At 32.7% G+C, this 115,343-nt stretch carries 112 protein-coding genes, 1 tRNA gene and 2 pseudogenes (2 of these 115 running past the window's edge); 58 read left to right on the plus strand and 57 right to left on the minus strand.

Annotated features, from left to right (window positions below):
* Both ACIQ2L_RS02605 and ACIQ2L_RS02610 read right to left on the minus strand, forming a co-directional pair.
* Positions 1–826, minus strand: partial view of a DMT family transporter gene (locus ACIQ2L_RS02605; RefSeq protein ID WP_396156154.1) — the 5' portion only. The gene continues 62 nt to the left of window position 1, outside the view; the window shows 826 of its 888 coding nt (coding positions 1–826); it begins with the start codon at positions 824–826; its stop codon lies beyond the left edge, outside the window.
* Positions 826–1,179, minus strand: a complete 354-nt coding sequence (locus ACIQ2L_RS02610) for an arsenate reductase family protein (protein ID WP_396156156.1) — start codon at positions 1,177–1,179, stop codon at positions 826–828. The genes ACIQ2L_RS02605 and ACIQ2L_RS02610 overlap by 1 nt, the downstream gene beginning before the upstream one ends.
* 285 nt (positions 1,180–1,464) lie before the next feature.
* Between ACIQ2L_RS02610 and ACIQ2L_RS02615 the strand changes: the two genes are divergently transcribed.
* Positions 1,465–2,607: a cystathionine gamma-synthase gene (locus tag ACIQ2L_RS02615; protein ID WP_396156158.1), complete on the plus strand. Its 1,143-nt coding sequence runs from the start codon at positions 1,465–1,467 to the stop codon at positions 2,605–2,607.
* 192 nt (positions 2,608–2,799) lie between these two features.
* A complete protein-coding gene (locus tag ACIQ2L_RS02620; RefSeq protein ID WP_396156160.1) occupies positions 2,800–3,036 on the plus strand; it encodes a hypothetical protein in 237 nt (78 codons plus the stop codon).
* 87 nt (positions 3,037–3,123) lie between these two features.
* Here the strand turns inward: ACIQ2L_RS02620 and ACIQ2L_RS02625 are convergent, their stop codons facing one another.
* From ACIQ2L_RS02625 to ACIQ2L_RS02655, 7 genes are all read right to left on the minus strand, one after another.
* On the minus strand, positions 3,124–4,017 hold the full coding sequence (locus tag ACIQ2L_RS02625) for a DUF3078 domain-containing protein (RefSeq protein WP_396156162.1): 894 nt from the start codon (positions 4,015–4,017) through the stop codon (positions 3,124–3,126).
* Positions 4,018–4,110: 93 nt separating this feature from the next.
* Positions 4,111–4,617, minus strand: coding sequence for a DUF2480 family protein (locus tag ACIQ2L_RS02630; RefSeq protein ID WP_396156164.1), 507 nt, complete (start codon positions 4,615–4,617; stop codon positions 4,111–4,113).
* A 69-nt stretch (positions 4,618–4,686) separates the two neighbouring features.
* Positions 4,687–5,010, minus strand: coding sequence for an SUF system Fe-S cluster assembly protein (locus ACIQ2L_RS02635; RefSeq protein WP_121314956.1), 324 nt, complete (start codon positions 5,008–5,010; stop codon positions 4,687–4,689).
* A gap of 44 nt (positions 5,011–5,054) precedes the next feature.
* A complete protein-coding gene (locus ACIQ2L_RS02640) occupies positions 5,055–5,468 on the minus strand; it encodes a GxxExxY protein (protein WP_396156166.1) in 414 nt (137 codons plus the stop codon).
* A 40-nt stretch (positions 5,469–5,508) separates the two neighbouring features.
* Complete coding sequence (locus tag ACIQ2L_RS02645) at positions 5,509–5,928, minus strand: SufE family protein (RefSeq protein ID WP_396156168.1); 420 nt, start codon at positions 5,926–5,928, stop codon at positions 5,509–5,511.
* Between the two features lie 35 nt (positions 5,929–5,963).
* Positions 5,964–6,401, minus strand: coding sequence for a hypothetical protein (locus ACIQ2L_RS02650; protein WP_396156170.1), 438 nt, complete (start codon positions 6,399–6,401; stop codon positions 5,964–5,966).
* Positions 6,402–6,498: 97 nt separating this feature from the next.
* Positions 6,499–7,713, minus strand: coding sequence for an aminotransferase class V-fold PLP-dependent enzyme (locus ACIQ2L_RS02655; RefSeq protein ID WP_396156172.1), 1,215 nt, complete (start codon positions 7,711–7,713; stop codon positions 6,499–6,501).
* A 292-nt stretch (positions 7,714–8,005) separates the two neighbouring features.
* Here ACIQ2L_RS02655 and ACIQ2L_RS02660 point away from each other — a divergent pair, with 292 nt between their 5' ends.
* Positions 8,006–9,367 (plus strand): serine hydrolase domain-containing protein, encoded by a 1,362-nt coding sequence (locus tag ACIQ2L_RS02660; RefSeq protein ID WP_396156174.1) that lies wholly within the window; start codon positions 8,006–8,008, stop codon positions 9,365–9,367.
* Here the strand turns inward: ACIQ2L_RS02660 and ACIQ2L_RS02665 are convergent.
* Together ACIQ2L_RS02665 and ACIQ2L_RS02670 are read right to left on the minus strand one after the other, a co-directional pair.
* Positions 9,364–10,521, minus strand: coding sequence for a hypothetical protein (locus tag ACIQ2L_RS02665; RefSeq protein WP_396156176.1), 1,158 nt, complete (start codon positions 10,519–10,521; stop codon positions 9,364–9,366). The genes ACIQ2L_RS02660 and ACIQ2L_RS02665 overlap by 4 nt on opposite strands.
* Entirely contained in the window at positions 10,505–11,500 is a 996-nt protein-coding gene (locus ACIQ2L_RS02670; protein WP_396156178.1) for a DUF2157 domain-containing protein, read from the minus strand. The genes ACIQ2L_RS02665 and ACIQ2L_RS02670 overlap by 17 nt, the downstream gene beginning before the upstream one ends.
* A 113-nt stretch (positions 11,501–11,613) precedes the next feature.
* Here ACIQ2L_RS02670 and ACIQ2L_RS02675 point away from each other — a divergent pair, with 113 nt between their 5' ends.
* Positions 11,614–12,306, plus strand: a complete 693-nt coding sequence (locus ACIQ2L_RS02675) for a hypothetical protein (protein WP_396156180.1) — start codon at positions 11,614–11,616, stop codon at positions 12,304–12,306.
* Between the two features lie 58 nt (positions 12,307–12,364).
* Here ACIQ2L_RS02675 and sufD read toward each other — a convergent pair whose 3' ends face one another.
* From sufD to ACIQ2L_RS02745, 14 genes are all read right to left on the minus strand, one after another.
* A complete protein-coding gene (gene sufD, locus ACIQ2L_RS02680; RefSeq protein ID WP_396156182.1) occupies positions 12,365–13,681 on the minus strand; it encodes a Fe-S cluster assembly protein SufD in 1,317 nt (438 codons plus the stop codon).
* A gap of 68 nt (positions 13,682–13,749) precedes the next feature.
* Positions 13,750–14,499: a Fe-S cluster assembly ATPase SufC gene (gene sufC / locus ACIQ2L_RS02685; protein WP_396156184.1), complete on the minus strand. Its 750-nt coding sequence runs from the start codon at positions 14,497–14,499 to the stop codon at positions 13,750–13,752.
* A gap of 90 nt (positions 14,500–14,589) precedes the next feature.
* The gene (locus ACIQ2L_RS02690) at positions 14,590–14,982 is read right to left on the minus strand and encodes a four helix bundle protein (RefSeq protein WP_396156186.1); all 393 of its coding nucleotides are present in this window, start codon (positions 14,980–14,982) and stop codon (positions 14,590–14,592) included.
* 30 nt (positions 14,983–15,012) lie between these two features.
* Positions 15,013–16,461, minus strand: a complete 1,449-nt coding sequence (gene sufB / locus ACIQ2L_RS02695; RefSeq protein ID WP_396156188.1) for a Fe-S cluster assembly protein SufB — start codon at positions 16,459–16,461, stop codon at positions 15,013–15,015.
* Between the two features lie 171 nt (positions 16,462–16,632).
* Complete coding sequence (locus ACIQ2L_RS02700; RefSeq protein WP_396156190.1) at positions 16,633–16,899, minus strand: four helix bundle protein; 267 nt, start codon at positions 16,897–16,899, stop codon at positions 16,633–16,635.
* A 43-nt stretch (positions 16,900–16,942) separates the two neighbouring features.
* Positions 16,943–17,272: a HesB/IscA family protein gene (locus tag ACIQ2L_RS02705; protein ID WP_396156192.1), complete on the minus strand. Its 330-nt coding sequence runs from the start codon at positions 17,270–17,272 to the stop codon at positions 16,943–16,945.
* Positions 17,273–17,445: 173 nt separating this feature from the next.
* Positions 17,446–18,846 (minus strand): T9SS type A sorting domain-containing protein, encoded by a 1,401-nt coding sequence (locus ACIQ2L_RS02710; protein ID WP_396156194.1) that lies wholly within the window; start codon positions 18,844–18,846, stop codon positions 17,446–17,448.
* A 54-nt stretch (positions 18,847–18,900) separates the two neighbouring features.
* Positions 18,901–20,280, minus strand: coding sequence for a hypothetical protein (locus ACIQ2L_RS02715; protein WP_396156196.1), 1,380 nt, complete (start codon positions 20,278–20,280; stop codon positions 18,901–18,903).
* A 3-nt stretch (positions 20,281–20,283) separates the two neighbouring features.
* Entirely contained in the window at positions 20,284–20,772 is a 489-nt protein-coding gene (locus tag ACIQ2L_RS02720) for a hypothetical protein (RefSeq protein ID WP_396156198.1), read from the minus strand.
* Positions 20,773–20,785: 13 nt separating this feature from the next.
* Positions 20,786–21,175, minus strand: coding sequence for a hypothetical protein (locus ACIQ2L_RS02725; RefSeq protein ID WP_396156199.1), 390 nt, complete (start codon positions 21,173–21,175; stop codon positions 20,786–20,788).
* Between the two features lie 5 nt (positions 21,176–21,180).
* Positions 21,181–21,798, minus strand: a complete 618-nt coding sequence (locus ACIQ2L_RS02730; protein ID WP_396156201.1) for a hypothetical protein — start codon at positions 21,796–21,798, stop codon at positions 21,181–21,183.
* 11 nt (positions 21,799–21,809) lie between these two features.
* On the minus strand, positions 21,810–22,520 hold the full coding sequence (locus ACIQ2L_RS02735; RefSeq protein WP_396156203.1) for a hypothetical protein: 711 nt from the start codon (positions 22,518–22,520) through the stop codon (positions 21,810–21,812).
* Between the two features lie 2 nt (positions 22,521–22,522).
* Positions 22,523–23,716: a hypothetical protein gene (locus ACIQ2L_RS02740; RefSeq protein WP_396156205.1), complete on the minus strand. Its 1,194-nt coding sequence runs from the start codon at positions 23,714–23,716 to the stop codon at positions 22,523–22,525.
* A gap of 19 nt (positions 23,717–23,735) precedes the next feature.
* Complete coding sequence (locus ACIQ2L_RS02745) at positions 23,736–25,043, minus strand: OmpA family protein (RefSeq protein ID WP_396156207.1); 1,308 nt, start codon at positions 25,041–25,043, stop codon at positions 23,736–23,738.
* 134 nt (positions 25,044–25,177) lie between these two features.
* On the opposite strand from ACIQ2L_RS02745, the gene ACIQ2L_RS02750 reads away from it, so the two are divergent.
* Both ACIQ2L_RS02750 and ACIQ2L_RS02755 read left to right on the plus strand, forming a co-directional pair.
* A complete protein-coding gene (locus ACIQ2L_RS02750; protein ID WP_396156209.1) occupies positions 25,178–25,720 on the plus strand; it encodes a sigma-70 family RNA polymerase sigma factor in 543 nt (180 codons plus the stop codon).
* Positions 25,721–25,723: 3 nt separating this feature from the next.
* A complete protein-coding gene (locus ACIQ2L_RS02755) occupies positions 25,724–26,428 on the plus strand; it encodes a tol-pal system YbgF family protein (RefSeq protein WP_396156210.1) in 705 nt (234 codons plus the stop codon).
* Here ACIQ2L_RS02755 and ACIQ2L_RS02760 read toward each other — a convergent pair.
* On the minus strand, positions 26,408–29,461 hold the full coding sequence (locus ACIQ2L_RS02760) for a CHAT domain-containing protein (RefSeq protein ID WP_396156212.1): 3,054 nt from the start codon (positions 29,459–29,461) through the stop codon (positions 26,408–26,410). The genes ACIQ2L_RS02755 and ACIQ2L_RS02760 overlap by 21 nt on opposite strands.
* 120 nt (positions 29,462–29,581) lie before the next feature.
* Between ACIQ2L_RS02760 and ACIQ2L_RS02765 the strand changes: the two genes are divergently transcribed.
* From ACIQ2L_RS02765 to ACIQ2L_RS02805, 9 genes are all read left to right on the plus strand, one after another.
* A complete protein-coding gene (locus ACIQ2L_RS02765; RefSeq protein ID WP_396156214.1) occupies positions 29,582–30,445 on the plus strand; it encodes an MBL fold metallo-hydrolase in 864 nt (287 codons plus the stop codon).
* A gap of 59 nt (positions 30,446–30,504) precedes the next feature.
* Entirely contained in the window at positions 30,505–32,079 is a 1,575-nt protein-coding gene (locus ACIQ2L_RS02770) for a S8 family peptidase (protein WP_396156216.1), read from the plus strand.
* A gap of 44 nt (positions 32,080–32,123) precedes the next feature.
* Entirely contained in the window at positions 32,124–34,010 is a 1,887-nt protein-coding gene (locus ACIQ2L_RS02775; protein WP_396156218.1) for a M1 family metallopeptidase, read from the plus strand.
* Positions 34,011–34,084: 74 nt separating this feature from the next.
* A complete protein-coding gene (locus tag ACIQ2L_RS02780; protein ID WP_396156220.1) occupies positions 34,085–34,495 on the plus strand; it encodes a hypothetical protein in 411 nt (136 codons plus the stop codon).
* 2 nt (positions 34,496–34,497) lie between these two features.
* Positions 34,498–34,887 carry a ribonuclease P protein component gene (gene rnpA, locus ACIQ2L_RS02785; RefSeq protein WP_396156222.1) on the plus strand — a complete coding sequence of 130 codons (390 nt, stop codon included), beginning with the start codon at positions 34,498–34,500 and terminating at the stop codon, positions 34,885–34,887.
* A 60-nt stretch (positions 34,888–34,947) separates the two neighbouring features.
* On the plus strand, positions 34,948–35,835 hold the full coding sequence (locus ACIQ2L_RS02790) for a DUF4349 domain-containing protein (protein WP_396156224.1): 888 nt from the start codon (positions 34,948–34,950) through the stop codon (positions 35,833–35,835).
* The gene (locus tag ACIQ2L_RS02795; RefSeq protein WP_396156226.1) at positions 35,816–37,465 is read left to right on the plus strand and encodes a S41 family peptidase; all 1,650 of its coding nucleotides are present in this window, start codon (positions 35,816–35,818) and stop codon (positions 37,463–37,465) included. The genes ACIQ2L_RS02790 and ACIQ2L_RS02795 overlap by 20 nt, the downstream gene beginning before the upstream one ends.
* Position 37,466: 1 nt before the next feature.
* A complete protein-coding gene (locus tag ACIQ2L_RS02800; protein ID WP_396156228.1) occupies positions 37,467–38,279 on the plus strand; it encodes an OmpA family protein in 813 nt (270 codons plus the stop codon).
* A 61-nt stretch (positions 38,280–38,340) separates the two neighbouring features.
* Positions 38,341–38,868: a hypothetical protein gene (locus ACIQ2L_RS02805; protein ID WP_396156230.1), complete on the plus strand. Its 528-nt coding sequence runs from the start codon at positions 38,341–38,343 to the stop codon at positions 38,866–38,868.
* Positions 38,869–38,886: 18 nt separating this feature from the next.
* Here ACIQ2L_RS02805 and ACIQ2L_RS02810 read toward each other — a convergent pair whose 3' ends face one another.
* From ACIQ2L_RS02810 to ACIQ2L_RS02825, 4 genes are all read right to left on the minus strand, one after another.
* Positions 38,887–39,333: a GNAT family N-acetyltransferase gene (locus ACIQ2L_RS02810; RefSeq protein ID WP_396156232.1), complete on the minus strand. Its 447-nt coding sequence runs from the start codon at positions 39,331–39,333 to the stop codon at positions 38,887–38,889.
* Position 39,334: 1 nt separating this feature from the next.
* Positions 39,335–40,306 (minus strand): DUF4837 family protein, encoded by a 972-nt coding sequence (locus tag ACIQ2L_RS02815; RefSeq protein WP_396156234.1) that lies wholly within the window; start codon positions 40,304–40,306, stop codon positions 39,335–39,337.
* A gap of 38 nt (positions 40,307–40,344) precedes the next feature.
* Positions 40,345–42,585: a LysM peptidoglycan-binding domain-containing protein gene (locus ACIQ2L_RS02820; protein ID WP_396156236.1), complete on the minus strand. Its 2,241-nt coding sequence runs from the start codon at positions 42,583–42,585 to the stop codon at positions 40,345–40,347.
* A 101-nt stretch (positions 42,586–42,686) separates the two neighbouring features.
* Positions 42,687–43,874, minus strand: a complete 1,188-nt coding sequence (locus ACIQ2L_RS02825; protein WP_396156238.1) for a phosphoglycerate kinase — start codon at positions 43,872–43,874, stop codon at positions 42,687–42,689.
* A 220-nt stretch (positions 43,875–44,094) separates the two neighbouring features.
* Here ACIQ2L_RS02825 and ACIQ2L_RS02830 point away from each other — a divergent pair, with 220 nt between their 5' ends.
* Together ACIQ2L_RS02830 and ACIQ2L_RS02835 are read left to right on the plus strand one after the other, a co-directional pair.
* The gene (locus ACIQ2L_RS02830) at positions 44,095–45,243 is read left to right on the plus strand and encodes an ATP-binding protein (protein ID WP_396156240.1); all 1,149 of its coding nucleotides are present in this window, start codon (positions 44,095–44,097) and stop codon (positions 45,241–45,243) included.
* 5 nt (positions 45,244–45,248) lie between these two features.
* Positions 45,249–45,635, plus strand: a complete 387-nt coding sequence (locus ACIQ2L_RS02835) for a DoxX family protein (protein WP_396156242.1) — start codon at positions 45,249–45,251, stop codon at positions 45,633–45,635.
* Here the strand turns inward: ACIQ2L_RS02835 and ACIQ2L_RS02840 are convergent, their stop codons facing one another.
* From ACIQ2L_RS02840 to ACIQ2L_RS02865, 6 genes are all read right to left on the minus strand, one after another.
* Entirely contained in the window at positions 45,636–47,900 is a 2,265-nt protein-coding gene (locus tag ACIQ2L_RS02840; protein WP_396156244.1) for a helix-turn-helix domain-containing protein, read from the minus strand.
* Positions 47,901–48,003: 103 nt separating this feature from the next.
* Positions 48,004–48,567 (minus strand): OmpH family outer membrane protein, encoded by a 564-nt coding sequence (locus ACIQ2L_RS02845; protein WP_396156246.1) that lies wholly within the window; start codon positions 48,565–48,567, stop codon positions 48,004–48,006.
* 236 nt (positions 48,568–48,803) lie between these two features.
* A complete protein-coding gene (locus ACIQ2L_RS02850) occupies positions 48,804–49,649 on the minus strand; it encodes a class I SAM-dependent methyltransferase (protein ID WP_396156248.1) in 846 nt (281 codons plus the stop codon).
* Between the two features lie 54 nt (positions 49,650–49,703).
* Positions 49,704–51,575, minus strand: coding sequence for a tRNA uridine-5-carboxymethylaminomethyl(34) synthesis enzyme MnmG (gene mnmG / locus ACIQ2L_RS02855; protein WP_396156250.1), 1,872 nt, complete (start codon positions 51,573–51,575; stop codon positions 49,704–49,706).
* A gap of 1 nt (position 51,576) precedes the next feature.
* Positions 51,577–51,999 (minus strand): rRNA maturation RNase YbeY, encoded by a 423-nt coding sequence (ybeY, locus tag ACIQ2L_RS02860; RefSeq protein ID WP_396156252.1) that lies wholly within the window; start codon positions 51,997–51,999, stop codon positions 51,577–51,579.
* On the minus strand, positions 51,992–55,396 hold the full coding sequence (locus ACIQ2L_RS02865) for a hypothetical protein (protein ID WP_396156254.1): 3,405 nt from the start codon (positions 55,394–55,396) through the stop codon (positions 51,992–51,994). Before ACIQ2L_RS02865 ends, ybeY begins: the two co-directional genes overlap by 8 nt.
* Before the next feature lie 132 nt (positions 55,397–55,528).
* On the opposite strand from ACIQ2L_RS02865, the gene ACIQ2L_RS02870 reads away from it, so the two are divergent.
* Both ACIQ2L_RS02870 and gltX read left to right on the plus strand, forming a co-directional pair.
* Positions 55,529–56,560 carry an alkane 1-monooxygenase gene (locus ACIQ2L_RS02870; RefSeq protein WP_396156256.1) on the plus strand — a complete coding sequence of 344 codons (1,032 nt, stop codon included), beginning with the start codon at positions 55,529–55,531 and terminating at the stop codon, positions 56,558–56,560.
* Positions 56,561–56,617: 57 nt separating this feature from the next.
* Positions 56,618–58,129, plus strand: a complete 1,512-nt coding sequence (gltX, locus tag ACIQ2L_RS02875) for a glutamate--tRNA ligase (RefSeq protein ID WP_396156258.1) — start codon at positions 56,618–56,620, stop codon at positions 58,127–58,129.
* 84 nt (positions 58,130–58,213) lie between these two features.
* Here the strand turns inward: gltX and ACIQ2L_RS02880 are convergent, their stop codons facing one another.
* Positions 58,214–58,858 carry a PorT family protein gene (locus ACIQ2L_RS02880; protein WP_396156260.1) on the minus strand — a complete coding sequence of 215 codons (645 nt, stop codon included), beginning with the start codon at positions 58,856–58,858 and terminating at the stop codon, positions 58,214–58,216.
* 78 nt (positions 58,859–58,936) lie between these two features.
* Between ACIQ2L_RS02880 and ACIQ2L_RS02885 the strand changes: the two genes are divergently transcribed.
* Positions 58,937–59,923, plus strand: a complete 987-nt coding sequence (locus ACIQ2L_RS02885; RefSeq protein WP_396156262.1) for an SPFH domain-containing protein — start codon at positions 58,937–58,939, stop codon at positions 59,921–59,923.
* Between the two features lie 180 nt (positions 59,924–60,103).
* On the opposite strand, the gene ACIQ2L_RS02890 is transcribed toward ACIQ2L_RS02885, so the two are convergent.
* The 4 genes from ACIQ2L_RS02890 to ACIQ2L_RS02905 all read right to left on the minus strand — a co-directional run bounded on the left by ACIQ2L_RS02890 (position 60,104) and on the right by ACIQ2L_RS02905 (position 63,060).
* Positions 60,104–60,358 (minus strand): DUF6327 family protein, encoded by a 255-nt coding sequence (locus ACIQ2L_RS02890; RefSeq protein ID WP_396156264.1) that lies wholly within the window; start codon positions 60,356–60,358, stop codon positions 60,104–60,106.
* A gap of 2 nt (positions 60,359–60,360) precedes the next feature.
* A complete protein-coding gene (locus ACIQ2L_RS02895) occupies positions 60,361–60,711 on the minus strand; it encodes a competence protein (protein ID WP_396156265.1) in 351 nt (116 codons plus the stop codon).
* Complete coding sequence (locus ACIQ2L_RS02900; protein ID WP_396156267.1) at positions 60,711–61,040, minus strand: YtxH domain-containing protein; 330 nt, start codon at positions 61,038–61,040, stop codon at positions 60,711–60,713. The genes ACIQ2L_RS02895 and ACIQ2L_RS02900 overlap by 1 nt, the downstream gene beginning before the upstream one ends.
* Before the next feature lie 316 nt (positions 61,041–61,356).
* On the minus strand, positions 61,357–63,060 hold the full coding sequence (locus ACIQ2L_RS02905; RefSeq protein ID WP_396156269.1) for a glutamine--tRNA ligase/YqeY domain fusion protein: 1,704 nt from the start codon (positions 63,058–63,060) through the stop codon (positions 61,357–61,359).
* Positions 63,061–63,176: 116 nt separating this feature from the next.
* Here ACIQ2L_RS02905 and folB point away from each other — a divergent pair, with 116 nt between their 5' ends.
* Together folB and ACIQ2L_RS02915 are read left to right on the plus strand one after the other, a co-directional pair.
* Complete coding sequence (folB, locus tag ACIQ2L_RS02910; protein ID WP_396156271.1) at positions 63,177–63,536, plus strand: dihydroneopterin aldolase; 360 nt, start codon at positions 63,177–63,179, stop codon at positions 63,534–63,536.
* Between the two features lie 96 nt (positions 63,537–63,632).
* Positions 63,633–63,703 (plus strand) — tRNA-Cys (locus ACIQ2L_RS02915).
* A 333-nt stretch (positions 63,704–64,036) separates the two neighbouring features.
* Here ACIQ2L_RS02915 and ACIQ2L_RS02920 read toward each other — a convergent pair.
* The 4 genes from ACIQ2L_RS02920 to rnr all read right to left on the minus strand — a co-directional run bounded on the left by ACIQ2L_RS02920 (position 64,037) and on the right by rnr (position 68,087).
* Positions 64,037–64,417, minus strand: coding sequence for a GldM family protein (locus ACIQ2L_RS02920; protein ID WP_396156273.1), 381 nt, complete (start codon positions 64,415–64,417; stop codon positions 64,037–64,039).
* 9 nt (positions 64,418–64,426) lie between these two features.
* Positions 64,427–65,122, minus strand: coding sequence for a LysE family translocator (locus ACIQ2L_RS02925; RefSeq protein ID WP_396156275.1), 696 nt, complete (start codon positions 65,120–65,122; stop codon positions 64,427–64,429).
* Between the two features lie 56 nt (positions 65,123–65,178).
* Positions 65,179–65,844 (minus strand): head GIN domain-containing protein, encoded by a 666-nt coding sequence (locus ACIQ2L_RS02930; protein WP_396156277.1) that lies wholly within the window; start codon positions 65,842–65,844, stop codon positions 65,179–65,181.
* A 62-nt stretch (positions 65,845–65,906) separates the two neighbouring features.
* Positions 65,907–68,087, minus strand: a complete 2,181-nt coding sequence (gene rnr / locus ACIQ2L_RS02935; RefSeq protein WP_396156278.1) for a ribonuclease R — start codon at positions 68,085–68,087, stop codon at positions 65,907–65,909.
* A gap of 728 nt (positions 68,088–68,815) precedes the next feature.
* Between rnr and rpiB the strand changes: the two genes are divergently transcribed.
* The 8 genes and pseudogenes from rpiB (at position 68,816) to ACIQ2L_RS02975 (ending at position 75,483) form a co-directional block, all read left to right on the plus strand.
* Positions 68,816–69,247 (plus strand): ribose 5-phosphate isomerase B, encoded by a 432-nt coding sequence (gene rpiB / locus ACIQ2L_RS02940; RefSeq protein ID WP_396156280.1) that lies wholly within the window; start codon positions 68,816–68,818, stop codon positions 69,245–69,247.
* Positions 69,248–69,582: 335 nt separating this feature from the next.
* The gene (locus ACIQ2L_RS02945) at positions 69,583–70,485 is read left to right on the plus strand and encodes a cation diffusion facilitator family transporter (protein ID WP_396156282.1); all 903 of its coding nucleotides are present in this window, start codon (positions 69,583–69,585) and stop codon (positions 70,483–70,485) included.
* Between the two features lie 12 nt (positions 70,486–70,497).
* A complete protein-coding gene (locus tag ACIQ2L_RS02950; RefSeq protein ID WP_396156284.1) occupies positions 70,498–71,319 on the plus strand; it encodes an NAD(P)H-hydrate dehydratase in 822 nt (273 codons plus the stop codon).
* 9 nt (positions 71,320–71,328) lie between these two features.
* Positions 71,329–73,452 (plus strand): Tex family protein, encoded by a 2,124-nt coding sequence (locus ACIQ2L_RS02955; RefSeq protein WP_396156286.1) that lies wholly within the window; start codon positions 71,329–71,331, stop codon positions 73,450–73,452.
* 137 nt (positions 73,453–73,589) lie between these two features.
* Complete coding sequence (locus ACIQ2L_RS02960; RefSeq protein ID WP_396156287.1) at positions 73,590–74,720, plus strand: ATP-binding protein; 1,131 nt, start codon at positions 73,590–73,592, stop codon at positions 74,718–74,720.
* Positions 74,721–74,739: 19 nt separating this feature from the next.
* Positions 74,740–74,832 (plus strand): annotated as a pseudogene (locus tag ACIQ2L_RS02965) (S1 RNA-binding domain-containing protein); the annotation flags it as partial.
* A 20-nt stretch (positions 74,833–74,852) separates the two neighbouring features.
* Complete coding sequence (locus ACIQ2L_RS02970; RefSeq protein WP_396156289.1) at positions 74,853–75,158, plus strand: DUF6922 domain-containing protein; 306 nt, start codon at positions 74,853–74,855, stop codon at positions 75,156–75,158.
* Between the two features lie 7 nt (positions 75,159–75,165).
* On the plus strand, positions 75,166–75,483 hold the full coding sequence (locus ACIQ2L_RS02975) for a hypothetical protein (protein ID WP_396156291.1): 318 nt from the start codon (positions 75,166–75,168) through the stop codon (positions 75,481–75,483).
* Positions 75,484–75,499: 16 nt separating this feature from the next.
* On the opposite strand, the gene ACIQ2L_RS02980 is transcribed toward ACIQ2L_RS02975, so the two are convergent.
* A complete protein-coding gene (locus ACIQ2L_RS02980; RefSeq protein ID WP_396156292.1) occupies positions 75,500–76,879 on the minus strand; it encodes an alpha/beta hydrolase family protein in 1,380 nt (459 codons plus the stop codon).
* Between the two features lie 167 nt (positions 76,880–77,046).
* Positions 77,047–77,229 (minus strand): twin-arginine translocase TatA/TatE family subunit, encoded by a 183-nt coding sequence (locus ACIQ2L_RS02985; RefSeq protein WP_396156294.1) that lies wholly within the window; start codon positions 77,227–77,229, stop codon positions 77,047–77,049.
* A 169-nt stretch (positions 77,230–77,398) separates the two neighbouring features.
* On the opposite strand from ACIQ2L_RS02985, the gene ACIQ2L_RS02990 reads away from it, so the two are divergent.
* The 15 genes and pseudogenes from ACIQ2L_RS02990 to ACIQ2L_RS03060 all read left to right on the plus strand — a co-directional run bounded on the left by ACIQ2L_RS02990 (position 77,399) and on the right by ACIQ2L_RS03060 (position 91,546).
* Positions 77,399–78,268, plus strand: coding sequence for a M23 family metallopeptidase (locus ACIQ2L_RS02990; protein WP_396156296.1), 870 nt, complete (start codon positions 77,399–77,401; stop codon positions 78,266–78,268).
* A 2-nt stretch (positions 78,269–78,270) separates the two neighbouring features.
* Complete coding sequence (locus ACIQ2L_RS02995) at positions 78,271–79,758, plus strand: GH3 auxin-responsive promoter family protein (RefSeq protein ID WP_396156298.1); 1,488 nt, start codon at positions 78,271–78,273, stop codon at positions 79,756–79,758.
* Between the two features lie 7 nt (positions 79,759–79,765).
* Positions 79,766–80,641, plus strand: coding sequence for a carboxypeptidase-like regulatory domain-containing protein (locus ACIQ2L_RS03000; RefSeq protein WP_396156300.1), 876 nt, complete (start codon positions 79,766–79,768; stop codon positions 80,639–80,641).
* Positions 80,642–80,645: 4 nt separating this feature from the next.
* Entirely contained in the window at positions 80,646–81,515 is an 870-nt protein-coding gene (locus tag ACIQ2L_RS03005) for a carboxypeptidase-like regulatory domain-containing protein (protein ID WP_396156302.1), read from the plus strand.
* Between the two features lie 42 nt (positions 81,516–81,557).
* Complete coding sequence (locus tag ACIQ2L_RS03010) at positions 81,558–83,264, plus strand: DUF6909 family protein (RefSeq protein WP_396156304.1); 1,707 nt, start codon at positions 81,558–81,560, stop codon at positions 83,262–83,264.
* 8 nt (positions 83,265–83,272) lie between these two features.
* Positions 83,273–84,241 (plus strand): hypothetical protein, encoded by a 969-nt coding sequence (locus ACIQ2L_RS03015; RefSeq protein ID WP_396156305.1) that lies wholly within the window; start codon positions 83,273–83,275, stop codon positions 84,239–84,241.
* A gap of 3 nt (positions 84,242–84,244) precedes the next feature.
* On the plus strand, positions 84,245–85,108 hold the full coding sequence (rfbA, locus tag ACIQ2L_RS03020; protein ID WP_396156307.1) for a glucose-1-phosphate thymidylyltransferase RfbA: 864 nt from the start codon (positions 84,245–84,247) through the stop codon (positions 85,106–85,108).
* Between the two features lie 62 nt (positions 85,109–85,170).
* Positions 85,171–85,722, plus strand: coding sequence for a dTDP-4-dehydrorhamnose 3,5-epimerase (gene rfbC / locus ACIQ2L_RS03025; protein WP_396156309.1), 552 nt, complete (start codon positions 85,171–85,173; stop codon positions 85,720–85,722).
* Positions 85,716–86,627: a dTDP-4-dehydrorhamnose reductase gene (gene rfbD, locus ACIQ2L_RS03030; RefSeq protein WP_396156311.1), complete on the plus strand. Its 912-nt coding sequence runs from the start codon at positions 85,716–85,718 to the stop codon at positions 86,625–86,627. Before rfbC ends, rfbD begins: the two co-directional genes overlap by 7 nt.
* A gap of 47 nt (positions 86,628–86,674) precedes the next feature.
* The gene (locus ACIQ2L_RS03035) at positions 86,675–87,796 is read left to right on the plus strand and encodes an ATP-binding protein (RefSeq protein WP_396156313.1); all 1,122 of its coding nucleotides are present in this window, start codon (positions 86,675–86,677) and stop codon (positions 87,794–87,796) included.
* 38 nt (positions 87,797–87,834) lie between these two features.
* Positions 87,835–87,954, plus strand: a pseudogene (locus tag ACIQ2L_RS03040) (sugar nucleotide-binding protein); the annotation flags it as partial.
* Between the two features lie 56 nt (positions 87,955–88,010).
* On the plus strand, positions 88,011–88,937 hold the full coding sequence (locus tag ACIQ2L_RS03045) for a glycosyltransferase family 2 protein (RefSeq protein WP_396156315.1): 927 nt from the start codon (positions 88,011–88,013) through the stop codon (positions 88,935–88,937).
* Positions 88,934–89,623: a GNAT family N-acetyltransferase gene (locus ACIQ2L_RS03050; protein ID WP_396156317.1), complete on the plus strand. Its 690-nt coding sequence runs from the start codon at positions 88,934–88,936 to the stop codon at positions 89,621–89,623. Before ACIQ2L_RS03045 ends, ACIQ2L_RS03050 begins: the two co-directional genes overlap by 4 nt.
* The gene (rffA, locus tag ACIQ2L_RS03055) at positions 89,610–90,743 is read left to right on the plus strand and encodes a dTDP-4-amino-4,6-dideoxygalactose transaminase (protein WP_396156319.1); all 1,134 of its coding nucleotides are present in this window, start codon (positions 89,610–89,612) and stop codon (positions 90,741–90,743) included. Before ACIQ2L_RS03050 ends, rffA begins: the two co-directional genes overlap by 14 nt.
* An 8-nt stretch (positions 90,744–90,751) precedes the next feature.
* Positions 90,752–91,546, plus strand: coding sequence for a class I SAM-dependent methyltransferase (locus ACIQ2L_RS03060; protein ID WP_396156321.1), 795 nt, complete (start codon positions 90,752–90,754; stop codon positions 91,544–91,546).
* A gap of 55 nt (positions 91,547–91,601) precedes the next feature.
* Here ACIQ2L_RS03060 and ACIQ2L_RS03065 read toward each other — a convergent pair whose 3' ends face one another.
* Positions 91,602–93,095 carry a glucosyltransferase domain-containing protein gene (locus ACIQ2L_RS03065; protein WP_396156323.1) on the minus strand — a complete coding sequence of 498 codons (1,494 nt, stop codon included), beginning with the start codon at positions 93,093–93,095 and terminating at the stop codon, positions 91,602–91,604.
* 112 nt (positions 93,096–93,207) lie between these two features.
* Here ACIQ2L_RS03065 and ACIQ2L_RS03070 point away from each other — a divergent pair, with 112 nt between their 5' ends.
* The 9 genes from ACIQ2L_RS03070 (at position 93,208) to ACIQ2L_RS03110 (ending at position 103,281) form a co-directional block, all read left to right on the plus strand.
* Entirely contained in the window at positions 93,208–93,750 is a 543-nt protein-coding gene (locus ACIQ2L_RS03070) for a hypothetical protein (protein ID WP_396156325.1), read from the plus strand.
* A 102-nt stretch (positions 93,751–93,852) separates the two neighbouring features.
* Positions 93,853–95,130: an oligosaccharide flippase family protein gene (locus ACIQ2L_RS03075; protein ID WP_396156327.1), complete on the plus strand. Its 1,278-nt coding sequence runs from the start codon at positions 93,853–93,855 to the stop codon at positions 95,128–95,130.
* Complete coding sequence (locus tag ACIQ2L_RS03080; RefSeq protein ID WP_396156328.1) at positions 95,127–96,038, plus strand: hypothetical protein; 912 nt, start codon at positions 95,127–95,129, stop codon at positions 96,036–96,038. Before ACIQ2L_RS03075 ends, ACIQ2L_RS03080 begins: the two co-directional genes overlap by 4 nt.
* Before the next feature lie 41 nt (positions 96,039–96,079).
* On the plus strand, positions 96,080–97,345 hold the full coding sequence (locus ACIQ2L_RS03085; RefSeq protein WP_396156330.1) for a hypothetical protein: 1,266 nt from the start codon (positions 96,080–96,082) through the stop codon (positions 97,343–97,345).
* Entirely contained in the window at positions 97,342–98,430 is a 1,089-nt protein-coding gene (locus tag ACIQ2L_RS03090; protein ID WP_396156332.1) for a glycosyltransferase family 4 protein, read from the plus strand. The genes ACIQ2L_RS03085 and ACIQ2L_RS03090 overlap by 4 nt, the downstream gene beginning before the upstream one ends.
* Positions 98,431–98,498: 68 nt before the next feature.
* Positions 98,499–99,611 (plus strand): DUF1972 domain-containing protein, encoded by a 1,113-nt coding sequence (locus ACIQ2L_RS03095; protein WP_396156334.1) that lies wholly within the window; start codon positions 98,499–98,501, stop codon positions 99,609–99,611.
* Positions 99,547–100,917: an O-antigen ligase family protein gene (locus tag ACIQ2L_RS03100; RefSeq protein WP_396156336.1), complete on the plus strand. Its 1,371-nt coding sequence runs from the start codon at positions 99,547–99,549 to the stop codon at positions 100,915–100,917. Before ACIQ2L_RS03095 ends, ACIQ2L_RS03100 begins: the two co-directional genes overlap by 65 nt.
* A gap of 6 nt (positions 100,918–100,923) precedes the next feature.
* Complete coding sequence (locus tag ACIQ2L_RS03105) at positions 100,924–101,907, plus strand: UDP-glucuronic acid decarboxylase family protein (RefSeq protein ID WP_396156338.1); 984 nt, start codon at positions 100,924–100,926, stop codon at positions 101,905–101,907.
* A gap of 6 nt (positions 101,908–101,913) precedes the next feature.
* Positions 101,914–103,281, plus strand: coding sequence for an undecaprenyl-phosphate glucose phosphotransferase (locus ACIQ2L_RS03110; RefSeq protein WP_396156340.1), 1,368 nt, complete (start codon positions 101,914–101,916; stop codon positions 103,279–103,281).
* Here the strand turns inward: ACIQ2L_RS03110 and ACIQ2L_RS03115 are convergent.
* The 5 genes from ACIQ2L_RS03115 to ACIQ2L_RS03135 are packed head-to-tail and all read right to left on the minus strand — an operon-like array spanning position 103,278 to position 108,820.
* On the minus strand, positions 103,278–104,462 hold the full coding sequence (locus ACIQ2L_RS03115; RefSeq protein WP_396156341.1) for a glycosyltransferase family 4 protein: 1,185 nt from the start codon (positions 104,460–104,462) through the stop codon (positions 103,278–103,280). The genes ACIQ2L_RS03110 and ACIQ2L_RS03115 overlap by 4 nt on opposite strands.
* A 2-nt stretch (positions 104,463–104,464) precedes the next feature.
* Entirely contained in the window at positions 104,465–105,550 is a 1,086-nt protein-coding gene (gene wecB / locus ACIQ2L_RS03120; protein WP_396156343.1) for a non-hydrolyzing UDP-N-acetylglucosamine 2-epimerase, read from the minus strand.
* Positions 105,547–106,083, minus strand: a complete 537-nt coding sequence (locus ACIQ2L_RS03125) for an ORF6N domain-containing protein (RefSeq protein WP_396156345.1) — start codon at positions 106,081–106,083, stop codon at positions 105,547–105,549. Before ACIQ2L_RS03125 ends, wecB begins: the two co-directional genes overlap by 4 nt.
* A 45-nt stretch (positions 106,084–106,128) precedes the next feature.
* Entirely contained in the window at positions 106,129–107,442 is a 1,314-nt protein-coding gene (locus ACIQ2L_RS03130; RefSeq protein ID WP_396156347.1) for a phenylacetate--CoA ligase family protein, read from the minus strand.
* 58 nt (positions 107,443–107,500) lie between these two features.
* On the minus strand, positions 107,501–108,820 hold the full coding sequence (locus ACIQ2L_RS03135; protein WP_396156349.1) for a T9SS type A sorting domain-containing protein: 1,320 nt from the start codon (positions 108,818–108,820) through the stop codon (positions 107,501–107,503).
* A gap of 100 nt (positions 108,821–108,920) precedes the next feature.
* On the opposite strand from ACIQ2L_RS03135, the gene purD reads away from it, so the two are divergent.
* Complete coding sequence (gene purD / locus ACIQ2L_RS03140) at positions 108,921–110,201, plus strand: phosphoribosylamine--glycine ligase (RefSeq protein WP_396156351.1); 1,281 nt, start codon at positions 108,921–108,923, stop codon at positions 110,199–110,201.
* A gap of 27 nt (positions 110,202–110,228) precedes the next feature.
* On the opposite strand, the gene ACIQ2L_RS03145 is transcribed toward purD, so the two are convergent.
* The gene (locus ACIQ2L_RS03145; RefSeq protein WP_396156353.1) at positions 110,229–110,459 is read right to left on the minus strand and encodes a uracil phosphoribosyltransferase; all 231 of its coding nucleotides are present in this window, start codon (positions 110,457–110,459) and stop codon (positions 110,229–110,231) included.
* A 46-nt stretch (positions 110,460–110,505) separates the two neighbouring features.
* On the opposite strand from ACIQ2L_RS03145, the gene ACIQ2L_RS03150 reads away from it, so the two are divergent.
* On the plus strand, positions 110,506–111,435 hold the full coding sequence (locus ACIQ2L_RS03150; protein WP_396156355.1) for a DUF6427 family protein: 930 nt from the start codon (positions 110,506–110,508) through the stop codon (positions 111,433–111,435).
* Here the strand turns inward: ACIQ2L_RS03150 and upp are convergent.
* A complete protein-coding gene (gene upp, locus ACIQ2L_RS03155) occupies positions 111,430–112,083 on the minus strand; it encodes a uracil phosphoribosyltransferase (RefSeq protein ID WP_396156356.1) in 654 nt (217 codons plus the stop codon). The genes ACIQ2L_RS03150 and upp overlap by 6 nt on opposite strands.
* A gap of 79 nt (positions 112,084–112,162) precedes the next feature.
* Here upp and ACIQ2L_RS03160 point away from each other — a divergent pair, with 79 nt between their 5' ends.
* Both ACIQ2L_RS03160 and ACIQ2L_RS03165 read left to right on the plus strand, forming a co-directional pair.
* Positions 112,163–112,768: a DUF4254 domain-containing protein gene (locus ACIQ2L_RS03160; protein ID WP_396156357.1), complete on the plus strand. Its 606-nt coding sequence runs from the start codon at positions 112,163–112,165 to the stop codon at positions 112,766–112,768.
* Between the two features lie 119 nt (positions 112,769–112,887).
* Positions 112,888–113,889, plus strand: coding sequence for a glycosyltransferase family 9 protein (locus tag ACIQ2L_RS03165; protein WP_396156613.1), 1,002 nt, complete (start codon positions 112,888–112,890; stop codon positions 113,887–113,889).
* Positions 113,890–113,966: 77 nt separating this feature from the next.
* On the opposite strand, the gene ACIQ2L_RS03170 is transcribed toward ACIQ2L_RS03165, so the two are convergent.
* Complete coding sequence (locus ACIQ2L_RS03170; RefSeq protein ID WP_396156359.1) at positions 113,967–114,275, minus strand: hypothetical protein; 309 nt, start codon at positions 114,273–114,275, stop codon at positions 113,967–113,969.
* A 74-nt stretch (positions 114,276–114,349) separates the two neighbouring features.
* Positions 114,350–115,343 carry the 3' portion of a 2Fe-2S iron-sulfur cluster-binding protein gene (locus ACIQ2L_RS03175; RefSeq protein ID WP_396156361.1) on the minus strand. The gene runs 62 nt beyond the window's last position, so 994 of the gene's 1,056 nt are visible here — the last part of the coding sequence; its start codon lies beyond the right edge, outside the window — the gene reads right to left on this strand; its stop codon occupies positions 114,350–114,352.

The raw sequence follows: 115,343 nt of genomic DNA on the forward strand, positions 1-115,343 counted from the left end.
CAATTTTAACCCATGTCAATTCATCTTTGCCTAAACTCATGGCAAAAACAGTAGCAAAAAGTGGTTGCAAATAAATAAAAACAGCGACCGTTGTTGGCTTTAATTCGCGCATCGAAATTAAATTAAATAAATAGGTGAAAAATGTTGTAAAAAGCACCACAAAACCTATTTCCCAGAGAATATATGTTGGAATTACTGTCCACTGAATTTGTTGGTATTCATTCCATCCAAAGGGTAAAACCATTAGTAGGCCAAACGAATATATCCATTTCACAAAGGTGAATGCGTTGTATTTATCCATCAGTTTTTTTACAACTATCAAATAAATCGCATACGAGACCGCATTAATAAAAACTAAAAAGTTTCCTAACGAAGCATTTGTTGCGTTACCAATTGATTTACCATATAAAATTAGAAAACCTGTTCCCAAAAGTCCCAACAAAATTCCAAAAATCTTTCTTGATTTTATCTTCTCTTTCATAATAATAGCTGACAAAATCAATACAATAATTGGTGTTGTTACCATAATTACTGCTGCCGAAATAGGCGAAGTAAAACTCAATCCTTTAAAAAAAGTAAGCATATTGAGTGCCACACCAAAAAAAGCTGCCGCTATAATTCGAGGAAAGTCATTTAATTGAATTTTCTCTTTTGGTCCAAAAAATGAAACCAACCAAAACAAAATCGTTGCACCAAAAACGCGAAGCAAAATAAACCCAAACGGTTTTACATACGTTGGCATGACATCTTTAGCAATCGTAAACGAAAGGCCATAAATGATAGAAACCATGGTTGCGGCTAGTAATGCCCATGTTCTTTTAGACATTATGACAATGCTTTGATAACGTTAATGATACTTTTTGGGCTGTTGCCAATGTAAATTTGGTTGTCAATAATAAAAACAGGACGGCTTAAAAAAGTATAATGTTCTAACAAATATTTTTTAAAATCTGCTTCTGTCAAAGCTTTATTTTTCAAATCCATCGACTTATAAAGTTGTGCTTTTTTGCTAAAAAGCGCTTCATAACTCCCCGAAAGTCGATACATTTCATCTAATTCTTGATCAGTTATTGGATTTTGACGAATGTCGTGAAAGTTTAATCTATCAGCGTTTGGAAGTGATTTTATAATTTTTCTACAGGTGTCACACGATGATAAATAGTAGATTTTATTTTCCATTTTTTTTATTTTCCCAAAAATACGCAATTTCTGTCATCCTGAGCGTCTACCTGTCGGCAGACGGGCAGTCGAAGGAAGAAACGAGACTTTCGGGCTTATTTGCTAACCTTTTTCCCGCTTTCCACTCTATCTTTTTTGTCTCGTTAAAAAAAACGAGACAAAAAAGGATGCCGTTACAATCGGGGTTAGAAGAAAAACTATTGGAACTTTTGTTTACTTTTGTGAAAAATAAAATCAATGAGACGGCTTGGCGTTCCATCCTCATTTAAAAAATAATTAATCTAGATGAAATTCAATACCAAAGTCATACATGGCAATCAACACCATGAAGCAGTAACAGGAGCAGTAATGCCTCCCGTATTTTTAACCTCAACCTATGCTCAAGTTTCACCAGGAACGCCTGTGGGTGATTATGAATATTCGCGAGCTGCCAACCCAACGCGTCAAGCGTTAGAAGATGCTTTGGCAAGTATAGAAAACGGGGCTCGAGGTTTGGCTTTTGCCTCAGGATTAGCCGCAACCGATTGTTTGTTACGTTCCTTTAAAGCAGGAGATGAAATCATAGCTATGGATGATTTATACGGTGGAACGTATCGTTTATTTACCAGAATTTATAAAGATAGTGGCGTTAAGTTTCATTTTGTGGATATGACTGATATGGAAAAATTCCATTCATTAATTAACGAAAACACCAAATTGGTTTGGGCAGAAACACCAACCAATCCATTGATGAAATTAGCAGATATTGCTGAAATTGCCAAAATAACAAAAAAACATAACATACTTTTTGCTGTAGACAATACGTTTGCTACACCCTATTTGCAAAAACCACTAGATTTGGGTGCAGATATCGTAATGCATTCGGCTACCAAATATCTTGGCGGACACAGTGATGTCATTGCTGGAGCATTAGTTATTAAAGACGCCGCCCTTGGTGAGCAATTGCATTTTCAAATGTTTGCTACTGGCGGTACATTGGGACCAATGGACAGTTTTTTAGTTTTACGCGGTATTAAAACCCTTCACTTACGGGTACAAAGACATTGCGAAAACGGCGAAAAAGTGGCTGCTTTTTTAAGCAATCATCCCGAAGTAGAAAAAGTATATTACCCTGGATTACCTGATCATCCGTTTCATGAAATTGCCAAAAAACAAATGAGTGGTTTTGGCGGTATGGTTTCTTTTACCTTCAAATCTGGTAAAAAAGCTGATGCTATTTCTTTTTTAGAAAAACTAAAAGTTTTCACTTTGGCGGAATCTCTTGGTGGTGTTGAAAGTTTAGCGAATCATCCTGCACTGATGACACACGCTTCTATTCCTGAAGAGAAGCGTAAGGAAATTGGCATCACAGATGATTTAGTGCGATTGAGCACAGGCGTTGAAGATATCGACGATTTATTAGCCGATTTAGAACAAGCGTTTAGATAATTCGCTCCTTTTACAATTTAAGGCAGAGTAACTTATTTTCCTTTGGTTTCTTGATAATTATTTAAATTTTTTATAAGAATAATAACACTAAAAATGATTATTTGTGTATTTTATCGATTTTTTAAGTTGTTTTAGCGGTTATTTTGTTTTGTTTATATAAGTTTATCTTGTATAATTTAAAAATATGACCCCATGAAAACAATGACCCCAAAAAATGCTGTCAAGCTGCTTCTTTTTTTGCTCATCCTATTTAGTGCAAAAGCCTTCTCGTTTACAAAACTACCAACCGAATTAAGTTCTAGTGGTTCTGGATCAAAATTTGGTTCCTCAGGCAAAGTATCAACGGCTCCAAGAGCAACTTCTAACAGTAATGCCATTGCATATAAAGGCAATGCATTACAGTCCAAGAATAAACGTTTTAAAAAATAATGTAACGGTTAAACAAATTTAAAATTAGTAAAAATAAAAAGAGCCGATTCAACTTAATGAATCGGCACTTTTTTTTAACGATTAGTATTAGAATCCAAAATTAACCCCTAAACCAATAACTTCACGAATTTGAAATCCTCTAAAAGCATTGTCGTCATATATTGTTTGGAAAGCGATATTTGTTGATAATGTTTTGTTGATTTTCATCACAATGTTTAAAGTGTAGTCAAGATCTACATTTTGAGGATCTTCTAAATAGTTTGTATATAAACTAAGTATGTTTTCTGCGGTTATATTTTCCATTAGTTTGAATTTATAATAGCCAATAAAAGAGGCTCCAAATTCAAAACGTGATGAGTCGCCTCGTTCAACACCGAATGAAGAACCAAATTCAGTAAAATGTGGATGTACGACTATTAATCTTGATGTTAATGGAGCTATATTGAACTTGAAATCATCACTTTTTTTCCATAACATACCGGGACCAATTTGAAAATAGGCAGGAGAAAAGAAATGAGAAATTTTTACATTCAAATTTTTGGGATCAAAACCCGAATCAAATTGTGTTCTAAAATTAAAAAATGCAGAATAATACCAATATCCTTTGGCTTTTTTCCCTAATATAGAATTAAATTCAATTCTGTCGTCAGTTTTAACTAGTTCCTGACCGCTATTTTTTGACAATCCATAATTGGAAATTAGCTTGTTATCCCAAGTCCAATTATCACTTTTATAATTTATGTCATAATTTAACCCAATGTTTCCGGAGATATTACTTTGCCCTCCAGCTTGCCAATTGGTAAATGATGCTTGATTGGCTAGTAAGGTAAATGTCCCTTTCTTTGACCAACCATTTGGTTTTTCTTCTTTAAGTTTGTCGACGGCTTCTTCTGTCCTCTTCAATCTATCTTTATCGGTCTCTTGAGAAAAAATAGTGTTAGCTGAAATCAATAATGTAATTGTTAATAAAATTCTTTTCATCTTTTTAATTTTTTAAAATTTTGGACACAAAGATAAAAATTGAATTCACTTTTACAAATTAAATAAAATGCTAAATAACTGAATTTGTAGAAACTACTTTCCTTTTTTGTATAACGGAACCGCAGAACAGGCTTCGCCATACATCACACTTTTGGCTACTTTTTGAAGTTCTTGAATAGCTAAAATATAAGCATTATCGGGAACGGATTTTTTTGAACAACCTTTTAAGATAACTGGTTTGTCTTGGTATTTTGTGTAATCAATTTTAGATAAAATTTCTTGATAAAGAGATGTTTCTAAATCATTTAAACTTCCTAAAACAACTTTTTTTACAAAAGGTGAAAGATAGGTTGTGACTAAAATAGTTGCCCAAGCTGGAATAATAGCTTCGGTGGAACAATGAATCGCCACAAAATGATTTTCATATTGTTGCCAATCATAGTTTTTTAATGCTTCGCGAAAATCCTTTTCTTTAAGCAGAAGACCTTCGAGCAGCCACTGTGAAATATCAATCTGAGTTCGAATTCCACTTGGATAATAATCTTCCAAATCGAATACTTCGAGTGCAGAATTGGCAACTTTATTTATGATTTCGTCCATTTTTTTAGTTTTCAGTCGCAGTTTCCAGTCGCAGTTATCTGAATACTGTGACTGGAAACTGAATACTAATTAAAGCATTCCCAATTCTAACTTAGCTTCTTCACTCATTAAATCTTTACTCCATGGCGGATCAAAAGTAATCTCTACTTCACACGATTTAACGGTATCTATTTTTTTAATTTTTTCTTCTACTTCGCGAGGCAAGGTCTCTGCCACAGGACAATTTGGCGAAGTTAAGGTCATCAACACTTTTACTTCGTTGTCTTCGTTAATCATCACATCGTAGATTAACCCTAATTCGTAAATATCTACAGGAATTTCTGGGTCATAAATCCCTTTTAAGGTTTTTACCACATTCTCACCTAAATTGATATCGTCTTTAAATTCTTCCATATTATTATTTTTTTACCATACAAGGCATGTAAGTACATTTAAGATTATTCTTCCAATATTCTGTATATCTCGTTAATGTAGGTTTTTTGTCCTTCTTTATAAATATTTGTCACATTAAAATTAATCATTAAACCCATAGGAATTTTTAAAAGTTTCATATACGTTACTAGTTGAGCTTCATGGATTGGTAAAATTTTTTCAACTGATTTTAATTCTACGAGCAGACAATTTTCAACAAACAAATCACATCTCAAATTAGCGTCTATTTCAAGTCCTTTATAGTTTATTGGAATTATTAGTTCTGTTTTAAAATTAAAATCTTGGATTGACAATTCCTTTTCCAAACATTTGTGATAAATACTTTCTAATAAACCAGGGCCAAGATTTTTATGAACTTCAATTGCTGCGCCATTAACATGATAAACTAAATCTTTTAAATATGTCTTTGTCAATACCATCTGAATTCTTAAATGATCTTAAATAACTTATATGGGTAAATTAATTATTCGAATTAAATGCCAAAGCGTACATTTTTATTTGTTTTATCATTGATACTAAACCATTAGCCCGTGTGGGTGACAAATGCTCTTTCAACCCAATTTCATCTATAAAATCGGTATTTGCATCAAGAATATCGGCTGCTTTTTGATAGGAAAAAGAACGAATTAAAATTGCTATTATTCCTTTGGTCAAAATGGCATCACTATCGGCAGTAAAAACTATTTTATCGTCTTTTTTTTCGCCATGAACCCACACTTTTGACTGGCACCCTTTGATGATGTTGTCTTCGGTTTTGAATTGTTCCTCTATTAAAGGTAATCCTTTTCCGAGTTCGATAATGTATTCGTAGCGTTCCATCCAATCGTCAAACATCGAAAACTCTTCTACAATTTCATCCTGTATATCTTTTATTGTCATTCTTTATGCTGAACTTGTTTCAGTATCTTTTATTACTACTCTTCTGTTTTAGCAAGTGATACTATTTTATTTACCAATTTTTCTATTGCTGCTGGAGGATATCCATGATCAAAATCTGTTGTTTCATAGTTTTTATCTTGGTACCGTATTTTTAAATTGGCAATGGCGGCACCGTCGTAAAATCTTTTCTGAGTTGGGTCTTTTAAACTAGGTATTTTTTCTAAATCAATCTTTTCAAAATAACTCATAATTTCTTTCCAATCTTTATCTGTGATGGCGATTTCTTCGGGAAATTTTTCGCTGTTTCTATCTCTAAAAACGGTCGCTTTTTGATTGATAATAATAATTTTTTGAAAAAATCCACGAGTATTTGCTGTATACTGTAATGTAGTGTTGGCAATATCATTTTGTGCTTCGTTGGTACAACTTTTTCCTAAAAAAAAGCTTAGTATAATCAAACTTACTGTTTTCATATTTATTTTTATTAGCCCGGATGGTAACGGCATCCTTTTGTCTCGTTTTGAGAACGAGACGAAAGATACAGTGAACAGCCGGATTAGCTCCTAATTATTAACGTAACATCATTTGCGCTTTTTGTAAAGCTTCAATCATCAAATCTATTTCTTCTTTGGTGTTATAAAACGCAAAACTAGCTCTTATCGTACCCGGAATTTTATAAAAATCCATTATCGGTTGCGCGCAATGATGCCCTGTTCGCACTGCGATTCCAAGTTTGTCAATAATGGTGCCAACGTCATACGGATGAATCTCATTAATGTTAAACGAAATTACGGAAGTTTTTGCTTCTGCGGTTCCGAAAATTTTTAATCCTTCTATTTGCAACAATTTTTCAGTAGCGTATTCTAATAATTCATGTTCGTACTCCGCAATGTTGTCAAAACCTATTTCATTTAAATAATCTATTGCGGTTCCCAGTACAATTCCGGCTTCGATATTTGGTGTACCGGCTTCAAATTTATGAGGCAAATCGGCATACGTAGTTTTCTCAAAAGAAACCGTTGCTATCATTTCGCCTCCGCCTTGATAGGGTGGAAGTTTATGTAACCACGCCTCTTTACCGTAAAGAATTCCAATGCCTGTTGGCCCACATATTTTATGTCCAGAAAACACATAAAAATCACAATCCAATGCTTGAACATCAGGTTTTAAATGCGGTACCGCTTGTGCGCCATCAATTAATATTGCAGCTCCAACTTCGTGGGCTTTGTCAATCATATATTTGATTGGATTGATGGTTCCCAAAGCGTTGGATATATGATTTACGGTTACAATTTTGGTTTTTCCCGAAAGCATTTTATCGTATTCAGATAGTATCAATTCTCCCGTGTCATTCATTGGAATAACGCGTAACGTTGCTCCCGTTCTTTCGCAAAGCATTTGCCAAGGTACAATATTACTGTGATGTTCTAAAGCAGAAACTAAAACCTCATCGCCTGCTTTTAAAAACGAAGCAAAACCATTAGCCACAGCATTAATTGCATGTGTCGTTCCTGAAGTAAAAATTACTTCACACGCCAATTTCGCATTAATATGACTTTGGATTTTACCACGAGAAACTTCGTAGGCATCAGTTGCCAGTTGGCTTAATGTATGCACTCCGCGATGAATATTAGCATTGATTTCTTTGTAATATTTTGAGATCGCTTCAATCACCACTTGTGGTTTTTGCGAAGTGGCACCATTATCAAAATAAACGAGCGGTTTGCCATTAACTTTTTGAGAAAGTATTGGGAAATCGGCTCTTATTTTTTGTATGTCTAACATTTTATTATTTAGAAAAATTCTAAATACAAAAGTAGCTAAAATGAAATTGTTAAATGCTAAACAAATATTAATATTTTGAGTTTATTAAACCATATAAGGCATGTAAGAACATGTAAGAAAGATACTAACTTAAATGACCTTATATGACTTATATGGTTCAAAATAATCCTTTCCTTTTTGTTGTTTAAACCATATAAGGCATGTATGAACATATATGAAAGTTACCTAACTTAAATGACCTTATATGACTTATATGGTTCAAAATTTATAAATTGCTTGAAAATTAATTTCCATGAAAAAAATCCTCAAAATCTTTGCTGTTTTATTGCTAATTGCTTTGATTTACTTGCGTATTGAAATCTATCCGCAACTCGATTTAATTTCAGGCTTTTCGGCCAAGAGCGTGGCTTCCGGACATTTTATTGATGGTAGAAGTTTGGAAACCATTCAGCAAGGCGACAATGATATTGATAAAATAGATTGGGCAACAAATAAAATAGATGAAAAGCAACGATTTGTAACGTCAAGTGTTTATGGGTTAAAAACTCGAAAAGCCACTTACCGAGAAGGATTGGGTGCGACTTTAATCAATGATGATTATGATGTTTCAAAACCGTATAACGTTCCGAAAAGGAATTTTATTAAAAACGATTTGCCGTTTCCTTATGGAGAAAAAGAACAAAAAGCCAGTCTGCCGAATGGTTTGGATACAGTGTTTGCGAACATTGATTATGCTAAATTAAATGCTGCTGTTGAAAATGCTTTTGATAAAAAAGGCGAAAAAAATAAACGCACCCGTTCTATAATCGTAATTTATAAAGACAAAATCATCGCCGAAAAATATGCTGATGGATTTAACAAAAACTCTAAAATTTTGGGCTGGTCGATGACCAAAAGTTTGACGGCAACGTATTTCGGAATTCTGCAAAAACAAGGCAAACTCGACATTATGAAACCGGCGCCAATTGGGGAATGGCAAAACGATGAGCGCAAAAAAATTACGATTAACGATTTGTTGCACATGAATTCAGGTTTGGAATGGGAAGAAGATTATGGAAAAATTTCGGATGTAACCAAGATGCTTTTTATTGCGGAAGACATGACGCAATCGCAAATTGACAAACCTCTAGTTGGTAAACCGAACAATTCATGGAACTACTCATCCGGAACCACTAATTTATTGAGTGGAATATTGAGAAAACAATTCAAAACACACCAAGACTATTTAGATTTTTGGTATTCGACTTTGATTGATAAAATTGGGATGCATTCGGCTTTAACAGAAGTTGATATGAAAGGAAATTTTGTGGGTTCATCTTATGGTTGGGCAACGACAAGAGATTGGGCAAAATTTGGCTTATTGTATTTACACAAAGGCAATTGGAATGGCGAACAACTTTTTGACGAAAGTTGGGCAAAATATGTTGCAACGCCCACCAATGGTTCCAACGGAAAATATGGTGCACACTTTTGGTTAAACGCTGGAGGTAGATTTCCAAATGCTCCAAAAGATATGTTTTACGCAAGTGGCTATCAAGGACAAATGGTAGCGATTTTCCCAAGCCACGATTTAGTAATAGTTAGAATGGGATTGAGCGAGGAATTTGATTTTAATGGGTTTTTGGGTGGAGTTGTTGGGAGTATTAAGAACTAACTAAAACTTTCTCCAGCACCGCCGCCACTATAACCGCCTCCGCCAAAAGGCATTTTGCTTTCATCCATAACAGGTTGTGTGCTGAGTTGCGAATTGATAATTAGTGCTTGAGCATTCATAATTAAATTGTGATTGGCATCTCTATCAGGTTGAAAGGTAATTCCACTGGTTTTGTATTGGAGCTTTTTTATGGAGAAAAAAGATATCGCAAACAACAAAACACCAGCCAATAGTAATGCGATTTCTAGAGGCATCAAACTATAATAAAATCGAATGGTGAAGAAGGAATAACCCAGTGCTAAAAGTCCAACTATTAAAATCGTTCTATCCTTTTTTTGTAAAGCATAATACATATACGCTAACGGAATACCAAACGTTAATCCATAAAACAAAAATGCTAATGGAATGTCGTTTCCTTTTGTAACCACAATTCCCATTAGACTTTCCGAAAGTTCGCGAACCACCATATAATTTACTGCAGCATACCCTAACATTAAACTGAAAATTTTAGTGAGTTGTAATGCATTTCTATAGATGAAATAGCTGGAATTCGAATTCAATTTATGGTAAACAGCATAGATACTGATCGCTAATAGTAGTCCAATAAATGGAAGATACATAGTGCTAATGACTTTTAGATTGGTTATCAGTGTAAAGAAAAAACCAACCAATCCAATACCACTTAGCAAAGCTGAAATAGTATTCACATAACGGATACAGCTAAAAAGAGCAATGACAAACAAAACCGCAAAAACAAGTGTTGTTGATTCAAATGAAACGCCAATAGCAGCGCAAAATGTGCCTTGCCACGACAATACAAAAGCATCGTCTAAACCGTGACCAAAAAATGATTTTCTTGCAAAAACTTCGCTTCCAACAAGCCCAATTATAGCATATAAATAAATTAGCACTTCATAATTTGAACTAATAAGGTTTGCAATAAACAACGCTAAAAAACCAGCTATTGATGAAAACAAAAAAAGGCCCAGTAAGAAAAAACCAAATCGGATAAAAATGGTATTTGACTGCAATTGTGGTAATTGTTGAACTATAGCATTCAACTGCTCTTTTGAAATGAATTTCATATGAAACAATCGCGTGGCTTCTGTAACCAGAAGGCCATTTTCTAGTAGTTCTTTATTGTATGCCAGCATGTTTTTCTTTATTAAATTTTTGAATCAATTTTATAAATAAGAAAATGGAACCAATAACATAAAATGGTAAAAGATAAATTATCAATTCAATAATACTTGACGTTTCCATAAACACAATAAGTCTTCCTAAATAAATGTTTATTCCGACATATCCATAAAATAGTGTAAAAACAAAAAGAAAGGTAGAAGCGATTTGATGACTCACTTTATAAAAATAATAAATTGCTAGTGCCATCAAAAAGATAAACACGTACCAATAGTCTGCTAAAAGCCCTGCAACAGAACAAATTCCAATAAGATTTAAAGCAAAAGTAGCGTAGACAATGTGAAAATGTTCTTTGGCTTTTTCCCGTATTGTATATTCCATTATTAGAATTAAAAGTGCGCCCAAAGCCAATCCGTAATAACTCAATTGAGGATTTGAATAGACTTCGTTTGCCAATACCGTTTTTGGTGTTATGGTTATTCCGATAAAAGTAGCCAATGCCGTAATAGCGATAGAAAGAACGCTTTTATTGTCAAAATAATACGCAATCACAAAACAAAAAGCGGCTGAAAATAAGGAAACCAATCCAAAGTCTTTTCCAAAAATGGTGTATTGGTATTGCAGATAACCAATAAAAATACAACCCAAAATACTTCCTGCTAATACTAAATAATCATACACCGGATTCTCAAATGCAACTTCTTCTTTAGAAAATCCTTTTGCTTTTTTAAAACTAAAGAAGAAACATCCTAGCATTAGTATGAAATTGACAACTAAGATGGCAATATGACCGATGCTGTCTATGTTTTTATATATAAGGATTCCAACACCCGAAGTAAAAAGAAGCACCGATATGTAAAGAAAGAACAGCAATTCGCTATTAAGAGAGAAAAAACCAAGTTGCCCGTATTTTTTAATTTCGTTATGTTGTTCTGGGGTGACAAATCCTTTTGAAACCAGTTGCTCGGTTAGTATTTCGCTTTGTTTTTCCAATGGTTTTCCTTTTTGATACTTATCAAATATAGAAATATAAAAATCAAAAAGCTATTAAATTAAATTCCTTGATTCATAAACAAAAATCTTTACTTTTACAAAAAATTCTAAAAATGAAAAAGATAAGTATAATCAAAGCTGCAATATTCTTTGTATTAATAGTAGCCATTTCTTCTTGCAGCAGTGATGATTCGAGTGATTCAAACGGAACAACGACAGGTAATTATTTACCTTTAGCAACTAACAATAGTTGGAAATACTTTAATCAAAATCAAAGTTTAATAAATGAAGTTAAAATTATTGGAACTGATCAATTTCAAGGTACAACTTATTATGAATTTAATGATGATTCTCAAGCTGATTTTAATGCAAGACAATGGTTTGGTAAAAAAGGCGCTACCTATTTCTTGAAAACAGGAGACACATCAATAAATGAAAGCGGCATTACTGTGATTATTAAAAGCTACGAGTTGCCTATTTTAAAAGATGATTACGATGTAAATGTTTTTTGGACAGGAAGAGTTTCGCCAAAAGTAACTTACTCAGGAAGTGGTCAATCTGGAACATTACCCTTTAAAATTGATTACTCTGGAGTTAATTATTTTAAAGGTGAATTAACTTTAAATGGAACTACATATCCGAACGTAATAAAAACAAGATTAAGTATTACTATTAATGCTAATGATCAAATAACTAATGCTTCTGAGGAATATTGGTATGCAGAAAATATTGGAGTGATAAAGATTATTACTAATTCTAACAACACCATTGAAGAAAAAGACATTGATAGTTATATTCTTAATTAAGAGCAATTACATTTAAATAGAAAAGGGAAGTTAATAATTAACTTCCCTTTTCTATTTATTACAAATCAAATCCCAAATTAACACCCAATTTAGTAGCGATGATTTTGGTTATTCGTTTTTTGAGTTCTGGAATTTTAATGCTTTCAATTACCTCGTTGGTAAAGGCGTACATCAATAATGCTTTGGCTTCTTTTTTTGGAATGCCTCGTTGCTGCATATAAAACATAGCGCTTTCGTCTAATTGACCAATGGTGCAACCGTGGGAACATTTGACATCGTCAGCAAAGATTTCCAATTGCGGTTTGGCATTTATTGTGGCTTTATCGCCAAGTAAGATGTTATTATTTTGTTGAAAAGCATCGGTTTTTTGAGCTTCTTTTTCAACATAAATTTTTCCATTGAAAACTCCAGTTGAACTTCCGGCCAAAATGGTTTTATAATTTTGATGACTTTCGCAATTGGGTGTCGCATGATTGACCAACGTAAAATGATCCACATGTTGCTTATCGCCAATAATTGTAATTCCTTTTAACGTGCTATCAATTCTTTCGCCAAAATGATAGAAATTCAAATTGTTTCGAGTGATGTTACCGCCAAAAGAAAACGTATGCACCGAAACTCTACTTTCTTGTTTTTGGGAAATGTAAGTATTGTCAATCAGGTTGGCCGATTGCAAATCGTTTTGAACTTTATAATAATCAACAATAGCGCGTTTTTGCGCGAAAATCTCGGTAACTGAATTGGTCAGCACAGGGTTTTCGTTTAACGATTGATGTCTTTCGATAATTTGAACGTGTGCATTTTCACCAACAATCACCAAATTTCGGGGTTGAAGCATCAATGCACTTTCAACTCCAGTCGAGAAATAAATGATTTCGATTGGTTTTTCTACAACCTTGCTTTTCGGAATGTTGATATAGGCACCTTCATTGGCGAAAGCGGTATTTAATGTTGTTAAACTCTCGTCTATACTTGCAATTTTGTTGAAATATTCATCAATCGCTATTTTGTATTTTGGTTTGTTCAATGCCGAAGACATCAAACAAACATCTAATCCTTCGTGAGTTGTTGCTGATAAAAAGGAAGAGAATTTTCCATCTACAAAAATGACTTTATGTGTGTCAATTTCGTGTAGAAAAAACTTCTTTACAGCTGCAAACTCTATGGCATTTTCATGCTTAGGAAACACCGAATAATCATTTTTTAGAATGGCATTCAGAGAAGTATATTTCCATGCTTCTTCTTTCTTGGTTGGAAAACCTTTGTTTTCAAAGTTTTTAATAGCTGAAGTACGTAAGTCGTGAAGTTCAGAATGAACATCGATTTGCTCTTCAAAAGCCATGAAAGACGATACTAGTTTTTCTTTTAAATCCATACAATAATTTGAGATTTGAGATTTGAGATTTGAAGTTATAATAATATCAAATTTCGAACTTCAAATTTTTAATTTAATTCACTTTTTATCCAATCGTATCCTTTTTCTTCTAACTCGTAAGCCAATTCTTTTCCACCTGATTTTACAATTTTTCCATCCATCAAAACATGTACAAAATCGGGAACAATATAATCTAACAAACGTTGGTAATGCGTTATTACAACAACAGCATTGTTTTCGCTTTTTAGCTTATTTACACCATTAGCAACAATTCTCAAAGCGTCAATGTCCAAACCAGAATCGGTTTCGTCAAGGATGGCTAATTTTGGTTCCAACATTGCCATTTGGAAAATTTCATTACGTTTCTTTTCACCACCCGAAAAACCTTCGTTTAACGAACGTGATAAAAATTTACGATCTATTTCTAATAATTCTGATTTCTCACGAATTAATTTTAGCATTTCATTCGCTGGCATTTCTTCTTTGCCATTGGCTTTTCGGCTTTCGTTGATGGCCGTTTTCATAAAGTTGGTCACCGAAACCCCCGGAATTTCTACAGGATATTGAAATGAAAGAAAAACACCTTTGTGCGCTCTTTCCTCTGGAGCTAATTCTGAAATGTCTTCGCCTTCTAAAAGAATTTCACCCTCTGAAACTTCGTACTTTTCATTTCCTGCAATTATGGAAGCAAGCGTACTTTTTCCGGCACCATTTGGTCCCATAATGGCGTGAACTTCTCCGGCTTTAACTTCAAGATTGATACCTTTTAAAATTTCTTTGTCTTCAACAGAAGCGTGTAAATTGCTAATTTTTAACATTATAATTTGAGATTTGAGATTTGAGATTTGAGACTCTCATCACTCTTGTTAATATTATTTATTTAAATTTTCAATATTAATATCGACTTTTTATTTATTAAATTTATTTCCTTTATATTCTGATTTTTTTAAGTAATTCATAAATCCTGATATTGATTTACTTAAATTTATACTGATTTCTTTAAGATCGTTTAATTCAACTTCTGAAATATATTTTCTGTCAAAAGCTCTATACAATTGTGAACGTGACTCTCCACAAGAACCTTTCGAAATAGTCAAAAAATGAACAAACTCTTTATTCCCTTCTCTTTCAAAACCTTCTGCTATATTATCCATTACAGAACCTGAAGAATCGTGAATTTGATTGATAAGTTTGAAATCATTTTTAAATTTCTCATTTGAAGCAAGATTAAAGATTTTATCAGCATAAACTCTTGATTGCTGCCAAATCTCTAAATCTTCAAATTTTGTAATTGTAGCCATAATTCCAAATGTCAAATTTCGAATATCAAATTATCCTACTGAACCCTCCAACGAAATCTCCAATAACTTCTGAGCTTCCACTGCAAATTCCATTGGCAACTTGTTCAAAACTTCTTTACTAAAACCGTTTACAATTAACGCAATGGCTTTTTCGGTTGGAATACCACGTTGGTTGCAATAGAATACTTGGTCTTCACCAATTTTGGATGTTGTGGCTTCGTGTTCAATTATAGCTGATGAATTTTTACTTTCGATATAAGGAAATGTGTGTGCGCCACAGTTATTGCCCATCAACAACGAATCACATTGCGAGAAATTACGAGCATTATCGGCATTGGCACTTATTCGAACCAAACCACGGTAACTATTTTGTGATTTTCCAGCCGAAATTCCTTTGGAAATGATGGTTGATTTGGTGTTTTTTCCCAAATGTGTCATCTTCGTTCCCGTATCGGCTTGTTGATGATTATTAGTTACAGCAATTGAGTAAAACTCTCCAATTGAATTATCTCCTTTTAAAACTACAGATGGATATTTCCATGTAATTGCCGAACCAGTTTCTACTTGTGTCCATGAGATTTTTGCGTTTTTTTCGCAAATTCCTCTTTTCGTCACGAAATTGAAAACACCGCCTTTACCCTCTTTGTTCCCAGGATACCAGTTTTGAACCGTTGAATATTTAATTTCAGCATTATCCAAAGCTATTAATTCAACTACTGCGGCATGCAATTGATTTTCGTCGCGACTTGGTGCGGTACAGCCTTCAAGATATGACACATAACTACCTTCGTCAGCAATCAGAAGTGTTCTTTCAAATTGTCCTGTTCCAGCTTGATTTATTCTAAAATAAGTTGATAATTCCATCGGACAACGTACGCCTTTTGGAATGTAACAAAAACTTCCATCTGAAAAAACAGCTGAATTTAAAGCCGCGTAAAAATTATCTCTTTGCGGTACAACTGTTCCTAAATATTTCTGCACCAAGTCAGGATATTCTCGAATCGCTTCGGAAATACTCATAAAAATGATGCCTTTTTCTGCTAATGTTTTCTTGAAAGTCGTTGCCACCGAAACCGAATCAACTACAATATCCATAGCGACGTTGTTCATCATTTTCTGCTCATCAACAGAGATGCCTAACTTTTTGTACATGGCTAAAAGCTCAGGATCAACATCGTCTAATGTTTTATTCGGATCTGCTTTTTTTGGTGCTGAATAATACGAAATAGCTTGAAAATCGGGTTTGTCATAATGAACGTTTGCCCATTCTGGTTCAATCATTTCTAGCCATGCCCGAAACGATTCAATACGCCAATCCGTCATCCATTGTGGTTCTTCTTTCTTTTTGGAAATCGCACGAACAATGTCTTCGTTTAATCCAATAGGAAAGGTTTCCGACTCTAAATCGGTATAGAAGCCGTATTCGTATTCTTTATTTTCTAATTCGATTTTTAAATCTTCCTCTGTATACTTACTCATATTTTTATCTAAAAAATCTAAAAAATCTAAAAAATAAAAAGAAAGTGTTTATGCCTTCTTGTTTTGCTTTTCTAAGTTTTTCAAATATTTAATATAACTACCTAATTGTTTTGAAATTTCTGTAACATCATTTCTATGATTGTAGAAATTTTCATGATTAATATATTCGAGCTATTGTAAAAAATTAAACATATTACTACATTCACCGGCAGAACCTTTAGAAATGTATAAAAACCTAATTAATTCTTTTTTTGTCTCTCTTTCAAACCCTTCGGCAATATTATTCGAAATTGATAATGCCGCTCTTTGTAATTGATCTTTTAAACCATAATCTTTAGCAATTTTCTCATTCGTTAATGTTAGTTTGTATACTTTAACTCCAAACTGCAAAGCTTTTTGATAAACTTCCATTTCCTCAAACGAACTGTATTTTGCCATTTTTGCTTATTTAGATTATTTCAAATTTTTTGCTTTTTTAGATTTATAAAGAAAACGATTCCCCACACCCGCACGTTCTACTCGCATTTGGATTATTAAATACAAATCCTTTTCCGTTTAATCCGCCCGAAAATTCTAAAATGGTTCCTGCTAAATATAAAAACGACTTTTTCTCAACGGCTATTTTTACATGATTATCTTCAAAAACTTTATCGTTGTCTCCTAGTTCTTTGTCGAATTTTAATTCATACGATAAACCAGAGCAACCACCGCTTTTTACACCCACACGAACGTAATCTTTGGTTGCATCAAAACCGTCTTCTTGCATCATCGAAACGATTTTTTTACTTGCGTCATCAGATACTTTAATCATAGCTTATTTTAATTTTGTCTAAATAATGCGCAAAGTTACTACATAAATCGTTTTTTTCAATGGATACTAACATTTTTATAACTTATGAATTGATAGTAATTGACTATAAACAAAAGAAAAATCCTCAATCAAATGAATGACAGAGGATTTTAAATTTTGAGAAAACGACTATTTTATTGTTTTACTATTTTTTTTGTCGCTACTAACTTTGTGTTTTTATCTATTATTTTTAATAAATAAACACCTGAATTGAGATTTGAAATGTCTATGCTGGTTTGGTTATCAAATTGTGCTACTTTTTTCCCTATCATATCAAAAACTTCTGAGAATAAATTGGAATTTATTTCGGATTGAATATTAAAAATTCCTGATGATGGGTTTGGATAAACAGTAATTTTGCTGTCAACTATAAATTCATCAGAACTTAAAGTAATCGGACAACTTATGTTTTGAGGAATTTGATAATTATTGCTTTGAAACCCTGTTCCAAGTTGTCCTCTATTATTACTTCCGCAAACTTGTAAGTTACCGTCTGTTTTTATTACCATCGAAAAACCCGCAAGCCCATTAGTGTCATTATTATTATCAGAAAAGATGTTGGTGTAAAATGTACCCACATTAATTTGAGTAGGAACATTTGCAATTGTTAAGGAATTATTGCCTAATTGCCCTCGATGATTTCGCCCCATTGCCCATAGTGTATTATCATTTTTTAAAGCTAGGGTATGATAATCTCCAGTTACCACTTTTATCCAATTGGTTTCAGAACCCACTTGTAAAGGCAATTGTTGGCTGCCTGGGACATTACCAATTCCTAAATTTCTATAAGTATTACTACCCCAACCCCATAAAGTTCCATCTATTTTTATAGCCATTGAATAATCTGCTCCACAAGCAATCGTAATGTAATTTGTGCCTGTTGCTTGTACTGGAAAAGAAGAAGAGTTATTACCAGTTCCAACACCCAATTGTCCTGAATTATCTAAACCCCAAGCCCACAAATTCCCATTAGTTTTCAAAGCAATGGTGTGTAGTGCCCCTGATTTTACTTGTGCCCAATCGGTAGCCGAACCAACTTGTGTAGGAATGTTTTTATTAACAAAAGTACCATCACCAAGTTGCCCATTTTCATTAAAACCCCATGCCCACAGTGTTCCATCAGATTTTATGGCAAACGAGGAACTTTCGCCAGCTTCAACTTGTACCCAATTGTTGTCTGTACCAATTTGTGTGGGTGATATTACCACGCCTGATAGATCTCCTAAACCAAGTCGTCCAAAACTAGAATTTCCCCAAGCCCACAAGGTTCCATCATTTTTTATGGCTAAACTATGTATTGCACCAGTAGCAATTTTTGACCAAACAGGTTGATTACTAACCTGAGTAAAAACGAATAATTGTGTTGTTGTCCCATTTCCAAGTTGCCCCGAACTATTTAAACCTGTTCCCCATAATGTATTATTACTAGCAATTCCTATGGTAAAGTCGCCTCCACCACTAAGTTGTTTCCAACAGGTTTGAGCATTTAGAATTCCCATTATAAAAAAAGAAAGTAATAGTAATTTATTTTTCATCGTATTTAAGTTTAATTTTTTAGTGTTCATTTGTTTAAAAAGTAAACATCAATTTTATTCACACTCACAGGCCATGGGCATTCCTTGAGTTTCCATCAATTGATTGATTTTTTCGTCGCGTTTTTCTCCATCATTTTTGTACTGACTTAAAATTTTGATATGTTGCGCTTTTACTTTTTCGAGCCTATTTTTTTCGTTTGATGTGCAATTGATCAAGCAAGTATATCTATTGGTGCTTTTTGCGTCATTGTTTTCTTGCGCTTCTTTCAAACCCAGTTGGTGTTCCCGAATCGATTGATCTAAACTAGTTAACATCATATTGTAATAATTAACCATAGCGTCTTCACTGTTAGCATCTTTTACAAATGGTGCGTCTTGTAAGTCGCTGGTTTGTGAAAAGTTAGTTGCGTTGGAATTAGCATTTTTCAATAATTTCTCTGTTTGCTCAATTTGCTGTAGTTTCAATTGTTTCAGTTTTGGATCTTCTTCGGCATTGGCTTCGGCATACATTTGTTGCATCGCAGCATTCATTTCGACGCTATTTTGCGCCATCGCTTGACCCATCATTTCGCCCATTGGTTTGTATCCTTTTCCTGAAAAATTGGCGCTTGTGTTTTCGATATAATTCATAAAAATAGAAACGCCTTCCCCTTCAATTCCAGTAATCATATAGGTTTTTCCTGTTGGACTCGCGATAAATCCTAATCCCCAATAACCAGAAATGCTGTACGTAAATTTAGTATCAATTAAAATTTCTTGCGGATGAGACAGCCAAATAGACATTTTTTTACCTTCGGAAATTCCAGAATATTCTACTCTTGGATATTTATTACCGCCCACTTTACCAACTTTATTACCGGTTTTTTTAAAAGTTTTGAAAAATTGCTTGCTCAACATTCCAGTTTGAAGGTCATGCACAACCATCGATTGGCCACTTCCCATTTTCATGGCAAAATTTCCTTCCGAACTTTTGGTATATTGATAAAAATCGTTGTTGGAATTTTTAATCTGTGTCATTTCGCCTTCAACGGTTTCAGTTAGCATTTCTTTGAGGCCTTTCCAATCCATCATTGAATTGCCATTTTTGGTGTTCAGATAGAAATAGGAAACTAAATCACCTTCGGGCGCATTTACTGAAAAGCCAATTTTTTTATTGAAAGTAAACTCGCCATTCAAACCAATTTCATTATAAACCGATTGACCAGCATTTGGTGTTTTGGGCTTCGGAATTGAAACCGTAATGTCCAACAAATCATTTGGATTGGGTTCATTGCTTTTTATCTCCAATAATTCATCTGCATCCGTTAATATTGGAACAGCAGGCTTTGGTTCGTCTTTAATCAACGGAATGTTGGTCTTTGGCTTTGCTTTGGATTTTTGTTGGGCAAAACCCGAAATACTCAAACATAAAATCAATACTACTATTTTTTTCATGATTTAGTTAACTTTTAAAAATAAAATTGTCGAAGTGATTTGTCCTTTTACACCAATTGGTTTTGCTTCTAAAATGATTTCATAATTACCTTTTGGGATTTCGGAAACTGTTTCAGGCGTATTGGTTTGTAAATTAGAAAGCATCGAGATAACATCAAAAGTTTCAATTGGCATAAACATATCGCCTGGAAAAAATGGAATTGGAGCTCTTTTCATGCTTCCTAAAACTTTTCCATCTTTTTTAATTGTTGTCGTAAACACAAACTTCACCACTTGCTTTTTATCTGAATTTAAAGGAACATCTGATGTGGTGAAAACAAAGTTGATTTTGTGTTTGTTTTCTCTAAAATCGGCATACAGGTTTACTGCTTTATTGCCTTTTAAAGCAATTTCTGCTTTTGAGGTTTCATTAATTTTTAATTCTCCTTGCACCAATTGTGCGTTTGCTTGTATGCCAATAATTAGGCATAATGTTGCGATAATTTTTTTCATTTTTTTTAAATTTTTACGGATTAACTACAGTTTCAAAATTTTCTTCAAACACCTTCGTTGGTCGTTTATCGTGATAGACATACGTTGATTTGATGTAACCTAAGTAGGAATTAGTTTGTCTGTAATGAGTATAACTGATTTGAAAAGTGCGTTTAGCGACATTATCTGTGCTTTCTACCGTCATTTGGTATTTGGTTCGGGCATCGCCATTAAAGGTTTGAACGGCTGTTTTGTTGAAGATATACATGGGTTTGGTTTCTTTTCCAACTTTAGTATGTATAGTTGTTTTTTTACCCCATTCTACTTCAAAAAGTGGCATGTTGGACGTTGGATTGGTATTCCAAAACTTTATTTGAGCTTGCGATTGAAAGCAAATAAGCAGTAGTAGAATTATTTTTTTCATAGTTTTTAATTTACAGGAATGATACTGTACACAATTCCCAAATTATATTTTGCTTTATTGAAGCGCATGTATCCTGGTCGTGTTGGGATATTGGCTGTGTTTTTGGCTTGATTTAACGTAACTGCTGGTACATTGGCATCTTTCAAAAAGACAATAGCTTCTTGTTTTCCAACGATTTCGTCATTTACTGGTTTGTAAACTTTGATTTCATAAACTATTTTGAAATAAGCATTGTCTTCAAGTTCTTTCATGGTTTTGTAGCCATATTTTGCTGGTTCAAACTGAAAGCGAACTTTAGTATTCATTAAGGATTTGATGTTTCCGTTGCTTACTTTCATTCCGGCATTTCTTGGCACTTCAAATACGCGACCATAATTGCCGATGTATTTAAAACCAGTTGGTTGAATTTGATCTTCATTGCCCGTAGTTTTATTTTTTACAAACAAACGACAATAGCCAATCCCGTGAACACTTTCGGTGCCGATATCTATATTTTGATTGATGGTATGTGCTGCTAACCAATCGAATTTGAAATCGTATTTTACGGTTTGTGGCAATGCTTGTGCAAAAGAGTTTGCGATTGCGAATACTAGAATAAGTACTGATAATTGAATTGTTTTCATTTTTTTAAAATTTAAAGTTTGTTAATTATTAATTGTGCAGTTTCAATGCTTTTTTGTTTGTTTATCTTTTCTTCATCTGACATTTCGGTTGTGATTTGAAATTCTAAACCTTTATAGAATACTTTTAGTTCTTTATATTTATTGTTCCAAACAGCGTACTCGCCAACACCTTTAATTTCATCAAACGAAAGTCCTTTTGCCATTTCGCTTGCCATTCCTTTCGCCATATTGGCTTGCGAAGCATCGACTTTTCCTTGTTGTTGCATTTCGTTTGCTTTTTCACTCTTCGCTTTATTGGCATTGGCAAGTTCTTCGGCAGTTGGTGTATGATAATTGAATTTGAATTCTTTCAAAGTGGTGTTTTTTACCCAAGAAAGTTGAATGAAATCATCTGTTGGAATATCCATCATTTCCCCGTTCATTGGATTTTTGATTTGCTTGTTTCTTCCTTTTTTCCATCGATAGGAAACCGAATGTGTAGCAGGACTTTTTAATACTTGATTATATTCTTTTTCGGCCTCTGTTGAGGTATAACCCGAAACTTCGGAAGCCATTTCTAAGGTTAACAATTGATCTAATTTTCCATTAAATTCATCGGCAGATTTGCCAACAACTTCATCAATAGCCTCATTGGCTTGACTTTCGAGATTTTCTTTTTTATCACCAGAACACGTAAAGGCAAAAAGGAAAATGCTTAGTAAGGATAGGAGTGCTGTTTTCATACTTATGATTTTGTAATTTTAAAAGTATATGAACCTATGCCAGATGAAAAAACTGTTGTGCCATCTGCTGAAAATGGAATTTTTATGTTTTTATTGAATTCGATGGTATCTAACCTGTAAATTTCTTTTTTCATTCCATAATCTATATTCGTTCCAACTCGTTTGTTTTTGGCGTGAACATAAACTTCCAATTCATACTTTATAGATGAATTATTTAAATCGGAATTTGGAATAATAAATTCTCTAAAAAACTCAGGACTATTGGGAAAGTTGTAGTTTTTTGAAGTTATAATTTTTGAACCATTTTCGGTTTGATTGTAAACATCAGAAGGTTTGTTGCCAAAATTTTGTACTTGTTGTCTTCCCGAAGCTGTAACTTTAAATAATTTAAAACCCCAAAAACCATAGATATTATCGTTAGAAGTTTCAATATTTACAGACGATACGGTAAACTTAGTTGTTCCACCGTTATTCGTTGCACTTGTACTCGTAGTCACCACAACCTTATTATTCTTAACGTTTTTTGTCCCGTTCCAATTTCCATCAGTCATTGCATCTGTCCAACCCCATTTTCCTTTGAACGTGTTTCCTTCAAAATCAAATTCAAAATGACCTGTTTTTTTGGTGGTATTGTTGTAGAAAGTTCCTTTTAATTTTTTAGTTTGTGGATTATAAATTCCATCAATCGTTCCAATATTTTTATAGGTTCCGGTAACTTTATTTCCTACTTGTTGTAGTATTAAATTGCCATCGGTAGTATTCCATAATCCATTAAAAATGGCGATTTTAGTATCTGTTGGCGAAGTATTATTCGCTTTTGTTCCATCCCAAAGCCATTTTGCATCAAAATCAAACTTCATTTGAAAAATAGCATCATTAGTAATGTCATTTAAAGTGATGTTGTTATCGTAATTAAAATGACCTCTTATGTCTTTGCTACTAGTTGTCTTTTCAAAATAAAACTTACCTCTATCAGCTCCGTTATGAAACAATCCACAAAGTCGTGAACCACCATTGAATTTTTTTTCGACAGCTAGGATTGTGCCACCATTAGCATAATCACCATAAATAAATCCATTTTCGGTAACTAGTTTTAAATCACCATATTTTGTGCTAAATGTTCCTGTCCATTCTTGTGCAAAAACGCACAGTTGTGTTAAAAAAATAAGGACGAATGTGCTATACAATTTTTTCATTTTTTAATGATTTTTAGTTTTATAATTTTATAAATTCTACTCTTCTGTTTTCTGCCTTTTCTGATGCAGTAGCGTTTTTGTTGAGTGGTTGGCTTTCGCCTTTTCCGTCCGTTTCTATTCTTGAACCATCAATACCATAGAAGCTCGACAACGCTGTTTTTACTGCTGCAGCTCTTTTTTGAGATAAAGCTAAATTGGCAGTATCAGCACCATCACTATCAGTATGACCAATTATTTTTACTCTAACTGTTGGGTTTTCTTGTAATGTAGTTGCCATTTCTTTTAGCACGGTTCCGCTTTCGGGCTTGATATTATCACTGTTCACGTCAAATAAAATTCCGTTGGTTACAAATCTTCCTTCGGTAATAAGTTTATTTCGATTATCAGCACCAGCAACTGCGAAACGAATGTTAGTTAAGTAAACTTCACATTCTTCAAAAAAACTTCTAAAAAAGGCAAAATCATAGGTGTTTTTATCTGCAAAAAATCTGGGAACGTCAAACAACTTGTCTTCATTTACATAAACCCGAAGGCGTCCCTCTTGCCTCCAAACAGATACTTTTGCAAAATTTTGGTCATTTCTGGTGTCCCATTGCGGCATTTTTACACTATTACTGATTTCAGTTCCAGATATTGGATTTACATAAATTGAAGCTTCACCAGCGCCAGGATGCAAATAGACAACAGAGTTGCCTTTACTGAAAAACATATCTAGCATCAAATTATCGGGAACGGTACTAAAATTGAGCCCAAAACCCGAATAATTATTTGTTGGATCTTTATCTATACCTATTTCAAATTCTAACGTGAAGTTATCTGGAAGCTTTTTAATGTTATCCGGAACAAAAGCACCGTTTTTGGTCATATTGAGCCATTTTTCGTTTTTCTCATCAACATTTACTATTTCTCCGCTAGCATTGGTGTTGAATTCCTTTGGAAAATCGCCAACGGCTAGTCGTTCAAAATTGTCGAAATACAATTGTTTTTCACCTGCAACGAAATCAAATTTCGAGTTGGATTTAACTGATTTTGAAGCTTTAGTTGGATTATTTTCCTGACTTTGTTGTTGATTTTGTTCTTGGTTTTCCGATTGGTTTTCTTTTTGCGGTTCGTCGGTTTTCTTTTTCTTATCTTTTTTCTTGAAGATATTATTAATTTTATCCTCAACCTTATTTAGAGCACCATCTACTGTTTGGTCACCTTTTTGCTCGCCTCGTTGGTAGGTTTTGTCTTTGGCATTTTTAAGAACTTTTCCGCCCACTGTTTCTTGTGAATAACTGGTTACTATCGTAAAAATTAGCAACATCATGGTAATGAGTGTTTTCATAATGGTATTGTTTTTTAGTTGTTAATTACAATTCGTTTTTAGTTTAGTGCTAAGAAGAAAAAAAAGTAAACATCGATTTAAAAAAATTATTTTTACATTGATAAATGTTTACTTTTGATTAAATACTTGCACTAATGGGTAAACCAAATCATCTGTTGATTATTGAAAAGCTTAAAAAAGGCGATGAAAAAACCATTCATTCTATTTATGTAGAAAATAAAAATGGATTTTCTCTTTTTGCAGCACGATACAATTTACCGGCTGATGATTTGCTTGATATATACCAGGACAGTATTATTGCCTTGTGTGAAAACGCTAAAAAAGGAACGATTGATACTTTAGAAAGCACTATATCAACTTATCTTTTTTCGATTGGCAAATACATGATTTACAAAAAATTAAAATCGAAAAATAAAGCGGTTTCTATAGATTATGATGTACAGTTGCCCCAAGTAATTGAAGATAATGAGGAAGACGAAAACGATAATGAAATGATACTTTTACAAAATAATTTTAAAAAATTAGGAGAGCAATGTCAAAAAGTTTTACGCCTATTTTATTATGAAGAAAAAAAACTAGATGCCATTCAAATCGAATTAAATTATACCAATAAAGACGTTTTAAAAAGTCAAAAATCACGTTGCTTGAAGCAATTGAAAGATTTGATAAAGAAATAAAAAATGGATAAAGAAACACTTATAAGCAACTATTTTGAAAAAACACTTTCCACAGAAGAGCAAAAACAATTTGATTTTTTGATGGAAACCGATGCTGATTTCGCTAAAGAAATTGCCTTTCAAAAAAAGGTGAAAAGAGCAATTACCTCAGTTGAAAGAACAGTATTAAAGAAAAAACTACAAGCATTTGAAGAAACAAAACCCAAAGTAAAATCGTTCAAAGTTTGGTATGCAGCTGCATCCATTGTTTTAATTTGTGGCTTAGGATTTTATTTTACACAAACTTCAACAACAACTATTTATAAAGATTATTATCAATCGTATCCAAATGTTGTGGCACCAGCGGTTCGTGGAGAAAATAGCAATGACATCAAATCAGAAGCTTTTTTTGAATATGATAACGGAAATTATGCCAAAGCACTCGAATTATTTTCTAAAATTTATGATGTAGAACAAGATGATTACGCCTTGTTTTACAAAGGATTATCTTTGATGGAGCTACAGAAAACTAAAGACGCGATTGCAACTTTTAATCAATTTGACGTAAAGAAAAACAACAGTTTTACGCCTTTTGTAAAATGGTATTTGGCGCTATCATACATAAAAGAAAATCAGCTAGAAAATGCCATACCGTTATTGAAATCACTTTCTGAAACGGAAAACCAGCAACAAGAAATGGCGAAAAAATTATTGTCTGAATTGGAGTAATTTTTTTCTGAAAAGGAAAATTAGCAACGAAATCACTAAAACAATTCCGAGACATACTACCCAATTTATATTAGAAACGACAGGAGAAACATCACCATTAACTACAAATCCTGCCCAATAAAACGGATGTTGCTTCATAGGATTGTTTGCCAAAAATTGTTTTTTAGCGTTTGCTAAGGCTTTGTCTTTTGGTTGCCCTTCTTTTAAATTTTTATAAAAAGAAACAATAATCTCCGAAGTTTCTTTGTCTGGAACTTGCCATAGACTATATACCGATGATTGTACCCCAGCATAAGTCAATGCCCGAGACAAACTCATTATGCCTTCACCACTTTCATGTGCACCGACACCAGTGTTACATGCGCTCAATACAACCATTTTTGACGGAAAATTAAGTTGGTACAATTCGTTGAAAAACACTTTTTGATTGTTTGTAAAAACCAAAGACGATTGATTGTAATCATTTTCCATAAGGGAATGCATGGCCAAATGATGAAAATTGTATAAGGTAGTCGATTGCAAAAAATTGGCACGTGTCGCTTTTTCGTTCAAAAATAATTCTCCTTCAAATAATTCACTCACGGCTTTGGCTTCATTTTTGGCTTCAATCAAATCAAACAAATTGCCCCTTCGTAGACCTCTACTTTGATTAGCCGTTGGAATTTTTGAATAATTGGGTGCAAAAGATACAAATCGGTTCGAGTCGACTCCGTTCATTTTTTTTTGCAAAACATTCCATAATTTTATGGAATAGGCATAACTAACTAAATGATATTCTGCCACCCATTTGCGGTTTCTGTCTTGTAAACTTTCGAAGGAAATTCTGTTTAAAAAATCTTCCGGAATGATAATAAGCGAAGCGTCCAATCGATTTTTTAAAATGGGTTGAAGTAGCTTTTCATGTAAATTTCCAGCACTTTCTGCGTAATCATTCGTAATCAAACGAATGCTTTTGAGATTTTGTTCGACCAATAATTTTAAAGATTGAGTTGTCGATAAATAGGTTAATCCGACAGCGTTTTTATCTATTATAAAAGCAAACGTTTTGGCATCCGTAACTACGTATTTAATCATCAATTGATTGCTTTTCAACTGATTTTGAGTTTCATTCACATCAAAATTATTCGATTTAAATTGCTGATACGACGGGTCGAATTTATTTATTACATTACGTTTTTGCTCAATTTCCCTATCGATAGCTAATAAGCTTTTGTCCAAGTCTCCTTTTTGAACTTTCGATTCTTTGGTTTCTAACAAGCTGTTTTTTTCAAATACCAATTGGTTGTATTCCTCAATTAAAACTGGCGGAACTTTTAGATTTTGACTGTTTTTGGATTCGAAAATATTCCATAAATGCTGCGATGAATTATTTTCAATTCGATTTAAAATAGCTTTAATTTTCTTGATGTCGTTCGGATTGATTAGCAATTGCGTTTGCAAAAGTCCTGAAGCAATTTCTTTATTAAATTCGTTCAATCGATAGTTGTATTTTCCTTTTTGATAAAATTCGCTGAACATGTCTGAAACAATAAAATACAGATTATTTGAAGTAATTAAATCGTCTGTACTTTTGTTCTTTTCATAGCTTTTATAGTAGATGTTTGCTGTATTTAAAACATTTCTAATAAAAACGTCACTGTTGAACTTTTTGAAATCAGCGTATTTTAAACTTTTTAAATTCTTGAGTGTTTTTTGTTTCGCTAATAACTTTTGATACGACTTTAAAAAGATAGTCTTCGACTCATTGTCTTGATTTAAATTATGATGCAACGTGGCTTCCAACACTTCAATCGTAAAACGTGAAGCATTGAAAAAAGGCTCTTTTATTTTTTTGGATTCCTCAATGATGGCGAATGCTTCTTTATATTTTTTATATCGCGCATAAGAATTGGCTAGTTTTAAACAGGCAACCAATTCATCGTGTTTGGATTCACTTTTGCGCGCTATTTGAAGTGTTTTTAGGTTGAATTCGATGTGATTTTTGCTGTTCACAGCATCGTCGACTGCTTTGGACAAATACACCTCTTCATATGCATACCGACTGAGCAACAAAGTATTATCCTTCTTTTTTCTGTCATCTGGATAATTAAGAAACACCAAATCTATCGAATCAAGGTATTTTTTAGCTACGGTTTCTTTTTGGTCTAAAAGATTCATTCTAAGATTGGATAAATAAAGCAGCGATCTAAAATGCAAATTCCAATTTTGCAGCGTTCCGACATCGGTTGTTGCAAATTCTTTGCGTTTGAACCACTTGTAAAAATTTTGATTTAGATAGGTTAAAATTTCCCTTGCTTTGGTTTCATCTCCATACTTCAAACTTTCCCAAATAGTGTTATTAGCCGAATTAACTACGTAAGCCTTATCTGCTCTATCCGATTTAATGTGAAGCGCTAAGCTTTTGGAATAGTGATGTAACGATTGGTTGTAAAAGTGCAAATTAGAATACGATACTGCCAAAAGATTGTGAACATATCCCAATTCTTCATACTCTCTAGGTGCCAATTTATAAATGGATTTTAGTGCTTTTTCTAAGGAAACAATCGATTGCTCGTAGTTTCTCATGCGCCTTTGAACATCGCCAATGTCAATCAGAGAAAGGTATAAATTGGCATCTACTGGAAGGTTTTTTAAAGTATAATCATAACATAGTTTTAAGTATTTGAGTGCTTCGTCCCAATCATCTAAACAATATGACAATTCTAAATAAGTGTTACTGATTAATTTTTTGTTTTGAGGAGTTGGTTTTAATTTTGAATGAAATGGAATGACTTGCTTAAAATAAAGTGCCGCTTGTTCATCATTTCCTTTATTTACCTCATTTAACGCTTTACAGTAAAAATAATTTGCCGAATAAAGAGCTGAATTCTTGTCGTTTTGGTTGTTCAACAATTGTTCCCAAATACGAATTGATTCGTCGAATTTTTGAATATTGGTCAGTGAATCTGCTTTTTTTTGCAACAACTGATTTACAATATTTTGACCGTAAAAAACAACGGGTACGACTAAAAATAGAATACAAAGTTTTTTCATTTTTAGCTATGATTTAACTTATTGGTGTTCGTTTCACTAAAAAGTAAACATTTATGCTATAAAAGTAAACATTGTTTTCGGATTCTTAAAACAGCAATAATTATCTTTGTAAAAAAAACAATGAAAATCTACCCTATAGAAGCAGGCAATTTTAAACTCGATGGTGGCGCTATGTTTGGCGTGGTACCCAAAACCATTTGGAACCGAACCAATCCGGCTGATGAAAACAACCTCATCGACATTGCTGCCCGCTGTTTATTAATTGAAGAAGGAAAGCGATTGATTTTGATCGATACTGGAATGGGAAGTAAACAATCGGAGAAGTTTTTTGGATATTATTCACTTTGGGGAAGTTATTCATTGGATAAATCATTGGCCAAGCATGGTTTTCATCGGGATGATGTGACGGATGTTTTTTTGACGCATTTGCATTTTGATCATTGTGGGGGCAGTGTGAATTGGAATAAAAACAAAACGGGTTACGAAGTTGCTTTTAAAAACGCCCATTATTGGACAAACGAAAATCATTGGGAATGGGCAACAAAACCAAATGCCCGTGAAAAAGCATCTTTTCTTTCAGAAAATATTTTGCCAATGCAAGAAAGCGGACAATTAAATTTTATTAAAAGACCAGATTCTGATTTTGGAATTTGTGATTTGGGATTTGATATTTTTTATGTTGATGGTCATACCGAAAAAATGATGATTCCGCATATCAAATACCAAGATAAAACCATCGTTTTTTGTGCCGATTTGATTCCAACTGCTGGACATTTACCTTTGCCTTATGTTATGGGCTATGACACAAGACCACTTTTGACCTTGCCTGAAAAATCAAAATTTCTTCATGCTGCGGCAGAAAACAACTATTACCTGTGGTTAGAACATGATGCTCATAACCAAATTATCACAGTTGAAAATACGGAAAAAGGCATCCGATTAAAAGACGTTCTTAATTGTAACGATATCTTAACAGAGTGTTAATCCTTTAATTCAATGTGATAAAAGATTCTATTTTTACACGAATTCAATAAACCTGAAAAATGAAATTTATAAAAATCTTTTTGTTTTCATTGTTTTCATTAACAATGTTTGCCCAAACTACAGATAAGTCATTTGCAAAAAAATCACCTCTAACAGACGCCGAACTTAAGCGTTGGAGCCACCTTGATTTAGAAAAAGACTCTATTCCGGGCATGAGTATTGACAAAGCTTACGCTGAATTATTGAAAAATAAAAAAAGTACAAAAGTAATTGTGGGCGTAATCGATACTGGAGTTGATATTAATCATGAAGACTTAAAATCGGTTATTTGGACCAATAAAAAAGAAATCCCAAATAATGGAAAAGATGATGACAAAAACGGTTTCATTGATGATGTGCATGGTTGGAATTTTTTAGGAGCATCAAATAATGAAAATCTTGAAATGACACGCCTTTTGAAAAAAGGAGATGATGGCTCAGAAAAATATAAAAAAGCTTTAGCCGATTATAGTGTAAAGTTTGAAGAAGCTTCAGAAGCCAAAGAAAATGTAGATGTTTTGCTTAAGGCTGATAAAATGGTTCGTGAATTTCTGAAAAAAGATACTTATTCTTTAGGGGAATTAAAAGATATGCCATCGGTTAAATTTGAATTGTATGATGCTAAACGAATCATGTTATCTTATGCCAATCAAAAAGGAGATTCATTTCATGAAGATTTAAAATCTTATCAAGATTATGTTTACGATCAATTGGATTATAATCTAAATAAAGATTTTAATGCTAGAAAAGTAGTTGGTGATAATCCAGATGATATTAATGACAAAAAATATGGTAACAATGTCGTGTATTCTAAAGACAGAAAGGATTCTCTTCACGGTACTCATGTTGCGGGTATAATTGCTCAAGGAAGAAATAACGCCCTTGGCGGTGATGGTGTGGCTGAAAATATTGAAATTATGGCCATTAGAGCGATACCAAATGGGGACGAATATGACAAAGATGTTGCTTTAGCCATTCGTTATGCTGTAGATAATGGTGCAAAAGTCATCAATGGAAGTTTTGGAAAAGACTTTTCTCCACATGCCGAATGGGTTTATGAAGCAATAAAATATGCTGCCAGTAAAGATGTGCTAATTGTTCACGCTGCGGGTAATGATTCTAAAGATATTGATACAGAACCAAATTTTCCGACAGATGAGGTAAATGGCTCTGAAATTGCCGATAATGTATTGACTGTTGGTGCCTTAAATTATACATACGGGGAAAAAGTTGTCGCTAGATTTTCAAACTATGGTAAAAAGAATGTTGATGTATTTGCGCCAGGTGTTAAAATTTATGCCACTGTACCAGGTAATAAATACAAATACCTTCAAGGAACTTCAATGGCTGCGCCAAATGCTGCTGGGGTTGCAACTTTAATTCGGGAATATTATCCAAACCTGAAAGCATCACAAGTAAAACAAATTTTAATGCAATCGGGAACGCCTTTGAATCTTGAAGTTACTGTAGATGAAAAACAAATTAAGATTCCGTTTTCTGAAGCAAGTGTTTCTGGAAAAATCGTCAATGCCTACAGTGCTCTGAAAATGGCAGACGAAATGTCAAACGCTATAAAAAATAATCCAAAACTTTAACACAGAAAAGAAGCGTAAAACCCTCCTTTTTATTTTATCGCTACATGAAGAACACCTTTTTAATTGGAATAATTTTATTTGGAATAACAACTAGTTTTGCTCAGTCAAAAAATTATTGGCAACAAAAAGTTGACTACAAAATTGAAGTTTCTATGGATGTAGAAACCTATCAATACAAAGGCAAACAAAAACTAGTTTACACCAATAATTCTTCCGATACCCTTCGTCGTGTTTATTATCATTTATACAATAATGCCTTTCAACCAGGAAGCGAAATGGACGCACGTCTTCAGGCTGTTATAGATCCCGATGCAAGAATGTCTACTAAAGTAAAAACTGCAGATGGAAAAGAAATCCGAGAAAGTAGAATCGCTAAACTTCAACCCAATGAAATAGGGTACTTAAGAATTTCCAACTTCAAGCAAGATGGTGTTTCTGCCAATATAAAAGAAGTTAGTACTATTCTCGAAGTGACCTTAGCAAAACCGATTCTGCCGGGAAAAAAGACCACGCTTACTTTAGATTTTGATGGACAAGTTCCGATTCAAATTCGCCGATCAGGAAGAAATAATTCAGAAGGCGTAGAACTTTCGATGGCGCAATGGTATCCCAAAATAGCTGAATTTGATTTTGAAGGTTGGCATGCTGACCCTTATATTGGCAGAGAATTTCATGGGGTTTGGGGCGATTTTGATGTCAAAATAACTATTGATAAAAATTATATTCTTGGCGGAAGCGGTTATTTGAAAAACAACAATGAAATTGGTTTTGGATACGAAGATAAAGACAAAGAAATCAAAAAAGATTCAAATGCAAAAAACTTGACCTGGCATTTTGTAGCACCAAATGTGCATGATTTTACTTGGGCTGCAGATAAAAATTACCTTCACGATGTCGTGAAAGGACCAAATAATGTTGACCTACATTTTCTATACAAAAACAATCCAAAAATCATTGACAACTGGAAAAAGCTGCAACCAATGATGGTTCGGGTCATAGATTTTTTCAATAAAACCGTTGGTAATTATCCGTATAAGCAGTATTCATTTATCCAAGGTGGCGATGGCGGAATGGAATATGCGATGTGTACACTGATACTAGGAGAAGGCTCAATGGAAGGACTTTTGGGTGTTGCCACTCACGAGTTGGGACATTCTTGGTTTCAGCATATTTTGGCTTCTAATGAAAGTAAACATTCCTGGATGGATGAAGGATTTACGTCATACATTGAAGATTTAGCCATGAACGAAATGGCGGTAAAAAAACTGGATAACCCTTTTGAAGGTTCATACAAAACGTACACAAAGCTAGTTGAATCAGGGAAAGAACAACCCTTGTCAACGCATGGTGACCGATATGATGAAAACAGAAGTTATAGCATTGCTTCTTATGTAAAAGGAGAACTTTTCCTTTCACAGTTAGAATACCTCATTGGGAGAGAAAATACGCTAAAGACTTTGAAGCGATTTTACAACGATTTCAAGTTTAAACATCCAACACCAAACGATATCAAACGAACTGCAGAGCGTGTTTCGGGAGCCAATTTAGATTGGTACTTAACTGATTGGACCCAAACTTTAAATACTATCGATTACGGAATTAAAAATGTAGTAGGATCTACAGATAGTGTTCAAAAAACGGGACTTACTTTAGAGAGAATTGGCAGAACGCCAATGCCAATAGATATTTTGGTCGAATATAGCGATGGCACAAAGGAAACTTTTTACATCCCATTGCGAATGATGAGTTTTGAAAAAGAAAACCCAACTCCTGATATAAAAAGAACTGTTTTGCCCGATTGGACTTGGGCACAACCAACTTATTTTTTTGAAATTGCTAAATCAAAAACAGCTATCAAAAAAATAACTCTTAACCCAAGTGGCTTGATGGCTGATGTAAAGAAAGACAATAATGTTTTTGAAATGAAATAAATAAAAAGCGAACCTATTGAGTTCGCTTTTTTAAAATAGAATTCATAGATTTACCAACGATAAAAATATTCAAAATGAAACCTTTTCAACTTCTTATTGTTTGCTTTTTTTTGATTTATGGGAGTATTGCCTCGGCACAACCTATTCGTTTTAAAACCAGTAGTGTAAGCTTTACCGATAAAAAGGACAACGGTGATTGGAATGATTGGTCTGAATTTGTAGAAGCCAATGTCCTAATTAGTATGGATCCTAAGAAAGATTTGATCACTGTAAATTCTAACGAAGTACAATCTTTTAAGATTAAAGCTTATGGTGAAATTCAAGATACTGATGAGGCAAATATTGTTCCTTTTGATTGCTTGGACAATAAGTTTTCGAAATGTACAATTATTATAATAACTAAAAAGAAAGAGAACAACCGTATGCAGTTTTACATTAACTATAACGAAGTGAAATTTGTTTACAATATCTACAATGTCAATTAAAAATGGATTTTTCCTATCCTGCAGCCGAAAAACTTAAAAGTAAAAAAATAATTGATTTATTATTTACAGAAGGAAAATCCGTAAGTAAATATCCTTTACGATTAGTTTATGTAGCCCATGATTTTGGAGAAGATGTTCCTGTAAAAATGGGCGTATCGGTATCTAAAAAATATTTTAAAAAGGCGGTTGACCGTAATTATTACAAACGTGTTTTACGCGAATGTTATCGCCTTAATAAACATTTATTGATTGCTAATATTGATGTTAAATATTGCTGCATGTTCTTTTATCAAACCAATGAAAAACTTAATTACACAGAGATAAACGAAAAAACCATTCAGCTTTTTGAAAAGTTTGTTAAAACCACTCAAGAAAAAAAAGACTCAAAATAAAAACCTCATAAATAATAAATTAGTCAATTTTTGCGTTTTAATAGTTAAACACTTTTTATTATGAAAACTACTCTTCTAATTTCTACTATCATTATTTCTTTATTTATTTCATGTACTGAAAAATCGAATGAAGCAGTTGCTGAAATGCAAATGAGTAAAGTTGCCCATAGTTCTAGCTACAATGACTCTTACACAGAAGCTGTTGACACCGCGGTAGCCGCTGCAGACATGTCGGTGTCAATGCCAAATAAACTTGCTGGCGATGCTGAAGAAATTGAAACCAAAATCATTAAGTCTGGAAATTTACGATTTCAATCAGATGATTTGGAGCAAACATATAGTCAGATTCAAGGTGCTGTAAAAAAGTATAATGCTTTGATAAAAAATGATTCGCAATCAAATAACGATTATCAGTTTTCGAGAACTATCAATATCCGAATACCCAATCAATATTTTGATGCTTTTATCGCTGATATCTCAAAAGGGGTAAAATATTTTGATGTCAAAGAAATCTCCTCACAAGATGTTACTGAAGAGTATATTGATGTGGCTTCTAGAATTAAAACAAAAAAAGTACTTGAACAACGCTATTTAGAATTGTTGAAAAAAGCCAATAAGGTGTCGGAAATGCTAGAAATTGAAGGGCAACTATCTGAAATTAGAGAAGAGATAGAGTCTAAAGAAGGACGTTTAAAATACCTTCAAAATAAAGTTTCTTTGAGCACAATTGACCTAACTTTTTACAAACCTTTAGCTCAAGGTCGTAAAGCAACTGTTTCTTATGGAGGAAGAATTGGCAATGCTATTGTTTCTGGATTTAACTCTATTTCAAATTTCTTTATTTCATTGTTAGGAATTTGGCCAGTAATTGTTACTTTAGTTGTCTTGTTTGTACTAATCCGAAAACGATTCAAAAGAAAAAATAAAAATGATGTTGTCGAAAAATAAAAACATTAAAAAAAGATATATTATTCCGGCGCTGTTGAGCGTTTTTCTCTTTATAGGCGTAGGTTTTAAAGACGATTATTTCGAGATTTCTAAACAAATAGAAATTTTCACTACGCTTTTTAAAACAATTAATCAGAACTATGTAGATGAAACCAATCCGGCAGAATTAATGGACAAAGCCATTAAAAGCATGTTGGCCGATTTGGATCCGTATACCAATTATTTTAACGAACAAGATGTAATCAAATTCAAAATAAATAATACTGGTGAATATACCGGAATTGGCGCTATGATTACGCGAAAAGAAGACAAACTCATCATCAAAGAACCTTATAAAGGATTTCCGGCTGACAAGGCTGGGCTTAAAGCAGGAGATGAAATCATACAAATTGGCGATGTACTATTGGCTGATTTTAAAGATGATGCTTCACAGCTAACCAAAGGTGCTAAAGGCACTAAAATAGACATCAAATATTTACGCCAAGGAAAGCCCATGAGTACGCAGTTAGTTCTTGAAGAAGTTGGAATAAAAGCAGTTCCTTTTTACGGAATGGCTGATGATAAAACGGGGTATATTGTTTTGTCACAATTCAATGCCAAAGCTTCGTCGGAAACTAAAGAAGCTTTAGAAAAATTAAAAGAGGATGGTGCCAAACAAATCATCTTAGATTTACGAGGAAATCCGGGTGGATTGTTGCATGAAGCAGTAAATATCTGTAATCTTTTTGTGCCAAAAGATGAGCTTATTGTAACCACAAAATCGAAAAACTCAAAATACAATAACACCAATAAGACAACTCGTGATCCTGTTGATACCGAAATTCCATTAGTGGTTATTGTAGATGGAAAAAGTGCATCAGCCTCAGAAATTGTTTCGGGCGCTTTGCAAGATTTAGACCGTGCGGTAATTATTGGAAGTAGAAGTTTTGGAAAAGGATTGGTTCAAAGACCCATTGATATGACTTATGGAACTCAAGTAAAAGTGACTATTTCTAAATATTACACGCCATCGGGAAGATGTATTCAGGCATTGGATTATGCACGAAAAGACAAAAGTGGAAAAGCCGTTAGAACCGAAGAAAAAAATTATAATGCTTTTAAAACTCAAAAAGGAAGAACGGTTTATGATGGCGGAGGAATTTTGCCAGATGTCGTTTTAGAAAACACCAAAACCAGTGCTATTGCAGAAGCATTACAAAAAAATGACGCTATTTTTTATTATGCTACCAACTACTATTATAAAAACCCAAATCTTGGCAATAAAATTCCAACAATTACTGATGCTGACTTAACTGATTTTAAAGTTTTCATAAAAAAAGAAAAAATAACTTTAGATACAGAAACTGAAATAGCATTAAAGAACACTCTAGAAAAGGCGAAGAAAGAAAACATAGAGGAAGCCATTGCAAAAGAATACCAACAATTATTAAGTGCTTTACATAAAAGTGAAGAAAATTTGATAGACAAAAATCAAATGGAAATCAAGAATTTGCTTTTGGACGAAATCATCAAAAGATACCAGTATAAAGAAGGATTATATCAGTACTATTTAAAAAGCAACTTCGAAATCAAAAAATCAATAGAAGTGCTAAACGACAAAGCTCAGTATAATACCATTTTGAAAATTTAATATGAAGTTCTTAAAATATTTGCCCCTTTTGTTTTTTGGATTTATTCAAGCACAGGAAGAAATTGTTCATTCTATTTATTTTGAATTTGACAAATTTGCATTGAATGAAAAAGAGGTTAATGAAGCTATTAATTTTATTAAAAAAACCGACTCAACTCGAATTGAATCTATTCAGATTTTTGGCTATACCGATGATGTTGGGAAAGATGCTTATAACTTTAAACTTTCTACAAAACGAGCCAATGCCATTCAAGATAAGTTTATTGAAAGCGGAATAAGAAGTAAAATTATTGTGACTATTGAAGGCAAAGGAAGAATCCTAATAGATGATGATATTGTAGAAAATCTTCCCGAAAAACGTTCTAAAAATCGTCGAGTAGATGTAGTAGTCAATTTAAAGCCTTTACCCAAAATTGAAATTCCGGGTTTTTACACTACCATTCAAAAAAACCATATCGTTGGCGATCATATTTATCTTGAAAATGTTTTATTTCAAAGAGGAAGTAGCAAATTAGAGTTTAAATCAAAAACCGATTTGGATAAAATTGCCCGTTTACTTCAGAAGTATAAGAATCTACAGTTTGAAATTCAAGGACACGTTTGTTGTACACCACCCTATCAAAAAGAAGCGATTGACATGGATACTAAAAAGCGGCAGTTGTCAATAAATCGCGCGCAATCTGTATATAAATATTTGATTTTTAAGAAAATATCCAAAGACCGAATGACTTTCAAGGGTTACGGAAATACGGTTCCGCTTGGCAAAGGAACACAATATGATAGAAGAGTTGAATTGGTGATTACAAAAATATAATTTTATAGTTTTTAATTTTAACCTTAGATCTTTAATATTCGTAAATTCAATTAGTACTCAAATGAAAAAAATGCTTTTTTTTATATTTACTGCAACGTTGTTTATTAATTCAGGATGTAATAACGACACTGACGAAAATATAATCGAACTAGGTTATATAAAAATTAATGGCGTAAAAAAGTGGATTTATGACCCCGAATTATCAATTTCTATTAATGGTGGTAATTTCACCTATGATCAGCAAACGGGTGAAATTTTGACTGAATTTGTTCAACTAAATATTACTGATCCGAATCAAGTATTACTAAATAATTTTAATAGTAATCCAACTGGGAACTCAATTAATTTAAGATTTGTGATAAACAAATCTGCTTCTGGAAATTTTACTACAGCAATCAATTTATTCCCGCTAGAAGAAAAAAATGTAATAGCAAATTATTCTTTTGACAATGAACCATCAACATCTGTTTATGCTCTGCCAAATCATAAAATCTTTCTGAAAATTACAAATGATATAATACTTATTAAGTTTACTGATGTACAATATGGCACTGAGTTAATTAGTGGCAACTTTAACTTTAACTATTAATTTAATCCCGCTTTGAAATTATTCTTTTTTCATTTCAATATGCGGAATATCATCCTCTAAGTACGTTTCGCTAGTTTGCATAAAGCCATGACTTTCATAGAAATGCTTTAAATACAATTGGGCCGAAATTGTTATTTTGGCTTCATTAAAATGGATTTTAATGGCCTGAATGGCTTCGCGCATTAGTATATGCCCTAACTTTTTTTCTCGATAACTTTGTTTTACAACAACCCTTCCTATGGAAGCTTCATTGAAATAATCTTTGGGCTTAAATAAACGAGCATATGCCACCGTTTGACCATTATCTTCGCCTAAAAGATGTAATGCTTTTTGATCTTTACCATCAATATCCTGATAAACGCAATTTTGCTCTACTAAAAAGACTTCACTACGCAATTGTAGCACATTATAGAGTTCGCTCGTAGAAAGTGCTTCAAATCGCTTTATTTTCCAGTGTAAGTCCATGTTATCTTTTTATTTGAATGGATTTAATAATTGACTCTAATTCGAACATCAAGTCGCGTTTTTCTTTCGAGGGTACGTAGCAAAACCCTTCTAGAACTAAAAGTCTTTTGTTGGCTTTGTCAAATATGACATAATTGATAAATGGTCCTGACATAAAATCATTTTTCATCTGCCATGTCCCTTTTGTTTCATAACATTTATTTCCTGCTAAGATTGTTTTCGAAAAATAGGGTGAATAGGCTGCCTCTGTTACCATTTTAGTGCCATAATCAGAGCCGTGTATATACGCTTTGCCTATAGAATCTCTAATTTTTACAATATCGCTTACAGCATAATTTGGCCGGATGCTTTTCCATTGAACTTGGTAAATTATTAAACTGGTATTTCCGCTAATAATTTCTCTTTTTAGCCAGATGAAGTTTTTCCTTCGCATAACATACTCATACTTTGAAGGAATAAGTAAATCGATGTTGAATTTTTTTTGAATCTTTTTAGTTTCGAGTAATGAATCTTTGAACATTCTCTGATAGTGAGCGATTTCTATCGCTCTCATTTTTTGGATTATCTGTGGTGCATTTTTCTCCAGTAGTTCGATTATTTCAAACGAGGTTTTCCCCGAAATATGAAAGGCATTTTGTGGATTAGCAAATTCGTTTTTTTTAAATTCAAATTTATTTTCATTGGCTTTTTTTACAATAATGATGTTTCTGCTATCGGTTGAAAATCCTTCAAAAAGTTTAACTGGATATTGATTGATAGAAAATAAGGGTTCTTCTTGGGGTAATCCCAATACTGGAGATGCAAATTTATTTCTGATACTATCTCCAACTTCACCATTCCAAAGCTGATCGTCAATAATTACAGAAATGGTATTTATGGCGGCAGAAGATTCTTGGTGAATCTTCTCCTCTTTAAAAGTGCAAGAGCTTAAAATAACCGAGACTAAAAGCCATAAAAAAAGGGTTTTATTCATAAGATAAATAAAACCCAAATTTATAGAAGATTTTCGGATTATCCGTTAATTTTTAATTTCATACCTGGTTTCAAGCTTTCATTTTTTATTCCGTTCCATTTTTTAATATCAGAAGCAGTTACATTATATTTTTTTGCAATGCTGAATAACGAATCGCCTTTCTTAACGTAGTATAATTTTACTTCATTTCTATCATTCACTACAATAGTTTCTCTCTTTGTTGGATTATTTTTGTTATCAGAAGAAATCATGTATTTTTTACCAACAATTAATTTAGTCCCAAATTGAATAGTATTGCTATCCAAATTGTTCCAATCCCTAATGTCTGAAACAGACACATCATATTTTCTGGCAATTATTCCTATACTTTCTCCTTTATCAACTACATGCTCTATGATTTTAACTTCAGCCTTATTTGCTATTTCTGCTTCTGTTTTATCATTTTCGGCCAAAGTTAATTTAGAACCTTGCTCAACATTTAAATCGTCTAAATTATTCCATTTCTTCAAGTCTTCTAAACTAACATTGAATTTTTTTGAAATGCTGAATAAATTATCTCCTTTTTCTACAACATAAAAATCAGTTGCCTTTTCATTGTCATTAGAAGCAATAGAAGTTTCAATTGCATTTTTATCCGCTTTAACTTCTTTTTTAACTGTTGTTACTACTCTTTCATTTTTAATGATTTTCAAACTTTTACCAAGAGCAATATTGCTTCCTTTGATGTGGTTCCATTTTTTTATCGCTGCAACTGAAACACCGTATTTATCTGAGATTTCACCCAGATTATCACCTTTTTTAACTTTGTGGTATTTTACAACATCTTTATAAGAAACAACTTTTTCTTCTTTGAATGTTTTTGATGTGTTAGATGCAATTGCTGTTGACTCTTTTACAGAAACAGTATCTTGTTTTGAAGTTTTGTTGTTGGAAGCAACTGAATCAAAAGTGTAAATTTTTAATTTTCTACCCATGGGCGCTTTGTTGTTTCGCAAATGATTCCATTTCTTAAGCGCTGTCATGGTAACACCATAGCGATCTGAAATCTCGCTTAAACTATCTCCTCTTCTAACTTTGTGGTATTTAACTCTTAAAATCGTTGTGTCGCTATCTGTATCATTTGAATCTCCGGATGCCAATATACTTTCGTAAGGTCTTTCTCTTATGCTTGATTCATAATTTATGAAAGCATAAATTTTATCTTCGTTTGAGGTAAACACGGCTACTTTATTCACAGGCAATCTCAAATAGTGGTTTTCTCCCGTAATGTATGGAACAACTTCTCTTTTATACGATGGATTTAAAAACTGTAATTCGGCAATAGGAACGTCTAATAAATCAGAAATTTGCTTAAAGGTTATTGCATTTTTTACCATAACCGTATCGGTCGCAAAATGATTGGCAATAGCTCTATCCGGTTTAATACCATGTTCTTTATGGTATTCGAAAATATACATCGTAGCCAAAAATGCTGGTAAATATCCTTGCGTTTCTTTTGGTAGGTATTTTCTAATATTCCAGTAGTTTTGTTTTCCGCCAGAACGTCTGATTGCTTTTGCCACATTTCCTGGTCCAGAATTATAAGAAGCCAACACCAAATCCCAATCTCCAAAAATTTTGTACATATTGGTCATGTACTGTGTTGCGGCTTGACTAGATTTTAATGGATCGTTTCGGTCATCAACATAGGAATTGATTTTCAAATCATATTGTTTTCCTGTTTGGTACATAAACTGCCATAAACCAGTTGCGCCAACTCTAGAAACCGCTCGCGGATTTAATGCCGATTCGACAACCGCTAAATATTTTATTTCTAAAGGAATATTTTGAGTCGCTAAAGATTCTTCAAACATTGGAAAATAAAATTGAGAAACTCCCATCAGTCTTTCGAATGCTCTTTTTCTGTTCTTTAAAAAGGATTTGATTACGTTTTCTAAACCAACATTATATTCAATATTAAATGGTGATTTCTCATCCATTTTTTTTAGCCTCTCTTTTAAAAGTTCTGTCGGCAATTCGTAGTCTACCTTTTCATCAACATTGATATTTTTAATATCTGTTGTTAAATCATTGTATAAATCTAAACTGACCATTTCTTTCATCCATAAACTATCAATACATGAAGCAATATTATCATGAACAAAAGTTGCTTTTATAGAATCCAAAACTTCTCTCTTAGTTTGAGGCTTTTTAAATGGCGCAATGTTTAAATCATCCTGAGCAAAAATTACTGAGGAAGTCAAGATTAATACATACGTTACTATTTTTTTTATCATCATAACTTTATTATTATAAAGTGTTATATTATTAAATATAAATTGTTATTAATTCCTAGTAATTTATAACGTAATTTATTGTTATATATTGTGTTGCTGGAGAATTAATCTAAAATAGCTGCTATTCCGGGTAAAACTCTTCCTTCTAACATTTCTAACATAGCTCCGCCGCCAGTTGAAACATAACTCATTTTATCTTCTAAACCAAATTGTTTAACCGCTGCTACCGAATCTCCTCCTCCTACGAGTGAAAAAGCTCCATTTGCAGTTGATTCTGCAATGCAATTTCCAAGCTCAATCGTCCCTTTAGCAAAATTTTCCATTTCAAAAACACCTAAAGGGCCATTCCAAAGTATCGTTTTTGAATTCATAATCACCTCTCTAAAATTAGCTAATGATTTTGGACCAGCATCTAATCCTTGCCATCCATCAGGAATTTCTCTAACATCTACCACTTGAGTATGGGCATCATTTGAAAAAGCATCAGCGGCAACTACATCAATAGGAATATGAATATGAACGTTTTTTTCTTTGGCCAAGTGTAAAATCTCTAAAGCCAATTCTTGTTTATCATCTTCGCAAATAGAATCTCCTATTTTACCTCCTAAAGCTTTTACAAAAGTGAATGTCATTCCACCGCCAATAATCATATGATCCACTTTTTCTAAAATATTCTCAATGACTGTTATTTTAGAAGAAACTTTTGAACCTCCTAATACAGCCGTTACTGGTTTTACTGAGTTATTCAATACTCTATTTAAACTTTCGATTTCTTTAGCCATTAGCAATCCAAAACATTTGTGATTTGGAAAAAATTTAGCAATTATTGTTGTTGAAGCGTGCGCTCTGTGTGCTGTTCCAAAGGCATCATTCACATATATATCGCCAAGAGAAGCCAATTCTTTTGCAAAATTTTCATCACCAGCTTCTTCTTCTGCATAAAAGCGAAGATTTTCTAGCAATAATACTTGGCCTTGTTTTAAGTTATGTGCAGCAGTAGTAGCTAATTCACCTTTGCAATCTGAAGCAAATTGAACGCTAGTTCCTAAAACTTCGGACGCTTTTGCAACAATATGTCGTAATGAATATTGGGCTTCTTTTCCTTTTGGTCTCCCTAAATGAGACATCAAAATTACACTTCCGCCATCCGCTAAAACAGCATCTATAGTTGGTTTTGCGGCTTCAATTCTATTTGCATCTGTGACGTTAAAATTCTCGTCTAATGGCACGTTAAAATCAACTCTAATAATAGCTTTTTTGGCGTTGAAATCGAAATCTTGTAGCGTTTTCATTAAGTAATTTAAAAGGGTTGAATGCTTGCAAATATAATAAAATTTAATTTCATCGGTACTTTTTGTGCTTTTATCGATGTTTTTTAAGAAAATTTTAAGTCATAAAAAGTTAATTTTTAAATAAATCTCTTTTGGATATCTTAACTTCCGTTTCTAAATTAGTAACGAATAACCCATTGCCGATTTACCAATAGCAAAATATTTCTTCTATATTTGCTACATGCAGTTTTCAGATATTCTTGGACAGGATTTTATAAAAAATCATCTCATTAAAAGCGCATTGTCGGGAAGGATTCCACATGCTCAATTATTTATTGGCCCAGAAGGATCAGGAACTTTGGCTGTTGCAATAGCGTATGCACAATTTATTTTATGTTCTAATTCTGGTATTGAAAATAGTGGCGGAAACGAAAGTTGCAATCTAAAATTTAATTCATTTTCTCATCCCGATTTACATTTTGTATATCCCAATGTTACCAATGATGATGTAAAAACCAAACCAAAAAGCGCCGATTTTATTACTGATTGGAGAGAATTTATATCGGCAAACCCTTACGGAAGCTTGTTTGATTGGCACAAACATCTAGGCGTTCAAAACAAACAAGGAGAAATTCGTGTAGAAGATGCTCAAGAAATTTTAAAATCTCTGGCACTTAAATCATATGAAGGTGGTTATAAAATCATGATTGTTTGGATGGCGGACAAAATGAATATAACCGCATCTAATAAATTACTAAAACTATTAGAAGAACCTCCTGAAAAAACTCTTTTTCTCTTAATTTCTGAAAATGAAGAAGATATTATTCAAACGATTCGTTCACGTTGCCAAGTTATTCATTTCGGTGCATTACCCGAAGTTATGATTGCGAATGCCTTAAAAGAAAAATACTTTTTAGATGATGCGTCATCTAGTAAAGTAGCTCATTTAGCTCAAGGAAATTACAATAAAGCCCTTCATATTATAAAAAACGATACGGAAGACATGCCTTTTGAAAAATGGTTTGTTGAATGGGTTCGCGCTGCTTTTAGGGCAAAAGGAAATGCTTCTGCTATTCAAGATTTGATTTTATGGAGTGAAGAAATTGCAAGTTTAGGTCGAGAAGGGCAAAAACAATTTTTGAATTATTGTATTGTGATGTTCCGACAGGCCTTGTTGCATAATTACGAGACAAAAAAATTAGTCTATTTAGAATCAAATATTGAAAAATTTAGTATTGAAAAATTTGCTCCTTTTGTAAATGGAAACAATATAAATAGTATTTTTAAAGAACTTTCTGATGCCATTTATCACATTGAGCGCAATGGAAATGCGAAAATTATACTAACTGATTTATCCATAAAACTGACTCGATTAATACATAAAAATTAAACATTATGAATAACACGGCTTCTATACTCGTTTTGATTTTTTTAGCTGTTACTTTTATTCAATCAGCCTATGACAAAGTGTTTGCCTGGCAAGGAAATATTGATTGGTTGAAAGGGCATTTTGCCAATACTTCTTTACTAAAAAATAATGTTCCGATTGCTTTGGGAATTATATTATTTCTTGAGCTTATTACGGGTGTTTTAACTTTAGTTGGTTGTGTAGAGTTAATGGTCAATGGCGGAAGAGTTTTTGGTTATTATGGCGCTGTTTGTTCATGTATTACATTGATATTTTTACTGTTAGGGCAACGATTAGCAAAAGATTATGATGGCGCAAGAACCATTGCAATTTATTTTGTTCCAGCTGTTTTAGCTGTATTTTGGTTGAACTAATTACAAACTTGCTTTAAAGATTTTCAATTCGTCCCAGGTAAATTTATTTCCTACTTGCTCTTTTAGTATGTTGAGTGTTTCTTCTCTATACCCTTTAAAAACTTTGGTCAATTCTTGTATCTTTTCGTCGGGCAAAACATCTGATATCAAAATGGTTTCTGTTTCTATTAATTTAGCCAAATGACTGTAAATCGTTTGTACGGTAAGCTTACGAATTAATGCAATTTCTTTGATAGTGTTTTTTTCTAACCACAATTCATAAGTTTCCTGTACGGTTGATTTTTTTGGAACCTTGTCCATTTTTTTCTTTTTGGTATAGCGTTCTAAATCAACTTCATCATCAATTAAAGTGATGTTTGCATTTTTAAATTCCTCACGAACTTTTTCTAGTCTTCTAATTTTATAATATTTAATCTCCTCTGAAGTTAATTTTTCTTTAGAAATAGTTTCGCCTTTGACTACGATTTCTATTAATAATTTGGCTTTCATTAATTGTAAAACTGCTTTGATTTGCAAGCCCTCCAAAAACAATAATTCATCATAAAACACTTTGCCTTTTTTAATTCGGATGACTTCTTCCAGTTTCCGTAAGATTTCATAAAACAAAGCATCTAAAGGAACCAAAAAATAAGAATAAGCTGCTTGTATTCTGTCTAAAATGAATTTATAATCAACAGTATCTTCATTGAAAAGTGTATTCAATTGCGAGATGAATTTTTTAGCTGGAACTAAAAGATTTTCAATAGTCTCCGTTTGTTTTTTTGCCCAATCAGCATGTTTTGACTTGGATGATAGTTCTGAATTTTCATTATAACTAAACTGGTGATTTCGCCATTCCTGAGCCAAATCTGTCCAATCAAAACTCGATTTCAAATAGCTCTGTATAAAACTTTTCGTTTCCTGTTTCAAGGTGATTTCTAAAAGTGCTTCGCTTGCTCTGCTTTCGGCATATTCAATTACATCTTGGTCGCTCGAAATACCGTTCATTTGTAGCGCAGAAAGCAAGATCAAGCCATTTAAAGAACGTAATCTAGAAAGCGCCACATAGGCTTGTCCAGGAAGAAACACCTGAGAAACATCTAATGCGGCTTTGTCGAAGGTTAATCCTTGGCTTTTATGAACCGTAATTGCCCAAGCCAATTTAATTGGATAATGGGTAAAAGTTCCTAGTACTTCTTCTTTAATTTCTTTTGTGTTTTCATCAACATAGTAACGAATGTTTTGCCATTCATATCGTTCGACTTCTATGGTTTTATTTTCGTCTAGAAAGTGCACTATAATTTCTCCGTCTGAAAGTGATTTGACTACCCCCATTTTTCCGTTGAAATAATTTTTTTCAAATGACAAATCATTTTTAACAAACATTACTTGAGCTCCAATCTTTAATTCTAAATTTTCTTCCAAAGGATAAATTTTATCTGGAAAATCATCTACAATTAACGCTTTATATACTTTGGTTTTACCTTCTAAATCTGACAATGATTGCGAATTTATGGTGTCCGCTTTTGCGTTGTGGGTTGTAAGAGTAATATAACCTTTATTCGCTTTTAAATCAAAATCAGGTTGAACAAATTGATTGAGAATTTGAAGGTCGTTTTTAGAAATTTGATTGTTACGTAAGTTGTTTAAAACCGTGATAAACTGTTTGTCTGTTTGACGGAAAATTTTAGACAATTCGATATACAACGGAGGGTTTTGTTGAATTACATGCGAATGAAAAAAAAATTTTCCCTTATAATAAGAACGTAAAGTTCGCCATTCTTCTTCTTTAATGATAGGTGGTAATTGTAATAAATCGCCAATAAAAAGTACTTGAACACCACCAAAAGGCTGGTTTTTCTTCCTAACAGATTGTAACATAAAATCTATTGCATCCATCAAATCGGAACGCAACATACTGACTTCATCAATAATAAGCAAGTCCATGTTTTGAATTACCGTCTTTTTTAAAGCGCTCATTCTAAAATGCCTCCGTAACGTTGCTTTGGTTTCAAACTTTGAATATTCTGAAAAGTACGGAGAGGAATTGTCGGGAATAAATCCACCAAAAGGCAATTGAAACAACGAATGAATAGTGACTCCACCGGCGTTTAATGCTGCAATTCCTGTTGGTGCAACAACAACGCAATTTTTATGGGTTGAATGAATTATCTCTTTAAGGAGTGTTGTCTTTCCTGTACCCGCTTTTCCTGTAAGAAAAATAGAGCGGTTGGTTTGATTGATAAATTGCAACACATAGTTTGCTTCGGCTGATAATGATTCCATGGCTTATAATTTAGAAAAACAAATATAAAACATTGTTTATCAACACACAATAAAAAAACGCCTTCAAAAGAGGCGTTTTATGTGATTAGAAGAATACTAATGATTACTTTCCTTCCTTAGAAGTTGCATCTTTTTTATTGGCTGATGTATATTTATCATTAATCATCTTGATAATTTCTTTAGAAATATCATAACTATCTTTTGCGTACAAAACTGATGCTACATCCCCTGTGCCATAAATGTAATCATACCCTTTTTCTTTGCCGTAGTCTTTAATTACTTTTCTGTAACTTTTTACTAAAGAATCAATTTCAACACCGCTTTCTTGTTGCAATTGCTGTAACATTGCTTGTTGTGCATAATTTAATCTTTCTTCTCTTTGTTGTAATTCAGAACCTTTTTGTTGTGCCCAAGCTTGACCATTTTTCATTGCGTTTTCTTTAAAGCTTGCTGCTTCCGATTTGAAACGAGCAACTTCTGCTTCCAATTGATTGCCCATTACTTTGGCCTTCTCTTTGTATTTTGCTTCGATATCTTTTGATTCTTCAGATTCTTCCATCAATTTTGTTGTGTTAATGTAAGCTGTTTTAAATTCTTTAATTTCCGTTGTTTTATTACATGAAATTAGTACAATTGAAAATGCAAATAGGATAAGTGTTTTTTTCATTATGATTTGATATATTTATTTTTCGGATTCAAAAGTATAAAAATAAAATTCAATAACTTTAAAATTACTTTCGTGACTTTTTGTGTTATAGCTTTAAACTATCGTAAAAACAATTTCAATACCTTTTAATTATTATTTTTAGCTTTAAATTAAGCGTTTTAAGAGTCTTTTATATATTTTACAGGGTAATTTCTGTCTGTGGTATTTTTATAAAACCTTGCTTTTTATAGTAGTTTTTATTGGTTTTTTATAACATAAATATGTGACGAATACTCTTTAGTTTGTTTTCCATTACTATTTGATTTCAACCCGACAAAAAAAGCTTTAATGAAATTCATTTTTCCTGTTTTATATTTTTCAGATAATAAGCTCACGTAAAAACTATCAAACTTCATGGGAAGTACTTCAACTAATCTCAACTCTTTTTCGGAAAATAACTTTTCTATGCCTGTTTTTGAAAAATGCCAAATGTGTCTTGGCACATCGTATGCTGCCCAAAATTTTCCGTAATATTGAGCGTCAAAAGATTTAAAATTGGGCACTGCAATTACAATTGTTCCTGTTGGTTTTAGTAGCCTTTTCAGTTCGATAATGTATTCCTCAAGGTTTGGAACGTGTTCTAAAACATGCCACATTGTAATTATATCAAACGAATTATTTTCTAATGAGGATAAACTTTCGGCAAATTTCACTCCTTTGTTAACTGCGATTCCTTTTGCTTTTTCACTTGGTTCGATTCCGGTTGTTTGCCAACCCTCTTTTTTAGCTACAACCAAAAAATCTCCAGTTCCTGCACCAATGTCTAAAAGGGTGCCCTTTTTAGATTGAGCATTGATTAATTTAACTTTATTCTTTAACGCTATGTTTTTTATCAAATGGTACATTCTTTCAAATAAAGTACGCTTCCCGTCGGTATGTGAAATATAATCTTCGCTTTCGTAATAGCTCGGTAATTTTTCTATACTCGGTTTAGGAAAAGTGATTAACAAATCATACTCTGGATTATGATGCAATTCGAAAATTTCTTTTGAAACCGAATAATCTCTAACTTTTTGAAAAAAAATATTGTTTTGAAAACTCATATAAACATTGTATTGATAGGACTTCCCGAAATTCGTTTCACGTGGAACGTATAATTATCTTCCCATGTAAATTAATAAAACCGAAATATCAGATGGTGAAACGCCACTAATTCTCGAAGCTTGTGAAATAGTAACTGGACGTATTGTACTAAGTTTCTGTTTGGCTTCAATTGACATGGATTTAATTTTATGATAATCGAAGTTTTCTGGGATTTTTATGTCTTCTAATCGAATTAATTTTTCAGCATTATTCCTTTCTTTTTCGATATATCCTGAATATTTTACTTGTATCTCGGCTTGCTCAATTATTTCTTTGTCCAAATCGTTTTCTTGAATATAGTGTTGCACTTTTTCAAATTTCAATATATCACCTAATTCCATTTGAGGGCGAGAAAAAACTTTAAACATTTTATCCGATTGAACCATTGGCGCACTTTCCTTTTCAACTAATATTGGATTGGCTTCTTCCTGAGTAACGCTAGTTTCTTTGAAAAAATTGACCATTTTTTCACTTTGATTAAGCTTATGTTCCATTCTTCTCAATCTTTTTTCTGACGCTAAACCTATTTCAAATGATTTTGGCGTTAATCTAAAATCAGCATTGTCTTGACGCAATAACGTTCTGTACTCGGCTCTAGAAGTAAACATTCGGTAGGGTTCTTCAGTTCCTTTGGTAATTAAATCGTCAATCAAAACACCAATGTAAGCTTCGTCCCGACGCAAAATCATTGGCGCTTGCTCTTTTACTTTAAGGGCTGCATTGATACCTGCCATCATTCCTTGTGACGCGGCTTCTTCATAACCTGTTGTTCCGTTAATTTGTCCAGCAAAGTACAATCCTTCAACCAGCTTGGTTTCTAGAGTATGCTTTAATTGTGTTGGCGGGAAATAATCATATTCGATAGCATAACCAGGGCGAAAAAATTTAACTTTTTCAAATCCTGCTACCGACCGTAATGCTTTAAACTGTATGTCTTCGGGCAACGAAGTAGAAAAACCATTTACATAAACTTCTACGGTATTCCATCCTTCGGGTTCAATAAACAATTGATGTCTTTCTTTATCGGCAAAACGGTTTATCTTATCCTCTATTGATGGGCAATAACGTGGTCCAATACTTTTTATTCTTCCGTTAAACATAGGAGAACGATCAAAACCTTCACGCAAAATATCGTGAACTTCGTTTGACGTATACGTCATATGACACAATTTTTGATGAGTCAATGGTTTAGTTTCATCGGAATATGAAAATTTATCAGGGATTAAATCGCCTGGCTCTTCTCTCATTTTAGAATAATCTAATGAGCGACCATCAACTCTGGGTGGCGTTCCTGTTTTCATTCTGCCTGCTTCGAAACCAACTTTTACTAAATCATCTGTTATTCCATAGACGGCACTTTCGCCTGCTCTTCCTCCGCCAAACTGTTTATCACCTATATGAATTAATCCATTAAGAAAAGTTCCATTAGTAAGCACAACCGTTTTCGCTTTAATTTCTATTCCAAGTGATGTTGTAATTCCTTCAATTTTATTGTTTTTAATCAAAAGCCCTTTGACCATTTCTTGGTAAAAATCTAAATTAGGTGTTCTTTCTAACATCAATCGCCATTCTTCAGAGAAACGCATTCGGTCCGACTGTACTCTAGGCGACCACATGGCGGGCCCTTTTGATTTATTCAACATTTTAAACTGAACAGCTGTTTTATCAGAAACAATTCCAGAGTATCCTCCTAGCGCATCAATTTCACGAACAATTTGCCCTTTTGCAATTCCTCCCATTGCGGGATTGCATGACATTTGAGCAATGTTTTGTAAACTCATGGTTACGAGTAACGTTGAGCAACCTAAGTTTGCCGATGCCGCCGCCGCCTCACAACCTGCGTGACCTGCGCCAACCACAATAACATCATACTTTTCTAAAAACATATTAATTGTGTTTCACGTGGAACATCATCATTTTTTCTTCTTCTTTTTGACGCATAAGTAATTCGTCTAACTCGTTTTTGTCTTTGTAACCACAATAGTGTAGGACGCCGTGAGCCATAACTCTTTTTAATTCATTTTCAAATGATACATTGAAATCTTCTGCATTATCACGCACTCTTTCAATAGAAATAAAAATATCCCCATGTAGTTCGTTTCCTATAGAATAATCAAAGCTAATAATGTCTGTAAGTGTGTCGTGATTCAAATACTGTACGTTCATTTCAACTAAAAAAGCATCATCACAAAAGATGTAATTAATCTCCCCTTCGTTCTTGCTTTCAGAAATAATTACTTCTGAAATCCAACTTGAATATTCGATTTCATTCTCTAAATTAAAATCTATCTCGTAATTAAAACTAATCATTGGTCTTAAAATATTCTTGAACCTTTTGGTTGAAATTGGAGCGCAAAGGTAAGCTTTGTCTATTTAAAATTTCAATACTATTCAAATAATCTTGAAGACGAATTGGTAAAGCATTAGCTTGATTGCTATACTCTTTTTTATTGGTTTCAGACTGTCTCTTCTTATCTTCACCTTGCTGTTGAAGCGCTTTATCTAACTTTAATAACTCGTACTTTACATTCAAAATCTTTTGAAGCGTTTCATTATTAAATCCTTTGTTTAATAGCTGCTTTTCTATTTGCTTCATTTGATCAAGAGCGTTTTGACCATTCCCTCCAACGCCTTGTTTTTTAAGTTCTTTTTCTAAGGCTTCTCGCAATTGTTGTTGTTCTTTATAAATCTCCATTATGGCTTTAGCGTCGCCTTCACCGTCTTGTCCGTTTTCTCGTCCTTTTTCGTTTCCTTGTCCTTTTCCGTTTTCACCCTTTCCTTCACTGCCTTTTCCGCTTCCTCCTTTTCCGCCTTGCTGACCTTCACCCGGTTTTTTTCCTTCTTTTCCTTGACCTTCTTTTTCTCCTTGATTTCCTTCTTGTCCTTCTCCAGGTTTGTCACCTTTTTTCATCCCCTTTTTCATTTTCTCTCCTAAACCTTCCTGCTTTTTTATGATATCCGGCAACTGCATTCCTTGTCCCTGGCCTTGACCAGGTTTTGGTTTACCTGCGCCGGCACCTGACATTTGCATTTGCATACCGTTCAAAATATCACTTAACATATCTGCCAATTTATTAGAAGAGGATACCGCATATTGTTGGTGCGAATTCCCTTTTGGCACGTCAGCTTCAGCCAAAGTTTCTATTGCTTTATCAACGTTGTATTGCACGTTTCCAATTTCCTTAGTAACCTCTTCTGCAATTTTAGGATTACGTAATGACATCGCGAACAAACTATCGTCAACGTGTTTGAATTGCTGTTTTAAATCTTGCTGAATTTTTAGATTTTTGTTAAAGGACGGCGCACCACGTTTAAGATTCCTAAACTGTTTCATTACATCCTCTTGTGAAAATGAATAGGCTAAAAGGTTGTCTAATATTTGACGCAACATAGCAACATCTTCCTCCATTTGTTCCGCTTCACTAGATGCCATTTGCTCTTGCATCTGTTGGCTCATTTGTTTCATTTTTTTCGAAGCGCTTTTTTGTTTTGACTTAGCTTTCTCTTTTTGTTGCTTCTGTAATTGATCTTTCGCATCTTTCAAATCCTCATCAATGCTTTTTTCTTTCTCTTCGGTTTTAGGAATATCCATTGGAGCTTTTAACTCCTTATTGTCTTTTTGTAGCTCTTTCAACTCTTCTTGAAGCTTGTCAAAAGCTGTGTTAATTTCCTCCTGTTTCTCTACATTATTTTCTTCTTGTTTCTCTGCTAATTTATCCTGTTTCTCTGCAAGCTTGTTCATTTTCTCTGCAATTTGTTGCGCTTTTTTCTCTACGTAATACCGTTTTGTAAGCTCAACTAATTGCTCCAAACTTTTTGTTTGATTCTTGCTAGCTTGCTGGAATTTCTCCATCTTTTCAAACAACTCTTCTTTACTAATTTTGTCATTCAGTCTCTGAAGTTCATCTAAAAGTTTCTTGTTCTTATCAAGTTCTTCTTTGGTTTTTTCTAATCTATCTTGAAGCAATTCTTTTTTCCCGTCTTTCTTTTCCGATTTAAACTGCTCTAAATTATCTTTCAACTTTTCTGAAAACTCTTTCATCATTTCGTCTTGTTGCTTTTGACGTTGAATGAAATCATTCACTTTTTGCTGTTCTTTATATTCAAGATTATCTTTCTCTTTGCCCATTTTTTTAAGTTTATCCATTTCAGATAACTGCTTGTCTTGCGCTTTTAATGATTTAGCTAATGAGCTTATATTCTCATTTTGTTGGTTCATCATTTCATCCTGCTTTTCCTCTTCTGTGGCAATTCTGCTACTAAACACAGAAGATTTGGTGCTTTTGAGGTTGTGAAGTGCATCGTTGTCGAAAATTTCAAAATAATACTCATAGGAAACACCTTCTTCTACAGGAAGATTGCTTGGGAATGAAAATACAAACTGGTCGTAAATGTCTTTTTTAACATTAATCAAAGCTCGTTTAGCTAGGTTTGGTTTGTCTTTTGGATAATAGATTATTTGCAATTTTGATAGGCCATAATCGTCGGAAACTTGTCCTAAAACAAAGTTTTTATTTACCTTCAAACTATCCGGAGCATTATTTACATTAATAGTAGGAAACTGATCTTTAATTATGGATATCTGATAATTTAACTTTTCGTAATTCTGAACTTTATTATTTGAGGTAAGAATTTGATAATCTATATTTTGAAGTATACTTTTTGACAAAGTGAAAATATTCTCTTGTTTTACAAAAGTATAACGTGCTTTGTCGCTTACCCAATCTACTTTTTGAGTAGCTAAGGTATTCATGCGCCATGTTACTCTTGCTCCTTCGGGAATAATAGCATTTCCCGTTCCTTTGATTAATTCCGGTTTTTTATTCAAATAACTAGGAAAGTTCAAAACCATTTCAAAATTGGCTATTGAAGGAACAACAATAACTTTCAACTCATAATCGCGAGAAGAAACGTCATTGCTTTCGATATGAAATTCTAGGTCTTCAGAAGGTTTTGGAATGACAAACTCAAATTCACCACTTTTATTACTTTCCATAAAATAGCTTTCTTCTCCAATGAAAATCATTGCATTTTCGGGAACTACATTGCCTATCGTTTTTACCTTTAGTAAAAAATCTTTGTTTTGTTCGGTTTTTAAATTTTCATTAACAACCACAAATTCAAATGGTGCTGGAGGTAAAAATTGTTGCTTGAAATGCACCACACGATTTAAACTTTGCGATAATATTTCTCCTTTGCCGGAAATCAAGAAAAACAAAAAGAACAAAATAGGAATGATGGCAAGCGGTAAATATTTCTTGTTCTTCCCTAAATTGATTGCCTTTCCAAAAGGAATGGGTTGCAAGGTGTTTGCCTTTTGATCAATTGAAGCTACTAATAATTCAGACTTGTTTTGGTCTTGTGATAATTGCAGAAAGTTGGTAAGCTTATCGCCTACTTCATTAAAATGATTTCCTATAATATTTGACGCTTCATTATAATCAATGCCTTTTTGAATTTTAAACAATTTAAAAATGGGAAACAAAATAAAACGCAGTAATAGAAATATTTCTACAACGACAAACGCAACAAATAAAACAGTTCTTGAAAAAGGTTTTAACCAAAGAAAATACTCAACAAAGAGCGTGAAAATAAAATACAACAAACCTATACCAACAAAAAAAATGGTGCCACGCAGCAATTCGTTGGTATAATACTTTTTTATAAATGCTTCTAGCTTTTGATAAATAATAGTTGAATTTGCCAATTTTTTACTTCTTTTTTATAACCGATAAATGTACAATTTAAATTAAATAAGAAAGCGTTAAAAAAAAGTCAAAGAAAAAAACTTGCGAATTATTAAATTCTTGACTATTTTTAAAGTCAAATAAAACTAAAGATGAAATATTTATTGTCATTTATCATTCCTATTGTCGGCGTTTTAGGTATTTATTATGGCGGAATTTTCTCCTATGCTGCTTTGCTTTTTGCCTTTGTTTTATTTCCTATTTTAGAATTGCTTTTACCCATAGATAAGGAAAATTATACAGAATCAGAGGTTAAAAATAGACTTAAAAACAAATTATTTGATGTTTTATTGTATTTAAACGTTCCTATTGTTTATGGTTCATTAGTTTTCACATTGTATAAAATCTCTCATGTAAATTTAACTTTGTTTGAAATCATTGGAATGACTATTAGTTTGGGAATTATTCTTGGTTCAAACGGAATCAATGTAGCACATGAACTAGGTCACAGAGAAAAACTATTCGAGAGAATTCTTGGGAAAATCCTTTTAATTCCATCTCATTATACACATTTTTTTATAGAACACAATCACGGACATCATTTAGATGTTTCCACTCCCAAAGATCCATCGACTGCAAAATACAATCAGAATTTATATGCATTTTGGTTTCAAACAGTATTTGGTACTTATATCAAAGCGTGGCAAATTCAAAAGAAACTGAATCAATCAGAAAATCGATCTTTCTTTTCTTTAAAAAACGACATGTTTTGGTTTACACTTATTCAAATAAGCTATCTTATTATACTATTTTATTTCTTCGGAAGCGTTGGTTTAATTGTTGCTTTATTGGCTGGTATTGTTGGTTTTTTGTTGTTGGAAAGCATCAATTACATAGAACATTATGGTTTGAAAAGAAACCTTTTGCCTTCTGGTAGATATGAGCGCGTTTCCGAAAAACATTCTTGGAATTCCAATCATGTATTAGGTAGAATTGTGCTTTATGAACTAACACGACACAGCGATCATCATTTCAAATCACAAAAGAAATACCAAATTTTGGAATACCACGATGTTTCTCCTCAAATGCCATTTGGATATCCCACTTCGATCGTTATATCCTTCTTTCCACCACTTTGGTTCGCAATAATGAATAAAAGAATTCCTTTGGAAATGAAAAGCTAAAATCTTCCAGCTTCTAGCTTCCAACTTCTGTTTATCTTTACGCAAAATTTTACAATAATGTCTAAACAAGTTCGTGTGCGTTTTGCACCAAGTCCGACTGGACCATTACACATTGGCGGTGTAAGAACAGCGCTTTTCAATTATCTTTTTGCAAAAAAACATAAGGGCGTTTTCTATCTTCGAATTGAAGACACTGACCAAAATCGTTTTGTTCCTGGAGCTGAAGAATATATTTTTGAAGCTCTCGAATGGCTTGGAATTGCACCAAGTGAAACTATTGGGAAGAATGAAAAATTTGGTCCTTACCGCCAATCCGAAAGAAAAGAATTATACAAACAATATGCTGACCAATTAATCAATTCAGGCTGGGCGTATTACGCTTTTGATACGGCTGAAGCTTTGGATGAGCATAGAAAACAACACGAAGAACAAGGAAAAACATTTATTTACAACTGGCACAATCGTGAAAAGTTGGATACTTCTTTAGTCATTTCTAAGGAAGAAACAGAGAAAAGAATTGCGTCTGGCGAAGCGTATGTGATTCGTTTTAAAACTCCGGTGAATGAAACCTTGCAGTTGCATGACCTCATTCGAGGTGAGATACATTTTGAAACCAATTTGTTAGACGATAAAGTTTTGTTTAAATCGGATGGTATGCCAACCTATCATTTGGCAAATATTGTGGATGATCATTTAATGGAAACGTCGCATGTTATTCGTGGTGAAGAATGGTTGCCATCGATGCCGTTGCATAGTTTATTATACAAAGCATTTGGTTGGGAAGCGCCCCAATTTGCTCATTTACCCTTGATTTTAAAACCTGTTGGCAATGGAAAACTATCCAAACGCGACGGCGATAAATTAGGGTTTCCGGTGTTTCCATTAGAATGGAAAAGTGAAGAAGGGGTTTCATCAGGTTATAGAGAAAATGGCTTTTTCCCAGAAGCGGTGATTAACTTCTTGGCTTTATTGGGGTGGAATGATGGAACGGATCAGGAATTATTTTCGTTAGATGAATTGGTTGAAAAATTTGATTTGAATAGAGTTCATAAAGCAGGCGCTAAATTTGATCCTGAAAAAAACAAATGGTTCAATCATCAGTATTTGCAAAAACAAAGCGATGAAAGTTTGGCGGAAAGCTTTGCTAGAGATTCTTCCTTCGTCAGAATGACAAAAAAACCCGAAATGACAAAACTGGTGAAAATTGTTTCACTAATAAAAGAACGCGCCAACTTCGTCTCAGAATTCTGGGAATTAAGTAATTTCTTTTTTGAAGCACCCACTTCTTATGATGAAAAAGCCGCTAAAAACTGGAATTCAGCTACGCCAGAATTAATGAAACAATTGATTTCCGTTTTAGCGTCTATTGAAGATTTTACATCCGTAAACATTGAAACTATTGTCAAAGATTGGATGACGGCAACCGAAATTGGAATGGGAAAAGTAATGCAGCCGTTCCGTTTGAGTTTGGTGGGTGCACTAAAAGGACCACATCTTTTTGATATAGTGGAATTGATTGGAAAAGAAGAAACTATCAGGCGATTACAAACTGCCATCAGCAGTTTATAACCCTAACTTCATTTTGCTTACTAGTTATTTAGTTTGGTTTAAACATTACCAATAAACAAAAAATCCAGATAAACTCGGGATTTTTTATAAATTAAATATAACCTGAGCGTTTATTACTCCCAAGTTTCCTCTGAAGCTATCCCCATTATTCAATGCCTGTAAAGTATCATCTTTATTGAGTTTGTTTAATATATTAATAAAACCATATTCATAAAAAATAACGGCACGAACGGTTTTACTTCCTGCGGAACATCCTAGATAAAAGTTGCCACTTATCGGAGAAATATCTACTATCTGATTTGCCTTTAACATAGTTCCTTTTAAAACTTTGTCTTCATCTGAAGAGGCGACACCTAGCTTTCCATTGATTTGAAGTACCGGTCCAAAATCTAAAGAAACATGGTCTTCAACTACATTATAACTTAATAATAATCGAACTTTTACCCCTTGAATGCTGTACTTTATTTTTTGATCAAAGTTAGATTCTAATGAAAAGTTGTTTGCAAAAAATTGCATCCCGTAAATCATACTCCAGTCGTTGTAATAATTTCCTCTTACCGAAAGTCCACCTGCAAAACCTAATTCGGGCTTGGCATTAAAATTACTCGTAAATAATGTGGTTTGTGAAACGCCTCCCGAAATTCCAATTCTATTTCCGTCTCTATAGCCATATTGTGCAAATCCAAAAGTTGAAGTAAACAACAAAAGAAATAAGAATTTTTTAATCATAATCTGTAGCTTTTAATTTGTAACAAACATACATATATTTCGTATAAAGACTATACTAACAATTTTAAATTTATAAAAATGCACATTATTATTTACGTGTTTTTAGTTTTCGGACTATTAATATTATTTTCTTCCTTTTTTACGGTAAAGCAGCAAACCGCTGTAATTATTGAGCGTTTCGGAAAGTTTTTAAGCATTCGACAATCTGGACTTCAATTGAAAATTCCTTTGATTGATAGAATAGCGGGTCGAGTAAATCTTAAAATTCAACAACTAGACGTCATTATTGAGACCAAAACCAAGGACAACGTATTTGTAAAACTAAAAGTTTCTGTACAATTTATGGTGGTGAAAGACACGGTTTATGATGCTTTTTACAAATTAGAATATCCTCATGATCAAATTACTTCCTATGTTTTTGATGTGGTCAGAGCCGAAGTTCCAAAGTTAATTCTTGATGATGTATTCGAAAGAAAAGACGACATCGCTATTGCTGTAAAAAGAGAATTGAACGAAGCCATGACTACTTATGGTTACACGATTATCAATACTTTGGTTACCGATATTGATCCTGATATTCAAGTGAAAAATGCGATGAACAGAATTAACGCTGCCGATAGAGAAAAAACGGTAGCCGAGTTTGAAGCCGAAGCATCAAGAATTAGAATTGTTGCCAAAGCCAAAGCAGAAGCAGAAAGCAAACGTTTACAAGGGCAAGGTATTGCGGACCAAAGAAGAGAAATTGCAAAAGGATTGGTAGAAAGTGTGGATGTGTTGAATAAAGTTGGGATTAACTCTCAGGAAGCATCGGCGTTGATTGTTGTTACGCAACATTATGATACGCTACAAGCAATAGGTGCTGACACCAATTCCAATTTGATTTTGTTGCCCAATTCTCCTCAAGCCGGAAGCGACATGTTAAACAATATGGTGGCTAGTTTTACAGCTAGTAATCTAGTTGGAGAGTCTATGAAAACCGGAATGAGAAAGGTTGAGCCAAACAAGAAAAAAGGTACTAACCATAAAATTAATGACGAGGAAGAACCAACCGAGACTGATGTGTAATATTGATTCCATCAGAATTTGAGTGGGTATTACCAAAATATGCATTATTTTGAAATATAAAGCCCATAAATTAAACCATTAAGAAATTAAGTAAATTAAGGCTTAATGTTTCTTAATTTCTTAATGGTTTATCTTATAACTAAAACCCACAAATTCTTGGTAAAACAATAAAAAAGAGGCCTAATCGCCTCTTTTTCTGTTTACATACCAATTGATTGCTATTGGAATTAGTGTTTTCAAAATCGTACCATACGTTCCTGATGAGAAATTTGAAACGCTTTCCAAAATCTTGTTAACTTTCCTAAACGGAAGAATGCTTTCTTTGGTTTTATCAATACTTAATACAATCTTTTGATATTGTATTTCCCTTTCTATTTTTAGGATTTGTAACTCTTGTTCGATTTCAGCGTAGGAAGAATATTTTTTGGTTTCCATAATTAATCATTAAAAAATATTTCTGAGAATTTCTCTAAAATGGGTCCTTCAACAATTCTATCTTTTACGAAGAATAGAAGTAATGCTAAAACTAAATAAATTCCCGCTACACACAAAAACCCTAAAGGGTAACTGTTCAACATCTCGCCAAAAACAAACGCTCCTGAAATTGATATAAACAGTAAAACAATCATCAAACAAAAAGCGATTAAGAAAAACTTAACCATCAATGTGGTTGACTTCATGGCAACCTTAAAACCCCAAAGTTTATAGTAAGCCAAACTGGTTTCTATGTATGCTTTGGTATTTTCCTGAATGCCTTCTGCATTTTGTTTTAATTCTTCAAAAGCCATTATTTGTGAAGTTTTGCGTTTTGTTTTTTAAGCTCTGCTAATTTCTCTTCCAAAAAAGTAATTGTTTCTTCCGCTTTGTAACTTGAGTCCGAAAGCAAATCATTAACCGTGTCTTTCAAATCGTCTTTTGTTTTTGAGAACTTTTCTTTGGTTTCTGTTTCAAGGAAGTCCCATTTTGATTTGGCGCTGTCCTTCAAATCATCTAAACCATCCTTGATTTTTTCTCGCGTTTTTGTCCCTTTATCGGGAGCAAATAAAATTCCTAATCCCAATCCGACTGCTGCTCCAGCAAGAAGGGCTAAAATGCTATTATTGTTTGAACTTGACATGATTTCTAAAATTTAATCAGTTAAAGGTATGAAAAAAATGTTTACTTTTTACGGTTTACAGTAAACAGTAAATAGTAAACAAAATTCTAAAAAAAGCGTTATTTTTAATCAAAAAACGAAATAAGAAGTTTAAATCGACGTTTAAAAACAAACCAACAGGAAACAAGAAAAATATTTTAAAGCGTCTTAAAACAAAAATATGAAAGTCTTTTTTAATAGTAAAACAAAATAGCTTTCTTAATAATAATAGTATTTTCTAATAATAGAAAAAGTCAACATTTCTGCTGACTTGTTATTTATAAAATTTATTCTAACTTTATTCTTTACTTTCCACTTTTGCCCAAGTATCTCTCAGGCCAACGGTTTTGTTAAAAACTAATTTCTGTGCAGAAGAATCTCGGTCAACACAAAAATATCCCAAACGTTGAAATTGGAAACGTTCTCCGTTTTTGGCTGCTGCTAAACTAGGTTCCAAATATCCCGTAATCACTTCCAATGAATTTGCATTGATGTATTCCTTGAAATCAACTTCCTTATCGCCATCCGGATTTTCATGAGTAAACAAACGGTCATAAATACGAATTTCAGCTTCAATCGCATGATTGATAGAAACCCAATGAATGGTTCCCTTCACTTTTCTTTGACTAGCTTCTGTTCCGCTTCCGCTGCGGGAATCTTCATCGTAAGTGCAATGAATTTCGGTGATATTTCCATCAGTATCTTTGATAACACTTTCTCCTTTAATAATATACCCATTTTTCAAACGCACTTCTGTTCCTAAGGTTAATCGGAAAAATTTCTTATTGGCTTCTTCCTGAAAATCTTCTCTTTCAATATACAATTCTTTTGAAAAAGGCACTTTTCTAAATCCTAAGCTTTCGTCTTCCGGACTGTTTTCAGCATCTAAACTTTCTTGTTTTCCTTCTGGATAATTAGTAATAACGAGCTTTACTGGATTCAAAACTGCCATCACACGGGGCGTTGTTTTGTTTAGTTCTTCGCGAACGCAAAACTCTAAAAGCGAAACGTCAATAAGATTTGTTCTTTTTGCAATTCCGATAGTAGTAGCAAAATTCCGGATTGCCATCGGCGGATAACCACGTCTTCGCATTCCCGAAATGGTACTCATTCTTGGATCGTCCCAACCTGTAACGTGTTTTTCTTCAACTAATTGCAGTAATTTTCTTTTAGAAACAACGGTATGCGAAAGATTTCTACGCGCAAACTCTCTTTGCTTTGGACGAACAGGAAGTTGAGAATCTGAAACAAGTTCAGATTGAATCTGGTCTAAAAACCAATCGTATAATTCTCGGTGAGGCAAAAACTCGAGCGTACAAAACGAGTGTGAAATTTGTTCCAAATAATCGCTTTCGCCATGCGCCCAATCATACATTGGATAAATACACCAATCATTTGCTGTTCTGTGATGATGCGCATGCAGAATTCGGTACATAATTGGATCACGCATCAACATATTGTTGGCGCCCATGCTTATTTTGGCACGAAGAATATGGGTTCCGTTTGGAAACTCTCCATTTTTCATTCTTGCAAATAAATCTAAATTTTCTTCAACTGAACGGTTTCTGAAAGGTGAATCTGTTCCAGGTGTTGTTGGCGTTCCTTTTTGAATTGCCATGTCTTCCGAAGATTGACTGTCAACATAAGCTTTTCCTGCTTTAATGAATTCAACAGCCCAATCGTATAATTGCTGGAAATAATCCGAAGCATAACATTCATTACTCCATTGAAAGCCAAGCCATTCGATGTCTCTTTTGATAGCGTCAACATATTCTTGTTCTTCTTTTGCAGGATTCGTGTCATCAAAACGCAAATTTACTGGCGCTTGATAATCAATACCTAATCCAAAGTTTAAACAAATAGCACTAGCATGACCCACATGCAAATAACCGTTAGGTTCTGGCGGAAAACGAAAACGAAGTTTATCTTTCGACAAACCGTTTTTTAAATCTTCTTCTATAATTTGTTCAATGAAATTAAGTGACTTCTCTTCGGTAGACATGGTAATTTTCTATCTTTTGACAAAGATAGAAAATGTTTAAAGTTTAAAGTTTAAAGTTGTTTAAAAAAGATAGAAAACATAGTAACTTTGAACTTTAAACCTGAAACATAAAATATATGGGAACCATAAAACTTCAAAACATCAGAACTTTTTCTTTTCATGGATGCTTAAAAGAAGAGGCATTAATTGGTTCCGATTACCGTGTAGATTTAGAAATCAAAACCGATTTAAGAAAATCTTCAACTACTGATGAACTCAAAGATACGGTTGATTATGTACTTTTAAACAAAATTGTTGTTGAAGAAATGGCTGTTCGTTCCAAGTTATTAGAACACGTGGGACATAGAATTATTTCTAGAATTTTCGGAGAAATTCCTGCTGTGTCTAGAATAGTTTTGGGAGTTTCCAAACTCAATCCGCCTATTGGTGGTGATGTTGAAGCGGTTACGATTGAAATGGAAGAATACAGGAGTTAAATACGATTTACGAAGTTGGAAGTACGAACTAGTTAGAAAACTTTTTAAACTTTAAACTTTAAACTTTAAACTTTTTAGTATATTTGCCGTCCAACTGGCATCGTGGCCGAGTGGCTAGGCACCGGTCTGCAAAACCGTTTACTCCGGTTCGAATCCGGACGATGCCTCAAAAACCTTCAAGGAAACTTGGAGGTTTTTTTGTATCATTCGGAACTTGTTTCAGAATCTAAAAAATTAATTAAAGTTATGTTCGAATCCGTCCCGAAGTTTCGGGAGATGCCTCAAAAGAGTTATTGTAAATAGTAGCTCCTTTTATTTGTCATTGCTTCGCCAGCCTGCCTGTCGGCAGACAGGTTCGAGCAAAGCTCTCGAGCCTGAGGAACGAAGAATCTAAACATTAATTAAAGTTATGTTCGAATCCGTCCCGAAGTTTCGGGAGATGCCTCAAAAGAGTTATTGGAAGTAGTAGCCCATTTTTTAAAGATAAATTTTATTATAAATTAATAAATTTCAATAACTATAGGAAACATTGGATCGGGGTAAGGACCTTTTTCTTCTTTAAAAGTATTTGTTTTAATATCAGAAATAACAATAATATCACCTTTAGATACAATTCTAAATATTTTATTATAGATTCTTTCATCTATTCTATTCCCATTAATTTGCTCAGATTGAACTCCAGGAATTTTAATTTTGAAACCAATAATATTAAACTTTATTAATTTATTATCCTTAAATTCAATTACAGCATTTTTTAACGCTTCTTTTTTAAATTTAATTGGTTTACTTGCGTCTATTCCTTTAATGGTAAGTGTGAAATCACTTTGCCCATAAAATGAAAGTGAAAAAAATAACAAGAAGAATAAAATTATTTTTTTCATAACGCAAGATTATTTTTCATTCTCCAATTTTTCAAAAGCAGAATTCACTATTTTTTGTTCTTTAGGAAACCACGCTTGTGAAAGTAAAAAAACTCCACAAACAATTAGAATAATACTAATAACTTTCTTGATCAAAAGAATGTTTTTTGGATTAAGTTTGTTACGTAATTGTTTGGCTAATAGAATTTTAAAAATGTCAGTTATAAAATAAGTAACTATTAAAGTGGAGAAAAAAGTCATCATTCTGGATGTTTTTAATTCCAGCTGTGGACCTATAGTTAAAAGAATTGCTAACCAAAATCCGAGAACCCCAATATTTATAAAATTCAAGAAAAATCCTTTTACAAACAATGTGAAATAATTATTTTTTGCCAACTCTAATGGATCTTCTTCATCAATTTTTGTTTTTCTAGCTTCTTTTCGATTATTGACAAACGAAATAATTCCGTAAGTAAGCAACACTAATCCACCAAAAATAAATAATGCGGGGTCATCTTTAATACTTTGAATTAAACGATAACTACTAAAAAAAGCGATGGTAATAAATACTATATCTGCTAAAACCACTCCTAAATCAAAAAATATTGCTGCTCTAAATCCTTTGACCACACTAGTTTCTAGTAAGACAAAGAACACTGGCCCAATCATAAAACTTAGAAAAAAACCAAGCGGAATGGCAGATAAAATATCGTTGAGTAATATCATTGTTGAAATTTTGACTATGCAATTTAGAATATAAAATTTACACTTTAAAATAAAAACTATTTTGCTTGTTTAATAGTTCCACCAGCTACAACTTTTTGATTGATTTGTTTTGGTTTCCCGTAAATTGTAATCTCGCCACCAGCTCTCACTTTGGCATCAACTATTTCTGTGGCAAAAACATCCGCTTCTCCACCAGCGTTGCAGGCTATACTGGTTACTTTTGTTTCAAGTTTTTCTGCTTCATAAATTCCACCAGAATTGACTAAAACCTCTTGAATATCAGCATTTCCTTCTAGTAACACCTTTGACCCGTTTGCAGTTCTAACCTTCAATTTTTCAACATCTAAAATCAATTTTACTTCAGAGCCTTCTTTAGCAATAACATCGAATACAACTGAAGTAATTTTATCGCCACAAGCAATTCTAGAACCTTCATTGGCCTCTACTGCAGTTATTTTTTTATAGTAAACCGTTACTGAAATGTTATCTCCATCCAATAACTTTGTAAATGGCATTCTGATTTTTAATTCTCCGTTTTTATTGACTAACTCTACTTCTTCAGCATCTTTTCCATCAAGTTGCACTTTATTTTCATCACTTGGAACAAGAAAAACATCAATGCGATCAAAGGAAGTTACTTTGTTAAAATTGCCCACATTTTTGGTTTCTTGAGTAAAAGCAACTGTACTAAATACTAATAAACTATAAATTATTTTTTTCATAATATCATACTTACTATTATAAACTAAATGCCGAATGTCCAGTGGACATTCTCCTCTTAATATCAAACATTTCTTCTAATAAAATGGAAATCTAATTGTTTCTTAACTAAATCCGCATTTTTTACTTTTACAAAAACTTCGTCTCCCAATTGTAAAATACTTTGAGTTGCCTGACCTACCAAAGCATATTGCTTTTCGTCAAACGTATAATAATCTTCTTTTATTTCACGGATTCGAACCATTCCTTCGCATTTGTTTTCGACAATTTCTACATAAATTCCCCATTCGGTTACACCAGAAATAACTCCAAGAAATTCTTGATCTTTGTGATCTTGCATGTATTTTACCTGCATGTATTTTACCGAATCTCTTTCGGCTTGCGCAGCCAAACCTTCCATATCACTAGAATGAGCACATTTTTCTTCAAAAACATCAGCATCAGCTGATTTCCCTCCATCTAAATAAAATTGCAATAATCGATGCACCATTACATCGGGATAACGTCGAATAGGAGAAGTAAAATGACTGTAATAATCAAATGCTAAACCATAGTGTCCAATATTTTCTGTAGAATATTTAGCTTTACTCATACTTCGGATGGTTAACGTATCTACTAAATTTTGTTCTTTTTTTCCGTTGACATCATTCAGTAATTTATTCAATGATTTTGAAATATCGTATTTCGATTTCATATTGATAGCATAACCAAACTTTGAAATCACCGTTTGTAGATTAATTAACTTATCTTCATTGGGTTCATCGTGAATTCTATATACAAACGTTTTCTTTTGTTTTCCAATAAATTCCGCTACTTTTCTATTGGCTAATAACATAAATTCTTCAATTAAATGATTAGCATCTTTAGATATTTTAAAGAATACACCAACAGGTTCGGCATTTTCATCTAAATTAAATTTTACTTCCACTTTATCAAAAGAAATGGCACCTTCAGCCATTCTTTTTCTACGAAGTATTTTGGCTAATTCATCTTGTTTTAAGGTGGCTGCAACTATTTCGGCTGCAACTTTATATTCCTTTCCAGTTAATGAAATATCGGCTGTAATAATATCACTTTTAGTTTCAATAATACTTTGCGCTTCTTCATAAGAAAAACGTTGGTCCGAATAAATGATGGTTCTTCCAAACCATGAATCTAAAACTTCTGCTTTTTGATTTAATTGAAAAATAGCGGAAAAAGTATATTTTTCCTCATGGGGTCGAAGCGAACAAGCAAAATTTGACAATACTTCGGGTAACATAGGAACCACTCTATCAACTAAATACACAGAAGTCGCACGTTTATAGGCTTCATCATCTAAAATAGTTCCTTCTTTTAAATAATGAGAAACATCAGCAATATGAACACCTATTTCATAATTTCCATTATCTAAAACTTGAAAAGATAAGGCATCATCAAAATCTTTGGCATCTTTTGGATCAATGGTAAACGTAAGTACTTTTCGCATGTCTCTGCGCTTTGAAATTTCATCTTGAGTAATAGAAGTCTCTAGTTTATTAGCATACGCATCTACTTCAATCGGAAAATCATAAGGCAGACCATATTCAGCCAAAATCGCATGAATTTCGGTGTTATGTTCGCCTGGTTTTCCCAATACTTTTATTACAGAGCCAAAAGGAGAATCAGCTTTAGCTGGCCAATCTTCAAGTTTTACTAAAACTACATCTCCATGTTCGGCTTCCCCTAATTTATTTTTTGGAATAAAAATATCGGTATACATTTTAGCATTAGCTGTAGTGACAAATCCAAAATTCTTTTGAATATCAATAACTCCAACAAATTCTATTTTATATCTTTCAATGATTTCAATTACTTCTGCTTCTGGTTTTCTAGAACTTCTACGGTTATACACATAAGCTTTTACTTTATCATTATCTAATGCATGATTTAGATTTATAAAAGGGATAAACACATCATGTTCTAATTCATCACAAACAAAATAACCAGCTTTTCTTGAAGTCATATCAACAACTCCCTCATAGTATTGTTGATTAGAAGCTTTAACTAAATAGGATCCAGGTTCTGATTCGATGATTAGTTTTTGCGCTACTAGGATTTTTAGATCTTTGATAATTTCATTTCTGCTTTTAGTATCGTCTAATTCTAAAATGGCAGCTATTTGTTTGTAATTAAAAGGTTTATTGGCGTTTTTTGAAAGTATTCTAAATATCTTTTCGGAAAAGGTTTTTTCATTTTTTCCGAATTTCTTGTGTTTCTTACTCATTGTAGAATTTAAATTAATGTTGAAAATTACGAAGAAGTATTAAGATTTATAGTATTAAGTATTAAGATTTATGTAAAAGATAACTTTAAGTATAAAAAAAATGTTATCAACACGTATTAAAAACAACAATAAAAAAAAAAATTAAATTTAAATTTATGATGGTTATTATAGCGTGTTCATTTGTACAATAACTTTATTTTGAAAAGCTAGATTTTGTAGTTATCTTTTTTTATCCTTATTTATCAACATCTTTTTACCTAGTTAAAATGTTTATTTTTAACTCTTTTTTAAACTTAATTAACAGCTGTTGACAACTCATAAAAGTTACTTTTTGTAAATAACTTTAATAGGTATTTTTGGTTGAAAAAGTCTGTTTTTATATTGATAACTTTTCTAAAAATATACCAAACTAAATTTGTTTTTATCAACTTACTTTTTGATTACAATTTTAATTTATACAACCTACAAAAACTTCTAAAATTCTATCCAAAGTTGTTAACACTTGATGTTAATTTAAGGTTAACTGATTATCAACGAATTGCAAAACAGTATTAACAATTCATAATTTTAACATTTTTAATATATAAAAACCATTGATTTTTAAATAGTTGTGAATTATTATCAGCGCTTAAAATTTCTTATGTTTTAAATATCAAAGACTTAGAATAAACAAATAATATAACCAATACTTTCCGTAAATTTGCCATATTAATTTCACCCAAAACACCATGAAAATCTCTATTGGAAACGATCACGCAGGACCAGATTACAAGAAAGCCATAGTTGTTTTTTTAGAACAAAAAGGACATGAAATAGTCAATCACGGAACCGATACTTTTGACAGTGTGGATTATCCCGATTTTGGTCATCCAGTTGCACAAGATGTAGAATCGGGGAAAGCTCAATTTGGAATTGTAATTTGTGGTTCCGGAAATGGAATTAATATGACCGTAAACAAACACCAAGGTATTCGTTCCGCTTTGTGTTGGTCTAAAGAAATTGCAGCTTTGGCTCGTCAGCATAACAATGCTAACATTATTAGTATTCCAGCACGATTTACTTCTATTCAGCAAGCTGTTGAAATGGTCGACACTTTTTTAAATACCACTTTTGAAGGCGGAAGACATGCTGGCCGAGTTGATAAAATTGCATGTGCTTAATAAAACAAAAATGTTTACAAACCCAAAAACAGTAAGTGAATACAATAGTTTAAGTAGAAAAGTTGCTTTAATCACTTTTTTACTCGGAAGTTTAATTGTGGCACTCTATTATTTTACTTCTTTTAGCGGGGTTATATACATTAGTCTTTTTTATATGATTTCGTTCTTTATAATTAACACTACTCTTTTTACGATATTAGTATCTTTATTTTTTAAAAACAAAAAAGACAGGAAATCGATTTTTTTATCTCTTTTTTCAATGTTTCTTAATATACCAATTGGCTACTTATATTTACAAATGGGCTTTAAAATTTATGGCCTTTTAACTAATTAAAATGAGTAATATAGATATTCATAAACATGAAGTAAAAGATAAAAATCTAATACTTTCCATTCTGTTAAATTTACTCATTACCATTACACAAGTGGTAGGCGGAATTATTTCGGGAAGTTTAGCCTTGATTTCTGATGCACTTCATAATTTTTCCGATGTTCTTTCTTTGATTTTTAGTTTGGTTGCACATAAACTCTCAAGGAGGAAAGCCTCTATTAACAATACTTTTGGTTATAAAAGAGCGGAACTAATTGCTGCTTTCATTAATGCAATAACCTTGATTGTTGTCGCATTTTTTTTAATTTATGAAGCTTCTATCCGATTATTTCATCCAGAACCTATACAATCTACTTTAGTGATTTGGTTAGCGATATTAGGAATTGTTGTTAACGGCGGATCCGTATTATTGCTTAAAAAAGATTCGGAGCACAACCTTAACATGAAATCGGCCTATTTGCACTTATTAACGGATATGATGGCTTCGGTTGCCGTATTAGTTGGCGGATTGTTGATGAAATTTTACAGTTGGTTTTGGGTAGATAGTGTCATGACTTTGTTAATCGCATTATACCTTATTTATGTAAGCTATGATCTGATAAAATCAGCAACCAAAATGCTAATGCTTTTTACTCCAGACTATATCGATATTAAAGAAATAGTTCGCGAAGTACATAAAATTGAAGGAGTTAGTAAATTACACCATATTCATATTTGGCATTTAAACGATGAAGAATTGCATCTTGAAGCACATCTTGATTGTACTGATGATATAAAAATGAGCGAGTTTAACCTGTTATTAGATAAAATTGAAAACGTTTTGTTTGAGCAATTTCATATCAACCATATCAACATTCAACCCGAATTTAATAAAGAAGACCCAAAAGATTTTATTGTTCAAGATTAATACCTTATCAACATGATTGTTGTTGACCAAAAACACATTCAAAAATTACTAAAAAAAAGAGATTCTGAGGCAACGAAATGGAGTCATGGACGCGTATTAATTTTTGCAGGAAGTAAAGCTAAAATAGGCGCAGCTATTATAGCAACTAAAGCTTGTTTAAGAGCTGGAGCGGGTTTAGTTACTCTAAACATTCCGAAAAAAGAACGAATGGCTATTTTTACTACTATTCCCGAAGCAATGATTGAATTTAGAGAAGAAAAAACCAATTGGGATACGTTTACTGTTTTTGCAATCGGACCTGGCTTTGGTATTGATAAGTTAGCCGGAAGAAAAACAGAATTACTTTTAGATAATGTAAAAATACCCTGTGTTTTTGATGCTGACGCTTTAACTATTTTCTCAAAAAATAAACTACTACTTAATCAACTTCCCGACAAATCAATCTTAACGCCTCATAGTAAAGAGTTTGACAGAGTATTTGGAAATCATTCATTAGAAGACGAACGACGACAAACCGCGATAGAAAAAGCAAAAGAGTTGAACGTAGTACTTGTTTTGAAAGGGCATAAAACGTTCATCACAGACGGAGTTAATAATTTTGAAAACAATACAGGCAATTCAGGTTTGGCAAAAGCCGGTTCAGGTGATGCGTTGACCGGAATTATTACGGCGCTATTAGCGCAAGAATACGAACCCATAAATGCAGCATTGATAGGTGTTTATATTCACGGATTAGCAGCCGATATTACACTAGAAACACAAAGTGTTGAAAGTATGTTGATCACCGATGTAATTGAAAATCTAGGCAAAGCCTTCCAAAAAATTCAAAAGTAGAAAAACTAAATGACGAGCGTACAATTCATTCAAAAGCAAGTAAACACGGTTCCAAAAAATATAGAAGCAACCTTAAAATTGCTTTCCGAAGATTGCACGATTCCCTTTATTTCTCGATACCGAAAAGATCAAACAGGCAATTTAGATGAAGTGGTTATCGAAACAATCGCGAAGCTTTCGAAACAATATGATGAAATCGTAAATCGAAAAGAGTCTGTCTTAAAAACCATTGAAGAACAAGGTCAGCTTTCGCCTGAATTGGCCAAAATAATCAAGGAGAGTTTCGATTTACAAGACATTGAAGACCTGTATTTACCCTATAAAAAGAAGAAAAAAACCAGAGCCGATGTCGCTCGAGAAAACGGTTTAGAACCTTTAGCCAAAATTATTTTTGCACAAGGAAAAGACGACATCGATTTTATTTCCACACAATATCTTAATGACAAAATCAAAAACGAAGACGAGGCATTGCAAGGCGCCAGAGATATTATTGCTGAATGGATTAACGAGAATATTTATATCAGAAAAAATCTTCGTCGACTATTTCAGCGCAAAGCCGTTGTAGAGACAAAGGTTGTAAAATCTAAAAAAGAAGAGGAAGCGGCACAAAAATTTTCTCAATATTTTGATTGGGCAGAACCCATTTCAAAAGCGCCATCTCATCGATTATTAGCCATGCTTAGAGCAGATGCAGAAGGTTTTGTGAAACTAAACGTTGATTTAGAAAAAGAAGAAGCGATTGATTTTATAGAAAAGGAAATTATAAAATCCAATAACAACACAACAGAACATTTAGAACTAGCGATAAAAGACAGTTACAAACGCTTGTTAGAACCAGCCATTTCCAACGAAACCTTACAAGAAGCTAAAGCCAAAGCGGATAGTAAAGCCATCGATGTTTTTGCAGGGAATTTGAGTCAGTTACTACTGGCGCCGCCATTAGGAGAAAAAAGAATTCTTGCAATAGACCCAGGTTTTAAAAGTGGTTGCAAAGTGGTTTGTTTAGATGAAAAAGGCGATTTGTTATACAACGAAACTATTTATCCGCATGCGCCACAAAAAGAAGATGTTATGGCGATGAAAAAAATCCGTTCGATGGTGAATGCCTATACTATCGAAGCCATTTCTATTGGAAACGGAACGGCAAGTCGTGAAACCGAATTTTTTATCAAGAAAATTGCATTCGATAAGCCATTACAGGTTTTTGTGGTTTCAGAAGCTGGCGCATCGGTGTATTCGGCAAGTAAAATTGCACGCGAAGAATTTCCGAGTTTTGATGTAACCGTGCGTGGTTCGGTTTCTATCGGAAGACGATTGTCTGATCCATTGGCCGAATTGGTTAAAATTGATCCAAAATCAATTGGAGTTGGACAGTATCAACATGATGTTGACCAAACAAAACTTAAAGAAGAACTCGATACCGTTGTGGTGCGTTGTGTGAATTCGGTAGGCATCAATATCAACACGGCAAGTAAATCTTTACTAAGTTATGTTTCGGGAATTGGAGTAAAAATGGCCGAAAATATAGTACAATATCGAACCGAAAACGGACCATTTGAAGATAGAAAAGAACTAAAAAAAGTGCCACGATTAGGCGATAAAGCGTATCAACAGGCAGCAGCATTTATCAGAATAAAAGACGGAAAAAACCCGTTAGATAACTCAGCAGTTCACCCCGAAGCGTATCCGATAGTGGAGAAAATGGCGACAGCTTTAGGGTTAAAAACCATTGATTTGATTGCTAATAAGGAAAAGATTTCACAAATAAAACTAGAAAACTATATCACACCAGAAATTGGAATTCTGGGTTTAAAAGATATCGTTAAAGAATTAGAAAAGCCCGGACTTGACCCAAGAAAAGTGGCCAAAGTTTTTGAGTTTGACCCAAATGTTACCTCAATAAAAAATGTGAGAACCGGAATGATTTTACCCGGAATTGTCAACAACATTACGGCCTTTGGTTGCTTTGTTGATATCGGCATTAAAGAAAGCGGATTGGTTCACATATCCCAACTGAAAGCAGGTTTTGTCTCCGATGTGAATGAAGTGGTAAAACTACATCAGCACGTTCAGGTAAAAGTCGTGGAAGTTGATGAGGAGCGGAAGAGAATTCAGTTGACAATGATTTTGTAAAAACCTTTTTTTTCACTCAACTGACGTAATTTAATTTATTTCCGTCTAGTTATTGACGGAAATAAATTAAATTACGTCAAAACTATGACGGAAATCAAAAAATAATTTACCTTTGTGCTGTTTAAAATCTAATTTTTATGGAAATAAATAGAGTAGCACTCGATTTAGTTTTGCAAAAAATACAACCAAATAAAGTAATTGTACTATTGGGCGCAAGGCGTGTAGGTAAGACGGAACTAATTAAGAAACTTATTGAAAAAGTAACAGAAAAAGTACTTTTTTTAAACGGAGATGATATTGAATCACATAATTTATTAGAAGTTCAGAGTACGGCAAATTATAAAAGACTGCTAGGTGACACTAAATTTTTGATAATTGATGAAGCACAAGAAATACCTGCAATTGGGAAAAAACTAAAATTGATGGTCGATACCATCGACGATTTAAAAGTTTTGGTAACTGGCTCTTCGGCATTTGAAATAAATAATCAGTTGGGTGAGCCATTAGTAGGGCGAATGAAAACCATAAATTTATATCCAATTGCACAAATTGAATTTTCTAAAACCGAAAATTTTCTCGAAACCCGAAACAAGCTCGAAGATCGATTAATATTGGGCAGTTATCCCGAATTGAGCCATATTACTAATCGAGAAGATAAAATAAGTTATTTAAAAGAGTTGGTCAACACTCAACTGTTACGAGATATTTTTGTTTTTGAAGGTATTAAAAAAAGAGACAAAATTATTGCTTTACTTCAGATTATTGCTTTTAGAACGGGTAGTGAATTATCACTTGAAAGCTTGGGTCGTGATTTGCAAATCAGTAAAAACACTGTCGAAAAGTATTTGGATTTATTTAGCAAAGTATTTATAATCTATAGTGTATCTGGGTTCAGCAGAAATAGGGATAATGAAATCACTAAAATGAAAAAATGGTACTTTGTGGATAACGGAATTCGAAATGCCATTATTAATTCGTTTAACCCATTAAACAATAGAGAAGATGTTGGCAAGCTTTGGGAAAATTACTTGAATTCAGAGAGAATAAAAAAAATGAGTTACACTCAAAATTATATTCACGACTACTTTTGGCGTACCCATACCAAACAAGAAATAGACCGGATAGAAGAAAAAGGCAATCAGCTATCAGCTTTTGAATATAAATACGGAAAAGTAAAAGCAAAAATTCCAACTGAATTTGCAAAGTCGTATCCAGAAGCCGCTTTTGAAATTATTAATCAGGATAATTATTTAGACTATATACTCTGATTTTGCAGATTCATTGTTCTCCAAAATAGTTAAATTACACCAACACATTAAAGTAAAAGTGTTACAAGTAGACGAAGAACGAAAGCGAATTCAGTTGACGATGGTTTTGTAATATTTCTTACCTTTCTTATTATGTCTAAAGAAATAACTACAAACGATTTTTCACAGCATCTTTTTTGGGATGTGGATTTGAAAGGATTTGACTTAGATAAATACAAAACCTTTTTTATTCAAAGAGTGTTGGAGTATGGAAACATAAAGGATTGGAACTTGATAAAAAAGTTATATGGTATGGAGGCCATAAAAGAAGCGTCGTTGAATGCAAGAAGTTTAGATGCTGTTACGCTTTCTTTCGTTGCAACTATTTTTAATATTGATAAGACAGAATTTAGATGTTACAAACACAGACAGTTGTTCCCGAACTTATGGAACTCTTAAAAAAATTATGTCTGAAAAAACTTTTGAAATAGATGGTATTCGGAAGGTTTCTAAAAAAGATATTGCTGTTATGAAATGGAATGCAATAGCCGGAAAAGGAAGCAAAAAAGATTTTATAGACTTGTACTTTTTGCTCAATGAATTTTCATTGAGAGAAATGATGGATTTTTATTGTTCAAAATATCTTGATGGTTCTGAATTTATGGTTTATAAAAGTCTATCTTATTTTGAAGAAGCCAATCTTCAACCAGAACCAAAAATGGTTAAAGATTTCAATTGGGAAATTTGTAAACAAAAAATCATCGAAGAAGTAATAAAAGTGTAAATAATTCCAGATTTCATTATAACTTCAAAATCCAAGAGCTCATTTTGTCTAAAACTTGCGGTGCAATGGTTTGTTCTATTTGCCCATACTCTTCAACTGAACCCGTTTTTGCTTCTTGAAAAAGATGATTCAGATTAGGAAATTCTACCATGTCAATTTTTTTATTTTTTGCTTTTTCCAATGAAGCTTTGATTCCGGCTAAATTTTCTTTTGAAATTACTTGTAAATCTTTAGAGCCATTTAGCGCTAAAACAGGTATTTTTAGTTTACTCCAATATTCATCAGGATTGATTTTTATAAAATAAGTAAACCAAGGAATGGTTGTTTTTACACTTTCCTGCTCGGCAGTTTTTGCTATTTCTTCCGCAGAAGGTTGTTGTTCTTTGGGTAGTTTTTGCATGTTGGCAATAAATATATTTTTGACTTCGTCTTGTAAATCCGTTCCGTTGTAATTTTTGAGTAAAGCATAGATTTTTCTGTTCGTTGCTTCTCCTAATTTTATTTCTTCTTCGGTGGCACCCGAAACCTTAGCAATGGCATTAGTCTGTAATACCAGAAGTTCATCAATTGGAATTCCGGGACCAGCCATTGAGATGATGAATTTTACTTTTTTATTTTTTGAAGCCACCATTGGCGCAATAATTCCACCTTCGCTATGACCAATTAGACCAATATTTGTAAAGCCTTTTTGGGTTAAAAATTCTACAGCAGCATTGGTGTCTTCAGCAAAATTTTGAGTGGTCATGTTCATAGTAGCGCCATTTGAACTTCCTGTTCCTCTATCATCAACACGCAAAACACCAATACCTTTTTTAGCAAAATCATCGGCAATTACCCAAAATGATTTATGTCCAAATAGTTCAGAATCCCTGTTTTGTTGTCCCGATCCCGAAATTAAAACTACAATAGGATAACTTTTTTGATTTAAGGGTTTTGTTAAGGTTCCGGCTAAAGTGTTTTTGTCAAAAGGATTGGTAAACGTAACGTCTTCTATTTTATAGTTACAAGGAGGTTGCGGCGTTTGAGGTCGTTTTAAAAAAGATTCACCCGTTTTCATTTTAGTCAAAATCAACGGTAAACTCATTTGACCTTGAATAAATGAACCTTCAATTTTGTCATTTTTTAGTGTTCCTTTGTAGGTAATTCCCATTTCATTTGCCTTTATTTCAAGTTCATTTTTTTCAAATGTCGTTGAGGTAACCGGAATATCTTTAGCGCCTTGCATCGGGCTATCCATAGTTGTGATTAATTGACTTCCGTTTTGTTTGATGTTAAAAACCAAAGGAAGTTTCATTCCCGGAACATCTAATTCTCCTTCCCAAGAACCAATAATCTCTTGACTAAAAAGAGCAGAAAGATAGAAAAAGCAAGCAACAGTTAGTAAAGTAGTTTTCATAAGTTTGTGTGTTGATAAAATAAAGCCACTATTGAGTGGCTTTTACATTATTTTTTCCTAGTTCTTCTATGCAAAAGGATGGTTAGAATTACGATGACAGGAATTGCAACGATTAATAAAACTATTATAATTTCAGCAACACTTAATTTGCCCATGACCAAAAAGAACTATTTTGTCTCTTCTTCTTTTTTGGAAGCAGCATTGGCTTCATCTTCACCTTTAGCGGCTTTTTTAAATTCATTAACTCCCGAACCCAAACCTTTCATTAATTCTGGAATTTTTTTTCCTCCAAAAAGTAATAAAACAACCGCTAGAATAACTAGTATTTCAGGCATTCCAATTCTTCCCATAATCTATAATTTTATGCTTTCGCAGATTTTCATTTTAAAAACTTCGTCAAAGGTAAAAAGAAAATAACATTCTTTTGAATTTCATATAATAAATATACGCTAAACATCGTTAGCAGTAAAAAGACTAAGCCAACTTATTTTCTATATTTGTAACGCATTCCAACAAATCATGTCAGAAAAACGACTTAAGCGTAAAATAATCAAGAAAAAACTCTTCACAAAAAACCGCTTGGTTATTTTGAACGAAGATACTTTTGAAGAAATTTTTTCACTTCGATTAACGTTGATGAATGTTTTTGTGGTAGCTACAATTGGAGCATTAGGCATTATTTTTATTACTACTTATATTATTGCTTTTACCCCTTTGCGTGAATTTATACCTGGTTATGCTTCTACACAATTAAAAAAAGATGCTACTGAGTTAGCGCTAAAGTCTGATTCTTTAAGCTTTGCTTTGAAGAAAAATGAAGCGTATATTCAATCGATTAAAAAAGTATTAACAGGTGATTTAGAGTATGCAAAATTTAACAAAGACTCTATTATCGCATCGATTTCTGAACCTGTTTCTGAAGACGAATTAAAACCTACCGCAGCCGATTTAAAATTAAGGGAAGAAGTAGAGCGAGAAGACAAATACAACCTTTTTGAAAAAGCAAAACCAAAAGTGAGCGCCGTTCTTTTTCCGCCTGTAAAAGGAATGATAACCGAAAAATTCAATCCACAAAAAAAACATTACGCCGTAGATATTGCTTTAGCCAAAAACACTCCAATAAAAGCGACCATGAGCGGAAAAGTTATTTTTGCCGATTGGACGCCCAATACCGGAAACGTAGTGATTATTAGACATAATAATGGATTTATTTCTGCTTATAAACACGCAGCTTCACTAACAGTTTCTCAGGGCGATGCGGTTAAAACGGGCGAAGTTATTGCTTTGGCAGGTTCTACCGGTACAGAATCTACTGGCGTTCATTTGCATTTTGAGTTATGGAAAGATGGGTATCCTATAGACCCAAGTATTTTTATTGAATTCGAATAATTATGTCTTTAAAATCAATAGCTGCCAAAATATTTGCTCAAATCATTTACAACAAAACTCAAAAATGGGTTCAAAAGCCCATTGAAACCCAGCAGAAAGTTTTTCAAAATCTTATCGCTTCCGCAGATTTTACGCAGTTTGGAAAAGATCATCATTTTAAAGAAATTAAATCCTTTGAAGACTTTGCCAAGCAAGTTCCGATACGAGATTATGAAGCATTGCGACCTTATATAGATCGAGTTGTGAAAGGTGAAGAAAATATTTTATGGAAAGGAAAACCTATTTATTTTGCCAAAACTTCAGGAACAACTTCGGGCGCTAAATATGTTCCGTTAACCCAAGAATCAATGCCATTTCATATTGAAGCGGCTCGAAATGCTATTTTGTCATACATTCATGAAACAGGAAAAGCAGACTTTGTAGGAGGGAAAATGATATTTCTTCAAGGAAGTCCAATTTTAGAAGAAAAAAACGGTATCAAATTGGGTCGACTCTCAGGAATCGTTGCTCATTTTGTTCCGAAATATTTACAAAAAAACAGAATGCCAAGCTGGGAAACCAATTGTATTGAAGATTGGGAAACCAAAGTGGATGCTATTGTTGAAGAAACCTTTAATGAAAACATGACGGTCATTTCAGGAATTCCGTCTTGGGTTCAGATGTATTTTGAAAAGCTGGAGCAAAAAGGAGGAAAAGCAGTTGGAGACATTTTCAAAAACTTTAATTTGTTTATTTATGGCGGCGTAAACTACGAACCCTATCGTGCCAAATTTGAAAACCTTATCGGACGAAAAGTAGATTCCATCGAATTATTTCCGGCTTCGGAAGGGTTTTTTGCATACCAAGATTCGCAAAAAGATAAAGGAATGTTGTTGCTTTTGAATTCTGGAATTTTTTATGAATTCGTGAAATCGGATGTCTTTTTTACTGAAAACCCCAGAAGATATACGATTGGTGAAGTTGAGTTGAACGTGAATTATGTGTTGATTATTTCAACCAATGCCGGATTGTGGGCATACAATATTGGCGATACTGTTCAATTCACAAGCCTTAAACCATACCGCGTTATAGTTTCGGGTAGAATCAAACATTATATTTCCGCTTTTGGAGAACACGTTATTGGCAAAGAAGTAGAATGTGCGTTGAAAGAAGCCATGGAAGATACTGGTATTAGTGTAAACGAATTTACCGTTGCCCCACAAATTGCTCCAAATTCAGGATTACCCTATCACGAATGGTTTATAGAGTTTGAAAACGAGCCAGAAAACCTGCATTATTTTGCCTTAAAAATTGACAACGCCATGCGCAAACAAAATGTGTATTACGACGATTTGATTGTGGGCAAAGTATTGAAAACATTAGTGATTTCGAAAGTTCCGAAAAATGGATTTCAGGACTATATGAAATCTATTGGGAAATTAGGAGGACAAAATAAAATTCCGAGATTGAGTAACGACAGAACAATTGCTGATTTGTTGAAAAGAACATAGAGAAAAGATGAAAGAAAAAAGAGTGTTGTGGTTGGTGTTGTTAATGATTTCTAATGCGTCGGCTCAAATTAAAGGAATTGTAGTTGATGATTTTAACAAACCGATTTCGTTTGTCAACATTTGGGTTGAAAATGAAAACATCAGCACAAGTTCCGAGGAAAACGGAACATTTTTAATTAATTGTTTACCAAATAAAAACCTAATTTTTTCTGCTTTGGGTTACGAAAAAAGGATAGTAAAAGCATCGGAAGCAGACAACGTTGTTTTGAAAATAATAGCTTTCGAACTGAATGAAATTATTATTGCCAAACGATTTGAAACCAAAGAAATAGAAATCGGTAAAGTAAAAAATGCTAGCTATCAAGCTTTTGAAAACGGACCGCGTATCGACATTAAGTTTTTCCCCTATTTAGCTAAATACAAAAGAACAAGATACATCAAGCAAGTAAACTTTTTTACCGACAGTCAACTTGAGACGTCCAGTTTTAAAATCCATTTTTATTCGGTTAATTTAGATGGTTCTCCGGGAGCGGAATTGCTAAACAAGGACTTTCTGGTTTCGGTAAAAAAAGGGGTTAAAAAGACCTTTTTTAATGTTATAGATTTCAATTTAAAAATGCCAAAAACGGGCATCTTTGTTGGCTTTGAAAAGCTCATAATCGAAAGGAATAAACTAGAAAAAGAAGTTCCAGATTCTAACACAGGAAAAGCAACGATTCAAAAAACATACTTTCCTTACGTGTTGTACAATTTTGTGGAGAGCGCATTTATATATACTTTTTCAGGAGGTAAATGGAATAAACAAACCAAACAAGATAGTAATACTCCATCTGATAAAATGAGTGTGTACGAACCTGCAATAAACTTAATTCTAACCAACTAAATAGATGAGAACACTACTATTTTTATTTTATACTTTTTCTCTTTCAGCTCAAATAAGCGGAACTCTTGTAAATGAGAAAGACGAACCGATTCCATATGTAAACATTTGGGTCCAAGATGAAAATATCGGAACGACTTCTGATGAAAAAGGCATTTTTAAAATCAATACCGATTCCGAAAAAATACTTGTCTTTTCTTCCGTAGGTTTTGAGGTCAAAAAAACCTCAATTAAAGATAATGAAAAAATAATTTTAAAAGAAGCCATTTACAAATTGGATGAGGTGACAGTCACAAAAAGAGAACAGGATAAGGAGATTGAAATTGGCAGTGCAGAAAAGATTCATCATAAGCAGCTTTCGGGAGATAAACCATGGGTTTATGGTAAATTATTTGAATACGATTCGATTTATAAAGCAACACCTTATTTAAAGAAAATAGTTTTTTTTTCAGACAGTGAAAAGAAAGGGGCAAAGTTAAAAATTAGGATATTTGAATTCAATAATTCCATTCCAACAAACGATTTACTGGATGAGGATTTGATTATAACCGTTAAGAAAGGTATGCGTAAAAATGAAATCGACATTTCTAAATATAATCTAAGATTTCCAAAAAACGGGATTGTAATTGGCTTGGAATGGATGATTATTGAGGAGAATAAATATATCTTCGAATATAAAGCCAATCAAACTAAAAAAAAGATTAAAGAGGAATATTATGCTCCGTCACTGATTGTGAATTATTCAAAAGTTGAAAACTCTTTTAATTATTCTGAAGGTAAATGGCATAGAGGCAAAATATTTACAACCGACAAAAATGACAAACCTTGGTATAATAAGGTTATGATGCCTGCAATAAACGTAATTCTAACCAACTAAATGACAAAAACCCTATATTTGCTGGTTAGTTAATAAAATTTAATGAAGGAAATTAAAAACATTTCGCGTTCTCGAGCGCAAGAATCGTCGGCAGCTATCGAACGATTGTACATTACCATGAGGCATTTATTCAATAGAGGTTTCTATAAACCAATGGGTGTTTCAGGAGAAACGTTAAGAGAAGCATTACTTTCTCTTAGACCAGAAATTTATGGAAGTATTGCAGAAGAAAAAGTTGAATTAAACGGGTTATTGTATGTAATAGAAAGGCTTCCGGTAGGCATTGAAGAGTGTCGTTTTATCAATTTAACCTCAGACGAAGGCTATTCAAAATCACACTTTCAAGCGATTGTTCCACCAAAAAGACGACGAAATTGCTACCGAATTGATGACGAGCAAATGAATGTGGAAATTACACGAGGACGTTCAGACATCTATGATATTTTGACCCATTTAACCTTTATTTTTATCGAATCGCACAAAATAAAAAGCAAAGTTTTATTAGACGAAATAGAAATAGAATACACTCGAGATTGGCAAAAACTAGAAGAATCCGTTTTGCAAAACAAAAAAATGTCGCTTAAAGAAAAGGAAATAGCCATTTCACACGCTGCTAATGTTTTGGGAAGAAGTTTTTCAGAAGTGCTAGAAATTTATGATGATTTTAGCACCAAAGAAAAACCAGATCGTTTTTTACATGTTATCTATTGGCTCGGAAAATTAGCTATTGAGGAAGTAATACACAATAATAAAAGGACGATAACCTTCAGTCCAATTTTAAGAGAACGATTAGGCCATCATATTCACGGAGAGATTTGGGCGAACAACATAAAGCAAGCTCTGAAAGCCAATAATCTTATGGAACGACCGATACACATTATTAGTGCAAATATGCACAGTGTGATGAATTCCATTTTTGCAACAACAGTTTTGAAATCTATCCCGAAGTATCGGGACAAAGACAAATCTGATTTCTTTATTTATGAGGAATTAAGTAAGTTAGGCGCTAACGATGTTCGAAATAAAGTAGAAGAAGTGGCGCTAAAGCAAGGAATGATTTCGCTTCCAGATGTTTTTTCTGGAACCAATATAGACGTTCAGTTATTTGATACAGCCAAAATAGATTGGGCAAAATCTAGTTTTCCTAAAGCTAAAGTTGATAAAAAAGCACCCGTACTTATTGTGATGGATTATGCTTTTGGTGAACAAGCATTTGAAACGATAGATGAATTATTAAAACCTTACAAAGAAGGTAATAATAAAACCTTTCTTGATGTTGAATCAGTATCAATAATGGGGAAAGCCGGAATTTTGGAAGGCGGAAAAGGAGACATTATGATTCCATCCGCACATATCAATGAAGGAACAGCCGATAATTATCCATTTGAAAACGAATTGACTACCGAAATGTTTGAAGGAAATGGAATTCAGGTTTTCTCAGGACCAATGGTTACGGTTTTGGGAACATCGCTTCAGAATAAAGATTTATTGAAGTTTTTCCACGAATCAACTTGGGAAGTTATCGGACTGGAAATGGAAGGCGCTTATTATCAAAAAGCCATTCAATCGGCATCCAAAATCAGAAAAAGTATTCCACAAAATGTAAAAGTAAGATACGCGTATTATGCTTCGGACAATCCTTTAGAAACTGGAAGCACCTTGGCATCAGGTGGATTAGGAACGACAGGGGTGAAACCCACGTATTTGATTACTATTAAAATATTAGAACAAATTTTTAACATAAAATAATAAGTTAAATGAGCACAGCACCTCAAAATAATGACAATCAGGAAATTGATTTGTCTCAAATTTCAAAGAATATTGGGAAATTTTTTGAAAATATTTCTACTGTAATTTTCAGAGGATTTTTATTCTTTAGAAGAAATATTCTTTGGGTTGGAATATTATTTCTTCTAGGAATAGGAATAGGAATTTATCTTGATAAAAACACAAAAGTGTATAATAATGAGATAATTGTATGTCCAAATTTTGGCTCAAACGATTATTTGTATGCTAAAATTGAATTAATAAATGCTAAAATTTTAGAAGGAGACACTTTGTTTTTAAAAGAAGTTATAGGAATTAAGCATCCTAAAAAATTCAAATCAATAAATATTACTCCCATTACTGATGTATATAAATTTATTGACAATAAAGAGCAAAACTTTGAAATGATAAAACTACTTGCCGAAGATGGCGATATTAAGAAAATTGTAAACGAAAGCTTGACCAGTAAAAATTATCCATATCATTTAATTTCTTATTCAACATCAAAACTAACTTCTAATGAAGAAACGCTAAAACCGCTTTTGAATTATTTAAACAATTCTGATTATTATAAAGTAATTCAAAAGGAATATGTAAATAACATTAAAATTAAAATAGTACAAAATGATTCTATCATTTCACAAATTGACGGCCTTTTAAATTCATTTAAAGGAAAAGGCAATGGAGATAAGACGGTTTATTACAGTGAAAAATCTCAATTAAGCGATGTAATTAAAACGAAAGATCAATTGGTTTATGAACAAGGAACACACCGATTAGAACTGGTTAATCTTGATAAAATTGTAAAAGAAAACAGTAATACATTAAATATTAGAAACTATAAAAATGCAAACGGAAAAATGAAATTGGTTTTACCCGTTTTGTTTATTTTAATTTTTGTTTTGGTTGCTTTTTTCAAATCGTATTACAGAAAACAAATGGCTAAATTAAATAGTTAATTTATGAAGGGAATTATTTTAGCAGGAGGTTCTGGCACCAGACTACACCCGTTGACATTAGCAGTGAGTAAGCAATTAATGCCTATTTACGACAAACCCATGATTTATTATCCATTATCTACTTTGATGTGGTCTGGTATTAATGAAATTTTAATTATATCAACACCACACGATTTACCCTTGTTCCGACAATTATTGGGCGACGGAAAAAGCTTAGGATGTCGCTTTGAGTATGCCGTTCAAGAACATCCAAATGGTTTGGCCGAAGCTTTTATCATAGGAAAAGAATTCATAGGGAAAGAGAAAGTAGCTTTAGTTCTTGGCGATAATATTTTCTACGGAACAGGTTTGTCTGATTTATTGTTAGCCAATAACAATCCCGATGGCGGAATTATTTATGCTTATCATGTGAATGATCCTGAACGTTATGGCGTTGTCGATTTTGATGCCAATGGAAAAGTACTTTCTATAGAAGAAAAACCAGCAAACCCAAAATCTAATTATGCTGTCCCTGGAGTTTATTTTTATGATAATGATGTGGTCGAAATAGCAGCCAATATTAAACCAAGCCATCGTGGAGAAATTGAAATTACGGATGTTAATAAAGAATATTTAAACCGCGGAAAACTCAAGGTAAGTATTCTTGATAGAGGAACAGCATGGTTTGATACCGGAACTTTTAACTCTTTGATGCAAGCGTCACAATTTGTTCAAGTAATCGAAGAACGACAGGGCTTAAAAATAGGTTCTATTGAAGAAGCGGCTTTCAAAATGGGTTATATTGATGCCGCTCAATTAAAAAAAATTGCCGAACCATTATTAAAAAGTGGTTATGGAAAACATTTAATAAGTTTGCTAGTAGAATAAAGAACAAAAGAAGATGCTATTGTTATTGATTTTGATTTTCGAACTTGATATTGACATTAAAAATGAATTTTATTCCTACTAAACTGGAAGGCTGCTTTATTATTGAGCCAAAAATTATCCTTGATGAAAGAGGCTATTTTATGGAAAGCTTCAACGAGCACACGTTTCAAAAAGGAATAAATCACCAAGTTCACTTTGTTCAGGATAACCAGTCTTTTTCCTCTAAAGGAGTTTTAAGAGGTTTGCATTATCAAACAGGAGAACATGCACAAGCCAAATTAGTAAGAGTATTACAAGGCGAAGTTTTAGATGTTGCGGTTGATATTAGACCTGATTCAGCGACATTTGGACAGTATGAAGCGGTAGTTTTATCAGGCGAAAATCAAAAGCAATTTTTTGTGCCTAGAGGATTTGCTCATGGTTTTTTAGTGTTGAGCGACACCGCAACGTTCTTCTATAAATGTGATAATTTTTATAACAAAGAATCAGAAGGTGGAATTAATTATAATGATAAAACCATCAATATTGATTGGGATTTTCCAACAGAAAACTTCATTATTTCCGAAAAAGATAAAGTCCAACCCAATTTAGAAAATGCCAAAAAAGCATGGTAGTTTTAGTGACAGGAAGTTCAGGACAATTAGGTCAAAGTTTGCAATTTATTGCACTAAATTATCCTACTATTCAATTTGTTTTTTGCGATTCGTCAACTTTAGACATTACCAATTTAAACAATGTAAAACAGAATTTTAATCAATTCAAACCCGATTTCTGCATCAATGCCGCAGCCTACACCGCCGTTGATAAAGCGGAAAGCGAACCCGAAAAGGCACATTTAATTAATGTTATTGGTGCTAAAAATTTAGCCCAAGTTTGCAAAGAACACAACACAGTATTACTTCATATTTCTACCGATTTTGTTTTTGATGGCACTTCGACTGCGCTCAGTGTGACAATCGGTAAAGGATATACTGAAGAAGATATCCCAAACCCAACAGGCGTTTACGGACAAACTAAGTTAGATGGTGAAAAAGCCATTCAAGAAGTTTGGGCAAAACATTTCATCGTCAGAACCTCATGGGTGTATTCCCAATTTGGCAATAATTTCATGAAAACCATGTTGCGATTGGCTTCGGAACGAGATTCGATTTCTGTAGTAAATGATCAAATAGGAACACCCACAAATGCTGTTGATTTAGCAGAATGTCTAATTAAAATCATAATTTTCTCCTCCCTCTCCTTTGGAGTGGGTCGGGGTGAGGCTTTCGGTATTTACAACTTAAGCAACGAAGGCCAATGTTCCTGGTACGATTTTGCCAAAAAAATATTCGAAATCAACAATAAGAAAATCGATTTAAAACCAATTCCAACATCAAGCTTTCCAACACCAGCCAAAAGACCCAAATACAGCGTTTTGGATAAGACCAAAATCAAGAGTACTTTTGGAATTCATATTAAGAGTTGGGAAGAGAGTTTAAAAACCATAGAATTTTCCGTTATAAAAGAAAAAAAACCATAGAATTTTCCGTTACAATAGAAAATTTATTATTTTTGTAAAAAAACAAGATGATTGTTCGACAGATAATAGAAAATATTAGGCGAGAGTTTTTTCAGCAGAAAGCCATAATTTTATTAGGCGCTCGACAAGTTGGAAAAAGCACCTTGTTGAAATCTATTTTTAAAGACCAAGGCAACATATTGTGGTTAGATGCGGAAAACCCTGATGTTCATAGTGTTTTTGAAAACGCTTCAGCAACACGATTGAAAACCTTTTTTGAAAACAATAAATTTGTAGTAATTGACGAAGCTCAAAAAATAGAAAACATAGGCAGTAAGTTAAAATTAATAACCGATTATTTACCCGAAATTCAAGTAATTGCTACAGGTTCGAGCGCATTTGAATTGCGAAACAAATTAAATGAGCCACTCACAGGAAGAAAATTTGAGCATAAACTTTTTCCACTTTCTTTTATGGAAATGAAAGAAGAAATAGGGTTGCTAGAAGAAATTAGAATGTTGCCACACCGAATGGTTTATGGTTATTATCCAGAAGTGGTAACAACAAAAAGCGGTGAAGAAAAGATTCTCCGCCTGCTCTCGGATAGTTATTTATACAAAGACATCTTGTTGTTTAACGGAATAAGAAAACCCGAAAAAATGCAAGAATTACTCAAGGCATTGGCTTGGCAAATAGGTAGCGAAGTGAACTATAACGAATTAGGAAAATTAATAGGATTAAAAAGCGAAACGGTAGAAGAGTATATCCATTTATTAGAGCAATCATTTGTAATTTACAGATTGAATTCGTTTCATTCCAATCAAAGAAAAGAAATTAAAAAAGGCAAAAAAGTATATTTTAACGACTTAGGAATTCGAAATGCAATTATCAACGACTTTTCGCCTTTTGAAACCAGAAGAGACAAAGGAAATTTATTTGAAAATTTTATAATAAATGAATTTATAAAACAAAATGAATACCAAGAAAAGTTTGAAAAAATGTATTTTTGGCGCACACACGAGCAGCAAGAAATAGACTTAATTATAGAAAAAAATGGACAATTAAAAACATTTGAAATAAAATGGAATTCAAAAGCAAAAGCACGATTGAGTCAAACATTTGCAAGACAATATCCAAACCACACTTTCGAAATTATCAATTCAGATAATTTTTTCGATTTTGTTAAATAAAAACGGTAGTATAAATTTACAACCAATACAAATAAAAAGCTTTTCCAACTCCAGCCAAAAGACCAAAATACAGTGTTTTGGATAAAAGTAAAATCAAGAGTACTTTTGGAATTAAAATTAAAAACTGGGACGAATCATTAGTTAACAACAACATTTAATTTATTCATTAGGTTATCAACTAATGGTAAATTGTAAACCCGCTAATAGGTAGATTATGGATCAAAAGCCAATAATATCAATAGTAAGTCCTGTTTATAGGGCAGATAAAATAGTTGAAAATCTGGTAACTGAAATTCAGGCGGTGATGCGGCAGCTAAATTTAACATATGAAATAATTTTAGTTGACGATAGAAGCCCTGACGATTCTTGGAATGTAATGAAATCACTTTCAGCACGAAATGAGAACATAAAATCAATTAGGTTAAGTAGAAATTTTGGACAGCATCCAGCTATTATTGCAGGATTGAGCCAGGCAAAAGGGGAATGGATAGTTGTAATGGATTGTGATTTGCAAGATCAACCTAAAGAAATAGCAAAATTATATAATAAAGCGCAAGAAGGATTTAAAATAGTTCAGGCACGCAGAAAAAACAGAGAAGACAATTTTCTTAAAAAATTATCATCAAAAATTTTCTCAAAAGTGTATGGATATTTTACAGATACAAAATATGATAATGAGATTGGAAATTTTGGGATTTATCATAATAAAGTTATCCAATCTATATTTAAAATATCAGATTATATAAAGTTTTTCCCTTTGTTTGTAGATTTTGTTGGATTTAAATCAACATCAATTGAAGTAGAACATGCCCCAAGAGAATCGGGAACAACAAGTTATAGTTTTTCAAAATTAGTGAGTTTGGCTTTTAATACCATAATTTCATTTTCAAATAAGCCGCTAAAACTTTTTGTTAAATTTGGAATGATAATCTCCTTACTTTCATTTTCTGTTGGAATTTATTATATTTATCAAGCGATGCATCATGAAATAGAAGTTTTAGGATTTACTTCAATAATAGTTTCAATATGGTTTTTATCAGGAATTATAATAACAACCATTGGTGTGACTGGAATTTATGTTGGAAAAATATTTGATCAAACAAAGAACAGACCTGTTTTTATAATAGATGAAATAGCATGATACGGAAATTGGAATGGGATTCGCTTTTTTTTAATCTTAATGTTGGAGAGTTAAGCATTAATGATTATAACGATTCCTTGGATTATTCCGATTATGATTTATTGTATGTGATTTCATCAGATGATTTCGATTTAAAACTGAAAGGATTTAAAAACTCTTTTTCGGAACAAAAAATCAAATTTCATAAAGAGCTGAAAGAACTACAACAACTATCTGACAATGTTTTTTCATATAACGAAACAGACTATGAAATTCAGGAAGTTTATGAACTTGCTTTTGAAAGCGGAAAGCAAAGTCGTTTTTTACTTGATAAAAAGTTCAGGCCTAAAAAATTTAAAGAGTTATATAAACTTTGGATAGATAATTCGATTTCGCAAAAATTTGCAGATGACGTTTTATTATACAAATCTGAGGGAAAACCGGTAGGTTTGCTAACGTATAAAACCAACGAAAAAAATGCTTTTGTCGGACTAATAGCCGTTTCATACGACCATCAAGGAAAAGGAATAGGAGGAATCATGCTTACCCATTTAGAAACCGTTTTGTACGCAAAAGGAATATATAATTTAACGATACCAACACAAGGCCAAAATGAACAGGCTTGTTATTTTTATAATAAAATAGGGTATTCAATTTCTGGAAAAACCTATATCAAACATTATTGGAAGATAAATGATACCATTTAACAAACCCTATTTAACGGGAAACGAAACAGCCTACATTGAAGAAGCCGTTAAATCAGGCAAGATATCTGGAAACGGGAATTTTACGAAAAAATGCCAATCTTTTTTCGAAACGAATTATGGCATAAAAAAAGCATTACTAACAACTTCTTGTACGGATGCTTTGGAAATGGCCGCTATTTTAATTGATATCAAAGAAGGTGATGAGGTTATCATGCCGTCGTATACATTTGTGTCTACTGCAAATGCCTTTGTTTTAAGAGGTGCTAAAATCGTTTTTGCAGATAGTAGAAAAAATCATCCCAATATTGATGAAACAAAAATAGAATCTTTAATTACCTCAAAAACAAAAGCGATTGTTCCAGTTCATTATGCCGGAGTTGCCTGTGAAATGGATACCATAATGGAGATCGCTGCAAAACATAATTTGTACGTAATTGAGGATGCTGCACAGGCTGTTGATAGCTATTACACCGGCAAAAACGGTATAAAAAAAGCATTGGGTTCAATTGGTCATTTGGCTGCTTTTTCTTTTCACGAAACCAAAAACATCATTTCGGGAGAAGGCGGATTATTAGCTGTTAATGATGATAAATTTATTGATAGAGCCGAGATAATCTGGGAAAAAGGAACCAATCGTTCTTCGTTTTTTAGGGGTGAAGTTGACAAATATGGTTGGGTTGATATAGGAAGTTCCTTTTTACCTTCGGAAATTATTGCTGCATTCTTGTGGGCACAACTAGAAAATCTTGAAAAAATTCAGACTAAAAGAAAAGAAATCTGGAACAATTATTTTATGAGATTAAAGGATTGGGCACAGAAAAACGAAATAGAATTACCATTAACACCAGACTACGCAACCAATAATGCCCATATGTTTTATTTAGTTTGTAAAAATTTAGAGCAAAGAACAAAGTTGTTGACTCACCTAAAACAGCATGAGATTTTGGCTGTTTTTCATTATATCAGCTTACACACAAGTCCATTTTATCTCTCTAAACACCAAGGCGGCGAATTACTTCAAACGGATAAGTTTACGGATTGTTTGTTACGATTACCTTTGTTTTTTGAATTAACAGATGAGCAGCAACAAAAAATCATCAACATTTTCAACGAATTTTAATCCATTTTATGAAACAAATAAATCTGGAAATATTTAAAGACGAATGTCAGATAAAAAATGGAAAGTATATTTTTATTCCTGTTCAGGAAGAAGTTGTAACTGATTTTTTAGATAAGATTAAGTATAAAATAAAAAAATATAATAAGATATACAGCGCTTTAATAGAAATTATAAGTCCCGTTTATCCTCAACCATTCTTCGATGCAAAACGAATGATCCGTAACGAAATTAAAGGCAAAAATCTCGTTGCCTTAAATCTTGGTAGTGGGAATTCAGATTTTGGCGATGATTTATTGAATGTTGATTTGCTTCCATATCAAAATGTGGATATAATTTGTGATATAGAAAACATTCCATTTAAGGATAATTCTGTGGATTATATTATAAATATTGCTGTTTTAGAACACGTTCCGAATCCTCAAAAAGTAATTTCGGAAATTCACAGGATATTAAAACCAGGAGGGAAAATTTATTGTTTTATTCCTTTTATGCAGCCTTTTCATGCTTCGCCATACGATTTTCAAAGATTCACTTATGAAGGCATGAAACATCAATTTAGAAACTTTGAAATTTTAAAGATTAAATCTATTGGACCTACATCAGGAATGCTTTGGGTGGTGCAGGAATGGTTTGCATTGATTTTTTCTTTTGGGATAAAGCCACTTCATACATTCTTATACTTGATTTTTATGGTGCTTACCTTTCCAATTAAATTTTTAGATGTTATTTTACAATTTTATCCGATGAGTAAAAACATGGCTTCGGGGTTTAGTATTTGGGCTGAAAAAAGAAATACTAACTAAAACATTTACATAAGCGCTAAAAATAAATGACATCTAGTATTATTCAAGATTTCGCCTATTCAAAATACAACAAACCGCCCTTGTCCTTTCCTAATTTAACGATAACAGAATTATTAATCATTTTGATTGACTCATAGTCAGGCCATATTGGCATTTTGGCTATCGAATCTTTAACCAAGTCAAATTTTTCCTTGTCAATCATATTATATTCGGCAATATCTGCTTCTCTAAAGAAATTAATTATCCTATAATTATTTCCGTTATCCCAATTGAAAACTGATCCCCCAAAAATTTCTGATTTGTCTAATCTATATTTCTGATGGTATTCATATGGGAAATAACCATAAAAATAAATTGATTTTTCTGTTGTATAAAAAGAAGGATATTTAGTCTGAATAGCGTTATCAATTTTTTCTGCAACTCGTCTGTCATTTTTATATATTTTATTATTGCTGCTAAAAAGCATGGTAACAAAGTAAATATTAAGGATAAAAATTGAAGTCACAGCCGTTAAAGTTATCTTAGATGAACTGATTTTTAATTGATTTATGGCAAAAGTAATTACAAATGCAAATACGAGGCTTGATGTTACATAGATACGTGGAGGATGATATCCGTTTGTAATGAAATAAGAAAGCGTAAAAGGGGATATTATCAAAACGAGCAACACAAGCAAGCGATAAATAAAATGCTTTTTTTTCAAAAATAAATTTACAGTTAAAACTATGATTAAAACACTTGCTATTGAATATAGCTTTTCACCATAAAAGAAATTTCCTGAGAGATTGGTTCCGCTGATATTTATAAAGTTTGAGAAAAAGCCGCCGCCCGAACCACCCGAAACAAAAGACTCGATATATCCTCCTTGTTGAAGTGGGCAGATGATCTTTACGGATATAGAATAAAGAATTCCAGAAATTATAATTATTACCGCAAACAAAAGTGCTTTTTTTATCTCTAAACTTATTTTAAATGCCTCATCAAAAGTTTTCTGAAAAAATAAAATTAGGTACAATGTTATTGGTATAAATATAAATGCCTGATACATTGCAAGGGTAAACATCAATAGTAAGGCTATTGATAAAAAATATACAATTTTTAAAAGAATTGATTCTTCATCTAATCCCTTTAAAAACATCTTTACACTTAAAAAAGACAATAAAACCCCCAAAGCCGCAATTACTGCCATCATTCCAAAAATTATCTGATAGGACAATTGTGGAAAATTTATAAATAAACCACAAAAAAAGAAAGCGGCAAAACCATTAAATTTCAATAATTTACTGATTTGAACGGCAGCAACGCTAAACAAAAAAAGACTGAGGATGACTGAAAAATAGCGCAAATGCCCACCAAATAAATGATACAATATTAAATTTTGTGCCCATCTTCCTACATCCAATCCAAAATCCGCCAAAATAGGAAGTTCATTATCAACACTTATAGTATAAGTAGTAAGGGTAAACCCATAGGTTAATATTCCAAGTAAAAAAGTAAATAAAAATAATTTATAGGTGCTTTTGTCAAGAATTTTAGTCAGATCAGACATAAATATTAATATTTTTATATAAACAAAGATTAATTAAATTTGTAAATCACTAGGATTATCATTTCTTTTGCGCAAGATATAAATAAGTAATAACAAAACTAATACGGACAAAATGAAATTTAAAAATTTATTTTTATTGCTGTTTTTAACAATAGCCGCAATAAGTTGTAAAGACGAAGCAAAAAAAGACGAAAACGGATTACAAAATGAAGTAGCCGTCGAGACTTCTGCAAATACTTTTAAAGTAACACTTGATCTTGTTGCCAAAAGCAATGATGATTTTTGCTTATTATATACACAAGATGGATCGCTAGATTTTAAAGACGGAATTTGGAAAGAAGTTAAAGGATCTATTAATGATCAAACAATTGAATTTTCTTTGCCAGAAAATGTATTTCCAACTCAATTGAGAATGGATTTTGGTAAAAACCAAGATGAAATTTTATTGAAAACTGTAAAATTCGATTACAACGGAAAGACAAGAGAAATTAAAGGGTTTGAAACAGGTGTATTCTTTAGAGCAGATGCTTCAAAATGTTCTTATGATGCTACTATGGGAATTATTAAAGCTTTAGTAAAAGACGGAAAAAAAGAGGCAATTTCACTATATCCAAACGAAGCAGTGATGAAGGCTGAGTTGCCAAAATTGAAATAACAAACTTTTTAATTAACGAAAAGCCATAGATGAATAGAAGTCTATGGCTTTTCGTTTTTTATGTTTATTTTTGAAAAACAAATATTGAGCTACAAAGCAATAATGTTAAAAGAAAAAATAGTTAGCAAACTTAAAAGTCAAAAATTCAAAAACTTTATAATTTATAGCTTTGGTCAGGCTGTAAATATACTGAGCCCATTATTAATAACTCCGTATTTAATTTTTGTTTGTGGATTAGACAAGCTTGGCATTATTGCGATGGGTCAATCATTGGCCTATATTTTAATCGTAATTGTTGACTATAGTTCATACGTTATAGGAGTTAAAGAAATTTCGATTAATCGTAATGACAAGCAGAGATTGGAAGAATTGTTCAAAACCATTTATTTTGCAAAGTTGTTTTTGCTGTTTTCAGTTTTATTGTTAGTTCTATTGCTGGTTTGTTTTATTCCATTCTTCAACAAAAATTCTTCAACCATATTATTTAGTTTTTTAATAATTTTAGGTCAATTTGTTAACCCTACTTGGTTTTTACAAGGCGTTGAAAACTTTAAGTGGATAACAATAATTAATATTTTATCAAAAGTTGTTTATGTTGTTGGTGTTTTTATCTTCGTAAAATCACAATCTGATTTCGTTTATGCCAATTTTTGGTTAGGATTTGGGGCAATTATATCAGGATTAATAGGTTTAATTTACATTATAAGAGAGTATAAATTTAAGTTTAATCACATCTCATTCATTCAAGTAAAAGAATTATTAATAAATGATTTTTCATTTTGTGTTTCTCAATTATTTTTTGCTATTAGAAATTATTCTACGGTACTAATAATTGGTTTTTTCGCTGGTGATTATATCGCAGGACAATTTAAGGTGGTAGAACAAATAACAAGTCTTTTTAGAACATATTTACAAATGTTTTTTAAGTTTTCGTATAGTTATGTTTGTTTCGAGGTTGATAAAAGCATAAACAAAGGATTGCTTTTGTGGAAAAAGTTTAATAGCTTTAACTTCATTTTAGTATTTGGACTTTTACTCTTTACCTATCTATTTTCACATAGCGTATTATTATTTTTTAAAGTAGACAATACTGTTTTTAACAGATTAGAAACGTATCTGCACATCGCATTATTAATTCCCTTTTTTACAGCAATAACATTACCTTTAGAGCAATTAATTTTTAGCTTAAACAAAAATAAAATATATATAAGGCTTACTATTGCCACAACAATTTTTAATATTGTAGGCATTTCTTTTTTAATGATTTTTTTCGGATTGCTTCAAGTATTTTTTCTATTAATTATTACTGAGTTATTTCTGATAACAATATATTTTTCAATATTAAAGAGTTATTTTAATAAAACAAAAATTATAATATGATAAACAGATTAAAACTGCTTTACAAAAAATTATATCAAAAATTCAATTATGATGTGCATAAGGCGTTAATTTTAAACGCTAAAATATTAATAGGAATAAATAATCAAAAACAGAGCATAAATTCATTAGACGAAGTAGAATTTCAAGTTTTTTCTCAAAGAGGAGAAGATGGAATAATTCAATACATCATCAATAAAATAGAAATTCCAAATAAAATATTTGTTGAGTTTGGTGTAGAAAGTTATGTAGAATCTAACACAAGATTTTTATTGGTAAATAATAATTGGTCTGGACTGGTAATAGACGGAAGTCAGGAGTATATTAATTTCATTAAAAAAGATTTTATTTATTGGAAGTATGACATCACGGCAACCAAAAGTTTCATAACCAAAGACAATATAAATGAGTTAATTAGTAATTATACACAAGAACAAGATATAGGTTTATTGAGTGTTGACATTGATGGTAATGATTACTGGGTTTTAGAGGCTATAAATTGTATTAAACCAAGAGTTTTAATATGTGAGTATAATTCAGCATTTGGAGCCTCAAAAAAAGTTACAGTTCCTTATAAACCAGATTTTGTTAGAAGTAAAGAACATTACTCTGAGCTCTATTTTGGGGCATCGTTGGCTGCATTTTGTCACCTTGCAGAAAAAAAAGGATATGACTTTATTGGAACAACTTTGGCTGGAGTAAACGCATATTTTGTTAGAAAAGACCTTTCGGCACCATTTAAAAAGTATTCTTGTGCCGAAGGATATAATGAATCTGCCAATAGAGATTCAAAAGGGGAAAATGGAGAGCTACTTTTTTTAAGACATCACGAAAGACTACAAATGATAAATGACTTGATGGTTTTTGATCTTGAAGAAAATCAAACTGTCAAAATAAAGGATATTTTGTAATTGGAGAAATTCCCGCAAAAGTTTTAAAAACTATATAATAAATGCCAACTATCATTAAAAAAACAGTTCTTTACCAACTACTTTTCGCAATTTGTATTTATGTTCCTTATTTGGAGAACTTTGAATTAACATTTGCAGTTTGGTCCTTTTCTGCAATAATTACTATTACTAATACCTATTCGCTTGGTATTTTAAAACAGCTACTCTGTTTTACTATTATTTTAGTATTGGCAATCATTGTGATGTTCTTTAAAGAGTATCAGTTGTATTTTATTATAAGGGATTTTACCTATTTGATTAAACCTATTTTTGGCTTGTTAATTGGTTATCAATTGTGTAAAAAGTTTCCAAAAAAGGTTTTTGAAACAATTGTTTCTACCGGTTTTTTTATTGCAATAATTCATCTATGTTTAATTTTTTGGGCTCTAGCTTTTTACAAAGCAACTACAGTAAATGACATTCGTTTTTTTGGAGGATTTTTTAGTGATTTTGAAGTTTACGCATTGATTGTATTGCTATTTCATAAAAAATTTGAATTAAATTTTACTAAAAAAAGAACAATGCTTTTCACAATTTTTATAGCGTTTTCTGTTTTTATGTATTTAGCAAGAACAAATTTCATTCAGTTTGTCATACTGTTTTTAGCTTTAAAAGGATATTTTAAAGTAAATAAAAGATCAATAACTGTGGTAGTTTCAGTTTTAATAATTGGAGCAATAGGATATTCAACCATATTATTTATAAATCCAAAAAGAAACGGACCAGGTATCGAAGCATTTCTTTATAAAATTAAAATCATACCCGAAGAAGCTTTTAAAACAAAAATTAATCGAGAAGACTATAAAGATTTTAATGATAATTACCGTTCCTATGAGAATATTATGACGGTAAGACAAGTTACAAGAGAAGGGTTTTATTCCGTTGTTTTTGGTGAGGGCTTAGGTTCAAAAGTAGATTTAAAACAAGAGGTTTGGTTGGGGGATATGAATTTGAGGTATATTTCAATTTTGCATAACGGATTTATGACGGTCTTTTTAAAAACAGGTTTGCTGGGATTGTTCATTTATTTTATTTCAATTTACCTGCTTTTCAAAAAGGTAAAATCAGACTTTCCGATAATTAATCAAGTAAACTTGCTTTTCATTGGAACTGGTGTTTTCCTAATATTCTCTAATTGGGTATTCATGGGAGTTTATAATTTATTGGACAACAAATCAATTTTAATTGGTTTGCTCTTTTGCTTTAGAGAAGTTTATATGAAGTCAAATGACGAAAAGTTATTAAGTCAAAGTAATTCAGCCACATGAAAAGCACAAAAATATTTGTAGACTGTCACGTTTTTGATGGAAATTTTCAAGGCACCACTACCTATCTAAAAGGACTTTATTCAGAACTTTTAAAAGATAAAACAAAGCAATTCTATTTTGGCACTTCAAACATATCGTTTCTTAAAACAATATTTGGGGCTCATGACAATCTTACTTATATAAGTTACAAAACCAAAAACAAATTCTATAGATTATTGTTTGACATTCCAAAAATTATAAAACAAAATAAAATAGATTATGCTCATTTTCAATACGTGGTTCCGCCCATAAAAGCCTGCAAATATATTGTCACCATTCACGATGTGTTGTTTTTAGATTTCCCGGAATATTTCCCCTTTTTTTACAAATTAAAAAATAAATTTTTATTCAAAACAAGTGCAAAATACTCCGACATTGTTTTAAGTGTTTCAGAATATTCGAAAATACAAATCCAAAAACATTTTAAAATAGAAACGGTAACCATTACACCTAATGCTGTTGACCCAGTATATTTTGAAACATATCAAAAAGATAACATTAAAGAGCAAGTCTTAAAAAAGTTTAAAGCAAAAAATTATTTTTTATACGTTAGCCGATGGGAACCAAGAAAAAATCATCACTGTCTTTTAAAAGTTTTTGTAGAAAAAGAGTATTATAAAAATCATTCTTTGGTTTTTATAGGAGACAAAGCTATTGAAAATAAAGAATACAATGATTACTATAATTCGTTACCATCAGCAATAAAAGCAACTATATTTTCATTCCACAAACTTAATTTTCAAGATTTACTTCTATTAGTTCGTGGTGCAGATTTGTCAATTTACCCTTCAATAGCCGAAGGTTTCGGTATTCCTCCATTAGAGTCGTTAGCGGCAAATGTTCCAACCATTTGTTCTAATACAACTGCAATGACAGATTTTCAGTTTTTTGACGATTGTCTTTTTAATCCATTAGATTTAGAAGATTTAAAAGATAAAATAGAAATAGGTTTAAAAGACACAAAAATAGCCCAAAAAAAAGAAGCAATGTTAGCCAAATTTAGTTGGAAACAAGCTGCCGAACAATTCAAAAAAGCTATTTCTTAAAAAAAAATAAAATCTATTTGTTATGTTTGCAATGAAAGACATTAAATAGCAAACCGTAATAAAATTTCATGAAAATAGCCATTCTAGGAACTCGTGGTGTACCCAATTATTACGGAGGATTTGAGCAGTTTGCCGAATTTTTTTCAGTCTATCTTGTTCAAAAAGGACACGAAGTATATTGCTATAACTCTCATGATCATCCTTTTCAAGAAAAAACTTTTCACGGCGTAACTATCATTCATAAATACGATCCCGAATATAAACTGGGAACCTTTGGTCAGTTTTTTTATGATTACAATTGCATCATGGATTCTCGTAAAAGAGATTTTGACATCATTTTGCAATTAGGATACACTAGTAATTCTATTTGGCATTTTCTTTTACCTAAAAAATCTATCATCATCACTAATATGGATGGATTGGAATGGAAACGTACCAAATATTCTAAACCCGTACAACAATTTTTAAAATTTGCAGAAAGATTAGCCGCCAATAGCAGTGACTTTTTAGTTTCAGATTCTTTAGGTATTCAAAAATTTCTTCAGGAAAAATACAAGAAAGCATCCACTTATATTGCCTATGGTGCGTATCCATTTTCAGACGCGGATGAAAATGTGTTAAAAGAATATAAGGTTGAAAAAGGAAATTACAACATGATTATGGCACGTTTTGAACCCGAAAATAATTTGGATATGGTGCTTGAAGGCGTTGCCATGAATGAAGATAAAACACCAATTCTGGTAGTTGGAAAGCACCAAACTAAGTACGGAGACTATTTGAAAAATAAGTTCAAAGAACATTCAAACATTCGCTTTATGGGCGGAATTTATAACTTGGCACATCTTAATAATCTTCGTTATTTTTCTAATTTATATTTTCACGGACATTCCGTTGGAGGCACCAATCCTTCCTTGCTAGAAGCTATGGCATCAAGAGCTTTTGTAATTGCACACAACAACGATTTTAACAAAGGAATTTTAAAAGAAAACAGCTATTATTTTTCCAATTCGGCTGAAGTAAAAAATATTCTCCAAACAATCAAAAAAATTGATAACTTGCGATTAGTTCAAAACAATTTTGACGCCATTGTAAATGAATTTAATTGGGAAAAAATAAATGGTGAATATTTACAACTTTTCGAAGAATGTTATTCAAAATCTGATAAAAGAAAACAAAAATAACAGTTCTTTTATTCCAATAATTCTCGTACTTTCTACCATTCCGTTACCCTTTGCCATTAACAATATTTCAGTAGGGATTTTTTTGTTAGCAAGTTTCATTACATTCAAAAAAGTGAATTTTACAATTCAAAAAGAACACCTTTTTCCTGTTTTACTTTATGTATTGATGGCAGTTTCCTTTTTTTGGTCTATCGATTCAAAGGAAACCCTATCAGCTTTATCAAAAGAATTGCCATTACTTTTAATTCCACTCGGATGCTTGTTTTTTAAAACAAATACGGCTGAACAAAAAAATAAAATAATTGAATATTATAGCCATGTTATGGCGGCTTACGTTATTTATTATTGTTTGAGAGCTATAATTCGATATTCAATTTTTGGAGATTCTAGGATGTTCTTTTATCACGGAGCAAATGAATTTGATTATGGACTGGTCCCGAAGTTATTGAATGCTATACACATGTCGGTCTATGTTGCGGTAGCATTTTTTTATTTTTTTACTAAGGAAATAAAAACAAAGTCAGACACGTTCTTTTCTGTTTTGCTTTTTGCATTTATATTATTACTATCCTCTAAAAACATTATACTAGTAGTTGTTTTATTGTCATTAATCTATATTTTGTTTTTTTCGAAAGCGGCCCATAAATTAAGATTAAGAAATCTAATTATTTTTGGGTTACTATTACTAATTGTTTTTTCAATCGGAAGAATCAAAGATCGATTTAAAGTGGAATTCCAAAGCAATACGGATAAAAGTTTAAGTGCCAATGTGATTGAAGGAATTCCAGCCAGCGTGCATTATGTAAGCATTAAAGAAGCTTGGACGAACCCTACGTTTACTCCCAATGATTATTTCAACGGCACCGCATTTAGGGTCTATCAGTTTAGAATTTTTACCGAGTTGATAAAGGAGAATGATGCCTTTTTTACTGGTTTTGGGTTGAACGCATCGTATTCAAAAATTAAAGAAAAAGCAATGCAATACAATCTCTACATGGGAGTTGAAAATGATTCTGACAGCGGTTATCAATCGAAAAACTTTCATAATCAATACGTTCAGAATTTTGCAGAATTGGGCGTTTTTGGTTTTATTTTATTGTTAATTATGTTGACGGTTAACATTAAAAATGCTATTATATCAAAAGATTTTGTTCATTTTGCTTTCGCATTTCTAATGATAAGTTTATTTTTGACCGAATCATTTTTATGGAGGCAACGTGGCGTTGTATTTTTTACCATGATGTATTGCCTTTTTAACTCAGTCCCGAAAGTTCGGGATGTTCAAAATAGCTCCAAAGCAGAATAAAAAAATATGAAAAGAATATTAATTACCGGCGCGGCTGGGTTTTTGGGCTCACATCTTTGTGATCGTTTTATTGCAGAAGACTATTTTGTGATTGGAATGGATAACTTAATTACGGGAGATTTAAAAAACATTGAGCATTTATTTAAACATAAAAACTTCGAATTTTATCATCACGATGTTACCAAGTTTGTTCATGTACCAGGTAAATTAGATTATATCCTTCATTTTGCATCCCCCGCAAGCCCGATAGATTATCTTAAAATTCCTATTCAAACTTTAAAAGTGGGCTCTTTAGGAACTCACAATCTTTTAGGTTTGGCACGAGTTAAAAAAGCCCGAATTCTCATTGCGTCTACTTCTGAAATATATGGAGATCCATTAGTTCACCCACAAACAGAAGAGTATTACGGAAATGTAAATACAATTGGTCCAAGAGGCGTTTATGATGAAGCCAAACGTTTTCAAGAATCAATAACAATGGCGTATCATACGTTTCACGGTGTAGAAACCAGAATCGTTAGAATTTTTAATACCTATGGCCCAAGAATGAGACTCAATGATGGTCGTGTAATTCCGGCATTTATCGGACAAGCATTACGCGGAGAAGATTTAACGATCTTTGGCGACGGAAGTCAAACACGTTCGTTCTGTTACGTTACCGATCAAGTAGAAGGTATTTATAGATTGCTTCATTCCGATTATGCTCAGCCGGTAAATATTGGCAATCCAAACGAAATAACGATTAAGGATTTTGCAGATGAAATTATTAAACTTACAGGCACTAAACAAAAAGTAGTGTTTCGTCCGTTACCAATAAATGATCCTATGCAGCGCCAACCAGACACTACTCGCGCTGCAACTATTTTAGGTTGGGAGGCAAAAGTTTCAAGAGAAGAAGGTATGAAATTGACGTATGATTATTTCAAATCCCTTTCATCTGAAGAACTATTAAAAGAAGAGCACAAAGACTTTAAAGGATATATCCACTAGTAATATATGGTTGCACAACAAACAGGCAGATACTCAAAATATATTAGACCGATAAACATACTTTTCGATCTAACTATCATAACGGGATTAAGTTTGTTTTTCTTTAGAGAATTGAATCTTAATCAGTTTTACTATTTGTTGTACCAAACGGTTACCTGGATTATTATTGCGATACTTGTAAAATATTATGAAGTGTATCGGTTTACAACCCCCGTAGAAATAATAACTAAATTAATAAAACAATTTTGTGTTTTTTTATTGGTCGTTATTGCATTTTTTCCTTTTGCAAAAACGGTAATTTTTAGCGGAAAAGCGATAGCTGTATTTATGATTGTAAGCTTTTGTATTATTGTAACGTTCAAGTATTTTTGGTTTTTTTACTTAAAAAAATACAGAATTGTTACAGGTAGTAATTTTAGAACCGCAGTAATAATAGGATACACCTCAGAAGCAATTCGACTTAAAGAAGTTTTTGAAACCAGAAAAGATTATGGGTATCGTTTTTTAGGATTCTTTTCAGATAAAAAGCAGAACGCTGAAGTTAAAGGGCGAATCGAGGATTTGAATCAATTCGTTATTGATAACAAAGTGGATGAAATCTACTGCTCGTTAAATGAAATTTCAAATGAAAAACTCAAAGAATTAGTTGAATTTGCCGACGAAAATAAAAAGGCGATTAAATTTATTCCTGACACAAAAGAAATTTATTCAAAAAATTTAAAGATTGATTATTACGAGTTATTTCCAGTACTCTCACTACAAAAAACACAATTACACAATCCAATAATAAAAGGTGTTAAGCGCGCTTTTGATGTCTTTTTCTCATTAATTGTTATCGTTTTTTTACTGTCGTGGTTAATTCCTGTTTTGGCTATCTTAATAAAACTGGAATCAAAAGGACCTGTATTTTTCAAGCAAGGAAGACCTGGAATCGATGAAGAAGAATTTTTCTGTTATAAATTTCGTTCGATGCAAGTAAATGGATTTACCGAAAAGGAAGCTTCAAAAAATGACCCTAGGGTTACAAAAATGGGCAGATTTATGAGGAAAACAAGTATGGATGAACTTCCTCAGTTTTTCAATGTATTGCTTGGAGACATGTCGGTAGTTGGACCTAGACCACACTTATGGTCGCAAAATAAAGCTTATGCAAGTAAAATAAAGAAATACATGATTCGTCATTATGTAAAACCAGGTATTACAGGTTTAGCTCAGGTAAAAGGATTTAGAGGCGAAATAGAAACAGAAGAAGATATGGTAAACCGAATAAAACTCGATGTTTTTTATATCGAAAACTGGTCGCTGATTATGGATATCAAAATCATTTTCCAAACGGTATTTAATATATTTAAAGGAGAAGATAAAGCATATTAGAAAACCTCCTTTTTAATTAGCATTTTCATTTGATAATCTAGATTAAATGCTTTTTGTGCTTCTTTAAAAATTTCTTTTTTCTTCTCATTCAATTCGGATTTAGGTTTGGTTGAAATAGTATTTAGTTTTTCATTCAAGTCTTTATAGTTTCCTACAGGAACAACCCAACCAAGATTATGCTCATGTACTATGGTTTCTCCTTCTCCGCCACCAAAATAAAGAATAGGAAAACCAAGAGAACTATATTCGAATATTTTAGAAGGAACGGATCCATAAATTCTAGTTTTTAAAGGAACAATGGCAATATCAAAGGATTTCAAAGTTTCATGCAATGCTTTTCTTTCTTGCATTCCATGAAAATAAATTTTAAGATCATTTTTAGAGGATATCAAAGCTTCTATCTGATTTTTCTCGGACCCATCACCAAAGAGGTGAAGTTCAATATTCAGTCCGGTTATATCGATTTTTTGACACAATTCAAAAACTCCTTGAGCAATGCCTAGAAGACCAGCATAGAAAATCCTTATAGTTTCGTCTTTTTCGCCTATTAATTCGATTTTAGAAACGTTATGATCTGGAAAATTGCGGTATAAAAAGGCATCTTTTTTCGGAAATATTGAGTGAACATGTGTAATGATTTCAGTTGACTGCCCTATAATTAAAGTAGCTTTTTTATAAATATAACATTCTAAAAACAAGGAGAATTTATGTGATAATGAACCTTTTTTCAAAGCATTTAATTCAATAGCTGCCATTGGCCACAAATCGGAAATATTAAGAATAATTTTTTTGTTTTTTAAAGAGATCACGAAAATAGATAGAAAGGAAAGCAACAAAGGTGGCGATTGAACAATAACTTTTTGAGGTGTTTTTTTAAATAATAAAAAGATAAAAAGACTTAAAGAAAACGATAAAACAGAAATGCTTCGGATGAATATATTTTTGCTCACGCTTGGATAAATCCATAGCCGTTTTATGGTTATGTTATCTCTCTTTTCAGTGACCGAAAATTTCCCTTTATATTCGGGAAATAATGCTCCTTTAGGATAATTTGCCAAAGGACAAATTACAGAAACTTTATAACTATTTTGATATAGCTTCAACGCTAGCTGCTCAATTCTATTGGCCGCCGCGCCTTTTTCTGGCGGATAATAATTGGATATTATTAGAATCTCTTCCATTATTATGTTGAAAGCAGAATGTCGATGATGCGTTCGGAAGCTTTTCCGTCCCAAAATTCTGGTATGCCAGATTTTCTGGGGCCGTTTATTAGAAATTCTCCAAAGATTTTTTCTAAATTTTCAATAGATGTTCCAACTAAGGTGTTGGTTCCAATAGTTTGTGTTTCAGGCCTCTCAGTAGTGTTACGCATCGTAAAACAAGGAATTCCTAAAACAGTAGTTTCTTCTGAAACTCCACCAGAATCGGTAATCACAGCAAAGCTATTTTTAATAAGGTACATAAAATTCAAATATCCTTGCGGCTCTACAAAGAGAATATTCCTCAGATTTATATCTGTTTCTCCTAAAATTGCTTTGGTTCTTGGATGTATTGGAAAAATAATTTTTTTATCACCTACCATTTTGTCAATTCCTTCTAAAAGATGTATCAAAGATTTTTCTTCGTCTACATTTGCTGGGCGATGTAATGTTAACACGATAAAGTTCCCAGTTGCTAATTCAAATTCATTCCAAAAAGAAGGGGCAGAAATTCTGGCTAAATTTTGATGTAAAGTATCAATCATCACATTCCCAACAAAATGAACGGATGAAGGGTTGGCACCATATTTTAATAAATTTTCACTAGCCCAAGTTGAGGTAGTGAAGAAATAATCAGTTATACTATCGGTTACAATTCTGTTTATTTCTTCTGGCATTGTAATGTCGCCCGAACGGATTCCGGCTTCAACATGGGTGACTTTTATGTTTAGTTTTTTAGCTACTATAGCGCAAGCCATAGTCGAATTAACATCGCCAACAACCAAAACCAAATCACAAGGATTTTGCAATAATTCTTGTTCAAAAGCGATCATTATTGCTGCAGTTTGCACCGATTGTGAACCACTTTTCACTTCTAAATTGGCGTTTGGATGAGGAATATTTAATTCTTCAAAAAAAGTATCACTTAGGTTTTTATCATAATGTTGCCCCGTATGCACCAAACGATAGGAGATATAAGCTCCCTCATTTTGCTTTTTTTCAATAGCTTTAATGATAGGTGCTATTTTGATAAAATTTGGCCTTGCTCCTGCAACTAGTGTAATTTTCATAATTTATTTTTATAGCCAATTTTTGTTCTTGGTTTTTCGTCTATTTTTTTCTCCGTTAACTCATCTAAGTAACTAAAAACCAATTCAATATTCTTATCGTGATTTTCTAACTTTTTCTGGATTTGTAGAATGTCAATTTTCAAATCAGTGGTATCTAAAAGCATTTGACGCACTTTTGTAAATATTCGCATAATTTGAATATTAGTTTGAATAGCTTTATCACTATTTAAAACACTTGATAACATTAGAACTCCGTGTTCAGTAAAAACGGAAGGTAAATATTTCAAATTAGAACCTCGCCCTTTGTTCAAGGTCACAAAATGTGATCTTGAAGAATCGTATTCAATTTTGGAAAGTTCAAACATAAAATCTTCAGGAAATCGAGAAATATTCCTTTTTACAGCTTGTTTTAACACTCTAGTTTCAATACCATAAAGTGCAGCTAAGTCTCTATCGAACATCACTTTTTGATTTCTAATAAAATATATTTTATTGGAAATCAATTCTTCAGAAAGCAGTATTTCGTTTTTCATAGAGAAACTTTTAATTTTTTAAGGGCGCAATTTCCATCTTCCAATTTATTTTACCATCGAAACAAACTGTTTCAATTTTCCGCTTGTACTGCGCTCCAATTTTTCTTTCCGGCTAAAAGAAAACGTTAAACCACTTTCTAAATAGGTGGTAATGGCTTTTTCAATATTTTGAATCTGCATTTCAGTTAGTTCCATTTCGCTTACATATTCGATGTCAAAAGTATCAATTTTGGTTTGTTTTATGATAAATTCTTTCACATTTCCATCGTCTTCGATGATGCTTTTGGTAACGTAATAAAATGTTAATCCAGGCGATTTTTTTCCACTTGGCAAAACAGCGATATCATTTGTTCTACCAATTAACTTTTTTAACAGCGGTTTTTTGACAGTACTTCTTTCATCTAAAATCCCAACATCTCCAATGTCATATCTAATGAAAGGATGTGCTTTGTTATATAAGGACGTAATAACAACCCGTCCTTCTGTACCATTTGGCAAAACGGTATTGTCTTCATCCAAAATTTCTACAAACAACGTTTCAGAATTGATTTGCCATTCGCCATTCGGATTTTGAAAAGCGATCAAGTCTAATTCAGAGGCGCCATATTCATTAACAACAGGAACGCCAAATTGCTTTTCTAATAAAAGTTTATCGTTTTCGAAAAGCATTTCTGAAGTCACAACGCAACATTTTAGTGTTGGGCAAATTGTAGTTAAAACAACGTTCTTTTTCTGCAAAAATTTAGCAAATAAAACTATTGACGAAGTATAGCCATTAATGTAATCAAATTTTTTATTCTGAAATTTTTTCAGAACTTTTTCCAAAATGGTATCTGATAAATCAAAAATGGTGAAACGATACCGATTGCTTAACAGATCTTTGATTCGTTCTTTCTTGTTACCAATAAAGTCCAACGGAATTCCATAAAAACGGGCTTGTAAAGAAGAATTAAAATCAATTCCAAACCATCCAAATCGATTGATAATATTGACCCAAGTCAAAGCATGACAGAATTTATCTTTAGCAAAAATAAAGGGATCGCCACTAGAGCCCGAAGTTTTATTTACGTATACACTTTTAGGTGTAAATCCTTGTGAAAGTCTTTCTTTTAATGGTTTTTGAAATTCTTTTTTAGTCATCACAGGAAGCTCATTCCAGTTTTGAAAATGATTTCCCCCAACAAATTCTTGATAGGATTTATTGAGTTTTAAATGATATTCAACAATGTCTCTTTTTTTCTCAAGTACATTTTTTTCAAAATCAGCATCTGATAGCGAAAGAATTCTATTCAATTCGACCTCTGCCTCCTTCATAGGAAAACCATTTAACTGAAGTGAAAAACTAAAAAGATTAATCATAACGATATAAAAAAGGGCCAACCAAAGTCAGCCCTTAAAAATACTATTTTATTTGGAATTAATTTTTAAGAATTTTAACCACTTCATTTTTGTCTCCAGCACTTAAATTAAAGAAATAGGCACCAGTAGCAAGATTTGAGATGTCTAAAGTATTTTCAATTCCGTTTAATGACTTTGTCATCACTATTTTACCGGTTAAATCAGTAACTGATAAATTATAGGAATCCACATCAGCAACAGAAATCGTCACTATTGATGTTGCTGGGTTTGGATATACTTTAAATTTGGTTTGTGCCACATTTGAAACACCCAATTGTCCTGTTAATTTAAAAATACCATCGGTTAATGAATCGAAACTGAAACCTGCACACCAACCAGTACTAGCATTTAAAAATGCAGAAGCGCCTCTTTGTTCGAGAGACTCAACATCTGTCCATGTTGCGCCGTTGTCTGTACTAACAGAAGTCCCAACAGGTGCCGCTTGTGAAGTAGCAACGATTGTAGTAGTTCCGGGTATATAGGTTAAGATACGACGGGTTCCTGTAAACGGAGTTCCAGCAGACCATGTTTGACCACCGTTTGTAGTTGTATAAAAAGTGTATGTTGTACCTTGAGTTCTAAGAATACAGCCGTTACTAGCATTACTAAATTTTAAACTTCCGCTATCAGTAGCACTACCAAAATCTGTTAATGGAGATTGAAAAGCTGACCAAGTAATTCCCGAGTCATCAGTTCTATATATTCTTCCTCTATTTGTTGTAAACCATAATGTTTGTCCAACGGCAGTTGGAGTTGAATTGTATCCATATTCACCACTTAAAGGATTTGGTAATGCGGCAGCTGCGATTTGTGTCCAGTTATTACCCCCATCGGTTGTTCTGTAAATTTCCATTTCACCTAACCCTGATCCTATTGGATCACCATAAGCAATACCAACATTAGCATTCCAAAAATACACACTATTTAAAAATGAGGAGCCAGTAGTTTGAAAACCATTAGCTAATTGTTGTGTCCAACTCTCACCTCCATCGGTTGTTTTATAGATGACACCGTTACCAGCAGTTGGTATTAAGGCGCTCACCCATGCCGTAGTTCCGCTTACGGGGCTAATGTTATTAATTTCCAACAAAGAATTTCCCATTTCTATGTTACGAGCCGTCCAAGAAGCACCACCATTTGTAGTTACCGTACACTGTTGAGCATTGTCACCCAGCCCTGAACCATCATAAGCTAAACCCCAAACCGTGTTAGCATCAACAATTCTTATATCACTTAATCCTCTGAATTGTTCAGAGAATCCTGTGGCTTGAGAAGTCCACTGTGCGTTTGTGTTTGAAAATGAGGCAATTAAACTTAAAGAAAGTAATAGTTTTTTCATAATATCTTGTTTTAATTTTAAATTATGTGCACTAAATTAGTAAATTATGAGTAATAAAATATAAAACTGTCTATTTTTGTAAAGAATTAACATCACAATAATGACAATTTTACTACTTGGCTCTGGCGGAAGAGAGCATGCTTTGGCTTATAAAATGCTCCAAAGTCCAAAATGCAACAGACTTTTTGTTTCCCCAGGAAATGCAGGAACCGCCAAGATAGCAACTAATATACCAATAGGTCCAAACGATTTTGAAGCCATCAAAGAATTTGTTTTATTGGAAAAAATAGATATGGTTGTCGTAGGTCCCGAAGACCCATTAGTGCTTGGAATTTTTGATTTTTTCAAGAGCAACTCTGAGATTAATCATATTCCAGTTATTGGTCCATCTAAAGTAGGCGCTCAATTAGAAGGAAGTAAAGAATTTGCTAAGGAATTCCTAGTAAAACACAATATTCCAACAGCAGCGTATGATAGTTTTACGTCAGAAACTGTTGAAAAAGGCTGCTTGTTTTTAGAATCATTACAACCTCCTTATGTCTTAAAAGCGGATGGATTAGCTGCTGGAAAAGGCGTGTTAATTCTTCAGGATTTAGAAGAAGCCAAAAACGAATTACGAAACATGCTCATTCATGCCAAATTTGGTAAAGCAAGTAATAAAGTTGTCATTGAAGAGTTTCTGGACGGAATAGAACTAAGTTGCTTTGTTTTGACCGATGGTAAAAACTATAAAATTTTACCAACTGCCAAAGATTACAAACGTATAGGCGAAAGCGATACAGGGTTAAATACTGGCGGAATGGGAGCCGTTTCACCCGTTCCTTTTGTAGACGAAGTCTTGATGGATAAAATTGAAAACCGAATTGTAAAACCAACTGTTGAGGGCTTGCTAAAAGACAAAGTTGAATACAAAGGATTCATTTTTATCGGATTGATAATCGTCAATGGCGAACCCATCGTAATCGAATATAATGTAAGAATGGGTGATCCCGAAACCGAAGTGGTGATGCCGAGAATTAAATCGGATGTTGTAGCATTGTTTCAGGCAGTTGCTAATCAAAAATTGAACGAAGTTACTTTAGAAATTGACCCGAGAAGTGCCACAACCGTAATGTTGGTTTCGGGAGGTTATCCAGAAGAGTATGAAAAAGGCTTTGAAATTTATGGATTGGAAAACGTTCTCGATTCTCTGGTTTTTCATGCGGGCACCAAATTAGAAAACGGAAAAGTTATAACTAATGGAGGAAGAGTTTTGGCCATTACGTCTTTTGGGAATGATTTTCAACAAGCCATAAAAAAATCTTACCAAAACATAGACAAGCTTCATTTTGATAAGATGTATTTTAGAAAAGATATTGGCAAAGATTTAAATAATTCCTAATTTTCCCCTTTGGGGATTAAGGGGCTTTTACTTTAAAAAAGAGTGAGCCGTTGTGTCTTGGTTTTCTTCGTTGTTTTCTTTGTGTGATTGTAATTGTTTGCACCAATATACCATATAATATCCACAAATAATCACCAGTGTCCAACTTACAATGTTGGCCAACCACCAGTTGCTTAACTCTAAAGAACGAAGTAAATCAAGTGGCTTGAATAAAAAATCTACAAATAAAGATTGAATGCCTTCAAAAAATGCTCTCATTTTATAAAATGTTATATTTACGAGCACAAATGTATAAAATATCCTTATGATAACAAGTGTTTTTAAAAAATCTACAATAGTTAATTACATACTAATTGTGGTTTTACTTTTGATTTTCTTTTTTATATATCAAACAAGTAACTTGTTGACAGCAACTTCTGCCAAAGCATTTCCTAAAGCCGCAGCGCTGCTTTCAGTATTGTTATCATCTGTTTTTTTAGTAAATTTTACCGTAAAAAAAAATAATCTAACCAAAAACAGTAGCTATACCATTTTGTTTTTTCTATTATTTCTACTCATTTTTCCATCCGTTTTTTCAAGCACAAGTTTATTGTTCGCCAATTTTTTTCTACTCTTAGCCATCAGAAGATTGATTTCATTACAAACATCAAAATCCCCGAAGGAAAAGATTTTTGATGCTTCAATTTGGATTTTCATAGCCAGTTTATTTCATTTTTGGTGTATACTTTTTATTCTCTTAGTATACATTTCGATATTTTTCCATGTTTCTAGAGATTATAGAAATTGGCTTTTACCATTTTTGGCTTTCTTTGCAACAGCAATCATTTTTTTGGTAGCTGCTTTAGCATTTGATCAAACTTGGATTAGACATATTATGGACCAAACTCAAACTAATTTTGAGCTTGACTATTTTACTAATAATTATCAAAATATTGCACTATCATTTTTTGTTGTAATCGCTTTATATTTCGTTGTCTCAATGATCTTTTCATTAACCAACAAACCCCTAATTCTTCAAGCTTCTTATAAAAAAATGATCTTGGGATTTTTAATTGGAGTGTCTATTTTTCTTATTTCTCCGGAAAAAAATAATACAATATTACTCTTTACTTTTATGCCTTTGTCGGTAATGTGTACTGTAAATATTGAATACTCTCAAAGGCAGATGTATCAGGAAATAGTATTGTTATTATTAATTGCCGGAAGTTGTTTGTGCTTTTTTACACAACTATAATTTACTCCCATAAGCCAAATCTCCAGCATCGCCAAGACCAGGAACAATATAGTTTTTTTCGTTGAGTTTTTCATCAAGAGCAGCTACCCAAAGATGACAATTGGCAGGAAGGTTTTTTTCTAAAAAAGCAATGCCTTCTGGAGCGGCAATTACCACCGCAATGTGGATTGTTTTTGGTTTTTGTTCCAAATGTAGTTTTTGTAAAACCGCCACAATGGATTGTCCTGTGGCCAACATAGGATCAATTAAAATTAAGTTTTTATCTTCAAATGATGGCGCTGCTTGGTATTCTACCAAAATTTCAAATTTATCGTCGTTATCATAATGGTGACGATAGGCAGAAACAAAGCCATTTTCGGCATTGTCAAAAATGTTCATAAAACCAGTATGCAAAGCCAATCCAGCACGAAGAATAGAACATAAAACCACATGGTCAGCAATAGTGGTTGTGTGTTTTATACCTAGTGGTGTTTGCACATCTATTTTTTCATAGTCTAACGTTTTACTCAACTCGTATGCCATGATTTCGCCTATGCGCTCTATGTTTTTACGAAAACGCATGCTGTCTTTTTGGATAGTTACATCCCGAATTTGAGCCAAAAAATGATTGAGAATACTATTTTGTTCTGAAATATAATGAATGTGCATGATAAAGGTTTAAAGTTTAAGGTTTAAAGTTTCAAGTCAAATGTATAAAAACTATATTTGTAAATTAAAATTTCAACTTATGTTTTCACAATTTGCCTTTCCTATTTTCGAGCAAAGTATTAAAGAGTATCACATTATTGATGATGTATATCAGCCAACATTAAATCCTCATACCAAAGGAACCATCGAATATTTATTGTATGCTAAAAACTGGGTTGATACCGTGCAATGGCATTATGAAGACATCATTCGCGACCCAAATATTGACCCCGTAGCCGCTTTAGACTTGAAAAGAAAAATTGATGCATCCAACCAAGTTCGTACCGACATGGTAGAATATATTGACAGCTATTTTTTGCAAAAACACGCAGCCGTTCAAGTAAAACCAAATGCTAAAATCAACACCGAAAGTCCGGCATGGGCAATTGATAGATTATCGATTTTAGCTTTGAAAATTTACCACATGAGCGAAGAAGCCAATCGTGCAGAAGCTTCGGCTGAACACAGAGCGAAATGTCGAGAGAAATTAAATGTATTGTTAGACCAAAAAAGTGATATGTTTATTTCTATCAATGATTTATTGACCGACATTGAAAACGGAGACAAGTTCATGAAAGTCTATAAGCAAATGAAAATGTACAACGATGATGATTTGAATCCAGTGTTGTATCAGAATAAGAAGTAAAGGATAAACCATTAAGGCAATAAGTTTTATTAAGTATCGTCTTAATTTTTCTTAATGGTTTTAAAAAATATAATTTGTCAAAACCAACCCAACATATAGCCGTAATTCGTCTCTCAGCCATGGGCGATGTGGCAATGACTGTTCCAGTTATCAGAGCATTTATGCAGCAAAACCCTTGTATAAAAATCACAGTCGTTTCTCGACCGTTTTTCAAACCTTTTTTTGACGGAATTCACAATGTTGATTTCTTCTCGGTTGACGTCAAAGGAAGACACAAAGGTTTTTTCGGCTTACTGAAATTGTACTCGGATTTGAAGAAACGTAACATCGATGCTATTGCCGATTTACACAACGTTTTGCGCTCTCAAATCATTAGAAAGTTATTTGCATTCAGTGGAAAAAAAGTAGCGTTTACCGATAAAGGCAGGGCTGAGAAAAAAGCACTTACTAGAGCCGAAAATAAAATATTTCAACCTTTAAAATCAATGGTAGATAGACATGTTGATACCTTTAATCAATTGGGTTTTAAGGTTGACATATCTAATCCAATCTTTCCTCAAAAAGCCATTTTATCCAATGAGATTGTAAAAATATTGGGAGAAAAAGGAAATAATAAATGGATTGGAATTGCACCCTTTGCTCAATATGAAAGCAAGGTATATCCTTTGGATTTAATGCAAAAAGTGATTGATGATTTGGCCTCAAACACAACCCATAAAATCTTTCTTTTTGGTGGCGGAAACAAAGAAATTGAAATTTTAAATTCTCTTGCAAACAAAAAAGCAAACGTAATAACTATTGCTGGGAAACTCAATTTGCACCAAGAATTACAACTTATTACCAATCTCAACGTAATGCTTTCTATGGACAGCGGCAATTCTCATATTGCAGCGATGCTTGGTATAAAAGTCATCACACTTTGGGGTGCGACACATCCTTTTGCCGGATTTGCGCCATTCAATCAACCGCTTGAAAATTGTTTAACTGCCGATAGAGAAATGTATCCATTATTACCAACTTCGGTTTATGGAAATAAAAAAGTAGCAGGTTATGAAGAGGTAATGCGAAGTATTTCGGTGGAGAAAGTAGTTTTTAGTATTCAGTCACAGTTGGCAGAATAAGAGTTTATCTTTAACAAGTGTATAGTTTGGTGAGATTTTAATTTGTGTTAATTCGTGAAATTTGTGTTTATTTTAACTCACAAATAAATCTTATTTATTCTACAAATCTCTAAAATATAACTTTTTAAATTGGAAATTGTAGCTTGATAATTCGGTGCTTCATAGCCAAATCGTTCGTGTTCCAACTGTTCTTTTTCGATAGCTTTGCAACCTTTTATGACTTCCTTAATCATGTCAAGCATAATGAGTTCTTTGCTTTTTTCTTTTTCAAATTTTAAGTCAACTAACTCGTCTTCTAATCTTTCGCAATATTCCAAAAGCTCCTGAACTTCGGGTTCATACAAAAGATCAGGAGCTTTTTTAAATATTTCTAGTTTGTTTTTCATTTCCAATTACAATATCAATTGCAAAAATCAAAATCAATTTTAAAATCTGAAATCATTAATCAACAATCTTCAATCTATACATCATCATAATCCACATAAATCTCCGAGGATGTTGGATGTGCTTGACACGTTAAAATCAAACCTTCTGCTATTTCGCCATCGGTTAAAATGGAATTCTTTTTCATTTCGGCAGAACCACTTGTAATTCGGGCTAAGCATGAACTGCAAATGCCGCCTTGGCAAGAATAGGGCGCATCTATACCTTGTTTCAGAGCTGCTTCGAGAACGGTTTGCTTTTGCGACATTTCAAATGTCGTTTCTTCATCATCTACCATCACCGTGATTTTGGTGTGACCTGAATGACTTTCTGTAGCAGTATTTTCCTTTGAAGAAGGTGTAGAAAACAATTCAAATTTGATGTTTTTATCAGCAATATTGTGCTCTTTTAAAACAGTGGTAACTAGATTTATCATTTCTTTTGGCCCGCATAAATAAAACGTATCAAATTCTTTTTCTTTGTGTTTGTTGTTCAAAACAAAGTTAACGGCCGACTTATCAATTCTGCCAAAAAGTTCATTTTCTATTTTTACTTGACTGTAAACATAATGTACAAAAAAACGGCCTATATATTTTAATTGAAGGTCATGTAATTCGTTGTAAAAAATAGTTTCTTCAGGACTTTTATTGCCATAAACTAAAACAAATGTGCTGTTTGGTTCACTTTCTAAAACCGATTTCAGAATGGACATAACAGGAGTAATTCCGCTACCAGCTGCAAATCCAGCATAATTTTTTAATCTATCAGCATTGGGTTCAAATGTAAACCTACCTTCGGGCTGGCTGGCTTCAAGAATATCACCAACTTTTAGATTTTCGTTTGCAAATTTGGAGAAAAGGCCACTTTTCACTGATTTAATAGCAATTCGTAACTCACCACTATTGGGTGAGGAGCAAATAGAATAGGCACGACGAATTTCTTCACCGTCTAAGGTTAATTTTAGATTAACATATTGACCAGCAATGAATTGATAAGCTGATTTTAGTTCGGTTGGAATAGAAAAGGTAACT

It is taken from the genome of Flavobacterium sp. (assembly GCF_044369455.1).
Lineage (GTDB): Bacteria > Bacteroidota > Bacteroidia > Flavobacteriales > Flavobacteriaceae > Flavobacterium.

Excerpts from the sequence above, each read along its gene's own strand:
- rffA (WP_396156319.1), top strand. The coding sequence starts at position 89,610 with ATGATACCATTTAACAAACCCTATTTAACGGGAAACGAAACAGCCTAC.
- ACIQ2L_RS02725 (WP_396156199.1), bottom strand. The coding sequence starts at position 21,175 with ATGAAAAAAATAATTCTACTACTGCTTATTTGCTTTCAATCGCAAGCT.
- ACIQ2L_RS02700 (WP_396156190.1), bottom strand. The coding sequence starts at position 16,899 with ATGGCAAAATACAGTTCGTTTGAGGAAATGGAAGTTTATCAAAAAGCT.
- ACIQ2L_RS02920 (WP_396156273.1), bottom strand. The coding sequence starts at position 64,417 with ATGAAAAAAATAATTTTATTCTTCTTGTTATTTTTTTCACTTTCATTT.
- ACIQ2L_RS03170 (WP_396156359.1), bottom strand. The coding sequence starts at position 114,275 with ATGAAAAACAAACTAGAAATATTTAAAAAAGCTCCTGATCTTTTGTAT.
- ACIQ2L_RS02820 (WP_396156236.1), bottom strand. The coding sequence starts at position 42,585 with ATGATGATAAAAAAAATAGTAACGTATGTATTAATCTTGACTTCCTCA.
- ACIQ2L_RS03100 (WP_396156336.1), top strand. The coding sequence starts at position 99,547 with ATGGTGAATATTTACAACTTTTCGAAGAATGTTATTCAAAATCTGATA.
- ACIQ2L_RS03160 (WP_396156357.1), top strand. The coding sequence starts at position 112,163 with ATGTTTTCACAATTTGCCTTTCCTATTTTCGAGCAAAGTATTAAAGAG.
- mnmG (WP_396156250.1), bottom strand. The coding sequence starts at position 51,575 with ATGTTTTTAGAAAAGTATGATGTTATTGTGGTTGGCGCAGGTCACGCA.
- ACIQ2L_RS02840 (WP_396156244.1), bottom strand. The coding sequence starts at position 47,900 with ATGGAATCATTATCAGCCGAAGCAAACTATGTGTTGCAATTTATCAAT.
- ACIQ2L_RS03015 (WP_396156305.1), top strand. The coding sequence starts at position 83,273 with ATGAGCACAGCACCTCAAAATAATGACAATCAGGAAATTGATTTGTCT.
- ACIQ2L_RS03050 (WP_396156317.1), top strand. The coding sequence starts at position 88,934 with ATGATACGGAAATTGGAATGGGATTCGCTTTTTTTTAATCTTAATGTT.
- ACIQ2L_RS03150 (WP_396156355.1), top strand. The coding sequence starts at position 110,506 with ATGATAACAAGTGTTTTTAAAAAATCTACAATAGTTAATTACATACTA.
- ACIQ2L_RS02830 (WP_396156240.1), top strand. The coding sequence starts at position 44,095 with ATGCAGTTTTCAGATATTCTTGGACAGGATTTTATAAAAAATCATCTC.
- sufC (WP_396156184.1), bottom strand. The coding sequence starts at position 14,499 with ATGTTAAAAATTAGCAATTTACACGCTTCTGTTGAAGACAAAGAAATT.
- ACIQ2L_RS02845 (WP_396156246.1), bottom strand. The coding sequence starts at position 48,567 with ATGAAAAAAACACTTATCCTATTTGCATTTTCAATTGTACTAATTTCA.
- ACIQ2L_RS02815 (WP_396156234.1), bottom strand. The coding sequence starts at position 40,306 with ATGAATAAAACCCTTTTTTTATGGCTTTTAGTCTCGGTTATTTTAAGC.
- ACIQ2L_RS02635 (WP_121314956.1), bottom strand. The coding sequence starts at position 5,010 with ATGGAAGAATTTAAAGACGATATCAATTTAGGTGAGAATGTGGTAAAA.
- folB (WP_396156271.1), top strand. The coding sequence starts at position 63,177 with ATGGGAACCATAAAACTTCAAAACATCAGAACTTTTTCTTTTCATGGA.
- ACIQ2L_RS02610 (WP_396156156.1), bottom strand. The coding sequence starts at position 1,179 with ATGGAAAATAAAATCTACTATTTATCATCGTGTGACACCTGTAGAAAA.
- ACIQ2L_RS02625 (WP_396156162.1), bottom strand. The coding sequence starts at position 4,017 with ATGAAAAGAATTTTATTAACAATTACATTATTGATTTCAGCTAACACT.
- ACIQ2L_RS02645 (WP_396156168.1), bottom strand. The coding sequence starts at position 5,928 with ATGACAATAAAAGATATACAGGATGAAATTGTAGAAGAGTTTTCGATG.
- ACIQ2L_RS02870 (WP_396156256.1), top strand. The coding sequence starts at position 55,529 with ATGAAATATTTATTGTCATTTATCATTCCTATTGTCGGCGTTTTAGGT.
- ACIQ2L_RS03070 (WP_396156325.1), top strand. The coding sequence starts at position 93,208 with ATGAAATTTAAAAATTTATTTTTATTGCTGTTTTTAACAATAGCCGCA.
- ACIQ2L_RS02655 (WP_396156172.1), bottom strand. The coding sequence starts at position 7,713 with ATGTTAGACATACAAAAAATAAGAGCCGATTTCCCAATACTTTCTCAA.
- ACIQ2L_RS02955 (WP_396156286.1), top strand. The coding sequence starts at position 71,329 with ATGACGAGCGTACAATTCATTCAAAAGCAAGTAAACACGGTTCCAAAA.
- ACIQ2L_RS03130 (WP_396156347.1), bottom strand. The coding sequence starts at position 107,442 with ATGATTAATCTTTTTAGTTTTTCACTTCAGTTAAATGGTTTTCCTATG.
- ACIQ2L_RS03065 (WP_396156323.1), bottom strand. The coding sequence starts at position 93,095 with ATGTCTGATCTGACTAAAATTCTTGACAAAAGCACCTATAAATTATTT.
- ACIQ2L_RS02765 (WP_396156214.1), top strand. The coding sequence starts at position 29,582 with ATGAAAATCTACCCTATAGAAGCAGGCAATTTTAAACTCGATGGTGGC.
- ACIQ2L_RS02880 (WP_396156260.1), bottom strand. The coding sequence starts at position 58,858 with ATGATTAAAAAATTCTTATTTCTTTTGTTGTTTACTTCAACTTTTGGA.
- ACIQ2L_RS02690 (WP_396156186.1), bottom strand. The coding sequence starts at position 14,982 with ATGGCTACAATTACAAAATTTGAAGATTTAGAGATTTGGCAGCAATCA.
- ACIQ2L_RS02810 (WP_396156232.1), bottom strand. The coding sequence starts at position 39,333 with ATGGACTTACACTGGAAAATAAAGCGATTTGAAGCACTTTCTACGAGC.
- ACIQ2L_RS02650 (WP_396156170.1), bottom strand. The coding sequence starts at position 6,401 with ATGAAAACAGTAAGTTTGATTATACTAAGCTTTTTTTTAGGAAAAAGT.
- ACIQ2L_RS02890 (WP_396156264.1), bottom strand. The coding sequence starts at position 60,358 with ATGGAAACCAAAAAATATTCTTCCTACGCTGAAATCGAACAAGAGTTA.
- ACIQ2L_RS02710 (WP_396156194.1), bottom strand. The coding sequence starts at position 18,846 with ATGAAAAATAAATTACTATTACTTTCTTTTTTTATAATGGGAATTCTA.
- sufD (WP_396156182.1), bottom strand. The coding sequence starts at position 13,681 with ATGGATTTAAAAGAAAAACTAGTATCGTCTTTCATGGCTTTTGAAGAG.
- ACIQ2L_RS02620 (WP_396156160.1), top strand. The coding sequence starts at position 2,800 with ATGAAAACAATGACCCCAAAAAATGCTGTCAAGCTGCTTCTTTTTTTG.
- ACIQ2L_RS03085 (WP_396156330.1), top strand. The coding sequence starts at position 96,080 with ATGCCAACTATCATTAAAAAAACAGTTCTTTACCAACTACTTTTCGCA.
- ACIQ2L_RS02885 (WP_396156262.1), top strand. The coding sequence starts at position 58,937 with ATGCACATTATTATTTACGTGTTTTTAGTTTTCGGACTATTAATATTA.
- ACIQ2L_RS02805 (WP_396156230.1), top strand. The coding sequence starts at position 38,341 with ATGAAAAAAATGCTTTTTTTTATATTTACTGCAACGTTGTTTATTAAT.
- ACIQ2L_RS02705 (WP_396156192.1), bottom strand. The coding sequence starts at position 17,272 with ATGATTAAAGTATCTGATGACGCAAGTAAAAAAATCGTTTCGATGATG.
- ACIQ2L_RS02665 (WP_396156176.1), bottom strand. The coding sequence starts at position 10,521 with ATGCTGGCATACAATAAAGAACTACTAGAAAATGGCCTTCTGGTTACA.
- ACIQ2L_RS02960 (WP_396156287.1), top strand. The coding sequence starts at position 73,590 with ATGGAAATAAATAGAGTAGCACTCGATTTAGTTTTGCAAAAAATACAA.
- ACIQ2L_RS02945 (WP_396156282.1), top strand. The coding sequence starts at position 69,583 with ATGAGTAATATAGATATTCATAAACATGAAGTAAAAGATAAAAATCTA.
- ACIQ2L_RS02745 (WP_396156207.1), bottom strand. The coding sequence starts at position 25,043 with ATGAAAACACTCATTACCATGATGTTGCTAATTTTTACGATAGTAACC.
- ACIQ2L_RS02930 (WP_396156277.1), bottom strand. The coding sequence starts at position 65,844 with ATGAAAAAAATAATTTATAGTTTATTAGTATTTAGTACAGTTGCTTTT.
- ACIQ2L_RS03060 (WP_396156321.1), top strand. The coding sequence starts at position 90,752 with ATGAAACAAATAAATCTGGAAATATTTAAAGACGAATGTCAGATAAAA.
- rpiB (WP_396156280.1), top strand. The coding sequence starts at position 68,816 with ATGAAAATCTCTATTGGAAACGATCACGCAGGACCAGATTACAAGAAA.
- ACIQ2L_RS02970 (WP_396156289.1), top strand. The coding sequence starts at position 74,853 with ATGTCTAAAGAAATAACTACAAACGATTTTTCACAGCATCTTTTTTGG.
- ACIQ2L_RS02925 (WP_396156275.1), bottom strand. The coding sequence starts at position 65,122 with ATGATATTACTCAACGATATTTTATCTGCCATTCCGCTTGGTTTTTTT.
- ACIQ2L_RS02980 (WP_396156292.1), bottom strand. The coding sequence starts at position 76,879 with ATGAAAACTACTTTACTAACTGTTGCTTGCTTTTTCTATCTTTCTGCT.
- ACIQ2L_RS03090 (WP_396156332.1), top strand. The coding sequence starts at position 97,342 with ATGAAAAGCACAAAAATATTTGTAGACTGTCACGTTTTTGATGGAAAT.
- ACIQ2L_RS02800 (WP_396156228.1), top strand. The coding sequence starts at position 37,467 with ATGAAGTTCTTAAAATATTTGCCCCTTTTGTTTTTTGGATTTATTCAA.
- ACIQ2L_RS02775 (WP_396156218.1), top strand. The coding sequence starts at position 32,124 with ATGAAGAACACCTTTTTAATTGGAATAATTTTATTTGGAATAACAACT.
- ACIQ2L_RS02835 (WP_396156242.1), top strand. The coding sequence starts at position 45,249 with ATGAATAACACGGCTTCTATACTCGTTTTGATTTTTTTAGCTGTTACT.
- ACIQ2L_RS02615 (WP_396156158.1), top strand. The coding sequence starts at position 1,465 with ATGAAATTCAATACCAAAGTCATACATGGCAATCAACACCATGAAGCA.
- ACIQ2L_RS02985 (WP_396156294.1), bottom strand. The coding sequence starts at position 77,229 with ATGGGAAGAATTGGAATGCCTGAAATACTAGTTATTCTAGCGGTTGTT.
- ACIQ2L_RS03105 (WP_396156338.1), top strand. The coding sequence starts at position 100,924 with ATGAAAAGAATATTAATTACCGGCGCGGCTGGGTTTTTGGGCTCACAT.
- ACIQ2L_RS02770 (WP_396156216.1), top strand. The coding sequence starts at position 30,505 with ATGAAATTTATAAAAATCTTTTTGTTTTCATTGTTTTCATTAACAATG.
- ACIQ2L_RS03135 (WP_396156349.1), bottom strand. The coding sequence starts at position 108,820 with ATGAAAAAACTATTACTTTCTTTAAGTTTAATTGCCTCATTTTCAAAC.
- gltX (WP_396156258.1), top strand. The coding sequence starts at position 56,618 with ATGTCTAAACAAGTTCGTGTGCGTTTTGCACCAAGTCCGACTGGACCA.
- rfbC (WP_396156309.1), top strand. The coding sequence starts at position 85,171 with ATGAATTTTATTCCTACTAAACTGGAAGGCTGCTTTATTATTGAGCCA.
- ACIQ2L_RS02760 (WP_396156212.1), bottom strand. The coding sequence starts at position 29,461 with ATGAAAAAACTTTGTATTCTATTTTTAGTCGTACCCGTTGTTTTTTAC.
- rnr (WP_396156278.1), bottom strand. The coding sequence starts at position 68,087 with ATGAGTAAGAAACACAAGAAATTCGGAAAAAATGAAAAAACCTTTTCC.
- ACIQ2L_RS03095 (WP_396156334.1), top strand. The coding sequence starts at position 98,499 with ATGAAAATAGCCATTCTAGGAACTCGTGGTGTACCCAATTATTACGGA.
- ACIQ2L_RS02675 (WP_396156180.1), top strand. The coding sequence starts at position 11,614 with ATGAAAAAGATAAGTATAATCAAAGCTGCAATATTCTTTGTATTAATA.
- ACIQ2L_RS02825 (WP_396156238.1), bottom strand. The coding sequence starts at position 43,874 with ATGAAAACGCTACAAGATTTCGATTTCAACGCCAAAAAAGCTATTATT.
- ACIQ2L_RS02740 (WP_396156205.1), bottom strand. The coding sequence starts at position 23,716 with ATGAAAAAATTGTATAGCACATTCGTCCTTATTTTTTTAACACAACTG.
- ACIQ2L_RS02795 (WP_396156226.1), top strand. The coding sequence starts at position 35,816 with ATGATGTTGTCGAAAAATAAAAACATTAAAAAAAGATATATTATTCCG.
- ACIQ2L_RS02730 (WP_396156201.1), bottom strand. The coding sequence starts at position 21,798 with ATGAAAACAATTCAATTATCAGTACTTATTCTAGTATTCGCAATCGCA.
- upp (WP_396156356.1), bottom strand. The coding sequence starts at position 112,083 with ATGCACATTCATTATATTTCAGAACAAAATAGTATTCTCAATCATTTT.
- ACIQ2L_RS02630 (WP_396156164.1), bottom strand. The coding sequence starts at position 4,617 with ATGGACGAAATCATAAATAAAGTTGCCAATTCTGCACTCGAAGTATTC.
- wecB (WP_396156343.1), bottom strand. The coding sequence starts at position 105,550 with ATGAAAATTACACTAGTTGCAGGAGCAAGGCCAAATTTTATCAAAATA.
- ACIQ2L_RS02640 (WP_396156166.1), bottom strand. The coding sequence starts at position 5,468 with ATGGTATTGACAAAGACATATTTAAAAGATTTAGTTTATCATGTTAAT.
- ACIQ2L_RS03045 (WP_396156315.1), top strand. The coding sequence starts at position 88,011 with ATGGATCAAAAGCCAATAATATCAATAGTAAGTCCTGTTTATAGGGCA.
- ACIQ2L_RS02755 (WP_396156210.1), top strand. The coding sequence starts at position 25,724 with ATGGATAAAGAAACACTTATAAGCAACTATTTTGAAAAAACACTTTCC.
- ACIQ2L_RS03005 (WP_396156302.1), top strand. The coding sequence starts at position 80,646 with ATGAGAACACTACTATTTTTATTTTATACTTTTTCTCTTTCAGCTCAA.
- ACIQ2L_RS03035 (WP_396156313.1), top strand. The coding sequence starts at position 86,675 with ATGATTGTTCGACAGATAATAGAAAATATTAGGCGAGAGTTTTTTCAG.
- purD (WP_396156351.1), top strand. The coding sequence starts at position 108,921 with ATGACAATTTTACTACTTGGCTCTGGCGGAAGAGAGCATGCTTTGGCT.
- ACIQ2L_RS02790 (WP_396156224.1), top strand. The coding sequence starts at position 34,948 with ATGAAAACTACTCTTCTAATTTCTACTATCATTATTTCTTTATTTATT.
- ACIQ2L_RS02750 (WP_396156209.1), top strand. The coding sequence starts at position 25,178 with ATGGGTAAACCAAATCATCTGTTGATTATTGAAAAGCTTAAAAAAGGC.
- ACIQ2L_RS02900 (WP_396156267.1), bottom strand. The coding sequence starts at position 61,040 with ATGTCAAGTTCAAACAATAATAGCATTTTAGCCCTTCTTGCTGGAGCA.
- ACIQ2L_RS02715 (WP_396156196.1), bottom strand. The coding sequence starts at position 20,280 with ATGAAAAAAATAGTAGTATTGATTTTATGTTTGAGTATTTCGGGTTTT.
- ACIQ2L_RS02990 (WP_396156296.1), top strand. The coding sequence starts at position 77,399 with ATGTCAGAAAAACGACTTAAGCGTAAAATAATCAAGAAAAAACTCTTC.
- ACIQ2L_RS02950 (WP_396156284.1), top strand. The coding sequence starts at position 70,498 with ATGATTGTTGTTGACCAAAAACACATTCAAAAATTACTAAAAAAAAGA.
- ACIQ2L_RS02780 (WP_396156220.1), top strand. The coding sequence starts at position 34,085 with ATGAAACCTTTTCAACTTCTTATTGTTTGCTTTTTTTTGATTTATGGG.
- ACIQ2L_RS03110 (WP_396156340.1), top strand. The coding sequence starts at position 101,914 with ATGGTTGCACAACAAACAGGCAGATACTCAAAATATATTAGACCGATA.
- ACIQ2L_RS03080 (WP_396156328.1), top strand. The coding sequence starts at position 95,127 with ATGATAAACAGATTAAAACTGCTTTACAAAAAATTATATCAAAAATTC.
- ACIQ2L_RS02905 (WP_396156269.1), bottom strand. The coding sequence starts at position 63,060 with ATGTCTACCGAAGAGAAGTCACTTAATTTCATTGAACAAATTATAGAA.
- ACIQ2L_RS02975 (WP_396156291.1), top strand. The coding sequence starts at position 75,166 with ATGTCTGAAAAAACTTTTGAAATAGATGGTATTCGGAAGGTTTCTAAA.
- rnpA (WP_396156222.1), top strand. The coding sequence starts at position 34,498 with ATGGATTTTTCCTATCCTGCAGCCGAAAAACTTAAAAGTAAAAAAATA.
- ACIQ2L_RS03000 (WP_396156300.1), top strand. The coding sequence starts at position 79,766 with ATGAAAGAAAAAAGAGTGTTGTGGTTGGTGTTGTTAATGATTTCTAAT.
- ACIQ2L_RS03115 (WP_396156341.1), bottom strand. The coding sequence starts at position 104,462 with ATGGAAGAGATTCTAATAATATCCAATTATTATCCGCCAGAAAAAGGC.
- ACIQ2L_RS03075 (WP_396156327.1), top strand. The coding sequence starts at position 93,853 with ATGTTAAAAGAAAAAATAGTTAGCAAACTTAAAAGTCAAAAATTCAAA.
- rfbD (WP_396156311.1), top strand. The coding sequence starts at position 85,716 with ATGGTAGTTTTAGTGACAGGAAGTTCAGGACAATTAGGTCAAAGTTTG.
- ACIQ2L_RS02895 (WP_396156265.1), bottom strand. The coding sequence starts at position 60,711 with ATGGCTTTTGAAGAATTAAAACAAAATGCAGAAGGCATTCAGGAAAAT.
- ACIQ2L_RS02850 (WP_396156248.1), bottom strand. The coding sequence starts at position 49,649 with ATGAGTTTTCAAAACAATATTTTTTTTCAAAAAGTTAGAGATTATTCG.
- sufB (WP_396156188.1), bottom strand. The coding sequence starts at position 16,461 with ATGAGTAAGTATACAGAGGAAGATTTAAAAATCGAATTAGAAAATAAA.
- ACIQ2L_RS03165 (WP_396156613.1), top strand. The coding sequence starts at position 112,888 with ATGGGCGATGTGGCAATGACTGTTCCAGTTATCAGAGCATTTATGCAG.
- ACIQ2L_RS03125 (WP_396156345.1), bottom strand. The coding sequence starts at position 106,083 with ATGAAAAACGAAATACTGCTTTCTGAAGAATTGATTTCCAATAAAATA.
- ACIQ2L_RS03145 (WP_396156353.1), bottom strand. The coding sequence starts at position 110,459 with ATGAGAGCATTTTTTGAAGGCATTCAATCTTTATTTGTAGATTTTTTA.
- ACIQ2L_RS02660 (WP_396156174.1), top strand. The coding sequence starts at position 8,006 with ATGAAAAAAATCCTCAAAATCTTTGCTGTTTTATTGCTAATTGCTTTG.
- ACIQ2L_RS02720 (WP_396156198.1), bottom strand. The coding sequence starts at position 20,772 with ATGAAAAAAATTATCGCAACATTATGCCTAATTATTGGCATACAAGCA.
- ACIQ2L_RS02735 (WP_396156203.1), bottom strand. The coding sequence starts at position 22,520 with ATGAAAACAGCACTCCTATCCTTACTAAGCATTTTCCTTTTTGCCTTT.
- ACIQ2L_RS03010 (WP_396156304.1), top strand. The coding sequence starts at position 81,558 with ATGAAGGAAATTAAAAACATTTCGCGTTCTCGAGCGCAAGAATCGTCG.
- ACIQ2L_RS02995 (WP_396156298.1), top strand. The coding sequence starts at position 78,271 with ATGTCTTTAAAATCAATAGCTGCCAAAATATTTGCTCAAATCATTTAC.
- ybeY (WP_396156252.1), bottom strand. The coding sequence starts at position 51,999 with ATGATTAGTTTTAATTACGAGATAGATTTTAATTTAGAGAATGAAATC.
- rfbA (WP_396156307.1), top strand. The coding sequence starts at position 84,245 with ATGAAGGGAATTATTTTAGCAGGAGGTTCTGGCACCAGACTACACCCG.